This window comes from Streptomyces sp. KPB2 (genome assembly GCF_003950055.1).
GTDB lineage: Bacteria > Actinomycetota > Actinomycetes > Streptomycetales > Streptomycetaceae > Streptomyces > Streptomyces salinarius.
This window is the reverse complement of record NZ_CP034353.1, coordinates 5655022-5768053: the sequence shown is the minus strand read 5'-3', so window position 1 is coordinate 5768053 and position 113032 is coordinate 5655022. Positions and strand designations below refer to the sequence as shown.

Genomic DNA, 113032 nt, shown 5'->3' with positions numbered 1-113032 from the left:
AGCGCCCCTTGTCCAGGAACCGCTCCGGGTGCCGGCGGATGGCGTGCCGCAGCGCACCGGCCGCCAACTCCCAGTCGGGCTGCGGCTCTTCGCGCTGCTCGGCGATGGCGAGCGCGCAGCGCAGGGCGTGGTGGACGGAGGAACTGCCGGTCAGCAGCGCGTCCTTGGTGTCCGTTCCGTCGTCGTCGCGGCGCCAGCCGATCTGTCCGCCGGGCTGCTGGAGGCGCAGCACGAACTCGACGGCCGCGTGGACGACGGGCCACATCCGGTCGAGGAAGGTGTCGTCGCCGGTGGCGAGGTAGTGGTGCCAGACGCCGACCGCGACGTAGGCGACGAAGTTGGTCTCGCGACCGCGGTCGGTGACGTCGGCGAAGTCCCCGTCGGCGTAGGCGGCGTACCAGGAGCCGTCCGGGTTCTGGTGCCGGGCCAGCCACGTGTACGCCCGCTCGGCGGCCTCGTGCTCGTCGGCCGTGTCCAGGGCCATCGCTGCCTCGACGTGGTCCCACGGGTCGAGGTGGTGTCCGCGGAACCACGGGATCGCCCCGTCCTCGCGCTGGACGGCGAGGATGCCGCGGACGGTCGCGGCGGCCTCGGCCTCGGTGAGGACGCCGGGCAGGACGAGGTGTTCGGTGCGGGGCGTGCCGGGGGTGCGGGGCGAGGTCACGCGGCGTCCACCGGCGGCAGGTGCGGCTTGGTGGCGTAGGCGACGAAGCTCTTGCCGATCAGCGGGTTGAGCGCCTGCTCGGCGACCCGGGTCGCCAGCGGCTTCTTCATGATGTCCCACACCAGCAGCTTGTGGTACGCCCGCACCGGCAGCGCCTTGTCGTTGTCGACGCCGAACGCGCACTTCAGCCACCAGTACGGGGAGTGCAGGGCGTGCGCGTGGTGGGTGCCGTACGGCTTGAGGCCGGCCTCGCGGATGCGGGTGAGGAGCTGGTCGGCCTTGTAGATGCGGATGTGGCCGCCCTCGACCTCGTGGTAGGCGTCGGAGAGGGTCCAGCAGACCTTCTCGGGGCCGTAGCGCGGCACCGTGATGGCGATGCGGCCGCCGGGCCTGAGGACGCGGACCATCTCGGCGAGGACGCCCTTGTCGTCGTGGATGTGCTCCATCACCTCGGAGATGATGACGACGTCGAAGGACTCGTCGGGGAAGGGCAGGGCCAGCGCGTCGCCCTCCATGGCGGTGGCGGTGGCACCGGCCGGGGCCTCGCCGGCCTCCTTCATCGCCGCGAACCACTTGGCGACCTCGCGGATTTCCTCGGCGTTCTGGTCCAGCGCGACGACCTGGGCCCCGCGCCGGTAGCACTCGAACGCGTGCCGGCCGGCGCCGCAGCCGAGGTCCAGGACGCGGTCGCCCGGGGCGAGCGGGAACCGGGAGAAGTCGACGGTCAGCACGTGGCCCTGCTTTCGGGATAGACGCCGGTGTCACTGGGGGTCGGGGTCGCGGGCGCGGCCTCCTGGGTGGCCGTGGCGGCGGGACGGTGGCCGATGGCCGCGCGGTAGCGGGCGACGGTGCCCTCGGCGGCGCGGGCCCAGGTGAAGTGCTTCAGCACCCGTTCGCGTCCGGCCGCGCCGAGCCGGGCCCGCAGTTCGCGCTCGCCGAGGAGCCGGTTCAGTCCGGCGGCCAGCGCGTCCGCGTCGCCGGGCGGCACGGCGAGGCAGGTCTCCCCGTCGGGTCCGGCGACCTCCGGTACGGCGCCGCCGGTGGTGGCGAGCAGTGCGGTGCCGGTGGCCATGGCCTCGGCGGCGGGCAGCGAGAACCCCTCGTACAGCGAGGGCACGCACGCGACCTCCGCCGACCGTACGAGGTCGACCAGTTCGGCGTCGGAGATGCCCTTGACGAACTCGACGGCGCCTTCGAGGCCGTACCGCTCGATCGCCTGCGCGACGGGCCCCTCGGCGGGCCGCTTGCCGACGACGACGAGGTGGGCCCGGGGGTGCTCGGTGCGCGCCTTCGCGAGCGCCTCGACGAGGAAGACCAGGCCCTTGAGCGGCACGTCCGCGCTGGACGTGGTCACGATCCGGCCCGGCACCCTGGGCACTGACGGGTCGGGCGAGAACAGGTCGGTGTCGGCGCCGATGTGGACGACGTGGATGCGGTCGTCCCGGACGCCGAGGTGGTCGACGATCTCCTGGCGGGAGGTGCCGGAGACGGTGAGCACGGAGGGCAGGCGGCGCGCGACGCGCTTCTGCATCCGGGTGAAGGCGTACCAACGGCGCACCGAGTACCGGCGCTTGCGGCTGTCGGCGGCGTCCAGCTCCAGCTGCCGGTCGACGGTGATCGGATGATGGATGGTGGTGACGAGCGGCGCGCCCACGTCCCCCAGCAGCCCGTACCCGAGCGTCTGGTTGTCGTGCACGACGTCGAAGTCCCCGCGGCGGGCCCGCAGATGCCTCCGGGCGCGCAGCGAGAACGTCAGGGGCTCGGGGAAACCGCCGGTCCACATGGTGCCGACCTCGAGCGCGTCGATCCAGTCGCGGTACTCGTCGCGCTTCGGCGTGCGGAAGGGGTCGGGCTGGCGGTAGAGGTCGAGGCTGGGCAGCTCGGTGAGGGACAGCCGGTCCTCCCGCCCGTCGAGGACGTCGAGCACGGGGTAGGGCTGGGCGCCGATGACCTCGACGCGGTGGCCCAGGCGGGCCAGTTCGCGGGAGAGGTGGCGAACGTAGACGCCCTGACCGCCGCAGAACGGGTTCCCCTTGTAGGTGAGGAGTGCGATGCGCAGCGGTGGCAAGCCGTCGGCTGCGGACTCCGGACGGGGACCCGTCCGACTGGCCTCGGCGGTCACTCTGGGCCCCCTTCTCACTGCGCTGTCCCGCGACACTACGTCGGGAGGTTAATCTAGAACAAGTTTCAGACTTGATCGTCAGAGGCTCCGAATCTACCGGCAGGTAGCCGGGCTGTGACGAGTGGATCAGGTGATTCGCGCCACGGCGGGATCCCGGCGGACCTCGGGCGGATCACGACGGGATCCCGGACGGATCCGGACGGACCACGGCGAGGTCCCGGACGGATCCGGGCGGACCACGGCCGATCGCGCCGGAAGCGGGCGAGAGGGGGAGAAGGTGACCGAGGCGGACGACCCGGCGACGGAGCCGGAGCTGCCGGACGGCCCGGCCCACCGTGCCGCCGCCCCGCCCCTCACCGAGCGGCAGCGGGAGCGCCGCGCCCGCATCCTGCGCGCGACGGCGCAACTGGCCTGCCGGGGCGGCTTCGAGGCGGTCCAGATGCGCGAGGTCGCGGAGACCTCGCAGGTCGCCCTCGGCACCCTGTACCGCTACTTCCCCTCCAAGGTCCACCTGCTCGTCGCCACGATGCACGACCAGTTGGAGCGGCTGCACGCCACCCTGCGCAAGAGCCCGCCGACCGGCGAGACGGCGGCGGACCGGGTGGCCCAGACCCTGATGCGCGCCTTCGGCGCCCTGCAGCGCGAGCCCCGGCTGGCCGAGGCGATGGCCCGCGCCCTGACCTTCGCCGACCGCAGCGTCTCCCCGGAGGTCGACCAGGTCTCCCGGCAGACCACCGCGATCATCCTGGACGCGATGGGCGGCCTGGCCGACCCGTCCCCGGAGCAGCAGTCGACCGTCCGCGTCATCGAACACACCTGGCTCTCCACCCTGATCACCTGGCTCGCCGGCCGCACCTCCCTCGCCCAGGTACGCGTCGACATCGAAACGGTCTGCCGCCTGATCGACCTGACGGAACCCGGAACGGCCACGACCGGCGCCGGTGAGGGAACGCCGCGCCCCTGAGGGCCGCCGTTCAGCGCAGGTGGGAGCGGATCAGCTCTTCGGCCGCGGGCAGTACGGCCACCTCGTCCCGGCTCATGGTCGGGTTGGCCGCGCGTCGCCGCAGCGCCTCGGCGAGCCCCTCCGGCGTGAGGGCGGAGGGGTCGGCGAGCAGCGCGGCCAGCATGACCCCGGCGGGCTCGCCCATCGGGCCGCCATCGGCCGCCACCTGGGCGAGGATCACCGCGGAGGTGCCCCAGTCCAGCCCGGGTGCGCCCTCCTCGGCGTTGGACCAGTCGATCACCCGGGGCCCGTCGGTGGTGAGGATCACGTTGTCCGGGTGCAGGTCGAGGTGGAGGACGCGCGCGCCCGGCTCCGTGGAGCGGTACGCGGGCACTTCGTGCAGCAGCCGCAGCAACCGGGCGAGCGTGCCGCCCGCGTCCCGGGGCGTCAACGCCCCGTCCAGGCAGGCCCGCAGCATCGTCGGCCCGGACAGCCGCTCCATGATCAGGTCCGTACGCGGCGCGTCGGGACCCCCGGGCCGCACCCGCGGCACCGGGTAACCGTGTGCCCGCACGTGCTCCATCACCGCGCCCTCGGCCACCGCATCCCCGATGCCGTCCCGGTCGCGCCGCAGCACCCACCCCGCACCGGCCTCGTAGACGTCGGCCGTACGGCCCGCCCCGATCAGTCTCCCCATCCCCATGCCCGGAAGGTATCCCCCTGGCCGCCTCTCCCGCCCGGCCGCCCCTCGGCCCGGGCTGCGTGGGCGGGTAAAGTGGCGGCGTCGTCATCACCCGTACGGGGGGAAGCCGGTGCAATTCCGGCGCTGACCCGCAACCGTGAACCGTCCGAGACCCCTGGGGCTCGCGGGCGGTGAGCCGGACTGCCCCGGACGGATGTGACCGGCTCACGTGCCCGGCGCCCGCCGGTGCACGGGCACCGTCGAGGCATACGGGCCGAGCCGCCGGGGGTGCCCCGTGCTGCCGGGCCCGCACAGGGAAAGGCACCCGCCGATCATGAACGTCCGCCGTCGCAGCAGCGCCGCGGCTCTGGCCGCCATAGCCGTGCTCGGCGCCGCCACCGCGCCCGCGGTCGCCGCCGATCCGTCGCCGTCCGCCTCCGCGTCCCCGTCCGCGCCGTCCGGGCTGTACGGGACCACCGACCCCCAGTACGACGGCGTCTGGCGCCAGTCCCTCGCGCTGCTCGCGCAGGACACGGCGGGCGTCGTCCCGTCGTCGAAGGCCGTGAAGTGGCTCACGGACCAGCAGTGCGCCAACGGCGCCTTCGCCCCCTTCCGTGCCGACCCGGCCAAGGCCTGCGACGCGAAGACCATGGTCGACAGCAACAGCACCGCCGCCGCCGTCCAGGCCCTGTGGGCCGTCGGCGGGCACGGCGACGTCGTCGAGGACGCCCTCGGCTGGCTGAAGTCCGTGCAGAACGAGGACGGCGGCTGGGGCTACAGCCCCGGCACCCCCAGCGACGCCAACTCCACCTCCGTCGTCATCGGCGCCCTGACGGCCACGGAGACCGACCCCGAGGACGTGGAGAAGGGCGGCAAGTCCCCTTACGACGCCCTGCTGACGTTCGCTCTGCCCTGCGCGAAGGACAAGGGCGCGGGCGCCTTCGCCTTCCAGCCCGACAAGGACGGCAAGCTGCTCCCCAACGCGGACGCGACCGCCGCCGGTGTCCTCGGCTCGCTCGGCAAGGGCCTGGTCACCGGGGCCGGGTCCGGTGCGAAGTCCAAGGCGGCCACCTGCTCCGACGCGGACCGGCCGACCCGCGAGCAGGCCGCCGCCAACGGCGCCGCGTACCTCGCCGACGCGCTCGCCAAGGACGGCCACCTCGTCTCCGCCCTCGGCGGCTCCGCCGACCAGCCCGACTACGGCAACACCGCCGACGCCGTCGTCGCGCTCGCCGCGCAGGGCGGCGCCGACCGGGCCGCCGAGCCGCTGGCCTGGCTGGAGAAGAACGCCGCCCAGTGGGCCGCGGAGAGCGGCCCGGCCGCCTACGCCCAGCTGATCTTCGCCGCCCACGCCACGGGCACCGACCCCCGCGACTTCGGCGGCACGGACCTGGTGGCGAAGCTGAACGCCACGGGACCGGCTCCACAGGGCACGGCGGCCAAGGACACGGCCACCGCTAGCGACGAGGACCGGGCGGAGAAGGACGACGACTCCCCCTTCGGCGTGTGGTGGTTCGTCGGCGTCTGCCTGGTCTTCGGCATCGGCATCGGCTTCCTGCTGAGCAACCGCAACAAGAAGCAGCAGCCGTGACCCCCCGCCGCCTCGTCCTCCTCTTCCTGGCCGCGTTCCTCCTGATCGGGACCGCGGGCCAGGCGCAGGCCGCCGGGTACCGCTACTGGTCCTTCTGGGACCGCGACGGCGGCACGTGGGTCTACGCCACCCAGGGCCCGTCCATGACCCGCCCCTCCGACGGCGACGTCCAGGGCTTCCGCTTCGCGGTGAGCGAGAACTCGGGCGACGCGGCCCAGCCGCGCGGCACGGCGGACTTCGCGTCGATCTGCGCCACGACACCGGCCGAGGAGGGCCGCAAGCGGGTGGCCCTGGTCCTCGACTTCGGCACGGCCCCCGACGCCCCCTCCGGCGAGACCCCGCCGGCCCCGCGCACTGCCTGCGCCCAGGTCTCCCCCGACGCCACGACGGCCGACGCCCTCGCCGCCGTCGCCGGCCCCCTCCGCTACAACACCAACGCCCTGCTCTGCGCGATCGCGGGCTACCCGAAGTCGGGCTGCGGGGAGCAGGTCTCGCAGAAGGAGGACTCCAGCGTCTCGGCCGCCCCGAAGGCCACGGAGGACGGGGGCGACGACAACGGCCCGTCGATCGGCCTCTACGCGGGCATCGCCGTCGTGGCAGCCCTGGCCGCCGCGGCAACCTGGCAGTCAAGGCGGCGCAGGAATGCAGCCCGCTGAGACCGCACCCCCTGCGGGCAGTCGCCAAGCCGCCGTAGCTGCGGGCAGTCGTGCCGCTGGGGCGGCACGGGTGGGCGCAGGCGGCACCCTGTCAGCGCCGGCAAGCGCCCCCACCCCCGCGCGCCACCAACGCACCGCACCGCTCCACCCCGGCGCCTGGTGGCTCTGGGCGCTAGCCCTCGGCACCGCCGCCACCCGCACCACCAACCCCCTCCTCCTCGCCCTCCTCGTCACGGTCTCCGCCTACGTCGTCATCACCCGCCGCCCCCACGCCCCCTGGTCCCGCTCCTACGGCGCCTTCGTCAAACTCGCCCTCGCCGTCCTCCTCATCCGCCTCCTCTTCACCACCCTCCTCGGCTCGCCCATCCCCGGCACCCACACCCTCGTCACCCTCCCCGAAGTTCCCCTCCCCGACTGGGCGCAGGGCGTCCGCCTCGGCGGCCGGGTCACCGCGGAGGGCCTCACCTTCGCGCTGTACGACGCGATGAAGCTGGCCACCCTCCTCATCTGCGTCGGCGCCGCGAACGCCCTCGCCAACCCCTCCCGCCTCCTCAAGTCCCTCCCGGGCGCCCTGTACGAGATGGGCGTGGCCGTCGTCGTGGCCCTCACCTTCGCGCCGAACCTCATCGCCGACGTACAGCGCCTGCGCGCCGCCCGCCGTCTGCGCGGCCGCCACGACAAGGGCGTACGCGGCCTGCTCCAGGTGGGACTCCCCGTCCTGGAGGGCGCCCTGGAACGCTCCGTCGCCCTCGCCGCCGCGATGGATGCCCGCGGCTACGGCCGTACCGCCCGGGTCCCGGCCCCCGTACGCCGTACCACCGCCGCCCTCACCCTCGGCGGACTGCTCGGCATCTGCGCCGGGACGTACGGGCTGCTGACCGCCGCGGGCGGCACGTACGGCATCCCCGTGCTCCTGGCCGGCGTCGCCGCCGCGTTCGGGGGCCTGTGGCTCGGCGGACGGCGGACGGTCCGCACCCGCTACCGCCCGGACCGCTGGGACGCCCACGCCTGGCTGGTCACCGCCTCCGGCGTGGCGGTCGCCGCGTTCCTGTTCCTCGCCGCCGCCCGCGACCCGGCGGCGCTGCACCCGGGCGTGGTCCCGCTGACCGCGCCCACCCTTCCCCTCTGGCCGGCGGCGGCCGTACTCCTCGGCCTGCTCCCGGCGTTCGTCGCCCCCGCCCCCGATCCCGCCCCGAAGACCGCCGTGAAGGAGCCGTCGTGATCCGCTTCGAGGACGTGTCGGTCACCTACGACGGCGCGAGCGAACCCACCGTCCGGGACGTGGACTTCGAGGTCCCGGAGGGCGAACTCGTCCTGCTCGCCGGGCCTTCCGGCGTCGGCAAGTCCACCGTCCTCGGCGCGGTCGGCGGCCTCGTCCCGCACTTCACCGGCGGCACCCTGCGCGGCCGGGTCACCGTGGCCGGCCGCGACACCCGCACCCACAAGCCGCGCGAACTCGCCGACGTGGTCGGCACGGTCGGGCAGGACCCGCTGTCCCACTTCGTGACGGACACCGTCGAGGACGAACTGGCCTACGGCATGGAGTCGTTGGGCCTGGCCCCGGACGTGATGCGCCGCCGCGTCGAGGAGACCCTGGACCTGCTGGGCCTGTCCGACCTGCGCTCCCGCCCCATCGCCACGCTCTCCGGCGGCCAGCAGCAGCGGGTCGCCATCGGCTCGGTCCTCACCCCGCACCCCGACGTCCTGGTCCTGGACGAGCCGACCTCCGCCCTGGACCCCGCCGCCGCCGAAGAGGTCCTGGCGGTCCTCCAGCGCCTGGTCCACGACCTCGGTACGACGGTCCTGATGGCCGAGCACCGCCTGGAGCGGGTCATCCAGTACGCCGACCAGGTCGTCCTGCTCCCGGCCCCCGGCGAGGCACCGCTCATCGGCGCCCCGGCGGACGTGATGGCCGTCTCCCCGGTGTACCCGCCGGTGGTGGACCTGGGCAGGCTGGCGGGCTGGTCCCCGCTGCCGCTGACGATCCGGGACGCCCGTCGCCGGGCCGCGCCCCTGCGCGAGCGCCTGGCCGACCAGGAAATCCCGGACCGCACTCCGCCGCCGACGACGGCCGCGCTCCCGGAGCCCCCCGCCCTCCGGCCCGCCCCCGCCCGCCGTTGGCGCCGTCGCAGGACGCCTCCGCAGGCGCCCGCGGCCCCCACCCCGTACGCCGCCGAGGTCCGCTCCCTGGCCGTGCGCCGAGACCGCGTCCAGGCCCTGCGCCACGTCGACCTGACCGTCTCCCCCGGCGAGACCGTCGCCCTGATGGGCCGCAACGGCGCCGGAAAGTCCACCCTGCTCTCCGCACTGGTCGGCCTCGTCGCACCGTCCGCCGGTTCGGTCCGCACCGGCGACGCCGTACCGCACCGCACGGCCCCCCGTGACCTCGTACGCCGGGTCGGCCTGGTCCCGCAGGAGCCCCGCGACCTGCTGTACGCCGACACGGTCGCCGCCGAGTGCGCGGCCGCCGACCGGGACGCGGACGCGACCCCCGGCACCTGCCGCGCCCTCCTCACCGACCTGCTCCCCGGCGTCACGGACGACACCCACCCCCGGGACCTGTCGGAGGGCCAGCGCCTGACCCTCGCGCTGTCCGTCGTCCTGACCGCCCGCCCGCCGCTCCTCCTCCTGGACGAGCCGACGCGCGGCCTGGACTACGCGGCGAAGGCCCGCCTGGCCGGCATCCTGCGCGGCCTGGCCGCCGAGGGCCACGCGATCGTGCTGGCCACGCACGACGTGGAACTGGCCGCCGAGCTGGCCCATCGCGTCATGCTGCTCGCCGAGGGCGAGGTGATCGCCGACGGCCCGGCGGCGGACGTGGTGGTGGCCTCCCCGTCCTACGCCCCGCAGGTCGCCAAGGTGCTGGCGCCGCGGAAGTGGCTCACCGTGGCCCAGGTGCGGGAGGCCCTGTCATGACCGGCGGCCCCGCTCCCCAGCGCCAGGTCCGCGCCGTGCGCCTCGGCCCCCGCTCGGTCGCCGCCCTCGTGCTGGTCAGCGCGGTGGGCGTGGCGGGCTTCGGCTGGCCCTTCCTGGCCCCGCCGGACGCCTCGCTGAACGCGCACGCGCAGGACGCGCCGTGGCTGTTCGCGGGCGTGCTGGTGCTGCTGGTGGCGGTGGTGGCGGCGACGATCTCGGAGTCGGGCCTCGGGCCGAAGGCCGTGGCGATGCTCGGCGTACTGGCGGCGGCGGGTGCGGCCCTGCGCCCCATCGGCGCGGGGACGGCCGGCCTGGAGCCGATGTTCTTCCTCATGGTCCTCAGCGGCCGTGTCCTCGGCCCGGGCTTCGGCTTCGTGCTCGGCTCGGTCACGATGTTCGCGTCCGCGCTGCTCACGGGCGGGGTGGGGCCGTGGATGCCGTTCCAGATGCTGGCGATGGGCTGGTTCACGATGGGCGCGGGCCTGCTGCCGGGCCCCGACCGTCTGCGCGGCCGCGCGGAGCTGCTGATGCTGGCGGCGTACGGCTTCCTGGCGGCCTTCGCCTACGGCACGGTGATGAACCTCGCGGGCTGGACCTTCATGAACACCCTCGCCTCGAACATCGCCTTCGACCCGGACGCGTCGCTCCCCGCGAACCTGGCCCACTTCCTCGCCTACTGCCTGGCCACGTCGCTGGGCTGGGACGGGGGCCGCGCGGCCATGACGGTCGTCCTGACCCTCGCCCTCGGCACCCCGCTCCTGAAGGCGCTGCGCCGCGCGACCCGCAGGGCGGCCTTCGAGACGCCGGTCACGTTCGAGAAGGGCGACGAGGTGAGCCGCCCCACGTGAGCCGCCTCACCTACGAAGCGGGGTCGTAGACGACGGCCGGTCGGCGTACGGGCCACGCCGCTGCCGGGTCGGCACACGCACGCTCCACCTACGACCCCGCTTAGCAAAAGGGACGATTGCGGACGACCGACCCGCCTGCTTCTCTGAACCGGTCGCCAGGCGCCGACGCCCTCCCGGGCAGCGGCGCCGACGCATGCCGGGCCGGTGTGCGCCGACGCCCCTGTCCCCGAAGAAAGGCCCTCCGTTGACCGCCGCTTCCCTCCTCCGTTCCGTCGCCACCCCGAAGAAGGCCCTCGCGGGTGCCGCCCTGGCCGCGGCCACCTGCGGCTCACTGATCGCCGCCGGGCCCGCCCAGGCCGCGACGCCGGCCTCCTCGGCGCAGGCGACCGCGAAGAAGATGATCGGTGACTCGGCCGAGTTCCAGTGCTTCTCGAAGATCGTCGACCACGAGAGCGACTGGGACATCCACGCCACCAACGCCTCCAGCGGCGCGTACGGCCTGGTCCAGGCCCTGCCGGGCTCGAAGATGGCCTCGGCGGGCGACGACTGGAAGACCAACGCGGCCACCCAGATCGAGTGGGGCCTGGACTACATGAAGGACCGCTACGGCAGCGCCTGCGACGCCTGGAGCTTCTGGCAGGCCAACGGCTGGTACTGACCTGCCGTCAGCGGTTCAGGTCCAGTACGGGAAGACCGCGCCCCTCGTACGCCTTCGGAGCCACCGTGGCGATCAGCGCGTCCGCGCCCCACTCGGGCAGGTGCCGAGCCGCGTGGATCGCCGCGCCGATCCCTGGCGGCACGCCGTCGCGACTCAGCTGCGCGATCGCGAGCACTGCCGGGTAGTCAAGATCGACGGTGTGCATCACGTCCAACTGTCCGACGTGCTCGGCGATGCCGAGAAGCTCGCTCTCCGCCTCCAGAACGGAAAGGGCCGGCACCCATAAACGGGTCTCCGTCTCGAAGTTCGCCCGGTGGATGAGAGCGGAAACCTGCCGATTACCCGACAGCGCCACGAGCGTGGGCGTGTCGAGGACCAGGTGGTGCAGGATCATGCGGTATCACTCTGCTGCCGGGCGAAGGCCTCCCGGAGCCTGCGTCCCATCAGCGCGCTCTCTTCGTCGTCCACCTCGACCCCGAAGTTCTCGGCCAGGTAGGCGCGCGTGCGCTCAGCGCGCTCCCGACGCTCTTCGTCCGTCAGCGTCGACTCCGCGAACTCCTGCACCAGGGATCGAATGGACGTCCCCTGCGCCTCCGCGATCACTGCCAACCGGTCTCGCACCTCGGCCGGGACCCGGATCATCGCATCACTCATGCCCGCAGTATACGTCGACGTATACGCCCGCCGGAGGCCGCTCGACGGGCTTGCTCCTGCATCAGCTTTCGGCTGGTGCAGCAGCTTTCCGGCATCCCGGAAACGACCGGAAACGACCGGAGGTCCACCCCGAACCTGTGCTCATGCCGCTGGCCCGCCCCGGCTGGACCCTGTACGCCGGTGCCGTCGGACTTGCCGCGCTCTCCCTGGGCGGCGTCGTCCGCTTGGTGGCCCAGTCGAGCCTTCAGCAGTCCCTCACCCCCGACCGGCTCCTGGGCCGGATGGCGGCGACGGCCCGGTTCGTCTCCTCGGGCGGTGTTCCGCTCGGCGGGCTCCTGGGCGGGGCGTCCGGTGCCGCGTTCGGCGCGACCGGGACCCTGTGGATCGGCGCGTCCGGTATGACGCTGAGCGCCGTCCCCACCCTCCTGTGGTGGCGCGCCGCGCGAAGCCGCCCTAGCTGTGGGTGCCCACGGCGGTCCGGAAGCGGCGGCGGTACTCGGTCGGTGTCGTGTCCAGTCTGCGCCGGAAGGCCCTGACCAGGGTGTCGACGGTGCCGAAACCGCAGGTGGCGGCGACGCGTTCCAGGGTGGCGTCGGTGGATTCCAGCTGCTGGCGGGCCACTTCCACGCGCGCCGACTCGACGTACGCGTACGGGGTCGTGCCGAGTTCGGTCTTGAAGATCCGGGTGAGCTGCCGGTCACTGACGTGGGCGTGGGCCGCGAGGTCGGCGACGGTGAGCGGTTCGGCGATGTGGCGCATGATGTGGTGGCGGAGGTCCTCGACCCGCCGGGTCGTGGCGACCTGCTCCAGCGGCACGCTGAACTGGCTCTGCCCGCTGGGCCGTTTCAGGTACATCACGAGCTGCCGGGCCACCCGCAGCGCCACCGCCTCACCGAGGTCGTCGGCGACCAGGGCGAGGGAGAGGTCGAGGCACGAGCTGATGCCCGCACCGGTCCACACGTCACCGTCGCGGATGAAGATCGGATCGGCGTCGACCTCGACCGCCGGATGCTCGTCGGCGAGCTGCCGCGCGGTCGACCAGTGCGTGGTGGCGCGCTTGCCGTCGAGCAACCCGGCGGCGGCGAGGACATGCGCTCCGACGCAGACGGAGGCGACCCGCCGGGTCCGTGCCGCGAGCCGCCCCACCCACTCCACCACGACGGGGTCGGTGAGCGCCCGCACCCGACGTCGGCCGTCCACCTCGACCGCGCCGGGCACGAGCAGCGTGTCGATGCGCCGCCCGGACAGGTCGTCGAAGGTGACGTCGGGCAGGACCCGGACACCGGCGGCGGTGGTGACCGGGCCGGTGGTCGCGGCGGCGAGCAGCACCTCGTAGCCCGCCGCGTCCTCCGTCTCGCGCCGCGCGAGGGAGAACACCTCCGGCGGCCCGGTGACGTCGAGCAGGTCGACGCCCTCGAAGAGCACGACGACGATCAGTCGTCCGACGGAGTTCACGGTCCCTCCCGAGGGGTCGCACGGCCATGTCGGTATCTGCAGGTTAGACGACATTGCCGACATCATCGGGCGGGCCTAGCGTCGTAGGAGCAGGTCAACGACCGTCACCCTCGGATTCAAGGAGCCACCGTGCCCAGGACCACCTTGCGCCGCCTCAGCGGACTCGACGACACCCCCGCCAAGCTCGCCGACTCCACCCTCGTCCTCGTCGACTACCAGAACACCTACACGACCGGTGTGATGGAACTCGACGGCTGGCAGGCCGCGCTCGACGCGGGCGCCCGGCTGCTCGCCCGCGCCCGCCGGGAGGGCGCCAAGGTGATCCACGTCGTCCACGACGGCGGCGAGGGCTCCCCGTACGACCTCGGGGCCGAGAGCGGGCAGATCCACCCCAGCGTCGCGCCGGTCGACGGCGAGCCCGTCGTCACCAAGAAGGCGCCGGACTCCTTCTACGGCACCGACCTCGGTGAGCACGTCGACGCGGCCGGCAACAACGACCTCGTCGTCGTCGGCTTCATGACGCACATGTGCGTGACCTTCACCGCCCAGGGTGCCTTCCTGCGCGGCAACCGCCCCACGGTCGTCGCCGACGCCTGCGCCACCCGCGCCCTGCCGGTGGCGGACACCGAACTCGACGCCCGCCAGGTGCACCACAGCGCCCTCGCCACCGTCGCCGACATGTACGGGGTCGTCGTACCGACACAGGAGTCCCTGACCTAGGCCGGTGCGCGGCCGGCCCCGCACTCGAACCACACGGTCTTGCCACCCCCGGGCCCCGGCCCCACACCCCACTTGTCGGCCACCGCCTCCAGCAGCACCAGCCCCCGGCCGCCCTCCGCGTCGCCGCTCACCCACGCGGACGGCACGGGCTGCCGAGGGCTCCCGTCGGCCACCTCCACGCGGACCCCGCCCGCCTGCCGCAGCAACAGCAACGTGCAGCGCCGGTCCAGGACATGGCGTACGACGTTGGCCAGCAGTTCGGTGACGCCGAGTTCCACCGCGTCGGTCAACTCGGCGAGGTCCCACTCGCGCAGGTACGAGCGGACGATGCGGCGGACGTGCCCCGCCGAGTGGGCGCCGGCGGTGAAGCTCATCCGGTACCGGTCCGCCAAGGGGTGGCCCACGAGGACCGAGGGAAAGTATTCGTTCACGGCACGAGCCTGACGTCGGACGACTACCGTGGGCTACGGAACGGATACAACCGGTGCCCCAGTGGACCGAGTTGTGCGCGAAAGGGGCTCTGCGTGACCCACATCAACGTCCTTGACCCGGGCGCCTCGCCACTCGACTACTACGGCTTCGAGCTGCGCCGCCACCGGGAGGCCGCCGGGCTGACCCAACGGCAGCTCGGCGACATCGTCAACTACACCGGCTCGCTGGTCGGCCAGATCGAGACGGCCCGGAAACTGCCGACGCCGGAGTTCAGCGAACGGGTCGACGCGGCGCTGGGGACGGGCGGGCTACTGTCCCGGCTGGTCGACCTGGTGATGCGCAGTCAGGTACCGGCCTGGTTCCAACAGGTGGCCGAGTTGCAGGCCCGGGCCACCGAGATCTACTCGTTCGACACGCACATGGTCCACGGTCTCCTCCAGACCGAGGCCTACGCGCGTGCGGTCCTCGGAGCGCTGGACCAGAGCAACCTCGACGACCGGACATCGGTGCGCATCGCACGCCAGAAGATCTTCGAGAAGGACGAACCGCCGGTCTTCTGGGCCGTGCTCAGCGAGTGCGCGCTGCACCAGGAAATGGGCGGCCGGGAGACCATGCGGGAGCAACTGGCCCACCTGTTGGCCTTCGAAACCAACCCGCGCATCAACGTCCAGATCCTGCCCTATTCTGCGGGCGCACACGCGGGACTCACCGGCTCATTCGACGTCTACCGCTTCGCGGGCGACCCGCCCATCATCTACACCGAGGGCTACGGCAGCGCGCATCCGACCGCAAACCCGAGCACGGTCAAGAACTGCTCACTCCGATACGATCATCTCCAGGCGTCCGCGCTCTCCCTCAGAGAGTCGGCGGAGCTGATCCGGCGCTTGATGGAGGAACGCTATGGAGAGCAACGCGACTCTGACGGGGATCCAGTGGCGTAAGTCCAGCTACAGCAGCGACCAGGGCGGCAACTGCGTCGAAGTCGGCGAACTGCCCGCCACCGTCGCCGTCCGCGACTCCAAAGCCCCGGCGGGGCCGATCCTCACCCTGGCCCCCGCCGCCTTCACCACCTTCGTCGGCTGGGCCCGCGCCACCCACAAGTGACGCGTCGGCGTGCGCAATTACGCCAACCATGAGCCGGACCCTGGGCCGTGTGATCTTCGTGTGCCTAAAGTGTGTGCGCCTTAGGCACTCGCAACAGGTCACCCCCTGACACACGACCGCGGCGGGCACGCACCACCTCTGCCCGACCCGCGCCGGTCGAGCACGGCCTCACTCGGGCTCGGGTGGCGGCGCCCTCCGTCCGAGAGGAAGCCGGCCCATGGCTGACGAGATGGTGCGCGCAGCGCAGCAGTTCATCAACACCACGTATGACGACGGCGCCAAGCTGGGCATATCGCGGCTCGACGAGAACGGCCAGACGAGCTGGACCGTGATGTACGCCCTGACCCGGGCGCTCCAGTACGAGCTGGGCATCTCCGGCCTGTCGAACAACTTCGGCCCCACGACGCTTTCCACGCTCCAGTCGAAGTACCCGAACATCCACGCCTCGGGCGCCCCCGAGAACATCGTCCGGATCGTGCAGGCCGGCCTGTACTGCAAGGGGTACGACGGCGGCGGCATCGACGGGACGTACAGCGAGCGGGTCCAGACCTCGGTGCTGTCGCTGAAGTCGGACATGGGTGTCGACTTCGCCTACCCCGGAAGTGACGTGGTCCCGAAGGTCTTCAAGGGCCTGCTGAACATGGACCCGTACGTCACCGTCAACGGCGGCTCCGAGCAGATCAGGGCCGTCCAGCAGTGGATGAACGGCGAGTTCGTCAACCGCCGGGACTTCTACATCGTGCCCTGCGACGGACACCACTCCCGGACCGTCGCCACGGCCATGCTCTACGCGGTGCAGTACACGATCGGTATGGCCGACGGCGTGGCCAACGGCAACTTCGGGCCGGGCACCAAGTCCGGGATCAAGGCGCACACGCTGTCGGTGGGGTCGTCCGGCACCTGGGTGCAGCTCTTCACCGCGGGCATGCTGCTCAACGCGCGGCCGGTGTCGTTCAGCGGCACCTTCACCTCGGCGCTCGCCGACGCCGTCCGCTCGTTCCAGTCGTTCGCCAAGCTGCCGGTGACGGGGCAGGGCGACTTCTCCACCTGGGCGTCGCTGCTGGTGTCGTACGGCGACCAGGACCGCAAGGGCTCCGCCTGCGACGGCGTCACCCGGATCACCCCCGACCGGGCCAAGGCCCTCAAGGCGGAGGGGATCACCATCGTGGGGCGCTACCTCACCAACCCGGTCCCGGGCGGCGGCACGGTGCCCGAGAAGGAGATCCAGTCCGGGGAGTTGCAGACCATCGCCGACGAGGGCATGCGCTGCTTCCCGATCTACCAGACCTTCGGCCGGGGTGCGAGCGACTTCAGCTATCCGCTGGGGCGCGCCGCGGGCCAGGCCGCGATCAACGCCGCCCTCGACCACGGGTTCAAGTCCGGGACCCGGATCTTCTTCGCCGTCGACTTCGACGCGTACGACTACGAGGTCACCGACAGCGTCCTGCCGCACTTCAAGGGCATCGAGGACGCGATGCGCGACGACGGCAACCGGTACACGGTCGGCGTCTACGGCCCGCGCAACGTGTGCACGCGCGTGTCCGACGCCGGGCACGCCTCGGCGTCGTTCGTGTCCGACATGTCCTCCGGGTTCTCCGGCAACTTCGGTTACCCGCTGCCCACGAACTGGGCCTACGACCAGATCGTCACCAAGACCGTCGGCTCCGGCAGCGGTTCCATCAACATCGACGTCAACATCGCCTCCGGGCGGGACAGCGGTCAGGGGTCCTTCGACCCGCCGCGCGGCGTCAAGCCCGACACCCGTCTCAGCCCCGACGTCACGACGGCCATGGAGACCGACGTCGGCAAGTACATGGAGTCCCTCGGCTTCCCCCTCGACGGGGGACTGCGGTCGTACCAGCACTGGAAGTGCTTCGAGCGCACCGTCACCGCGCACGACGACCTGATCACGGAGCTGTCGAACCGGCACAACATGCGCAAGGCTCTGATCCAGACCACCGCCTACTGGGAGATGCGGCACATCTCCCCGGACGACGAGGCGGCCTGGGCCGCGGTCATCCTGGCCTTCAACACCACCCGGCAGTACATCCGGGACACCTCCACCGGCATCGCCAAGCAGCGCGCCGTCACCCTCATCGGCGCCTGGAACCACGCGCTGGACAAGGGGTACGGGTCGGGTCAGCCGCGCCGGGACGTGTCGGTGGACGAGGACAAGTACAACGCGTGGAAGCAGGCGTACGACAGCGAGACGTACGCCCTGACCAGCGTCGCGCTGATCCACCGCTGGGACATCGACGGCAAGCCCGGCGGCGACGACGACTCACCGGCCCTGCGCCAGCCCACCCTGGGCTACACGGACCAGGAGATCTACGAGGTCCTGCGCCGCTACCAGGGTCCCGGCGACGTCGCCTACGAGGAGGCCAAGAAGAGAATGGGGCTCTACTACGTGATGGAGAAGTACAACTCCATCTCCCGCAACCTCTGACAGGAGTACGGCACATGTCAGGCGACCAGCCCTACGCCGAGCACGAGGGTGCCGTCCTGCTGCTGTTGCTGCTGGCCGGTCTCGTCGCCGTGGTGTGGCTCACGGTCCGTGCGGTCACCGGCCTGGTGCGGGCCCGCCGGAGGGGCACGACCCTCCTGGCTCCGGCCGCCGTACTGGCCTGGGACGCGGCGGTCGGAATGTACACCTGGGGGCTGCTCCACCTGTTCTTCTTCGACGACCACGCCCAGGCCGAGGCCTGTGCGAAGGCCGTCGACGGCAGGGTCACCGGCTACGAACCGACCTTCGTGCCGCTGCACTTCGGCTGCCGCACCGGTGACGGCCGGGTGACCGAGGCGGTCATCCCGTCCTATCTCAACCCCGCCACCCTGCTGCTCGGCATCTGCGCGCTCGTCCTGACCTGGCTCGTCATCGCACACCACAAGAAGGGCACCCACACGTGACCACCCCCCTGTCCCGCCGCCACGTCCTGCGCCGTGCCGCCTTCCTGGCCGCCGGGACCGCCGTCGGCTCCCAACTCCTGTCCTCCCCCGCCCTCGCGCAGCCGGCCGGTCCGGAGCCCGACAAGCTCCGCGAGTCGGTGCGCAAGGCGCAGGAGCGCAACAAGCGCGTCCTGAGCGGCGTCCCGTCCCGCAACGGATGGGAGATGGAGAAGACCGCCGACAACCGCGGGCACGTCTACACCAGACCCGTACCGGGCCTTCCGGTCGACGGCGTCCAGGTACGCATGGGCGAGGTCGAGACCGTGCTGGTCCATGTGATCCGCCGCTTCCACTACGAGGTGGACGAACTGCGCCGCGGCGACGTGACCGGCTGGCGCCACCCCTCCACGGTCCGCAAGGGCATGGCCGAGTCGAACCAGGCGTCCGGTACGGCGGTCCAGATCCGGCCCGGTTCCTACCCGTCGGGAGTGCGGGGCGGCTACTTCCCGCAGCAGTTGACGGCGATCCGGGACATCCTCGCGGAGTGCGGCGGTGTGGTCCGCTGGGGCGGCGACGACAAGCACCCGGACGAGGCGCTGTTCTACATCGACGTCAAGCCCGGTGACGACAGGCTGCCGAAGCTCGCCGAGAAGATCGTGGACTGGGACTGGACCCCCGGCAAGGGAGCCGGTTCCGGCACCACCGTCTGAGCCGGACCCGGTCCGGGCCAACGATTCTGTTCGATTTATCGTCTTCGCACGTGTGTCCACCCCGGGCGCGCTCGATGACCTCGAACGGAAACCCCGACCGTGGCCCCTGCCGAACTCACCGTCCCCCGGCCCGAACAGCGCCGGGACAGACGTCCGGCTGACGTGCTGCGCGCCTTCGGGCGCCGGCATCGCGTGCCGCTGCTCGCGACCCTGCCCACCATTCCGCTGTACGCGGTGTGGTGGGCGTTTCTCGCCACGGGCGGCGGGGACCTCGCCGCGCAGGAGGCGTGGGCCGACTTCGCCTCGAACCACGGGGATTCGGCGTACGGGCTGTTCTGGTACGGCGGGATGCACACCGCCAACTACAGCGTCGTCTCGCCGTACTTGATGGCGCTGGTCGGCGTGCGCACCGTCACGGTGGTGTCCGGGCTCGCCGCCTCCTGGCTCGCGGCGGTGCTGCTGGTGCGCGGCGGCGTGCGCCGGCCCGTCTGGCCCGCGCTGCTCGCCTCCCTCGCGCTGTGGTGCGACGTCGCCTCGGGCCGGACCACCTTCGCGCTCGGCGTCGCCCTCGCGCTGGCGGCCTGCGTACCGCTGGTGCGGGAGCGGCGGCTGTGGCTCGGCGCCGGGTACGCGGCGCTGGCGACGATGGCCTCGCCGGTGGCCGGGCTGTTCGTGGCCGTCGTGGGCGCCGCGTTCCTGCTCGTACGGGACTGGGGACGCGCCCTCGTGCTGCTCATACCCCCGGCCGCCGTCGTCGGGCTGACGACGCTGTTCTTCCCGTTCACGGGGGAGCAGCCCATGCCGGCCGGCCGCATCTGGCCGCCGGTCCTGCTCGGCCTCGCCGTCACCGTGCTGGCCCCGCGCACCTGGCGGGTGGCCCGGTGGAGCGGGGCCGTTTACGCGCTCGGGACCGTGCTGACGTATCTGATCGCCTCGCCGGTCGGCACGAACGTCGAACGGTTCGCGGAGCTGTTCGCGCCCGCCGTGCTGCTGGCGGCGCTGCTCTCCGGCCCTCCCGCGCTCACCGCGGACCGGGTGCGGCGGCTCGCGCGGGGGCTGCTGGCCGTCGCGCTCGCCTACTCCGTGTGGTGGGTGGGCGGCAAGACCGTCTCCGATCTGCGGGTGTCCACCGTCGTGCCCGCCTGGGCCGCCGAGACGGACGGTGTCGTGGCCGCGCTGGAGGGGCTCGGTGCCGACCGGACGCGGGTGGAGGTGGTGCCCGCCCGCAATCACCGCGAGGCCACCCTGCTCGCCCCGCACGTGAACCTCGCCCGCGGCTGGAACCGGCAGCTCGACGTGGAACGCGGGCGGCTCTTCTACGACGGCACCTTCTCCGCCGCCACCTACCGGGAGTGGCTGGACCGCTGGGCGGTCGGCTTCGTGGCCGCCCCGCTCGGCAGACCGGACGGCCCGGCGCGGGCCGAGGCGAAACTGGTCCGGGACCCGGAGCTGCGGCCCGAGTGGCTGGAGCCCGTGTGGCGGGACGCGCACTGGCAGGTCTACCGGGTGCGGGACGCCGTACCGCTCGTCTCCGCCCCCGGCACCGTCGTGTCCACCGGCCCCGCCGACCTCGTACTGCGCGTGGCGCGGCCCGGCACGGTGACCGTGCGGGTCGCCTGGTCGCCGTGGCTGCGCAGCGACGGCGGGTGCCTGGCGCAGGACGGCGAGTTCACCCGGCTGACGGTCGAGGCGCCGGGCGAGTACCGGATCAGCTCGCGGTACGGTCCTTCGCCGGGGTCGGGGGGTCGCTGCTGACGCCGGGCGCGGGCTCCACGGCCTCCTTCGCCGCCGCCACCGCCACCGCCGTCCGGGCCCGCGGGCCCTGGAACCAGTACGTCAGCCCGAAGCCCGCCGCCACCACGGCCGCGCCGCCCACCGCGTCCAGGACCCAGTGGTTGCCGGTCGCCACGATCGCCGAGACGGTGAAGAGGGGGTGGAGCAGGCCCAGGGCCTTCATCCACATCCTCGGCGCGATGATCGCGATCACCACCCCGCACCACAGCGACCAGCCGAAGTGCAGCGACGGCATCGCCGCGTACTGGTTGGTGAGGTGGGTCAGCGTGCCGTAGTCCGGCTTGGAGAAGTCCTGGACGCCGTGCACCGTGTCGATGATCCCGAGGCCCGGCATCAGCCGCGGCGGGGCCAGCGGATAGAGCCAGAAGCCGACCAGGGCCAGCAGGGTGGCGAAGCCGAGGGAGGCGCGGGCCCAGCGGTAGTCGACCGGGCGGCGCCAGTACAGGATGCCCAGGACGGTCAGCGGGACGATGAAGTGGAACGACGTGTAGTAGAAGTCGAAGAAGTCCCGCAGCCAGCCGACGCCGACCACCGCGTGGTTGATCGTGTGCTCGATGTCGATGTGCAGGAAGCGTTCGAGGTCGAGGATCTGCGTGCCGTGCTCCTCGGCGCGCGCCCGGCCCGCCGAGTTGCTGCCGCCGGTCGCCGCGAGGCGGACCTGGGAGTAGGCGGCGTAGGTGACCCGGATGAGGAGCAGTTCGAGGAGGAGGTTGGGGCGGGTGAGGACCCGGCGCAGGAAGGGCAGCAGCGGGACGTGCTTGAAGCGGGCCGGGACCGGTGGCGCGTAGGCGGTCGGGGTCGGGTTTTCGAAGTAGGGCGACGTGCGCGGCAGGAAGGGCACGGCGACGGCGGCGGCCAGCGCGGCGAGCAGGACGACGTTGTCGCGCAGCGGGTACAGCGCCTCCATGTTCGGCAGCATCATCTTCGCGGGCAGCGTCATCACCAGGACGACGGCGACCGGCCACACGTACCGGTCGGAGGCCCGCTTGCCGACCCGGCCGACGACCGCGGGCAGCACCCACAGCAGCTGGTGCTGCCAGGTGGCCGGGGAGACGACGACGGCCGCGCAGCCGGTGACGGCGACCGCGAGCAGCAGCTGGCCGTCGCGGGCGTAGCGCACGGCGCGACGCAGGGCGAGGACGGCGACGGCGGCGCCGAGCGCGAGGAAGAGGGCGATCTCCAGCGGGCCGTTGAGGCCGAGGCGGAGCAGGACGCCGTGCAGCGACTGGTTGGCGAGGTCATCGGCCGCGCCGCCCAGGCCGACGCCGGCCATGTGGTGCACCCAGTACGTGTAGGAGTCCTGCGCCATGGCCGCCCAGGCGACGGCGGTGCAGACGACGAACGTGATCCCGGTGGACGCGGCGGCACGTCTGCGGTCGGTGAACCACAGCAGGGGGACGAAGAGGAGCACGGTCGGCTGGAAGGCGGCGGCGACACCGATGAGCACGCCGCCCAGCCGGTCGCCCCGGGCCCCGCGCACGGCGAAGCAGCCCAGCAGGACGAGCAGGACGGGAATGATGCTGGTCTGGCCGAGCCAGAACGCGTTGCGCACCGGCAGGGACAGCATCAGCAGGCTGATGGCGACCGGCGCCGCCAGCAGCGCCGTACGGCGTCCGACGGGCTGGGGCAGGGCACGGGCGGCGACCAGGCCGAGGGCGACGACCAGCAGCAGCGAGCCGAAGGTCCAGCCCCAGCCGAGGGCCTGCTCGGCGGCGCGGGTGAAGGGTTTGAGGACCAGGCCGACGAACGGCGTGCCGGTGAACTGCGTGGAGTCGTAGAGCGACCCCTCCACGTGCAGGACGCCGTGCTCGCCGACCCAGGTCTCCAGGTCCGTCAGGCGTTCTCCGCGCGGGGTGCCGAGCACCGCGGCCACCTGGCGCACGGCCAGGACGGCGGTGATCAGCCACAGGCCCAGGCGTGCGAGGCGCAGCCGTGCTCTGGTCGCGTCGACGGCCGTGGCTCCGAAGGACTCCGCCGGTCGCCCACTGTGCTCCGCATTCGCCACGCCTCGTCGGCCTCCCGCCCCGTTCGTACCGTCCGTACGTACCGTACGTGCCGCCCTCGTGCACGCCGTGTGTCGTCCCTGCGAACCCTATGAGGCTCGCACCGTCCCCGGTGGAAGACGCGGGCACCCCCCACTCAACCTGACAGCCGCCCGCTTTTCGACTCGAAGGGATTCCCGGGAGCGAGAAGGATCACAGCTCGCGGCCGGGGGAGCGGCGCGCGGCGCGCGCATGTCCCCTGCGTGTACGCCATTTTGGTGCACAGTGCAACGAAAAGCATACCGGGCGTAAGCGGCGCATCACCGCCTATGGTCGCTTTTCTGCCCGTGGCCGAGTGGCCCGGGCTCTTTCCGGCCCGGCGACAGCGCCGCCGTACGGGTCCCGGCGTTCCCCGCGCCTCCGTCCCTGTCCCCGTCGAAAGCAGGCGAGCGTAGTTTTGTCGGCCGCCCCCGTTGCCGCTCCGTCGTCCCGTACCCCGTCCCGCACGGCCCCCGCACCCGTCCCGCGCACCGCGGGCGCGCCCACCGCCACCGATCCCGCGCTCGTCCGGCGCGCCGTCAAGGCCGCGGCGCTGGGCAACGCGATGGAGTGGTTCGACTTCGGCGTCTACAGCTACATCGCCGTGACGCTCGGCAAGGTCTTCTTCCCGTCGGGCAACCCGACCGCGCAGCTCCTCTCCACCTTTGGTGCCTTCGCGGCGGCGTTCCTGGTGCGGCCGCTGGGCGGCATGGTCTTCGGTCCGCTCGGCGACCGGGTCGGGCGGCAGAAGGTGCTCGCCGTCACGATGATCATGATGGCGGCGGGCACGTTCGCCATCGGGCTGATCCCGTCGTACGCGACGATCGGCGTCTGGGCGCCGGTGCTGCTGCTGGCCGCGCGGCTGGTGCAGGGGTTCTCGACCGGCGGCGAGTACGCGGGCGCGTCCACCTTCATCGCCGAGTACGCGCCGGACAGGCGGCGCGGCTTCCTGGGGAGCTGGCTGGAGTTCGGCACGCTCGCCGGGTACATCGGCGGCGCCGGTCTGGTGACGCTGATGACGGCGCTGCTGTCGGACGGCGACCTGACGTCCTGGGGCTGGCGCATCCCGTTCCTGATCGCGGGCCCGATGGGCATCGTCGGCCTGTACCTGCGGATGCGCCTGGAGGAGACCCCCGCGTTCGCGGCCGAGGTGGAGAAGGCGGAGACGGCGCGGGTGAAGGTGCCGCTGCGCGAGATGGTCACCGGGCAGTGGCGGGCGCTGCTGCTCTGCGTCGGCCTGGTCCTGGTCTTCAACGTCACCGACTACATGCTGCTGTCGTACATGCCGAGCTACCTGACCAGCGAGCTGAAGTACGACGAGACCCACGGGCTGCTCGTGGTGCTCGCGGTGATGGCGCTGATGATGGTCGTCCAGCCGTTCGCGGGCGCGCTGACCGACCGGGTCGGGCGGCGGCCGGTGATCGCGGCGGGCTGCGCGGGCTTCCTGCTGCTGTCCGTCCCGGCGCTGCTGCTGATCCGCGAGGGCAGCCTGCTCGCGGTGGCCCTGGGCATGGGCGCGCTGGGCCTGCTGCTGGTCTGCTTCACGGCGTCGATGCCGTCGGCGCTGCCCGCGCTGTTCCCGACGCGGGTGCGCTACGGCTCGCTGTCGATCGGCTTCAACGTCTCGGTGTCCCTGTTCGGCGGGACGACGCCGCTGGTGGTGACGGCGCTGATCGGGGCGACGGGCAACATGATGATGCCCGCCTACTACATGATGGCCGCGGCCGTGGTCGGCGGCGTGGCGGTGTGGTTCATGACGGAGTCGGCGGGCCGGCCGCTGCCGGGCTCGGCGCCCGCGGTGGAGGCGCCCGCGGTGGAGGCGCCCGTGGTGGAGTCCTCCGCCCCCGGAACACACCGGTGAAAAACCCTGCGGCGCCCGCACCCCGCGTCTAATATTCGTTAGCGCACCTACTTAGAACGGCTAAGTAGAGCGAACGGGAGACACGGGGTGCACACGGCATGAGCGAGTCGCAGCTCTGGGACGACGTCGACGGCTACTTCATCACCCACCTCGCGGCGGACGACGACGCCCTGGCGGCCGCCCGCAGGGAGAGCGACGCCGCCGGGCTGCCCCCGGTGAACGTCGCCGCCAACCAGGGCAAGCTCCTGCAACTGCTCGCCCAGATCCAGGGCGCCCGCACCGTGCTGGAGATCGGCACCCTCGGCGGCTACAGCACCATCTGGCTGGCCCGCGCCCTGCCCTCCGACGGCCGCCTGGTCACCCTGGAGTACAGCGACCGGCACGCGGAGGTCGCCGTCCGCAACATCGCCCGCGCCGGCCTCGACGCCCTCGTCGACGTGCGTGTGGGTCCCGCCCTGGAGTCCCTGCCGAAGCTCGCCGACGAGAACCCGCCGCCCTTCGACCTGGTCTTCATCGACGCGGACAAGGGCAACAACCCGCACTACCTCGAGTGGGCCCTCAAGCTCACCAGCACCGGCAGCCTGATCGTCATCGACAACGTGGTCCGCGGCGGCCGGGTGGCCGACGCCGCGGACACCGCCGACGACGTGCGCGGCACCCGCGCCGCCATCGAGCTGATCGGCAGCCATCCGCGGCTCAGCGGCACCGCGGTCCAGACGGTCGGCGTCAAGGGGTACGACGGGTTCGCACTGGCCCGCGTGCTGGCCTGAGGCCGCCCGGCCCGCTAGACCTCGTGGTAGAAGCCGACGTTGACGCTGCGCGGCTCCGCGCGGTCCTGGACCACGACCTCGCCGCTGCCGCCCCTGGGCAGCGGCACCGTGCCGCCGTACGGCAGGGACTGAAGGTGCTCGCCGATGGTCAGCCGGACCTCGCTGGAGGGGTCCGGCTGCGAGCCGCGCAGCCAGCTCAGCCGCCAGGTGCCGTCGTCTCCGCAGCGGAACTCCAGGTGGACCCGGGAGACGAACAGCCAGTCGTCCGGCGTCGCCAGCCGGCACACGGACCTGTCCCGGCCGACGCGCAGCACCGAGTCCGGCTCGCTGGGCGCGTCGGCCATCTGCATGCCGGCCGTGGCGCCCGCGTCCGCCGCGGTGACGGCGGCCATGGTGAGTTCGAGCACGTGCGCTCCTTCGAGGTCCGTCGGCTTGTCGCCGCCGCATGATAGATCGACCCGGGGAGCGGTGTCCGGCACACTGGGTTCATGACCGAGCGAAAGCCACCCGGCGTCGACTTCGAGTCCTGGGTCGACAAACAGATTCGAGACGCGGAGTCGCGCGGCGAGTTCGCCGAGCTGCCCGGCGCGGGCAAGCCCCTGCCGAGCGAGATGGACAGCACCTACGACGAACTGTGGTGGGTCAAACGGAAGATGGCCCGCGAGGGCTTCTCCGTGCTGCCGCCCACGCTGGCCCTGCGCAAGGAGGCGGAGGACGCCCTGGAGGCGGCGGCGAAGGCCCCGTCGGAGCGGGTGGTCCGGCGCATCGTCGAGGAGATCAACGTCAAGATCCGCGAGGTCATGTTCAAGCCGCCGCCCGGCCCCCCGCTGGGTCTGAAGCCCTACGACGTCGAAGAGGTCGTACGGCAGTGGCGGGAGGGCCGGGCGGACGGGGCGGACGGCGCGGAGCGGTGACGTGACGCCTGTCGGTCACAGGCGCATCAGACGGCCCGCCAGTTCGCGGTAGTCCCGCAGCGCCAGGCGGAGTTGCTCGGTGTCCGTACTGGGCGCGCCGCCGCCCTCGCCGGGCTCCCGCCAGGAGGCCCGCAGGGTCTGACGGCGGTGCGTCACGGCCTCCGTGAAGCGGGTGGTGATCTCCTCCAGCACCCGGTCGGCCTCCTCGACGGAGGCACGCGGCGCGTCGACGAACCCGGCCAGCGCGTGGTGCAGCCGCTCACCGAGCCGGTCGGAGTCGGCCGGCGGCAGGAGGGGGCGGTCCGCCGCCGACGGGCCCTTCGAGGTCGTCGTCGCGGAGGGAGCGGGCGCGGGGGTGGCCCCGGCGAGGGCAGCCTCGGCCGGGGCGACCGGGGTGCCCGGATCGGCCGGGGTGCGGGCATCGGGCGTAGGGCCGGCATCGGCCGGGGTGCGCGGGGCGGCCGTGACGCCGCGCTCGGCCGAGGCGCCGCGATCGGCCACGGTGCGGGCGTCGGGCGTGAGGCCGGGATCGGTCGTGGTGCCGGGATCAGCCGTGGTACCGCGACCGGCCGCCGTACCGGGACCGGCCGTGGTGCGGGCATCGGCCGTGGTGGCGGAACCCGTGCTCGTGCCGGGGCCGGAGTCGGCGCCGCGCTCGGTGTTGAAGTCGCCGCGCTCGGCGTGGACGTCGTGCTCGGCGTGGACGTTTCGGCCGGGGACGGTGCCGTGACCGGCGGCGGTGCCGGGTTCGCCTGTCGTGTCGGACATGACCTCAGCTCTCCTTCGGTCGACGCTTGCCGAGCGACCACGCGTGGGGCGCCCGGGCCGCCGGGGCCGGTTCGGCGGTGCGGGCTTCCGTGCCCCGCCCCCGCCCGTCACGGCCGTCGTGGCGGGCCGGGCGCATCAGGGCCTCGAACAGCGCGCGGGCCTCGACCATGGACTCACGCATCTCCTCCGTCTCGGTACCGCCGCCGTCCCGCGCGTCGTCCACGCGCGCGTGCGTCACACGGTGTACGCGGCGGTAGCCCTCGACATGGTGGGGGTGGTGCACGGACAGCGCCGTGAGCTGCTCCTCGTACTGCCCGCCGTCCGGGAAGCCCCGGGCACCGGCGAGCTCCGCGAGGAGCTGGTCCGCCTCGGCGACCGCCTCGCGCGGGGAGTCGACGAAGCGCTCCTGGGCCGCGGTCCAGCGCGCCGTGAAGCGCTCGCGCTCGGCGGGCTCCAGGGACCGCGTGCGCAACGACCCGTGCCGCCGCACCCGTTCGGTCAGTTCGCGTTCGGCGGCCTTGGTGTCGCCGTCGTGCCGGGCGACGGCCAGGTCGTACTCGGGCCCGAAGCGCCGCTTCAGGCCTCCGCCGTGCTGGGTTCCGCGTGCGCGCAGGGCAAGGACGGCCGCGACGACGAGCACGACCGCCACGACCACGATCAAAGCGATGATCACGCCTGTGGACATGAGTGCCTTCCGGGTTTTCGGCCTGCCGGCTCTCCGAGCGGCCGGTTCGCCGTTCGTGTTGCCCCCGAGGCCGCGCTCAAACGGTGCCCGGCGTGCGCCGACGGCGCACCGCTGGGAAAATGCGCTTGCTCCGTCCCCCGGTCCCTGCCGACCATGCCCGTCATGACCTGGACCGTCGCCCCGGAACCGTACGACTCCCCCGTCGCCGCCGCGCTGTGGCGCGCGTACTACACGGAGGTGAGCGACCGCTGGTACCAGCTGCACGAGGGGCGCTCCACCGACCTCGCCGAGCTGGAGCGGGAGATCGCCGCGTACTCCGGCTCCGACCTCGTACCGCCCCGGGGAGGGCTGCTGGTCGCGCGCTACGGCGGTGAACCGGCCGGCACCTCGGGCGTGCGGCTGCTGGACGACGCGACCGCCGAGCTGACGCGGGTGTTCCTGTACGCCGGAATGCGCGGCCGGGGCGGCGCCGCGCTGCTCGTGCGGGCCGCCGAGGACGTGGCACGCACGCTCGGGGCCGAGCGCATGGTCCTGGACACGCGCGGCGACCTCGTCGAGGCCCGCGCCCTGTACGCGCGCCTAGGCTACACCGAGACCGAGGCGTACAAGGAGGATCCGTACGCCGAGCACTGGTTTACCAAGCCGCTGCACGGCGACGAGGGCTCACCGGTGATGGACGGCTCGCGGCTGACGGCTGACGGCTGACGGCTCAGAGCCGACGGCTGACGGCTCAGGGCTGAGGGCTGACGGCTCGGACTGACGGCTGAGGGCTGAGGACTGAGGACCGACGGTGATCACCCGGCCCGCGCGGGCGTACGCCCCTCCCGTCCCTCGCGCCCCACGCGCCCGGCGTGCCGGTCGTGCGGGCGCTCCCGCTCCGAGCCGCACAGCTCGCCGGTCAGCTCGTGCACGAGCTGCACCAGGTCGGTCGGGCGGTCCGGGCCCCACCAGTCGCCGAGCAGTTCGGCGAGGGAGTCCTCGCGGGCCAGCGCCAGCCGTTCGGCGACCTCGCGCCCCCGGCCGGTGAGAATCAGGTCGGGGCCCTCCCGGACGGCCAGGTGCCGTTCCTCCACCTGGCGGGCGGCCGCCATCACGGTGGCCAGCGGAACCGGGCTGCGCTCCGCGAGCTGGGCCGGCTCGACCCGGCCGTACTTCCTGACCCGCAGCAGGATCCAGCTCGACGCGGGCAGCAGGTCGTAGCCCGCCCGGTCGGTGATCCGGCGGTAGATCTCCCGGCGGCCCTCCCGGGTGCCGAGGACCGACAGGGCGCGGCACACCTCGTCGTGCGAGGAGCGTTCCACCGGGTTGCTGGCGAGGGTCTGGGTGGCGTCCGGCGCCGTGACCGAGCCGCGCAGCCGGTCCTCCTTGAGGAACCAGGCCAGGAGGAAGGCGACCAGGGCGACGGGGGCGGCGTACAGGAAGACGTCGGTGATGGAGGAGGCGTAGGCGTGGATCGCCTCGGGGCGCAGCGCGGGCGGCAGGGCGCCGATGCCGCGCGGGTCGGCCTTGAGGGTGTCCACGGAGACGCCGGGCGGCAGGGCGGCGCCCCGGAAGGCGTCGGTGAGCTGGTCGGCGAGGCGGCTCGCGAAGATCGTGCCGAAGATGGCCACGCCGAACGAGGCGCCGATGGACCGGAAGAAGGTCGCGCCGGAGGTGGCGACGCCCAGGTCCTCGTAGGCGACGGCGTTCTGCACGATGAGGACGAGCACCTGCATCACCAGGCCGAGCCCCAGGCCGAAGACGAAGAAGTAGGTGCTCACCTCGGCGGTGGCGCTGTTCTCGTCGAGCTGGTGCAGCAGGAGCAGGCCGAGGGTGGTGACGGCGGTGCCCGCGACGGGGAACACCTTCCAGCGGCCGGTACGGCTGACGATCTGCCCGGAGACGGTCGACGAGAGCAGCAGGCCGAACACCATCGGCAGCATGTACACACCGGACATGGTGGGCGTCACACCTCGTACGACCTGCAAGAACGTCGGCAGGTACGTCATCGCGCCGAACATCGCGAAACCGATGACGAAGCTGATGACGGCGGAGAGCGTGAAGGTGCGGACGCGGAAGAGCTTGAGCGGCAGGACGGGCTCGGCCGCCCTGCGCTCCACGGCCACGAAGAGCACGGCCAGCACCACCGCCAGCACCGCGAGACCGATGATCTGCGGGGAGCCCCAGGCCCAGGTCGTGCCGCCGAGCGAGGCCACCAGGACCAGGCAGGTGGCGACGGAGGCGATGAGGAGGGTGCCGAGGTAGTCGATGACGTGCCGGGTGGTGCTGCGCGGGATGTGCAGGACCGCCGCGATGACGGCGAGGGCGACGACGCCGATGGGCAGGTTGATGTAGAAGACCCAGCGCCAGCTGAGGTGCTCGGTGAAGACCCCGCCGAGCAGTGGCCCGAGCACGCTGGTCGCGCCGAAGACCGCGCCGAACAGCCCCTGGTAGCGGCCTCGTTCGCGGGGCGGGACCAGGTCGCCGACGATCGCCATCGACAGCACCATCAGCCCGCCGCCGCCCAGCCCTTGCAGGGCGCGGAAGGCGATCAGCTGGCCCATGCCCTGCGCGATGCCGCACAGCGCGGAGCCGACCAGGAAGATCCCGATCGCCAGCTGGAACAGCCTCTTGCGCCCGTACTGGTCGCCGAGCTTGCCCCACAGCGGCGTCGCGGCGGTCGCCGCCAGGAGGTACGCGGTGACCACCCAGGACAGGTGCTCCAGGCCGCCCAGGTCGCTCACGATGGTGGGCAGCGCCGTCGAAACGATGGTCTGGTCGAGCGCGGCGAGCAGCATGCCGAGCAGCAGGGCCCCGATGGAGACGAGCACGCCGCCGGCGACCTGCTCCCGCTCCCCCGGCACCCCGGGCCGCCGCTCCGGGTCCGCCTCCGTCGCCCCGCGCACGTCTCCGGCCATGTGGACCTCCACGGTGTCATGCCGCTCACGGTGTCGATGCGCACTGCCCGCCCGGCCGTCCGGGCCACTGCCCATCCAGGTCGGTGTGACCAGTTTTGGCCGTTTCAGTCCTCCGGGAAGCCGGTATTCCGGGGGCGTGTGCGCGAAAGTGTGGAGAAGATCTGCATAATCTCTGAAGTTCGCGAGGGGAGTCGCGAGGGGAGGGACGAACGCGTGAAGCAGGAGAAGGAGCCGTCGCAGGAGCGGCCCGCGAGGGCCTCGTGCCCGGAGTGCGGCACGCCCAGAGCGGCGGACAACACGCCGTCCTGCGCCTGCGGCACCAGGGCGTCCGACGCCCTGCGCGACGCGCGCACGGCCCAGGCGGCAGCGGCGGAGGACTTCGACCCGCTGCGCATACGGCCGTACGTCGAGCTGGACGGGGCCGGGGATCCCTCGGGCGCGGCGAGCGGTGCGTCCGGCGCGTCCGGTACGACTGGGGCGTCCGGTACGGCTGGCGCGCCCAGTACATCCGGCGTGTCCGGTACGCCCGGGGCGCTCAGTACATCCGGCGCGTCCGGTGAGCGGCTCGCGCCCCCGTCCGACCCGGACGCCACCATGACGCTGCGCGCGGTCGACGCCGGTGGGGGTGCGGGCGCCCAGGCCGGTGCGGGTACCGGCACCGGTGCGGGTACCGCCGCTGATGGCGGCGCCGGGGGCCGTGGCGGTGTCGGCGCCGGTTCGCCCGGTGGGGACGCGAAGGCGGCCTCCGCCCTGCCGACGCCCCTCGCCCCCTCGTCCGGCGCGCCCAGCGCACACGACCTGCGCCTGTTCGACACGTCCGCCACCGCGCCCCTCCCTCGGGTGGCGCCGGGGGCGGAGGGCGCACAGGGCGGGGGCGGCACCGGGCGGCCTCCGCGCGGGCGCCGCAAGGGCGTACTGCTGAGCGCCGCCGGGGCGGTCGTGGTCGTGGTCGGCGCCGCGGGGTACGCCAGCGGGCTGTTCTCGTACGACACGCCTGCACGGGACGGGGCGATGCCGGACGAGGTGCGGGCGAGCGTGCCGGACGCCTCGACGAGCGAGACCTCGCCGAGCGCGGAACCGAGCGCGTCCTCGGCCTCGCCGACGCCCTCCGCGTCGGCCTCGCCCTCCGAGTCCGCTTCCCCGTCGCACAGTGCGAGCGCCTCGGCCTCGCCGTCCCCGTCGGCGTCGAGCGCCTCGCCCACACCGTCCCGGTCGGCGGAGCCGACGCAGAGCACGACCGCGCCGGGCGCCGCCGCCTCGCAGGAGTCCGAGGACGACGACGGAGCCCCGGACGGCGGCCCCACGCTGCAACGCGGCGACCAGGGTCCGGAGGTCGTGGAACTGCAACAGCGCCTGGCCGCGATGGAGATGTACCGGGGCGACCTCAACGGCAACTTCAACCGCCAGGTCGAGGACGCCGTCCGCCAGTACCAGTGGTACCGCGGCATCTACACCGACGGCGTCGGCGTCTACGGCCCGGACACCCGCCGCAGGCTCGAGTCGGAGCCGCGGCAGCCGTAGCCGCGACAGCGGAAGTCGCGGCAGCCAAAGTCGCGACAGCCGAAGTCACAGCAGCCGGGCGACGAGAGCCGTAGCGGCGGCCCCCCTGACAGCCGTCAGCCGATGTGCAGCCGCAGCGACCCGTCCGCGTCGGCCTCGACACGCACCCGCGTCAGATCCTCCACGACCACGTCCGGCCCGTGGAGCCCGGCGCGCGGCCCGACCCCGACGACCCGCATACCGGCGGCGCGCGCGGCCGCGATGCCGGCGCCGGAGTCCTCGAAGGCGATGCAGTCGGCGGGGGCGATGCCCAGTTCGGCGGCGCCCTTGAGGAAGCCCTCGGGGTCGGGCTTGCTGGCGCCGACCGACTCGGCGGTGACCCGGACGTCCGGCTGAGCGAGCCCGGCGGCGGCCATCCGCGCGGTGGACAGGGCCACGTCGGCCGAGGTCACCAGGGCGTGCGGCAGACCCCGCAGCGAGGCGAGGAACTGGGCCGCGCCGGGGATCGCGACGACGCCCTCGGTGTCGGCGGTCTCCTCGGCGAGCATGCGCGCGTTGTCGGCGTGGTTCTGCTCCATGGGCCGGTCCGGCAGCAGCATCGCCATCGAGGCGTAACCCTGCCGTCCGTGGACGACCTTCATGACCTCGTCGCCGTCCAGCCCGTGCCGGTCGGCCCAGCGCCGCCAGACGCGCTCGACGGCGGCATCCGAGTTGACGAGGGTGCCGTCCATGTCGAGCAGCAGGGCGCGGGCGGGCAGAACGGTGGTGGCGGTGGCCGTCATCGGCAGACTCCAAGGCGCGGGGAGGGAACAAGGCGGCCCCGCCCGCCGGTCAGGGAGAACGGGCGGGAGCCACTTTGTTCATCCACGGTACAAAACAGACCGGGGTTCGCGCCACCGGCGCACGCCGACGGCCCCGAAACGGCCCGGGGCTCGCGCCACCGACACCCGCCACGGGAACCGCCGGAACCGGCCCGGACCCGGTGTTCGCCGCTCAGCCGGCGATCGCCTCCCACAGGCTCCACACGCCGAGGCCCAGCATGAGCACGGCCGCGATCTTCGTGATCAGCCCCAGCGGCACCCGCTTCATCAGGGCCTTGCCGCCGACGATGCCGAGCCCGGCCACCGCCCACAGCGCGAGCACCGCACCGAGGCCGACGGAGAGCGGGTCGTCGTAGCGGGCCGCGAGGTTGGCCGTCATGATCTGCGTCAGGTCGCCGAACTCGGCGACCAGGATGAGCATGAAGCCCGCCCCGGCGACCTTCCAGAAGGACTGGTCCTCCGGCTTGCGGATCTCCTCGTCCTCGTCGTCCTTCTTCATCAGCAGCACGGCGGCGCCGCCCAGGAACAGCACACCGGTGATCGCGTGCACGATCTGCTGGGGCAGCAGGGTCAGCACACTGCCGGCCGCGACCGCGAGCACGACGTGCAGGAGGAAGGCGGCGGCCACGCCCGCGAAGACGTACGAGGCGCGGTAGCGGGTGCCGAGGACGAGGCCGGCGAGCGCGGTCTTGTCCGGCAGTTCGGCGAGGAAGACGACACCGAAGACGAGCGCCGTCACGGTCAGGCTGATCAAGGTTCCTCAATCGGTCGGGGCCACCCCACCGAGAGTGCTGGTTGCGCGGATTTCACCGTCTCCGCGACACGCGACACCTCGGCACGGCAGCACACGGATTCACCCGTGCCGTACGGCACGGGCGTGCACTGCTTGCCGAAGGTCTCGCTGGCCCGCCTCGTGTACGAGGCCTGCCTCCGGGCGCCGGCTCAGGCTGGCTGAGCAGTATGTCGACGGTCCGGCGAAGAGCTACTCCCCTTCTGCGCCGTCCATAGTACGCGAACCCGCGCACGGCCCCGAGGGCCGAAAGTCCCCCGCCGGAACGCCGGAACGCGGCCCCGGTTTCCGTCACGAGTCTCGCCGCACGCCTAGACGTGCCATGCACACGTCACTAACTTCTTACCGACCGCACACCTGTGCGCCATGCGGCGTCGCGAGCATTCCCCTGCCCGCGTCCCAACACCCCCACACCCAAAGGGAGTTCGCATGCCGAAGTTCTACGCGCGTCGACGGCTCGGTTTCCTCGCCGCGTTCACCGGGCTCATAGCCTCCGCCGGGCTCCTCAACGGCCCGGCCGCCTCCGCCGCCCTCCCCACGCCGGTCAGCGCCGCCACCGCCCGCACCTACCTGGCCTCCCTCACGGTGGCCACCGAGGACCGCACCGGCTACGACCGCGACCTCTTCCCGCACTGGATCACGCAGTCGGGCACCTGCAACACCCGCGAGACGATCCTCAAGCGCGACGGCACGAACGTCGTCACCGACTCCTCCTGCGCCGCCACCAGCGGCAGCTGGTACTCCCCCTACGACGGCGCCACCTGGTCGGCCTCCTCCGACGTCGACATCGACCACCTCGTACCGCTCGCCGAGGCCTGGGACTCCGGCGCCGACTCCTGGACCACCTCGCGCCGGCAGTCCTTCGCCAACGACCTCACCCGGCCCCAGCTCCTCGCGGTCACCGACAACGTCAACCAGTCCAAGGGCGACCAGGACCCGGCCACCTGGATGCCCTCGCGCAGCGCCTACCGCTGCACGTACGTGCGCGCCTGGGTGCAGGTGAAGTACTACTACGACCTCTCGGTCGACTCGGCGGAGAAGTCGGCCCTCCAGGGCTACCTCGCGAACTGCTGACGCCCCGCCCGGCACGGAACCTCCCCGTCGGCCTCCGTCGTTCCGTACCGTACGGGGCGACGGAGGAGAGGATCATCATGGCGGGACTGCGCCTGGGCCCACTGCTGAGGTACGCCGACGGTACGTGCGCGACCGTCTGGGTCGAGACGAGCGGCCCCTGCACCGCCGAGGTGCGCTGCGCCGACGGCGCCCGGGGGACGGCCGGCACCTTCCGGGTCGCCGGTCACCACTACGCCCTGGTCCCGGTCGACGGCCTGACGCCGGGCACGGCGACGGAGTACGAGGTGCTCCTCGACGGCGCGAGCGTGTGGCCGCCGCCGGACTCCCGCTTCCCGCCCTCGGTGATCGCCACGCCCACGGACGACGACGGCATGCGCGTCGCCTTCGGCTCCTGCCGCTGGGCCGCACCACCGGCCGGCGGGAAGGACGCGGTCGGCCCGGACGCACTGGACACCCTCTCCGCCCGCGTCGCGGCCGACCCCGGGGGCGCCCGCCCCGACGTACTGCTGCTGCTCGGCGACCAGGTCTACGCCGACGAGGTCTCCGACGCCACGCGCCACTGGATCGCCGGCCGCCGCGACCTGGACCGGCCTCCCGGCGACCAGGTCGCCGACTACGAGGAGTACACCCGCCTCTACTACGAATCCTGGCTCGACCCCGAGGTGCGCTGGCTGCTCTCCACCGTGCCCAGTTGCATGATCTTCGACGACCACGACGTCGTCGACGACTGGAACACCTCCGCCGCCTGGCTCGCCGACATGCGGGCCACCGACTGGTGGCAGGAGCGGCTGCTGAGCGGGCTGATGTCGTACTGGGTGTACCAGCAGCTGGGCAACCTCTCCCCGGACGAGCTGGCCGCCGACCCGCTGTACGCGGCCGTCCGCGAGACCCCCGACGGCACCGCCGCGCTCCGGGCATTCGCGGCCCGCGCCGACGCCGATCCGACCTCCGTCCGCTGGAGTTACCGACGCGACTTCGGCCGTACCCGGCTGCTGATGGTGGACTCCCGCGCGGCCCGCGTCCTGGAGGAGGACCGCCGCACGATGCTCGACCCCGGCGAGGCCGCCTGGCTGCGCGAGCAGATCATGGACGGGCGGGGCGCCTACGACCACCTGCTCATCGGCACCTCCCTGCCCTGGCTGCTGCCCCACCTGGTGCACGACGTGGAGGCGTGGAACTCGGCGATCTGCGGCGGCGAGCGGGGCGCACGCTGGGCGCGGCTCGGCGAACGGATCCGGCGCGGGGCCGACCTGGAGCACTGGTCCGCGTTCCCGTCGTCCTTCACGGCGCTCGGCGACCTGATCGCCGAGGCCGGTACGGGACCGGGGGCGCCCGCGACGGTGAGCGTGCTGTCGGGCGACGTCCACCACGCCTACGTGGCCGAGCCGTCCTGGCCCGGTCGTGCGCCCGACGCGCGGGTGGCACAGCTGACCTGCTCCCCGGTGCACAACTCCGTGCCGCTCTCGATCCGCCTCGGCTTCCGCTTCGGCTGGAGCGCACCGGCGCGTGCCCTCGGGCGGCGCATCGCCCGGCACGGACGCTGCGCCCCGCCGACGGTGAGCTGGCGCAGGACCGGCGGCCCCTGGTTCGGCAACCAGATCATGACGCTGACCCTGCGGGGCCGGTCGGCGCGACTGCGCCTGGAGCAGGCCCGGGCGAACCGTGACGGTACGAACGTCCTGCGGATGATCACGGACCGGGAGCTCGCGCCGCCGAGGTGACTCGCGCAGCCGGAGTGACTCGCGCAGCCGGAGTGAGGGGAGCGAGGCGGCGTAAGGGGGGTGAGGCGGCGTGAGCGGGCTCAGGGTGGGTATGAAATGAGTCACATCGGCGGGGCGCGCCCCGCTCATGGGAGCGCTCCCACCTGGTCCGCCCGCCGTGAGATGGCGGTGACCGCGCGTTAAGTTATGGCTAAATGTTGAACTTGCAAGTACTCATTAGGCACACCTAACGTGGGCAGCCCACTCGGTTCCGTCCCCACCGGCCACACCCCGGCCGGCCGACCGGAGGAGCAAACCCCCCATGCCCCGACGCCTCGAAAGCGCCACCGCCCAGCCCTATGTGCTCGGCTTGTTCCGCATAGTCGTCAGCCTGCTCTTCGCCTGCCACGGCGCCGCGTCCCTCTTCGGCGTCCTCGGCGGCGCCGCGGGGTCGGGCGGCACCATCGACGCGGGCACCTGGCCCGGCTGGTACGCGGCCGTGATCCAGCTGGTCGGCGGCGGCCTCGTCCTGCTGGGCCTCGGCACCCGCCCGGCGGCGGTCATCTGCTCCGGCTCGATGGCCTACGCGTACTTCAAGGTGCACCAGCCCGGCGCCCTGTGGCCGCTGGAGAACGGCGGCGAGGCCCCCGCCATGTTCTGCTGGGCCTTCCTGCTGCTCGCCTTCACCGGTTCCGGCGCCTTCGGCCTGGACCGCCTCCTCTCCCGCCGCTCCTCCGAGCGGGAGGAGTCCACCCCCGAGCGGCAGACGCCGGTCGCGGCCTGATCGGACCGCCGCGGCGCTATCCCTTTCCCGCACGCACAGCGGTCCCTCCCTCCCCGTCCGTACGCACAGCAGGAGTCCCTCCCCCTCCGCACGCACGGCAGCGGTGCCTCCCGGAAGCGGAGGCACCGCTGCCGTGCGTGCGGAGGGCGGAGAGGGGGCGGAGAGGGGGCGGAGGCAGGCGCGGGTGACGTCGGTGTGAATGTCCCGCACTGAACACTCAAGCCCCCTGTGAACCCTCTGTCACACCCCGGGCGTACGCTGTATGGCTGTCATTGGCCGCTCCTGCCGTCCCCGCGTCTCGCGGCATGGCCCGGCCCACGGGGGAGTATCGGGGAGTAGTGGTGGTCGAGAGTCTGGGAAGCATCGGGTCGCTGGTCAGCAGCCCATGGATCTACGCGCTGGTGGCCGTCTCGGTGCTCCTCGACATCTTCCTGCCGGTGCTGCCGAGCGGGGTCCTGGTGATCACTGCGGCGACGGCTGCGGCCGCCGGTTCGGGCGCGGCGGCCGCCGGACGGGTTCCGCAGGACGTGCCCGACATTCTCGTCCTGACGCTCTGCGCGGCGACCGCCTCCGTCGTCGGTGACCTGGCCGTCTACCGCCTCGCCTGGCGCGGCGGGGCACGACTGGACCGCGCGATCGCCCGTTCCCGGCGGCTGACCACCGCGCAGGAACGTCTCGGCGGCGCGCTCGCCCGCGGCGGCGGTGCCCTCGTCGTCCTGGCCCGCTTCGCCCCGGCCGGCCGCTCCGTCGTCTCGCTCGTCGCCGGCGCGGCCCATCGCCGGATCCGCGAGTTCCTCCCCTGGTCGGCCCTCGCCGGGCTGGCCTGGGCCGCCTACAGCGTCGCCCTCGGCTACTTCGGCGGCCAGTGGCTGGGCGCGACCTGGCTGGCGACGGGAGTGTCGCTGGTGGCGCTCTTCGGCGCGGGGGCGGGCGCGGCGTACCTGATGCGCCGCCAGCCCCGCGCGACCGAGGCATCCTAGCGGCGGACCGCGGCCGAGGCCGCCGGTACGGGCGGGGTCTCCGACAGACCTACGGCCCCGTGCGCGGCAGCACCGAGCGGCGTCAGGAGGCCCGTCGCGTGCCGGCGCCTCCCCGTATCTCCAGGCCGTCCAGCAGCTCGGCCGTGGCCTCGGCGACGGCCTCGACGGCACGGTCGAAGACCTCCTGGTTGTGCGCGGCCGGCGCCCGGAACCCGGAGACCTTGCGGACGTACTGAAGGGCTGCGGCCCTGATCTCGTCCTCGGTGGCCTCCTCGGCCAGCGCGGGCGGGCGCAGGGTCTTGATGCTGCGGCACATGACGTCAGTCCTCCCTCTCCAGGTCCACGCGCCAGTCGTTCGACCTGATCCAGTGGCCCTTCGGATACTCGAAGTCGACCTGCCCGAGCAGCGTGAACCCGGCCCCTCGGCAGACGGAGTTGGAGGCGGCGTGGCCGACGCTCGGGAACGCGTGCAGATACCGGTGGGACCCGGCCGCGCGAGCCGCCTCCCGTACGGCACGGGCCGCCCGCACGGCCAGCCCCCGCCCCTGGAACTCCGGCAGCACGCCCCACCCGGTCTCCCAGATCCCGGTGTCCCGCCAGGTCCGCTGCCAGAACCCGACGGAGCCGACGGTCTCGCCGCCGTCCGCCAGGGTCACCCGGTACATCCGCCCCGGCGCCGGCTCCACGTACCTTCTGTGCCGGACCAGGAGCTGTTCCTCGCTCTCCGGGCCGCCCAGGTGTTCGGTCATCTCCGGGCTGTTGAGCCTGCGCAGCAACCACAGGTCCTGCTCGGTCCAGGGGACCAGGCTCACCCGCTCCCCGCCCACTCCGGTCCGCTCGTCCAGGCTGTCCATGTCTTCACGGTAGGGCAGGGGTCTGACAGTCGGCCCGAGCCGGGGCGCCACCCGTTCGCGTGAACCACCGAAGGGAACGCGCGCCTCAAAATCGAACAGGCGTATCATTGGAACGTGGCTACGACCTATGATTTCCCCAGTGACCTCCTCGCCGGTCAGGAGGAACTGCATCAGGTCCGGGCCGAGTTGTCGGCCCTGCTGAAGAGACTCCCCTGGTCCGTCGAACCGCTGGAGGGGTTCAGCGACGACACCGGCTGGCGCAAGGTCGAGCGCCCGGCCTCGCCCGGCTGGTCGGCGGACGAACAGGCGGAGGTCGAAAAGCTCCGGCAGCGCGAGCGCGAGCTGGCCGTGTTCGTCAGCACCCATCGCTACTGGTCGGAGATAACCGGCCCCGACCAGGTCCGCGCCCGGTCGGAACTGAAGCGCGCCCACCAGGCCCCGCTCCCGCGCACCCCGCCCGGGCCCGGGCCCGCCTGAGGAGCGTCACCCGGCGCTTCTCATGGGCCTGGGCTTCTCATGGGCCTGTGCTTCTCACAGCCCTGGGTCTCACGGTCCTCGTCCCGGTGAGACGGAACGACCGCACGCGTAAGGCCCCCGGAAGAACTCCGGGGGCCTTCGCACCGACGACGGCGCCGGTCCTGGTGGGCGCGGACGGTTTCGAACCGCCGACATCCTGCTTGTAAGGCAGGCGCTCTACCCCTGAGCTACGCACCCAGGACGAGTCGACAGCCTACATGGCCCGGGGCGCTGCCCGGCAAACGCGTTCAGGCGGTGCTCCGGCCCAGGGGCCGGGGGGCCGGGGCCGGGGGTTAACCCCACCCCGGATCCGGTAGCGGCCCGGATCCCGGCGGGGGCCCGTGCTCCGTACGGTCGAAGAGCCTCGCCGAGCGGGGGCGTCCGCCACCGCGGAAAACCCGGGCGCGGCACCTCGTCGTCCGTTCCAGGGGGAGACCGTCATGCCTGCCCGTACCGTTCCCGTCCGCGCGTTCGCCGCCGCCGGCGCCGTCGCCGTTCTCGTCGCGGGCCTGAGCGCCTGCGCCTCCGCGTCGGACGACAAGGAGCCCGAGCACCGGTCGTTCGCCCTCCCGGGCCGTACGCTCACCGTCGACTCCGACGACTCCGCCCTGGAACTCGTCGCCTCCGACGACCACGCGTCCGGCAAGGTCGAGGTCACCCGGTGGTTCTCCGGGTCGGTCGCCGTCGGTTCGGAACCCGAGGTGACCTGGAAGATGGACGGCGACCGGCTGGTGCTGCGGATGCACTGCTCCGGCGTGGTCGCCAACTGCGCGGCCAAGCACCGCGTCGAGGTGCCGCGCGGCGTCGCCGTGAAGGTGAGGGACGGGGACGGCAGCGTGCGGGCGAGCGGGTTCGAGGACGCGCTGAACATCCGTACCGGCGACGGCTCCGTGCACGTCACCGACTCCTCCGGGCCGCTGGAGCTGCGTACCGACGACGGTTCCGTACGTGCCGCCGTCTCCTCCCGGCAGGTGAAGGCGCACACCGGCGACGGCTCGGTCCGGCTCGACCTCGGCACCGTCCCGGACCGGGTGGAGTCCCGCACGGGCGACGGCTCCGTGACGATCTCACTGCCCCGGGCCACGTACAAGGTGTCCACCGACACCGGTGACGGCGCGGTCGACGTGTCCGTGCCCACCGACGGCGCCAGCGCGCACGTGGTCGACGCCCGGTCCGGTGACGGCAAAATCACCGTCCGAACCGCGAACTGACCGGCCCGTGTGTTCGTCCTCAACGGGTGGGAGAATGAACCCGGGCAGGACGGACGACACGGGAGAGTGATGTGACGGCGACGCCATCGCAGCCGTACTCGCCGATGGTGGTGCGCGCCCAGCGCCTGCCGCACCACTCCCGCCGCCGGGCGCCCGGCGCGGCCCGTGACGCGATCACCCTGATGGGCCTGCCGCTGCTCGCCGTCCTCGCGCTGCCCGCCGCGTTCGCCGGGGGCGGCACCCGGCGGTGGTTCGGCGGGCGGGCCGAGAGCCAGCGGGCGGAGGCCCAGACCGCGAAGGACGACGCGGCCGCCGCCTTCTACGAGCTGGACACCGCCCAGCGGGACCTGCGGATCTCGATAGAGACGATCGCCGCCGTCGACTCCTCCCCCGCCGCCCGCCGCGCGGTCACCGACTTCGAGGCCCTCGGCCGGCGCATCGACGAGGTCAGCCACCAGTACATCAGCGCCGTCGACGCCCACGACCTGGACCGGGACGACCTGGAGGCGTCCGCCGCCTCCCGCGCCCGCACCGAACTGACCGCCGCCAAGACCGAGCTGGGCCGGGTCAAGCAGGAACTGGACCGCTTCGCCGAAGGCCTCGGTCCCCTCCTCGGCAAGGCCGAGACCCAGTTGGCCCGGCTGGCACCGGCCGTGGAACGCGCCCGGCAGGCCCTGCTCGCCGCCTCCAACGCCCTGGACGCCGCGCGCGGATCCGGCCTGAAGGCCGACGACCTCGCCACCCGTCTCGCCACCCTCGGCCCGGAGCTGACCCGTCTGAACCAGGGCGCGGGACAGCACGGAGTGCCCCAGACCCTCGAGCGGGCCGAACGCGTCACCCGGGAGGCCGAGGCGGTCCGCGCCGAGGCGGAACGCCTGCCCGAGCGCGCCGCCGAGATCGACCACCGCCTGGTCTCCCTGCGCACCCGCGCCCAGGCCCTGACCACCCGGACCGGGCAGGTCGAGCCGGTGCTCAGCGAGCTGCGGCGCCGCTTCACCGCCGCCTGCTGGCAGGACCTCCAGCACGTGCCGGAGCAGGCCACCGAATCGGTCCGGCAGGCCGAGCGGAAACTGTCCGAGGCACGGACCGCCCGCGACGAACAGCGCTGGCCCGACGCCACCGCCCTCCTGTCGACGGTACGAGCGCTGCTGAACTCGACCGACGAGGCCGTCTCGGCGGCCGGCGACCGGCTGCGGCAGCTGAACGCCGTGCAGAAGGACCCGCAGCAGGAGATCGAGCGCACCCGCTTCGCCATCCGCGACGCCCAGCGCCTGGCCATGGCCGGCCGCAACACCCCCGAGCCCCGTCACGCGCGCCCCCTGGACGACGCCGTGGCCCGGCTGGAGCGGGCGGCCACCACGCTGGAGGGCCGGCACCCCGACTACTGGCACTTCCTGACGGAGACGGAAGCGGTCCGGCAGACCGTGGCCCACGTGGTCGCCCAGATCCGCGAGGAACGCGGGGCCGGTCACTGACCGCCTCGGACGACTGGGGCCACCGGCCGACCCCGCCGGTTAACCTGTGCGCATGCCTCGCTACGAGTACCGCTGCCGGAGCTGCGGCGACACCTTCGAACTGAGCCGTCCCATGGCCGAGTCCTCCGCCCCCGCCGCCTGCCCGGCGGGTCACGACGACACGGTGAAGCTGCTGTCGACGGTCGCGGTCGGCGGCTCGGCTTCCGCGTCCACGCCGGCGCCCTCGTCGGGTGGCGGCGGAGGCTGCTGCGGCGGGGGCTGCTGCGGCTGAGGCCCGCTCTCCTCGGCTCAGCTCCCCAGATAGCGCAGCACCGCCAGCACCCTGCGTGAATAGCCCTCACCTCCCGTCAGCTCCAGCTTGTCGAAGATCGCGTTGGCGTGCTTCTCCACGGCGCTCTGCGAGATGTGCAGCCGTCGTGCGATCGCCGCGTTGGTGTGGCCCTGCGCCATCTCGGCCAGCACGTCCCGCTCCCGTACGGTGAGCCGGGCGAGCAGGTCGGTGTGCGTCGTACGGCCGAGGAGCTGACGGACGACCTCCGGGTCGAAGGCGGCACGTCCGGCGGCGACCCGCTCCAGCGCGTCGAGGAACTCGTCGACCTGGACCACACGGTCCTTGAGCAGGTAACCGACTCCTTCCGTGTCCCCGGTGAGCAATTCGGTCGCGTACCGCTTCTCGACGTACTGCGACAGCACCAGCACTCCGACCTGCGGCCACCGCTCGCGTATCTCCAGGGCCGCGCGCAGGCCCTCGTCCGTGTGCGTGGGCGGCATCCGGACGTCGGCGACGACCACGTCCGGCGGGTCCTCGGCGACCGCCTTGAGCAGCAGTTCGGCATTGCCCACGGCCGCGAGGACCTCGTGGCCCTCCTCCGCCAGCAACCGCACCAGCCCCTCCCGCAGCAGGGTCGAGTCCTCGGCGAGCATCAGCCGCATGGCAGCTCCGCGGCCACGAGGGTCGGCCCTCCCGGCGGGCTGACCACGCTGAGGCTGCCGTCGAGGGCGGCGACGCGCCGGGCGAGGCCGAACAGTCCGCTGCCGGCGGCGTTCGCCCCGCCGCAGCCGTCGTCCTGCACACTCACGTACATCCGTTCCTCCTCCACTCTGACGGCGACGCTTATGCGGGTCGGCGCCGCGTGCTTGACCGCGTTCGTGACCGCCTCGCAGACCACGAAGTACGCGACGGTCGCCACCGCCTGCTCGGGCTCCTCGGTGAGCTCGTACACGACTCCCACCGGCACGGACGCCCGCTCGGCGACCGTCTCCAGGGCCGCGCGCAGCCCCGCCTCGTCCAGCGTGGTCGGGTAGATCCGCCACGCCACCTCGCGCAGCTCGTCCAGGGCACGGCGGCTCTCGTCGTGGGCCTGGCCCAGCAGCCGGTCCCGGCGGTCGGCGTCCTGACTGCGGCGGGCCCGGCCGAGGAGCATGCCGAGGGCGACGAGGCGCTGCTGCACGCCGTCGTGCAGATCGCGCTCGATGCGGCGCCGTTCGTCGTTCACCGCGTCCACCACCGCGGCGCGGCTGGCGGACAGCTCGGCGATCCGCCGCTCCAGCTCCGCCTGGTGGCGAGGGCCGAGGAAGTGCCGCGCCAGCTTCCCCTCCAGTCCCGCCACGCCGAATATTCCCTGCACGGCGAGGAACACGAGGAAGAGGCCGCCCAGACTGCCCAGGACCAGCGAACCGGGATTGCGTATGCCGTCCAGCAGGAGCCAGCCGTACACCCCGAAGGTGCCGTACGCCAGGCCGACGGCGGCCGTCAGCATCACGACCCCGCCCAGCACGCCCAGGGTCCAATGGCAGGCGATGTACCGCAGCACCCGCACGTCCTCGTACGCGGGTGTGACGCGGAGGTCGAGCCACATCCGCAGCCGGCCCCGCTCCAGCTCCGCCAGGATCCGCGCGCCCGCGAGGATCGGCCGCAGTACCGCACGGCGCCCCGCCGGCCAGGCCGCCACCGGCAGCAGGGCCACTCCGGCCAGCAGGGCGAAGAGCAGCTCGACGGCGGCCGTGGCGGTCCCCATCATGAGGCCCACCCCGCACCGCAGTACACGTCGCGCCGTAACTCGCATGATCGCGAGGCTAGTCGGGCGGGTCGGCGGCGCACACTGCGGAAAACCGCAATTCCCGCCTGCGGCGCACCGCATTCGATCCTGCGGTCTTCCTCAGGGTCCCTTCAGCCGCGATTTTCTAGCGTGGTCGTCATGACAGCCATCGCAGCGCAGTCGGCCGCGGACAGCGGCGCGGCCCCGCAGTGGATCAACGACCTCATGGACGCCCTCGGCGCGCCGGGTGCCGGCCTCGCCATCGCTCTGGAGAACCTGTTTCCTCCGCTGCCGAGCGAGGTGATCCTGCCGCTCGCCGGGTTCGCCGCGAGCTCCGGCCGGATGAACCTGATCGCCGTCCTGCTGTGGACGACGGCGGGTTCGGTGATCGGCGCGCTCGCCCTGTACGGGATCGGTGCCCTGCTCGGCCGGGACCGCACGGTGGCGATAGCGGGGAAGCTGCCGCTGGTGAAGGTGTCCGACATAGAGAAGACGGAGGCCTGGTTCCTCAAGCACGGGACGAAGGCCGTGTTCTTCGGCCGGATGATCCCCATCTTCCGCAGTCTGATCTCTGTCCCCGCGGGTGTCGAGCGGATGCGGCTGCCCGTCTTCCTCGCCCTGACGACGCTGGGCAGCGCCATCTGGAACACCGTGTTCGTCCTCGCCGGCTATGCGCTGGGGGACAACTGGTCCGAGGTCTCGGAGATAGCCTCCACCTACTCGAAGGTGATCCTCGCCGCGGCCGCCCTGGCGCTGCTGGTCTTCGTCGGCATGCGCCTGTTGCGGCCGGGGGCCGGCCACCGCAGGCGGGGCCGCGGGGGCGACGGGCGGCAGGACATACGGCCGCCGGCCGACGACGGCCACCCCGGCACCGGGGACGGTGCCGGGGCCGGGAGCCCGGACGGCGGGTTCAGCGAGCCCGGCTCGACGCGCGCAGGAACTCCCGGAGGATCCGCTCACCGGCCAGGACGCCGCGCTCGGGCAAGGCGCTGATCGTCGGAGCCGTCCACCCGGAGTCGGCCAGTTCGCCGTGGCCCGGACGCCAGCCGCGGTCGGCGGCGAGGAGCAGGTCAGCATCGAGAAGCGAGTCACCGGCGGCGAGGGTGAGTTCGGCACCGGTACGGCGGGCGACCTCGTGCACTGCGGCGCTCTTGGTGAGCGGCTTGGGGACGGCGTAGATCTTGCGGCCCTGGAGTGACACGGTCCAGCCGCGGTTCTCGGCCCAGACGGCGAGTTCCTTCACCCAGTCCTGGGGCAGCAGATCGCGTTCGACCACCAAGTAGGCGAAGAGGTCCTCGGCGACCCGGTGCTTGCGCACCCACAGCGGGTCGGCCGTGCTCGCCAGGTGATCGCGGACCTCGGCCAGCGAGGCGCATTCGTCGGCCAGCCGTGCGGTCACCTGTGCGTGCCAGTCGGGGTCGGAGACCCCGTCCACCAGGAGGTGGCCGCCGTTCGCACAGATCGCGTACTTCGGGGCGGGGCCGGGGAGGTTGATCCGCTGGTACTGCTTGCGGGTCCGGGTGGTGGTCGGCACGAAGACCGCCGTGTCGCCGAGGTCGGTCAGCAGTTGGGCGGCGGTCTCGGTCATGTAGGAGAGGGGTCTGCTCTCGTAGACCTCCACGCACAGCAGGCGGGGCGCCCTCAGGTCGGGCATGGTCAGTCCGAGTGCGGCAGCGGAGTAGATGAGCGTGCGATCGAGGTCGCTGGCGACGAGCACCGGCATCAGAGCGTCACCGCCTTGCCGTCGGCGCCGGTGGCGCCCCGCGTGTACTGGGGGTGGATCAGCCCGACGCAGGTGTAGGGAAGGTCGGCGACCTCCTCCACGGGTACGCCCCGCTGCTCGGCCAGCAGACGGACATGGTCCAGGTCGGCGCCGGCCCCGGCTCGGGCCAGCACCTTCCACGGGACACGGCGCAGCATGACACGCGTGGTCTCGCCGACGCCGGGCTTGACGAGGTTCACGTCGTGGATGCCGTACTCCTCGCTGATGCGCTCGACGGCGGCCCAGCCCTCCCAGGTGGGGGTGCGGTCGGCGGAGAGAAGCTCCTTGACGTGGGCGTCGACCGACTCCGTGACGTCCGGGAAGCGGGCGGAGACGGCGTCCAGGAAGGCCGGCGACAGATCGGCGCCGGCGAGTTCGCTGTAGAACTTCGCGCCGTGGAAGTCGTGCGGGCCGACCAGGTCGGCGCGGAGCACGGTGCGGGATATCAGGCCGGAGACGGTGGAGTTGAGGCAGGCCGAGGGGATGAGGAAGTCGTCGCGCGTGCCGTAGGTGCGTACGCAGGAGCCGGGGTCGGCCAGTACGGCGATCTCCGGGTCGAAGCCGGTGACACCGTCCGAGGCCTCGAAGTCGCGCAGCGCGGCGGCGAGTTCACGGGTGATGGCGCCCTTGCCGGTCCAGCCGTCGACGAAGACGACGTCGGCGGGGTCGTGGTGGTCGGCCAGCCAGCGCAGGGCGTTGGCGTCGATGCCCCGGCCCCGGACGATCGACACCGCGTAATGAGGGAGGTCGAGACCATGACGGAACCGCGCCCAGCGGCGCATCAGAACGCCGACGGGTGTGCCCGCCCGGGCGAGCGAGACCAGGACGGGGCGGGGCGACCGCTCCGTGAGCACGACCTCGGTGACGGCGCCGACGGCGCGCGCCAGCCGGGCGGCGGACGAGTCCAGCGCCGCGTGGAACAACTCCTGGTACTGCTCGCTGGGCTGGTACTCCACGGGCAGCGACTCGGCGTAGTGCGCGCCGCCGCTCTGGATCGCCTCCTCGCGCTCCTCGGTCGGCGCCTCCAGGGTCACGTCGGAGAGGTCCTGGAGCAGCCAGCCGACCTCGTCGGGCGCGTACGAGGAGAATGCGGGGCCGCGCAGCGGCTCGGGCAGCATGGGGGGCCTTTCTGGCGCTTGCGGGGCGGGCGAGGCGGGCGGGACGTACGACGGGACGACCGCGAGCAGGACGTGCGGGACGTGGGCGGCGAGCCGGGCGGCGAGTCCGTCCGGGGCGTGCAGCGCGGGAGTGTCGGCGGCCGAGTCGACGACGGCGATCACGGCATCGAAGCCGGCGCCCGCGACGTTGTAGGCGTAGCGCTCGCCGGGGCCGTCGGCCGGGTCGTCGTGCGCGGGGAAGACCAGGCGGGTGCGTATGGCGTAGCCGGGGTCGTCGACGGCGAGGACGGGAGAGCGGGTGGTGGTGGAGTAGCGCACGTCGACGTCGCCGCCGACGGCCTGCTCCAGCGCCTGGGCCAGGCGGAGGGGGGCGTACATGAGTTCCTCGAAGCCGAGGACGAGCACGCGCCGGGCCCGGGCGGGCAGTGCGTCGGCGATCCGTGCCGCCATGCCGGGCAGGGCGCTCTCCAGCCGGTCCCGGTCCGCTGCGGTGAACCCGTGCCGTCCGCCGTCGGGCACGTCGTGGGGCCAGCGCAGATCGACGCGCTCGACGGAGCCGGGCGAGGCGGCCCTGCGGCTTCCACCGGTCGGCCCCGAGGCCGGTTCCGACGTGGCTTCCGACGTGGCTTCCGTCGTGCGTTCCGTCGTGGCTTCCGTCGTCGGTTCCGTGGCCGGGTCGACGGGCGGCGCCTCGTACCGGGCGACCAGTTCCTGCCCCTTCTCCAGCACGCCCGGCGGCAGCCGGACGGTGCCGGAAGCGGTGGTCACCAGATCGACGCGGGCACCGATCTCACCGGCGAAGGCGTCCAGCCGGCCGGCGTCGGCGGGCGAGCGCATGTCGACGAGCGCCACCACGACGTACCGCTTGCGGGGATAGCGCTCGTGCAGGGCGCGGATCGTGTTGAGCACGGTGTTGCCGGTGGAGAACTCGTCGTCGACGAGGATCAGCGGCCCGTCCCCGGCCAGCAGCGCCGGGTCCTGCGGCAGCAGGAGGTGGGAGGTCGCGTGCGAGTGGGACTCCTCGAAGCCGCCCGCCCGGGCGACCCCGGCGACCGCACGACGGGTGGAGTGCAGGTACGGGGCGGAGCCCAGGCCGTCGGCGACGGAGTGGCCGAGTCCGGTGGCGGTCTCCGCGTAGCCGAGGACGACCGCGCCTTCGGCCGCCTCGGCGCCGAGCAGCTCGCGGACGCGCCGGCCGAGGGCGACGCCGTGGCCGTAGACGACGGAGGGCGCCTGCGGCACGTGTTTGCCGAGCACGTTGGAGACGAGCAGGTGCGCCCGCTTGGGGTTGCGGCGCAGGGCGAGCCCCAGGAGGCCGGTCAGGGCCTCGTCGCCGGCGAGTTCGACGCCGAGCCGCTCGGCGACCCAGCTGCCGGACCAGACTCCGGTCTCCCCCTCGGCGTGCGCGGCGTGCGCCCTCTCGGTCATGTACTCGTGCCTCCCGTGGTCCGCCGCGGCATGGGGCCCGGCGTCGGTCTTGGATTCCTTGAGTTCGGCGTCCGGCGTCCGGTCGCACCGCGTCCGCTCACTCGGCGTTCGGGCGCCACGCGTTCGGACGCCTCGCGTTCGGACGCCCCGCGTTCAGTCGGACAGGCCGGCGGCGAGCAGTTCCACGAAGCCGACGTCCTCGTTCGCCACCCCGAAGACCTCGGCGCGCAGCAGGGTCCGCTCGGCCCAGGCGCGATGGGGCTTCACCTCGTTCATCTTGTTGGTGTAGGCCGACCGCATCACGCCTCCGCCGCACCGTTCGGGCCGCAGGATGTCCTGGGCGTCGCTGAACTCCTCGTGGCTGACCACGGACAGCGCGTGCACGGGGAGGACGTGCGAGGGGTGGATGCAGGTCTTGCCCAGCAGGCCGTTGGCCCGGTCCAGGGAGATCTCGCGCAGCAGGCCGTCCATGGAGTGCTCGATGAGCTTCTGGCGCAGTTCGACGGCCTGGCCCTCGAGGAAGGGGCTCTGCCGCAGTTGCGGTTTGAACATGCGCTCCTGGACGCGGAAGTACTCCCACACGGGCCCGGTCACCGTGAATCCGGTGCCGTCGGCGCGGGCGAGCATGTTGACCACGTCGGCGATCACGGAGGCGACGATCTGGACGTCGTAGGCCGTCATGTCGGGGCCTCTGCGCAGGCCGTAGGAGGAGCAGAAGTCGGTCACGCCGAGCCGCAGCGCCAGCACGCGGTCCCGGAACTTGTCGACCGCGCGGAAGATCCCCTCCAGCGTCTGCACCCGGGACTCCCGGTACAGCAGGTCGGGGGACTCCAGCACGGGCATGGCGAAGAGTCTGTGGCCACTGGAGGCCTCGGCGGCGGAGAGTGCCTCCAGGAAGGGCATGCCGCGTTCCTCGGTGAACTTCGGCAGCACGAATCCGGACAGCAGCCGCACGGCGGGGCCCAGCCGCCGCACGAGGTCGGGTATCTGCTCGGGGGTGCGGACCCGGATGAAGAGGAGGGGGACGTCGATGTCCGACCGTTCGGCCAGGTCCGTGAGCTGACGGACGAGGTTCGCCTCGCCGACGGGCACGTCGGCGTCGTCGATCGAGTCCTCCAGGCACAGCACCATCGACACCAGCCCGCGCGCACCCTGCTTCAGGATGTCGTCGGCGAGGTTCGGCCGGGTGGCCGGGCTGTAGAGCGTGGCGCCCAGCGCGGCGGACAGCACCCGGGCCGGGGAGTCCGCGGTGAAGGAACAGGGCTCCTGATGAAAGAGACGCTTCCGCACATCAGGGGCTATCTGTCCGAAATGACGCATTGAAACTCCCCCGTGGTGTCTGGGCAACCTGTGAATCGACGAAAGGTGGCCGGTAATAGTACGTACGTATCCATGTCGCAGGTTCCCACCGGGCATGAATTCCAGGTAACCCGGCCGTGTCGGCGACGGCGACCCGGAGCGCGTGGACACAAGCCGAGTACCCGCCCCCGCGTTGTCGTGACCAGGACCGAGAGGGCAGGATGACGGCATGACGCACGCGATGCTGAAGGGGTCGAACGTCCCGCTGCAAGCCACCACGGTACGCGCCGTGCTGCGCTGGACCCCTGGGCAGGGGGTTCCCGACGTCGATGCCTCCGCGCTGCTGCTGGGGCCGGACGACCGTGTGCGTTCCGATGAGGACTTCGTCTTCTACAACCAGCCCCGGCATCCCTCCGGCCAGGTCTGGCGGCTCGGCAAGAAGCGGGTCGCCGAGGGTCTGACCGACACGATCCAGACAGACCTCTCCGGCGTCGAGCCCTCCGTGGGCCGGATCCTGCTGGTCGCCTCCGCGGACGGCGTCACCTTCGACCGGGTCACCTCGCTGCGCATCCTGCTGTACGACGCCGCGGCCGCCGACGCCGAGCCGCTGGCCCACTTCGACGTCAAGCCGGAAACGGGCCAGGAGACGGCGCTGATCTGCGGCGAGCTGTACCGGCGCGGGGAGGCCTGGAAGTTCCGGGCGCTGGGCGAGGGCTACTCCAACGGGCTCAAGGGCCTGGCGACCGACTTCGGCATCTCGGTGGACGAGTCGGAGGGGGCGGACGACCCCGTGTCGGCCCCCCGGCCGGAACCGGTGCAGCCGGCCCCCGCCCCGTCCGCTCCGTCCCGGTCCGCGCCCGAGCAGCCCACCTCCGCCCAGCCGGCGTCCGCTCCGCCGGTGGTCGGTCCCGAGCAGCCGACGGCCGTACAGCCCCTCCCCGGGGCCTCTCGGCCACTGCCGCCGGAGCAGCCCACCGGGGTACCGGCACAGCCCGCGTACGGCTATCCGCAGCAGCCCGCGGCGGCCCAGCCCTCCTACGGATATCCCCCGGCGGCGGCCGGCCGGCCCGGGTACGGGTATCCGCAGGCGCCCGCCACGGCCGGAGTCACCGGAGCGCAGTCCGGTTACGGCTATCCGCAGCCGGTCACCGGGGCGCCCGATCCGGACTTCCGGCTGCCCCCGCAGGGACCGCAGTTCCTCGGCCGGTAGTCGTCCCGGCCGGGAGGCACGGCCGCGGGAGGCGGCAGCGGCCCGGTCGCGGGCTCAGCGCTCCGCCTTGCTCTTGTGCCCCCGGCCCCATTGCAGTCCCCACCCGTAGAGCCGGTCCAGTTCGCCCTGGAAGCCGTAGACGAACTTCACCTCGCGGCGGACGAGGATCTCGTCCTTGACGTTCTCGATCATCACCACGGCGCAGGACCGGGCCTGCGGGTGGCGTTCGTCGAGGCCGATCTCGATGCGCGGTCCGTTGCTCGGGTAGAGCGTGACGACGGCGTGGGTCCGGTCGAAGGCGGGGGTCTGGTCGTAGATGTAGGCGAAGAGCAGCAGGCGCTTGATGGCGTCCCTGTGGTCGAGGTTGATGTAGATCGTCTCGCCGGAGGCGGAGCCGAAGCGGTCGTCGCCGCTGAGTTTGACGTAGGGCGGGGCGTTGACGTCGCCCAGGAAGCCGCCGAGCGGCTGCACCACCCCGCGGGTGCCGTCCTGGAGTTCGTAGAGGCAGCCGAGGTCGAGGTCGACGTTGACCATGCTCTGGCTGTGCCCGACGACCTCGGGGGGCTTGAGCGCCTTGAAGGGGTGCCGCAGCAGGCTCTCCCGCTGGGCGCCCGAGATGTCGGAGGTCCGCATCCGCCAGGAGAGGTTGACGCGGAGATTGCCGGTCGCCGCGCCCTGCTTGGTCAGGGAGACCTGGCTGTGCCGTTTGGTCAACTGTATGGAGTTGGTCGCCGCGCTGCCCGAGTCGAACTCGGACTCGCGGCCGCGCCACAGCCCGTCCAAGAAGCCCATTCCCGCCCCACCTTCGCGTCACCGCCGACGGGGCGGCCCCGAGGAGTCGTCCTCGTCGGCCGCCCCGCTCAGAGCGTTCCTCGTCCGGGCCGGGTTCACACCAGGGGCGCGGGCGCACCGGGGGCGCGCCCCGGCCCGGAATCAGGGGTTTCACACCCCGGAGGAGACCTCCGCCTTCTCCTGGTCGCCGTCTCCTCCGGCCGCCGCCAGTGCGCGGTTGCGGCGCACCGAGGACCAGAAGGACCAGGCGATGAGGGCGACGCCGACGAGGCCGGTGATGACCTCGTGGATCTCGTACTGGATGGTGACCAGCAGGATGATCGAGAGGGCGCCGATGGCGTAGTGGGCGCCGTGCTCCAGGTAGACGTAGTCGTCGAGGGTGCCCTGGCGGACCAGGTAGACCGTGAGGGACCGGACGTACATGGCGCCGATGCCCAGGCCGAGGGCCATCAGGACGATGTCGTTGGTGATGGCGAAGGCGCCGATGACGCCGTCGAAGGAGAACGACGCGTCGAGGACCTCGAGGTAGAGGAACATGAAGAACGCGGCCTTGCCGGCCAGTTTGACGGCCGACCTGGGCTTGCCGGTGCGGGCGGCCGCCTCTTCCTCCTCGTGCTCGCGTTCCTCCTCCTCTTCGAGTTTGTCCTCGAAGTAGCCGGAGAGACCGCCGACGATCATGTAGGTGATCAGACCCGCGATACCGGCGAGCAGGACCGTCTCCGCCTTGTCGGCATGGGCGCCGCCGTGCTGGTGGGCGTGGGCGCCGAAGGTGATCGCGGAGACGAGCAGCACGATCAGGGCGATGCAGACCGACAGCATGTCGACCTTGCCGAGCTTGGCCAGCGGGCGCTCCAGCCAGGCCAGCCACTTGATGTCCCGGTCCTCGAAGATGAAGTCGAGGAAGATCATCAGAAGGAACATGCCACCGAAGGCGGCGATCGACGGATGGGCGTCCGTCACCAGCTCCTGATAGCGGTCCTTGTCGGTGAGCGCGAGGTCGACGGCCTCGATCGGCCCGAGCTGGGCGCTGATCGCCACGATCACGACCGGGAACACCAGGCGCATGCCGAACACGGCGATCAGGATGCCGATGGTGAGGAAGATCTTCTGCCAGAAGGCATTCATCTTCTTCAGGATCCCGGCGTTGACCACCGCGTTGTCGAAGGACAGCGAGATCTCCAGGATGGAGAGGATCGCCACGATGCCGAAGGCGGTCCACCCCCCGTAGAAGACCGCCGCGACCAGGCCGAGCGCGGTGACCGCGAACGACCAGCCGAAGGTTTTCAGAAGCACTGGCTACCCAATCGTGTGTGTACGGGGCTCCCCCGCGCCGTACTCGGCTTTACGAAACGTTGACTCCGAAGTCTAGAGCGATGCCCCGAAGCCCAGACGCGTACCCCTGCCCCACTGCACGGAACTTCCACTCGCCCTGGTAGCGGTAGAGCTCGCCGAAGATCATCGCGGTCTCCGTGGAGGCGTCCTCGCTGAGGTCGTAACGGGCCAGTTCCTGGCCGTCGGCCTGGTTGACGACCCGGATGAAGGCGTTGCTGACCTGGCCGAAGGTCTGGCCGCGCTCGTCGGCCATGTGGATCGAGACCGGGAAGACGATCTTGTCGCAGTGGGCCGGGACCTTGGAGAGGTCGACCAGCAGCGACTCGTCGTCGCCGTCGCCCTCACCGGTGAGGTTGTCCCCGGTGTGCTCGATCGAGCCGTCCGGGCTCTTGAGCTGGTTGTAGAAGACGAACCACTCGTCGCCGAGCACCCGGCCGCTGCTGCACACGAGCGCGCTCGCGTCGAGGTCGAAGGGTGCTCCGGTGGTGGAACGCGCGTCCCAGCCGAGCCCGACCAGTACCTGCGTGAGGTTCGGTGCGGCCTTGGACAGGGAGACGTTGCCGCCCTTGGCAAGCGTGACGCCCATGTGATGGTCCCTCCCCGGGTGATGGTTCTTGGGTTTCCTGCGCGTCCGGCGCCGCACGTAAACCGTGCGGCGCCGGACGTATCGAGACCGTGGCCTCGCCGGACGATCGAGGCCGTCGTCCCGGCCGTTCAGTCGCTCGGCCGTTCAGTCAATCGGCCGTTCAGTCGCTCGGACGCTCGGTGCTCAGACGTTCACGCCGAAGTCCTGCGCGATGCCGCGCAGGCCGGAGGCGTAGCCCTGGCCGATGGCGCGGAACTTCCACTCCGCACCGTGGCGGTACAGCTCGCCGAAGACCATGGCGGTCTCCGTGGAGGCGTCCTCGCTCAGGTCGTAGCGGGCGATCTCGGCCTCGCCGGCCTGGTTGACGACGCGGATGAACGCGTTGCGGACCTGGCCGAAGGACTGCTGGCGGTTCTCGGCGTCGTAGATCGAGACCGGGAAGACGATCTTCTCGATGTCGGCGGGCACGCCGGCGAGGTTGATCTTGATCTGCTCGTCGTCGCCCTCGCCCTCACCGGTGAGGTTGTCACCGGTGTGCTCGACCGAGCCGTCCGGGCTCTTCAGGTTGTTGAAGAAGATGAAGTGCGCGTCGCTGGCGACCTTGCCGGCGCTGTTCAGCAGCAGCGCGCTGGCGTCGAGGTCGAAGTCGGTGCCGGTCGTGGTGCGGATGTCCCACCCCAGACCGACGATGACCGCGGTCAGGCCGGGGGCCTCCTTGGTCAGCGATACGTTGCCGCCCTTGCTGAGGCTGACTCCCACGAGTCCTCCATTGGTGTCCAGGGGCGGGGTGCCCCGTAGTGCGTGGATATCGGATCAACGAGTCGATCCTAGTGACGGGTTCCCGCCCCCCGCAGTCCCCGGAGCCGACAAATCACGTGGTGTCGGCACCCGGGACCGGCACCCGGCGTCGGCGGCGGGCGCCGCTCACAGGGTGTCGAGCGCCTTCACGTACTCGCTCAGGTCACGGGCGTCCGGCAGGCCGTTGACCACGGTCCAGCGCACGACGCCCTCCTGGTCGATGATGAAGGTGCCGCGGACGGCGCAGCCCTTGTCCTCGTCGAAGACGCCGTAGGCGCGCGAGACGTTGCCGTGCGGCCAGAAGTCGGAGAGCAGCGGGTACTCCAGGCCCTCCTGCTCGGCGAAGACCCGCAGGGTGTGGATGGAGTCGTTGGAGACGGCGAGCACCTGGGTGTCCCGGTCGGAGAACTGCGGCAGGTTGTCGCGGACCTCGCACAGCTCGCCCGTGCACACACCGGTGAAGGCGAAGGGGTAGAAGAGCAGCACGACGTTCTTGCGGCCGCGGAACTCGGACAGCCGGACGGTCGCGCCGTGGTTGTCCTTGAGTTCGAAGTCGGGGGCCTTGTCGCCGACCTGGATCGCCATGTGCCGTTCGTCCCTTCCGTCGGGAGATCTCCGCGGGGGGATCTCCGTGGGTGATTCGCTGGAAACACCCTACGCAGGGACGGTCGCGGTCCCGCGGACGGGCCGACAGCGGTCGGCTGCCGGTCCGTCCGGGGTCCGGTTCGTCTCGTCGCGGAGCCTTGCGGCTACCGCTTGGACTTGGCGGCCTTGGGCGTCGCCAGCCGGCTGCCGCTCCAGTCCTTACCGACGCTGACGCTCTTGGACGCCGTCAGTCCGGCGGTCGTGGAGGCCTCCGAGATGTCACTGGCCTCGACGTACCCGTCACGGCCGGTCTTCGGCGTGAGAAGGAGGATCGACCCGCCCTCTTCGATGTACGTGGTGGCATCCACCAGCGCATCCGTCAGGTCGCCGTCGTCGTCACGGAACCACAGCACGACGGCATCGGCCACGTCCTCGTAGTCCTCGTCCACCAGCTCGCCCTCGACGGCGCTCTCAATGGCCTCGCGGAGCTCCTGGTCGACGTCGTCGTCGTAGCCGATCTCCTGGACCACCTGCCCGGGCTGGAAACCCAGCCTGGCGGCAGGGTTCGTCCGCTCCTCCGCGTGGTCCGCGGTCGCGCTCACGGGTTGCCTCCTGATCATGTTTCGGTAGATGTCTTGGGCCTCGCGCGTGCGCGAAGCTTGGCCGTAGTCCACACGGGCGGGACGGATCGCGCAAGTACCCGGCGTCTGGGACCGCCGAAACGGTGACGATCCCGGCCGTGTCGTCGCAACTCCAGCCATGCCGTCCAGCCCGAAGGTGACGTACACCACACCTATCTGCCCCGTTTGCGTATTTGGGAACCATGTGTGGGTACGAGACTCGAATGAACGTGCCCCCGATCCTCACGGGAAGACCGGTTACCCCACGGTACAGATGACGATCGCCCCCGCGAGGTACACGATGGGGAACCAGCGGGGGAATCGGCGCAGACACCCGAAATGGCACGCGAAACGGCACCCGGGACGGACACCCGGGAAGTCACCCGGAAAAACGGCCCTCCGACAGCGAAGGAACAGCGTGGCTTCCGCATCCGATCGCAGTGATCGCAGCCCGATCATCATTGGCGGCCTTCCGAGTCAGGTTCCTGACTTCGACCCCGAGGAAACCCAGGAGTGGCTCGACTCCCTCGACGCCGCAGTCGACGAACGCGGCCGGGAGCGGGCCCGTTACCTGATGCTGCGGCTGATCGAGCGGGCCCGCGAGAAGCGCGTGGCCGTGCCCGAGATGCGCAGCACGGACTACGTCAACACCATCCCGACCAAGAGCGAGCCGTTCTTCCCGGGCAACGAGGAGATCGAACGCAAGATCCTCAACGCCACCCGCTGGAACGCGGCGGTGATGGTCTCGCGCGCGCAGCGGCCCGGTATCGGCGTCGGCGGCCACATCGCGACCTTCGCCTCCTCCGCCTCCCTGTACGACGTGGGCTTCAACCACTTCTTCCGGGGCAAGGACGAGGGCGACGGCGGCGACCAGGTCTTCTTCCAGGGGCACGCCTCTCCCGGCATCTACGCGCGCGCGTACCTGCTGGACCGGCTGAGCGAGCAGCACCTGGACGGCTTCCGCCAGGAGAAGTCCAAGGCGCCGTACATGCTGTCGTCGTACCCGCATCCGCGGTCGATGCCGGACTTCTGGGAGTTCCCGACGGTCTCCATGGGCCTCGGTCCGATCGGCGCGATCTTCCAGGCGCGGATGAACCGCTACATGCACGCGCGCGGGATCGCGGACACCTCCAGGTCGCACGTGTGGGCGTTCCTCGGCGACGGCGAGATGGACGAGCCGGAGTCGCTGGGCCAGCTGTCCATCGCCGCCCGCGAGGGCCTGGACAACCTGACCTTCGTGGTCAACTGCAACCTCCAGCGCCTGGACGGCCCGGTGCGCGGCAACGGCAAGATCATCCAGGAGCTGGAGTCGATCTTCCGGGGCGCCGGCTGGAACGTGATCAAGCTGATCTGGGACCGCACCTGGGACCCGCTGCTGGCCCAGGACCGCGACGGTGTGCTGGTCAACCGCATGAACACCACCCCGGACGGCCAGTTCCAGACGTACGCCACCGAGTCCGGCGCCTACATCCGCGACCACTTCTTCGGCGACGACCACCGGCTGCGCGCGATGGTCGAGAACATGACCGACCAGCAGATCCTGCACCTGGGCCGCGGCGGACACGACCACCGCAAGATCTACGCGGCGTACAAGGCGGCGCTGGAGCACAAGGGCCAGCCGACGGTCATCCTGGCCAAGACGATCAAGGGCTGGACGCTCGGCCCCAACTTCGAGGGCCGCAACGCCACGCACCAGATGAAGAAGCTGACGGTCGACGACCTCAAGCGCTTCCGCGACCGGCTGCACCTGCCGATCTCCGACAAGGAGCTGGAGTCCGGCCCGCCGCCGTACTACCACCCGGGCCGGGACACCGAGGAGATGCAGTACATGCACGACCGGCGCCTCGGCTGCGGCGGTTACGTGCCGACCCGGGTCGTGCGGTCGAAGCCGCTCGCGCTACCGGACGACAAGACGTACGCGACCGTGAAGAAGGGGTCGGGCCAGCAGTCCATCGCGACGACGATGGCCTTTGTGCGCCTGCTCAAGGACCTCATGCGGGACAAGGAGATCGGCAAGCGGTTCGTGCTGATCGCACCGGACGAGTACCGCACGTTCGGCATGGACTCCTTCTTCCCGAGCGCGAAGATCTACAACCCGCTCGGCCAGCAGTACGAGTCCGTGGACCGCGACCTGCTGCTCGCCTACAAGGAGGCGCCGAACGGGCAGATGCTGCACGACGGCATCTCCGAGGCGGGCTGCACGGCCTCGGCGATCGCGGCGGGCTCGGCGTACGCCACCCACGGCGAGCCGCTCATCCCGGTCTACGTCTTCTACTCGATGTTCGGTTTCCAGCGCACCGGCGACCAGTTCTGGCAGATGGGCGACCAGTTGGCGCGTGGTTTCGTCCTGGGCGCGACCGCGGGCCGTACGACCCTGACCGGCGAGGGCCTCCAGCACGCGGACGGGCACTCGCAGCTGCTCGCCTCCACCAACCCGGCCTGCGTCGCGTACGACCCCGCCTTCGGGTTCGAGATCGCGCACATCGTCCAGGACGGCCTGCGCCGGATGTACGGCGGGGACGAGCAGCATCCGCACGGCGAGGACGTCTTCTACTACCTCACCGTCTACAACGAGCCCATCCGGCACCCGGCCGAGCCGGAGAACGTGGACGTCGAGGGCATCCTCAAGGGCGTCTACCGCTTCAGTGAGGGCACCGGCGGCTCGATCCCGGCGCAGATCATGGCGTCCGGCGTCGCGGTGCCGTGGGCCGTGGAGGCGCAGCGCATCCTCGCCGAGGAGTGGAACGTGCGGGCCGACGTCTGGTCGGCGACGTCCTGGAACGAGCTGCGGCGCGAGGCGGTGGCCTGCGAGGAACACAACCTGCTGCACCCCGAGGAGGAGCAGCAGGTGCCGTACGTGACGCGGAAGCTGGCGGGTGCGCAGGGGCCGTTCGTGGCGGTGTCCGACTGGATGCGGTCGGTGCCGGACCAGATCGCGCGGTGGGTGCCGGGAACGTACCAGTCGCTGGGCGCGGACGGGTTCGGCTTCGCGGACACGCGCGGGGCGGCGCGGCGCTTCTTCCACATCGACGCCGAGTCGATCGTGGTGGGCGTGCTGAGCGAGCTGGCGCGGGAGGGCAAGGTCGACCGGTTGGTGCTGAAGCAGGCGATCGACCGGTACCGGCTCCTCGACGTGACGGCGGCGGACCCGGGGGCGGCCGGCGGGGACGCGTAGGGCGGCGGGAGGCCGACGCGACTCACCCCCACCCGTCACGGGCGGGGGTGAAACACCCGGGCGACGGGTGATGCCGCGTCGCGGCTGAAAACGGTGGCGGGTCGGGCCCCGCGAGCGCCGCGCGCTCCGGCCCTCCCCCAGTGCTGAACGCCTGGGGGGACCCCCATCGTGACCACGTCCGGCCACGTGAGCGGGGGTGCCTGCGCGATACCTGTCGGAAGCTCGCCGTCGGCGCCACCGACCGTTCCCTGAACTTCTCGTGAGGTTCGGGTACCCCCGTGCGGCCTGTCATGCGTGCTTCACGGCGATTCGGGTCGGCTGCCAACGTGCTGCCTGCGCGCCGCCCCCCTCCGGCAGCGCGCCGCAGCCTCACGCCCTCCGTGCCCTGCGGAGGACGTGACCCACTGTGACCTGCGGCGCCCGGCGGAGGGGAGGGTTCGCGGACCCTGTCACCCTGATGGACGAACCGGGCGACAGGGCCGGAGCGAGAACCCGCAGGGCGGGTCAGATGTGACCGACGCCCGCGCCCGCCTCCGCGTTCTCACCGCGCTTGGTGAGGAAGGCGACGAACACGGCCACGACCGCGACCCCGGCGGCGACGAGCGAGGCGAGGCTCATGCCGGAGATGAAGGTGTCGTGGGCGACGTCCGTGATCTTCCCGGCGACCTCGGCGGGGGTGCCCTCGGGCACCGGCGGGACACCGACCCGGACCGCCTCGGAGGCCTGGTGCGCCTGTTCCGGCGTCAGCTCGGGAAGCCCCGCGTCCGCCCAGTTGCCGGCCAGGTCGTTGTCGACCTTGGAGGCCATCACGGCACCCAGCACGGCCGTGCCGAGGCTGCCGCCGATCTGCATCGCCGCCTGCTGGAGACCGCCGGCCACGCCCGAGAGCTCCATCGGCGCGTTGCCGACGATGACCTCGGTGGCGCCGACCATGACGGGCGCGAGGCCGAGGCCCAGCAGGGCGAACCAGAGCGACATGAGGCCGCTGCCGGTGTCCGTCTCCAGCGTCGAGATGCCGAACATGGCGACCGCGGTGCACACCATGCCGCCGGCCAGCGGGATGCGCGGGCCGACCTTGGTGATCATCGCGCCGGCCAGCGGCGAGGCGACGATCATCATGCCGGTGAGCGGCAGCAGGTGCAGACCGGCGTCGACCGGGCTCATGCCGTGGACGTTCTGCAGGTAGAAGGTGACGAAGAACAGGCCGCCCATGAAGGCGATGGCCATCAGGACCATGAGGACCACACCGGCCGACAGCGGCACCGAGCGGAACATCGCCAGCGGGATCAGCGGCTCCTTGACCTTGGTCTCCCAGACGGAGAACAGGACGAAGCCCACCACCGCCCCGCCGATGTACACCCACGTCTGACCGGAGCCCCAGCCCCACTCGGGAGCCTTGATCAGCGCCCAGACCAGGGCGAACATCGAGGCCGACAGCAGCACGATGCCCACGACGTCGAAGGAGCGCGGCGCGTTCTCGGCCCGGTGGTCCAGCAGGATCATGACGCCGAGCACGACGGCGACGATGCCCACCGGCACGTTGATGAAGAACACGGACTGCCAGTTGACGTGCTCGACCAGCACGCCGCCGAGGATCGGACCGCCCGCGGTGGAGGCGCCGATGACCATGCCCCAGATGCCGATGGCCATGTTGAGCTTCTCGGCCGGGAAGGTGGCCCGCAGCAGGCCGAGCGCGGCCGGCATCAGCAGCGCGCCGAACAGGCCCTGGAAGACACGGAAGACGATGACGGCGGCGATGCTGCCGGACAGCCCGATGGCGCCGGAGGAGGCCGCGAAGCCCGCCACGCCGATGAGGAAGGTCTGCCGGTGGCCGAAGCGGTCACCGAGCTTGCCCGCGGTGATCAGGGCGACCGCGAGGGCGAGGAAGTAGGCGTTGGTGATCCACTGGACGTCCGCGAGGCTGGCGTCCAGGTCGTCCTGGATGGCCGGGTTGGCGATCGCCACGATGGTGCCGTCCAGGGCCACCATCATGACCCCGACCGCGACGGTGACGAGGGTGACCCACGGATGGCCGCGCCATCCCTTGGCGGGCGCTGAATCCGTCGGTGCTCCGTCACCCGGCCCCGGCTTGCCGAGCGTGGTCTGACTAGTCATACCGCCGAGGCTAATGACAGCCGCTGACAGTTGACAAACCAATTCACGAGTCAGTAACTGACAGGACTTCCCCCGTATAGCCTGAACTGGGGAAACCGTACGAAGGAGACGACTTTTGAAGGTGGCCGGCACATCGGCGCCGCCGGAGACCGCACCCGCGGCCTCCCGCCCCGGCCTGCGCGAACTCAAGAAGCAGCGCACCCGGGACCTGCTGCTGCGCTCCGCCCTCGAACTGTTCACCGAGCACGGTTACGAGGAGACGACCGTCGACGACATCGCCGAGGCCGCCGACGTCTCCCAGCGCACCTTCTTCCGCTACTTCGCCTCCAAGGAGGACGCGGCGTTCTTCGTGTCCCGCCTCGCGGAGTCCCGCTTCGTCGACGCCGTGCACGCACGTCCGCCCGAGGAGGCGCCCCTGGACGCGCTGCGGCTGGCCCTCGCGGAGAGCTGGAACACCATCGGCGAGGCCGTCGAGCAACTCGTCCCGCTCGAACTGCACATGCGCTTCTACCGGGTGATCGAGTCCACGCCCGCGCTGCTCGCCGCCCATCTGCGCCGCGCGACGGAGCTCGAGGAGGAGATCGCCCGCGTCATCGCCGGCCGCGAGGGCCTGGACATCGACCGGGACCCGCGCCCCCGGGTGGTCGTGGCCGTCTTCGGCGCCGTGATGCGGGTCACCGAGCGGATCTGGTCGGCGCGCGACGACGCCGGCCTCGCGGCCCTGCGGGACCTGACGGCCGCTTACCTCGACCAGGTGACACCCGCACTCGCCGGGAACTGGCGCCGCGCCGAAACGTGATCCGTGTCACTGGATTCACGCGAGACCGGCCCGTTCTCCTAGTGTGTCCTCCCAGTGACTTCCTTCGACACCTCCCCGCAGCTCAACGTCTGGCGCGTCCTGCTCGCCCTGGCCGTGGTGTTCGTGATGCTGGCGACCACCGGCTGGACCGCCCTGCGCGACCAGCGGGGCCCCACGGCCCTCGAAGCGTCGGTCTCGGCCTGGGAGCACGGCCGGATCGACGGACGGCGACTGCCCGACGCCCAGGCGACGCCCGCCCGGCTGGCCCGCTTCTTCGCCTCGCTCACCGCATGGCAGCGCACGAGCCTGGCCCACCGGTATCCCCTGGCCGTCGGCAACATGAACGGCGCCCCCGTCCAGCTGCGCTACGTCGCCAACCGCTCCGCGCTGCGGCAGGCCCGGTCGGTGGAGCGCGCGCGCATGCACGACAAGCGACTGTCCCGGACCGGGCAGCGCGAGGCGGCCCGGCGGATGCACAACTACGAGTCGCTGCTCGACCCCGGCCGGCACATCCTCGCCTTCGACCCGGCGGGCTCGGGCAGGGTCGCCGAGGTCTTCGGCAACCTGAACCGCGCCGACCGCGTGTCCGTCGTCGTGCCCGGTGTGGACACCGAACTGCTCACCTTCCAGCGCACCGACCGCAAGAAGTACTCGGCGCCCGTCGGCATGGCCAAGTCGCTGTACGCGGCCGAGCGCGCGGCCAGCCCCGGCACCGGCACGGCCGTGATCGCCTGGGCCGACTACACCTCCCCCAGCGGCCTCGGCATGGAGGCGGCCACGGCGAACCGGGCCGAGCACGGGGCCGTACGGCTGAACGCGCTGCTGCGGGCGCTGCCCGGCAGGGCCCCCGTCTCCCTCTTCTGCCACAGCTACGGCTCGGTGGTGTGCGGCCTGGCCGCCGACACGCTGCCCGGCCGGGTGACCGACATAGCGGTGGCCGGCAGCCCCGGCATGCGCGCCGAGAACGCGTCCCGCCTCGACACCTCCGCCCGTGTGTGGGCGATGCGGGACGCCGACGACTGGATCCAGGACGTGCCGTACCTGGAGGTCGGCGGCCTCGGGCACGGCGCCGACCCGGTCTCCGCGGCCTTCGGGGCCCGGGTGCTGTCCGCGCGGGACGCCCGGGGGCACAGCGGCTACTTCGTCCCCGGCACGGACAGCCTGCGGAACTTCGCGGGGATCGGCGTTGGCGCATACCGCACGGTCGCCTGCGCCGGCGAGGACGACACATGCCGGGCGGATTTGTCCGTGGCGACGGCGGCCGGACGCGCGTAGAGGCGCAGAAACTCCGGTTTGCACGGGGAGGGGACGGAGGGGCTCGTGCCGCATACGATGAGCCGCATGGGTGACGTACTGGCTGGATTTCATGCCGCCTGGGAGTTCGAGTCCGACTCCGTGCTCATCCGTTACGAACGGGGGATTCGAACACCCAAGCTCTTCCAGGCCCTGGGGGAACGCCGCGTGCCCCTGGAGGCGATCGAGGGCGTGACGCTCACGCCCGGCAGGCGCGGCAGCGTCGTGCTGCGCGTCGAACCGCGCGCGGGCGCCGATCCGCTGATCGAGGCGGCGGCCGGACAGCTGAAGGAGGGCGGCGATCCCTACCGGCTGGTGCTGCCCGCCGAACGGGCGACGCTCGCGGAGTACTACGCCGACGAGCTGGCGGCGCTGCTGACCGAGTCCGGCAAGACCGAGCGCTATCTGGTGGCCCCGCCCGAGGCGCCCCTGCACTTCAAGGCGTACGACGGGAAGGCGTCCTTCGACGGGGAGGCGGTGTCCTTCCGCTGGTCCTGGACGGGCGCGTCCTCGGCGAAGTGGAAGGCCGGCGACCAGAGCTTCCCGGTCGCCGGCCTGGGCGGGGTGGAGTGGCGCTCCCCCGAGATGTTCGAGGGGTACCTGCGGCTGCTCCCGCGCGACGCCGACCCGTCGGCCGCCCCTGCCGTCCCCCAGGCCGACCAGGACCCCGCGGCGGTCGTGTTCGGGCTCGGGTACGGCCCCGTGCACGAGTCACTGCCGTTCGCGGCGGCGGTGCTGGCGGCGGTGCGGGAGCGGAGCGCGAGCACCCCGGTGCCGGTTCCGGTGCCGGCGCCCCGACGTGACCCGGCGGACATCGCCGAGCGGATACGGCACCTGGGCGAGCTGCACCAGCAGGGGCTGGTGACGGACGAGGAGTTCTCCTCGAAGAAGGCGGAGTTGCTGGCGGAGCTTTAGCGTCTGCCGGGTTCCGTTTCGTCTTCGGGTGCGGGTTGTCCGTGGCTGGTCGCGCGGTTCCCCGCGCCCCTGAGTGTCTCTACTCCCGCCCGGCAGACGTGAACGTCATGTCCGCGTACCGGTCGCCCGCGACCTTCTCCGCGATCGGCTCCAGCAGGGACAGCTCGTCCTCCGTCAGGACGATCCGCGTCGCCCCCGTGTTCTCCTCCACCCGCGTCGGCTTCCGGGTGCCCGGGATCGGGATCACCGGCAGGCCGTGGACCTGGGCGCGCTGGTGGACCCAGGCCAGGGCGATCTGGCCCGGGGTGGCGCCGTGGGCCTCGGCGAGGGTGCGGACCGGGGCGAGGAGGGCCGCGTTGGCCGCCGCGTTGTCGCCGGTGAAGCGGGGCTGCTGACGGCGGAAGTCGTCGTCGGTGAGGTCCTGGTCGGCGTTGGTGAAGGAACCGGTCAGAAAGCCCCGGCCGAGCGGGGAGTACGGGACGAGGGCCACGTCCAGTTCGCGGGCGGCCGGCACGACGCCCGCCTCGATGTCCCGGCTGAACAGCGACCACTCCGACTGCACGGCGGCGATCGGATGCACCGCCTGCGCGGCCCGCAGCTCGTCCCCCGTCACCTCGCTCAGCCCGAGCTGCTTGACCTTGCCCTCGCGCACCAACTCGGCCATGACGCCGACGGTCTCCTCGATCGGCACGTTCACGTCGCGCCGGTGCATGTAGTAGAGGTCGATCACGTCGAGGTCCAGGCGGCGCAGGCTCGCCTCGACGGCCTCGCGGACGTACGGCGCGTCGTTGCGGATGATCCGCCGGGTCGGGTCGTCCGGCGGGATGGACAGGGCGAACTTGGTCGCCACGACGACCTCGTCGCGGTGGGCCCTGAAGAACGGCGCGAGGAACCGCTCGTTCTCGCCCGCGCCGTAGGCGTCGGCCGTGTCGTACAGCGTGACGCCCAGCTCCAGCGCCCGCTCCAGGGTCGCCCGCGAGGCGTCGGCGTCCGTCGGTCCGTAGGCGAAGCTCATGCCCATGCAGCCGAGGCCCTGGACGCCCACCTCCGGGCCGCCCGCGCCGAGTCGTGCCGTCGGGATCCTGCTGTCGGTCATCGGTTCCTCTCCCCTTCACGGGTGCGTCCGGCGTCCCCGTAGAAGCTGATCTTCCGGTCGAGTACGGCGAGGGTGTCCTGCAGCTCGGCGATCCGCGTGAGCACGTCGCGGCGGGTGGACTCCAGCAGTTCCCGCCGGTCGAGGTAGGTGCTCTCGCCCTCGCGCACCAGCTCCGCGTACCGGACCATGTCGGCGACCGGCATGCCGGTCAGGCGCAGTTTGCCGACGAAGTCGAGCCAGTCCAGGTCGCGGTTGCTGTAGCGGCGCTGCCCGGTGTGCGAGCGGTCGATGTGGGACATCAGGCCGATCCGCTCGTACCAGCGCAGCGTGTGGGCCGTCAGGCCGGTGAAGGCGACGACCTCGCTGATCGTGTAGCGGTCCTGCCCGTCGGGGCGCGGGTGGCGCCGGGGCGGGGCGGAGCAGATGTCGGTTCTGGTGGCGTTGCTGGTGGCGTTCGGCGCGAGCGTCTCGGCCGTGGTCTGCATCACCGTCATGACCTCAACGCTATGACCTTGGAGTGCACTCCAGGCAAGCGCCACCGGTGAGAAAAGGGTGGGACACACGGCCCGCCGCTCACTACCGTGCCGGACATGAGTCTCGTACGCCGTGCCGTGGCCGAGGACGCGGAGGAAGTGCTCCGTCTCCGACAGGTGATGATCGCCTCGGTGACCCCCGACGCCCCCACCGACTGGCAGGCGGGGTCGCTGCCCGGCCTGCGGGAGAGGCTGGCCGATCCGGACGGGAGCTTCGCGGCGTTCGTGGTCGACCACCCGGAGCGGCCGGACGCGCTGGCGGCACTGGTGGTGGGAACGCTGGAGTACCGGATCGGTGGGCCGGGGCGCCCGGGGAACGGTCTGATCGGATACGTCTTCAGCGTCGCCACCGACCCGGACGCCCGGCGTCGCGGATACGCGCGGGCGTGCATGGACGAGTTGCTGGAGTGGTTCCGCGTGCGCGGCGCCGGACACGTCATGCTGACGGCCTCCCCCGACGCCGAGCCGCTGTACGCGTCGCTGGGGTTCACGCGCGACACGACCCCCTCGATGCGGCTGTACCTCTGAGCCGCTTAGGCTCGACGCCATGTCCTTGAACAGCCTCGCGTCGATCGAGAACTGGCCGGTCCCCACCGCAGCGGCGGGCGTCGTACGGGCCGACGGCACCGTCCTCGGCACCCACGGCCCGGCCGCGCACCGCTTCCCGCTCGCGTCGGTCACCAAGCCGCTCGCGGCGTACGCGGCCCTCGTGGCGTACGAGGAGGGCGCGATCGAGCTGGAGGAGCCCGCCGGGCCCCCCGGGGCGACGGTCCGTCACCTGCTCGCGCACACCTCGGGCCTGGCCTTCGACGAGCACCGGGTGACCGCCCCGCCCGGGGAGCGCCGGCTGTACTCCAACGCCGGTTTCGAGCAGCTCGGCGACCACATCGCGAAGGCGGCGGACATGCCGTTCGCCGAGTACGCGCGGCAGGCGGTGCTGGAGCCGCTGGGCATGGCGCACACCTCCCTCGACGGCTCCCCGGCCAAGGACGGCGTGTCCACGGTCGAGGACCTGCTCCGCTTCGCCGCCGAGGTGCAGGCGCCGCGCCTGCTGGACCCCCGGACGGTCGCCGAGGCGATGACGGTCCAGTACCCGGGCACGAAGGGCGTCCTGCCGGGCTACGGCCACCAGAACCCCAACGACTGGGGCCTCGGCTTCGAGATCCGCGACGGCAAGTCCCCGCACTGGACGGGCTCCACCTCCTCCCCGCGCACCTTCGGCCACTTCGGCCAGTCGGGCACCTTCCTGTGGCTCGACCCGGACGCGGCCCTGGCCTGCGTGGCACTCACCGACCGCGCCTTCGGCCCGTGGGCGGTCGAGGCGTGGCCACCCTTCACGGACGCGGTGCTCGCGGAGACCCGCGGCTGAGGCACCTCACCGGAACGTCCGTCGCCTGCGGACCGGTTGCGTGATTCAAGAACCCGGCCGGTCCGGACGTCACCCTCGGCGCACACGCCTGGCAGGCGTTCGTCAACGGCCTGCGGTAGTCCCGCTCAGCGCCTGTCGGCCGACGACACAGGGAGGCATTTTTCAGCTCAACCCCTATCGGCCGGCTCCACCTGCCGGGACAGCATCTAGACAGGTAGCACACAGAGCCCGCATTCAATCGCCACCACTTCTCCACAGTCGCGTTTCAGCCGAACCAGGCTCGCGATCTTGTGACGTGATCATGGCGCATGCCTACAGTGACCCGTCGCGCCGGACGGAGACCACCTCTTCCGGTGCGCGGTCACAGGACGGCCGTGGAAAGCCGTAGGCGTGGTGACGGGTTTCGTCGTGCCTTCCGTTCCTTCGTCCGGGGCGTCTTCGTCCGTCTCCGTCATCGACGAAGGATGCCCCTGTGCGTCTCAGACGTCCTCGCAGACCCTCTGACGGCCCGCCCGGCACATTGGGCCGGCGACTCCGTGTCACCTCTGTCCCCCTCGTACCGCTGACGGTCATCGGCGCCGTGATCGCCGGACTTATCGGACCCGAACCCCCGTCCGACGGCCCACTGCCCGGCACAGGTGCCGTCGCCGACAGCTACAACGGCTTCGACGCCGACGCCGCCGAGCAACTACGGCGGGATCAGTGCCTGATGGCCGACTCTCTGCGGCTCGGCGGCCCTCAGATGAACACCCTGGCGCAGAATGCGCTGGACGCGACGCCGGAAGAATTGCGCCTCGCAGCGAATCGCGAGTACTGGACCGACACACCCCTGGCAACGGCGTTCCAGAAGGACAAGAGCGCCTTCGGCCAGAACAACAGCGCACTCGACGCACGCAAGGCAGCCTGGGAAGAGCCCCTGAAGGGGCTGTCGTACCCCGGCGGCTTCACGTCTCAGGCCGATTTCTACTGGCCGCCAGGAACACCCACCGGAGACGACTTCTTCAATCAGGTCGGCTACTCGAAGTGGCTCGGGGAGCAGTACTGGAAGGACGAGAGCCTCTTCTACAAGGACCCCACCCCGCTGGCCGACGAGGCCACTGTCCAGGCGGTGCAGGAGCTCGGAACCCCGCTGTACGGTGATCCCGACCCGTCGCTGCCGAGCAACGAGTGGCAGCAGGCGTACGCCGAGAAGCAGGCATTCGAAGAACTCACCGGCGGCCTCACCGAGATGGGGGCGGACGACGCCCGGCTCTTCCTCTCGTCTGGTGGTTTCCCCCGGGTCGCCCCCGAGCCCGGCAGTCTGCCGTTCCGGCTGGCCGTCGAGGACCTCAAGACGCGGTTCGCGGCCTGCGCATGGCGCAACCCGATCGACCCGAGCAAGGTGCTCGGCAAGGTGGTGGCCACGGCCTCGGCGGAGTGGCAGCGGGAGATCGCCGCGCAGTCCACTCAGCGCAGCCAGATCATCGACGCCAACCGGGACGCCACGCAGGCGTTGGAGACGGGCGCGAAGGCGCTCGGAGAAATGCTCGGCCAGTCCTGGGTCACGGACCACCTGGCCCGTTGGCAGGACTACTGGTCGCCGGGTGGGGAGGGCTGGATCGGTGACAGCCCAATGATCGTCCACATCCACGCCGCTTCCGACAAGTGCCTGGAGGTCGCGGGCAACTCGCAGGCCGACGGCGCCGTGGTGCAGATGTACACCTGCAACGGCGGCGCCAACCAGAAGTGGCGGATCGACGGCGACGCCCTCGTGAACGTCAACTCCGGCAAGTGCATCGACGTCAAAAGCTCCGGCACCGCCGACGGCACCGTCATCCAGCAGTGGACGTGCAATCAGACCGGCGCACAACAGTGGGAGTTCACCCCCAACCGCACCACCCAGCTGCGGAACACGGGCAGCGGCAAGTGTCTTGACCTGCACACCTATGCCAACAGCCAGGATGCGTGGCTATGGCGGTGCAACGGCACCGACCCGCAGAAGTTCGACATCGTGCCGTCCGGCCACAACGGCACGGACGATGTCGACTACCCGACATCCGGTCAGTTCACGAAGGCGTCCAGAGGCGTCCTCAGCGCACGGGTCAGGGCCACTGAACAGCTTGAGGTGATCAGGCAGCAGGCCCAGATCGCGGGCATGGCGGTGACGGACTCCGACGAGTCCCTGAACACCGCGTACGCCATCGCCGACAGCGCGGGCACTCCCCGGGGCCGGGCTCTGCTCGTCGGCCAGCAGAAGGACCAGGTCACCAAGGCGTCCTCCGCCGCGCTGAACGCGATGCTCAAGGCCGGCGAAACGGCGTTGGCCGCCACCAAGGCCTCCGCCGGTGACAGCGCGGCCATCGCCGCACGAGCAGTGACACAGGCCGCCGGTACCCAGGCCGCCTTCCGCACCGCCGCCGCCCGGGCCGCCAAGGAACAGGCCAAGGCCGCGGCCGAGGCAGCCGCCGTCCAGGCGAGCAACGCCAAGGCCGCCCGCGACACTGCCAAGGCCAAACTCACCGAGACGCAGAACGCCGAAGCCGACGCTAAGGCCGCCGCGGCCACCGCCCACGCCAAGCGGCTCGCCGCGGAAAAGGAGGAGGCCACCGCCAAGGCGGAGAAGGAGACCGCGGCGCAGAAGCAGGCCGAGGCAGCCGAGCACAAGACCAAGGCGCAGCAGCGCGCGACCGAGGCCAAGGACGCCAAGGATCGGGCGGAGACCGCCGACACCACCGCCACCGAGAAGCGCAAGGGCGCGGAAGCCGCCCGCGACAAGGCCAAGGCCCTGCGTGACGACGCCTGGGAGGCCGAGCAGAAGGCGAACGCCGCCCGTGCCAAGGCCGACGCCAAGGAGGCCTATGCCCAGGCATCCGCGGCCGAGGACAACGCGCAGGAGGCCCGGAAGGCCGCGAACGACGCCGATGCCGCGGCCGACGACGCCGAGACGGCGGCCGTAGCCGCCCGCTCCGAGGCGGACAAGGCGACCAAGGCCGCGGCCGACGCCGACGCGGCGGCCACCCGGGCGGAGGCCGCGGCCAAGCGTGCCCGGGCCGATTCCGACGCCGCCCAGGCCGCCAAGCTGACGGCGGACGCAGCCGTGAAGACGGCGACCAGCGCCGCAGCTGAAGCCATCAAGGCGTCGAAGACCGCGGCGACGGCGGCCCGTACGGCGGTGGAGCTGGCCGACGACGCCGAGCAGCACGCCGCCGACGCCAAGAAGGAGGCGGACGCGGCGAAGGGCGAAGCGGCAACCGCACTCGCCGGCGCCAACGAAGCCACCGGTCACGCGTACACCACGGCCCAGGCAGCCGTCGACGCCGGCAACTCGGCCGCGCAGGTTGCGGCGCCCGCGAACGACGCCATCCAACTCGGCTCGCCGTACGTCACCACCGACTCGGCCGCCGGACTCGCCGTGCTGACCGGACAGTCGTCGAAGACGATCGCCGAACAGCAGAAGGCCGTCGCCGAGGCGCACGCGCAACACGCGGAGGAGTCGGCCGCCCAGGCGCAGAGCGTGGCCAACGCGGCAAGCGGTGACGCCAAGGCCGCCTACACGCTGGCCGCCGAAGCACTCGGCTACGCGGCGGACGCACGGAACTCCGCCAAGGAGGCCCTGGGGTACTCGGCAGAAGCAGCCTCGTACGCGACCCAGGCGGCACAGTCACTCAGCCGCACCATCGCCTACGACACCCAGGCCACCGAGGACGCGGCAGCGGCCGACCGCGCGGCCGGCCGGGCCGAGGGCCACGCGAAGGACGCCCGCGACTCCGCCGATACGGCAGCCCTGGACGCCGAGGCCGCCCGCACCGCGGCGACCGAGGCCGAACAGGCCGCCAAGGATGCCCGGGACGCCGCCGACCACGCCGCCATTGAGGCCGCAGCGGCGGAGGAGGCCGCCAAGGACGCCCAGAAGTACGCCGAGTCGGCCCAGCAGGCAGCTGAGCAGGCCGAGGCGAAGGCGAACGCGGACCAGATCGACGAGGGAACGGTCGTCGACCAGGCCGGCGTTCCCATCGGCGACCTGTTCTACGTGGTCGACCACATCGTGAAGATCGGCGAACCGGAGGTCGTGAAGCAGTCCGACGGCTGCGAGGGCTTCATCGACGAGCTCTTCTACAACGGCGACTGCACCATGACCACGAAGCTCCACTACAAGGAGGTGTTCGACCTCTACCTGTGCACGGCGGAGGACCTGGACGCGTCGCAGTACATGTGCCCCTCCGGCGCGACGCTCTACCTCGGTGAGTACACCTCCGAGGAGATGTCCACCGAGGTCACCCACACCATCACGATCGCGGAGTACCAGAAGGGCGTCGACCCGGTCGACATCCTCTTCGGCAGCTGGATCAAGTGCGCCCAGAAGATCGCTCCGGGCGGCGCGAGCGGCAGCTGGGGCGGCTGCGCCTGGGCGGGCGTGGACGTCGCGAGCCTGTTCGCGGGCAAGATCATCAGACCCATCGCAGATGCCGTCAAGGCGCTCGACGCCGCCGCACGAACCGGCATTGGTTTCGCCGACGCCTACAAAGCCCTTCGCACACTCGCCCTTCCTGCGGACGCTGCTCTGCAAATAGGAGTCAAGGGACTCGACGGATTCGTCAAGACCTGCACCAGGACGCGTGCGAGACTGACGGCGCGGGCTTCCGCAGCCGTCGGCGGATGCCCCGTAGGACTGATCGCCTACAACTCCGACGAGCTAAGTCACATGGCGTACGCCTTCAGGCAGGACTCCGGGTACTACGGGGCTTCTCACAACGTCGCGGTGGCGAAGGTACCCGGATGGAACGACCCCAAGACCGGTGACCTCGTAGTCGGAAACAGCAAATTTGCCGGACACTCCGAAACTGAAATTCTGGACAAACTGACAGCAAAGGGGTTCGACCCCAAGGACATCACCGCCCTGTACACGGAACGACAGCCCTGCAAGGACTGCGCCAATGAACTGCTTGGCGCTCTCAAGGCAGGCACCCCGGTCACTTGGTCGGTTCCTTACGAGACCGCTTTCGCAAGCGCGGCGAAACAACTACTGGCGAAGTACATCAGCCAGGCCGGCGGCGGGCGCGCAGCACGATCCCTGACGGACCAGCACCTGGAGGAGCGAGGAAATCATGACCAAGTACGACTTCGATCTGCCTCCGAAGGCCTCACCTGAAGTCATCGCCGAGCGCGAAGGGCTGGCCGATGAAGTGTGCCGGGAACTGGAACGGGCCGGGCTCCCCGTACACCGAGGGGGCCTTGAAGCCGGACCGCACGACAGACCTGGCGCGGATGTACATGTCGACACCTTCGAGGACGGCGGCGTGTACGTCGATTGGAACTCCGCCAAAGAACTCAGAGACGCCGCCCTCCAATTGTTCGAGAAGGGAATCGACTTCACGAACCCACCCCGAGTTGTCGTCCACCACAAAAATGTTCACGACCACATGCAGAGCGCCCTTCTCGGAATCCTCGTCTCGGCGGGATTCCAAGTCGAAGAGGCAGACCGCTTCACTCACGGAACCGCAGTCCTTGTAAAGGAGCGGCAGGGCTGATCCATCCAGGTGTGAGCCGTGAGCCTCGTCGAAGCCGGGTTGCGCCGGCTTCGACGAGGCCTGCCGCATCAGCGGGCCGTCATCTCCCACGCCAGCAACTCAGCGCCCTGCGCCCCCGCCACAGCGTCCGAGCCCTCCGCTGCCGTGATCCGCGCCGAGTCCCCCGCGCCCAGCCTCTCCCCGCCCAGCGTCACCTCGCCCCGCACCACGTGCGCGTACACGTACGCCCCGTCCGGCACCGCCGTCCGCTCCCCCGGGGACAGGCGGCGTACGTGGAGCATCGCGGCGGCCTCCGGGACGGCGTACGGGGTGGAGTCGGCGATGCCTCGGACGATCTCGTAGGCGGGGTCGCCGCCGGGGTCCAGCGGGGCCAGCCACATCTGGACGAAGGTGAGGGGGACGGCGGCGTCGTTGCGCTCGACGTGGCGGACGCCGCCCGCGGAGCTGAGGCGTTGCACGTCACCGGCGCGGACCACCGTCTCGTGGCCGGTGCTGTCGCGGTGGGTCAGCTCGCCCTCCACGACCCAGGTGACGATCTCGGTGTGGCTGTGTGGATGCTCGTCGAAGCCGGCGCCGGGGGCGAGACGCTCCTCGTTGCAGGCCAGCAGGGCCCCGAAGCGGAGGTTGTCGGGGTCGTAGTGGGGGCCGAAGGAGAAGGCGTGGCGGGAGGTGATCCCGGCGGCCGGATCACCGCCCGGATAGCGCTCGTCGGCGCGGCGTACGTCCATCACGTCGTTCACCAAATTCTTGCGAAGAGGCTCCGGCGTTCACGCCGGGGAGGAATCGCATCCGAGTACGGCGATGCGGAACGTCGCCGGAGCCCGGATACGGGTGCGGAGCGCCTGTATCGCTACCAGCATGACCCATGAAGAAGCGAACACGTGTACCTGCTGTCGCTGGTCGGGGCGGCGATTGCGGGAAAGTCGGGTATGTGTGCGGCTATCGTACGTATGATCCTTCGCAGGGTTCGGGACGGCACGGGGTCCTGGCCACAGGGCGTGAAGGGGGCGAGATGGCGCAGGTGGGGGCGGGTGAGAAGGTCGGTCATGCCCGGTACACGTACCGGTTGCGGGTGTCGTCCGCGGCTCGCGCCCTGCTGGGGGCGGAGTGGGGCCGGTGCCGTTGGGTGTGGAACGAGTGCGTCGCCAAGTCCAGGGCGGTGCATCTGCGCAACAGGGCGACCGGCGAGAAGGCCACGTGCGGCCCGGCGCAGCTGGACAGGATGCTGACCGGGGCCCGTTCCCGTACGCCGTGGCTGCGGGAGGGCTCGTCGGTTCCCCAGCAGCAGATCATCCGCGACTTCGGACGCTCCCGCGCCAAGGCGCACAAGGACATGGCCGAGCGTCTGCCTGTGGCGCGCCGGGCCGGGATGCCGACGTGGAAGACCCGGCGTGAGTCGCCAGCGACCCTGAACTACACGCGGCGTGGGTTCCGGCTGAAGGAGGGCCGGCTGCATCTGGCGGGCGGGATCATCCTGTCGGTGGTGTGGTCGAGGGAGTTGCCGGCCGAACCGTCCTCGGTACGCGTGTACCAGGACAGCCTCGGGCACTGGTACTGCTCCTTCGTCGTCCCCGCCCAGGTCCAGCCCCTGCCCGCGACCGGTCGCGTCCTCGGCGTCGACTGGGGTGTGAAGGAGACTGCGACCACGACGTCCGACGCGCACGACCTGCTGCACCCCTCGCACGGCGGGAAGGCAAAGGGGAAACTCACCCGGTACGACCGGATGATGGCCCGCCGTAGGCCGAAGAAGGGGGCGGTCGGATCGAGGGGCTACCGGGCAGCGAAGCGGCTGCGGGCGAAGGCGCACAAGAAGGTCGCCCGGCAGCGTGCGGACACCGGCCGCAAGTGGGCCAAGAAGGTCGTCCGCGACCATGACGCCGTCGCGGTGGAGGACTTCCGGCCGAAGTTCCTGGCCAGGACAAACATGGCCCGCAAGGCCGCGGACGCCGCCATCGGCGCCACCAAGGCCGCCCTGATCGAGATGGGCCGCAAGCACGGGCGGGACATCCGCCTGGTCCACCCCGCGTACACCACGATGGACTGCGCGCAGTGCGGAGCGAGAGCCAAGCACGCACTGCCGCTGGGTGAACGCACCCACACTTGCACCGCCTGCGGAACCACAGCCCCACGGGACAAGAACTCCGCACGCGTCATGCTCGCCCGGGCTGGTCTCAACCCGGCTGGCGCCGATGGCACAAGACCTCCTGGAGCGCCGCTCGCAGGAGGCAGCCTGAGTCAGGAATCCCCTTCCCCTCAGGGGAGGGGAGGATTCAAACCCGTACAAGCGTCCTGCCGGGTGAATGACGGCGTTTTGTCGGCGGCGGGACCGACGGTACGTCACACTCCTTGCCCCGTCGCACGGTAGCCTCGCCATGAACGTGACCCGCCCGGTCACGGCCGTTCCACCCGTTCCGAGATGTCCCGCTCAGCCCGGAGGTTCCGGTGACGACACGTGGAGTCCTGTACGTGCACTCCGCGCCGCGCGCGCTCTGCCCGCACGTCGAGTGGGCCATCGCCGGGGTGCTCGGCACCCGCGTCGGCCTGGACTGGATCCGGCAGCCCGCCGCGCCCGGCACCTGGCGCTCGGAGTTCTCCTGGCAGGGGCAGGCCGGCATCGCCTCCAAGCTCGCCTCCGCGTTGCGCGGCTGGCAGCTGCTGCGCTTCGAGGTCACGGCGGAACCCTCCGCGGGCGTCGAGGGCGAGCGCTACAGCTGCACTCCCGACCTCGGCATCTTCCACGCGGTCACCGGCATCCACGGCGACATCATGATCCCCGAGGACCGGCTGCGCGCCGCCCTGGTCCGCTCCCAGCGCGGCGAGACCGACCTCGAGTCGGACGTCGCCAAGCTCCTCGGCAAGCCCTGGGACGACGAGCTGGAACCCTTCCGCCACGCCGGCGAGGGCGCCCCGGTCCGCTGGCTGCACCAGGTGGTGTGACCCCGCCCGCCGTTCACACGTGAGGAAGGCCCCCACCGACCGGTGGGGGCCTTCCTCATGCGCTCGGGTACGTCGCTCAGACCGTCCGGAACGCGAGCACCACGTTGTGGCCGCCGAAGCCGAACGAGTCGTTCAGCGCGGCGATCCGGCCCTCGACCGGCAGCTTGCGGGCCTCGCCGCGGACGATGTCCGCGTTGGCCTCGGCCTCCGGGTCGATGTTCTCGACGTTGATGGTCGGCGGCGCCACCCGGTGGTACAGGGCGAGCACGGTCGCCACGGACTCCACGCCGCCCGCGCCACCGAGGAGGTGACCGGTCATCGACTTGGTGCCGGAGACCGCCATGTGGTCGACGTCGTCGCCGAGGACCTTGCGCAGCGCCTTCAGCTCGGCGATGTCACCGGCCGGCGTCGAGGTGGCGTGCGCGTTGACGTGCACGATCTCGGCCGGGTTCAGGTCGGTGCGCTCCAGCAGGTTCTGCAGGGCGGCGGAGATGCCGCGGCCCTCCGGCTCCGGCTGCACGATGTCGTGGCTGTCGGCGGAGATGCCCTGACCGACCGCCTCCGCGTAGACCCGGGCGCCGCGCGCGGCGGCGTGCTCGGCGGACTCCAGGACCAGGACGCCGGCGCCCTCGCCGAGGACGAAGCCGTCGCGCGCCGTGTCGAAGGGGCGCGAGGCACCCTGCGGGTCGTCGTTGTTCTTGGACATCGCCATCATGTTGCCGAACGCGGCGATCGGCAGCGGGTGGATCGCCGCCTCCGTGCCACCCGCGACGACGACGTCGGCGCGGCCGGTGCGGATCATCTCGATGGCGTAGCCGATGGCCTCGGCGCCCGACGCGCAGGCGGAGACCGGCGTGTGCACGCCCGCACGGGCGCCCACGGCCAGGCCCACGTTGGCCGAGGGGCCGTTCGGCATGAGCATGGGGACGGTGTGCGGGGAGACGCGGCGGACGCCCTTCTCCTTCAGCACGTCGTACTGGTCGAGCAGCGTGGTCACACCGCCGATGCCGGAGGCGATGACCGCGCCCAGCCGGTCGGGGTCGACGTGGGCCGCCCCGTCCTCGGCGGCGCCCTCGCCCGCCTTGCCGGAGTACCCGGCGTCCTTCCAGGCCTCCTGCGCCGCGATCAGCGCGAACTGCGCCGAGCGGTCCAGGCGGCGGGCCTGCGGCCGCGGGATGACCTCGGAGGGGTCCACGGCGACGGGCGCGGCGATGCGGACCGCCTGGTCGGCGGCCCACTCCTGCTCCAGGGGCTTGACGCCGGACTTGCCGGCGACCAGGCCCTCCCAGGTCGAGGCTGCGTCGCCACCCAGCGGTGTGGTTGCGCCGATACCGGTGACGACCACGGTGCGATTGGTCGAGCTCACGGGAATTCTTTCTCCAACGGGATACGGATTCGTACGGCGCCACCGCCGGGTGGCGGGGCAGTCGGCCCGGATCTGCCCTATACCCGGGGTATGCCCGAGTATCGGCGGATCAGCCCTGGTGGTCGAGGATGTACTGCGTCGCGTCGCCGACGGTCTTCAGGTTCTTGACGTCCTCGTCCGGGATCTTGACGTCGAAGCGCTCTTCGGCGGCGACGACGACCTCGACCATGGACAGGGAGTCGACGTCCAGGTCGTCGGTGAAGGACTTGTCCAGCTGGACGTCCTCAACCGGGATGCCGGCGATCTCGTTCACGATCTCCGCGAGACCGTCGACGATCTCTTTCTGAGTGGCGGCCATGGTGGCGCTCCTTCGTTGTTGTCCAGAGGGTGTGGCGGCCCGCCGCGTCGCGGCGGGTGTTGCTGCTCTCCGTTCCGGACCGCGTGATCCGGCACGGAGTGCCTAGGGGAGGGTAACGACCGTCGCGGCGTAGACGAGACCCGCCCCGAAGCCGATGACGAGCGCCGTGTCGCCGCTCTTCGCGTCACCCGTCGCCAGAAGCCGCTCCATCGCGAGCGGAATCGAGGCGGCCGAGGTGTTGCCGGTGGTGCGGATGTCACGGGCGACCGTGACGTGCTCCGGCAGCTTCAGGGTCTTCACCATCGAGTCGATGATCCGCACGTTGGCCTGGTGCGGGATGAAGACGTCCAGGTCGTCCGGGCTGATCCCGGCCGCGTCCAGCGCCTGCTGCGCGACCTTCGCCATCTCGAAGACGGCCCAGCGGAAGACCGCCTGGCCCTCCTGCGTGATCGCGGGGAACTTGACGTTGCCCTCGCGGTCCAGGGGCAGCTCGGAGACGTCGCCGATCCGGAAACGGTCCCAGGAGACCGTCTGCTTGATCGTTTCGGCCTTGTCGCCCTCCGAACCCCAGACGGTCGGGCCGATCGCCGGCTCCTGCGACGGGCCGACCACGACCGCGCCGGCGCCGTCGCCGAACAGGAAGGCCGTCGCCCGGTCCTCCAGGTCGGTCAGGTCGGACAGCCGCTCCACGCCGATGACCAGCACGTACTCGGCCGAGCCCTCGACGACCATGCCCTTGGCCAGCGTCAGCCCGTAGCCGAAGCCCGCGCAGCCCGCCGAGATGTCGAAGGCCGCGGCCTTGTCGGTGCCGAGCCGGTCGGCGATCTCGGTGGCGATGGCCGGGGTCTGGGCGAAGTGCGACACGGTCGAGACGACCACGGCGCCGATCCGGGACGCGTCGATCCCGGCGTCCGCGAGCGCCTTGCCGGACGCCTCCACGGACATCGCGGCGACGGTCTCCTCGGGGCCGGCCCAGTGCCGGGTCTCGATGCCGGAGCGCGAGCGGATCCACTCGTCGGACGAGTCGATCGTCTCGAGGATCACCTCGTTCGGCACCACCCGGGTCGGGCGGTATCCGCCGACGCCGAGGATGCGCGCGTACGGGGCGCCCTTGCTGGGCTTGATCTTCGACATGCTCTCGCGCTCCTTGTCAGGCCTGTGCGTGCTCGGCGACGAGCTCACGGGCCGCGTCGAGGTCGGCGGGGGACTTGAGGGCCAGCGTCTTCACGCCGGGCAGCGCCCGCTTGGCCAGCCCGGTCAGCGTGCCGCCCGGGCACACCTCGATCAGCGCGGTGACGCCGAGTTCCTTGAACGTCTCCATGCACCGGTCCCAGCGGACCGGGTTGGCCACCTGGCCGACCAGTCGCTCCAGCACCTCGGCGCCGGAGGCGACCGGCTGTCCGTCCTTGTTGGAGACGTACGTCACCTTCGGGTCGGCCGGCGTCAGCGTCTTCGCGGCCTCGGCGAGCTTGTCCACCGCGGGCGCCATGTGGTGCGTGTGGAACGCGCCGGCCACCTTCAGCGGGACGACCTTGCGGACGCCCTCGGGCTTGTCCTCGTTCAGCGCGGCCAGCTGCTCCATGGTGCCGGCGGCCACGATCTGACCGGCGCCGTTCACGTTCGCCGGGGTCAGGCCGAGCCGCTCCAGGTGCGCGACGCTCACCTCGGGATCGCCCCCGAGCAGCGCCGACATGCCCGTCTCGGTGACGGCGGCGGCCTCGGCCATGGCCAGGCCCCGGCGGCGTACGAGGGTCAGCGCGGCGGTGTCGTCGAGGACGCCCGCGAAGGCGGCGGCGGTGATCTCGCCGACGCTGTGGCCCGCGACCACGCCGGGCCCGATCTCGGAAATGTCACCGAGTGCCGCGGCGGAGAGGATTCCGGCGGCGACCAGCAGCGGCTGGGCGACGGACGTGTCACGGATCTCGTCCGCGTCGGCCTTGGTGCCGAAGTGGGCGAGATCGAGTCCGATGGCGTCCGACCACGCGGCGACGCGGTCAGCGGCACCGGGAAGGGCGAGCCAGTCAGTCAGGAAGCCGGGCGTCTGGGCGCCCTGGCCGGGAGCGACGAGTACGAGCACTCTCACACTCTCTCTTGAGGACGGCCACGACCGCCCGTGGGGACAGGGACGAAGAACAGGAGCGGGTTTTGTGGACCCTGCACAAAATCTTAGATCTGCGGATCTCCGTCGGCCAGACGCCCCAGGATGAGCGCGATCCGCAGTGTGAACGCAGACCGTACATCAGAGGGTGACCATCCGGTGACGTCAGTCACACGTCGGAGCCGGTAGCGCACGGTGTTCGGGTGAACGAAGAGCATCCGGGCGGCGCCCTCCAGACTGCTCGCCTGTTCGAGATAGACGCTGAGCGTCTCCAGGAGAGCGGCCCCGGCCTCCTCCAGCGGTCTGTAGATCTCCTCCACCAACTGCTCACGCGCCGAGGGGTCGGAGGCGATCGCGCGCTCCGGCAGGAGGTCGTCGGCGAGCACCGGGCGCGGGGCGTCCTGCCAGGCGGTGCACGCCTTCAGTCCGGCCGCGGCGGCCTGCGCGGACCGGGTCGCGGCCAGCAGGTCGGGCACCACGGGCCCGGCGACGACCGGCCCCGGCGCATACGGCCCGATCAGCGACTTCGCCACCGCGAGCGGGTCGTTTCGGCCACCGGCGATGACGACCAGCCGGTCCCCGAGCACCCCGGTCAGCACTTGCAGCTTGGCGTGCCGGGCCGCCCGCCGGATGGCCTCCACGGTCAGCTCGGAGTCCCCGTCGGGCGCGGTGCCGAGGACGACGCACACGTGCTCCGGCGAGTTCCACCCCAGCGCGGCCGCGCGCGAGACGGCGCCCTCGTCGGCCTCGCCGCTGAGCACGGCGTTCACCACCAGCGACTCCAGGCGCGCGTCCCAGGCACCGCGTGCCTCGGCGGCCTGCGCGTAGACCTGGGCGGTCGCGAAGGCGATCTCCCGGGCGTACACGAGCAGCGCCTCGCGCAGCACCGACTCGTCGCCCGGGGCCGCCACCTCGTCGATGGCGGACTCCATCACCTCGATGGTGGTCCGCACCATCTCCACGGTCTGCCGCAGCGTGATCGCCCGGGTCAGTTCGCGCGGGGCGGTGCCGAAGACGTCGGTCGAGATGGCCTGGGGCGCGTCCGGCCGCCGGAACCACTCGGTGAACGCGGCGATGCCGGCCTGGGCGACCAGCCCGATCCAGGAACGGTTCTCCGGTGGCATGGCCCGGTACCACGGCAGCGTCTCGTCCATGCGCGCGATGGCCTGCGCGGCGAGCGATCCGGAGGACTGCTCCAACCGCTTCAGCGTCGCGGTGTGCGGGTGGGCGGGCTGGGCGGGGGCGTCGGGCTTGCCGGTTTCGGGTTCGGGCACGGGGACAAGACTGCCTTATCGGGACGGGCGGGTGTGCCGCAGGGGCGGTACTGCAAGGCACGGCCGCACTCCCCCCGCCAGCGACCACGGGAACACACATTCGCATTACCTCGGATCGAGCTGGCAGCCACACGGACGCTCCGTACCCGGCACCGAACTTCGGCAACGCTCCGCGTCGGTACGCCCGGACGGAACCCCTCCAGGGCGCGAACGCCAGCGCCTCCTCGCAATAATCAGGTGAGCCGTCGCATCGACGCCCTCGGGAACCCTCGCGCGGTGTCATGGGTTGAGCACGGTGGAGGCACGAGGCGAGGGGTGGGACCGTATGGGCCGAGGGACGGACCGGGGGACGCGGTACGGCCGCCGCCGGGCGCGCGCCGCACTCGCCGTGCTGACGACCGTCACCGTGCTGGGCGCGGCGGGCTGCGACGCCGCGGGCGGCGACTCCCCCGACCCTTCCCCCAGCGCCTCGAAACGGGCGAGGACGGCCCCGGCGTGGGACACGAGCCCGGAGTCGGTCGCCGCCGTCGGCGACTCCATCACACGCGGCTTCGACGCCTGCGCCGTCCTGTCGGACTGCCCGGAGGTGTCGTGGGCGACCGGCAGCAGCGCGAAGGTGGACTCCCTGGCCGTACGGCTGCTGGGGAAGGCGGACGCGGCCGAGCACAGCTGGAACTACGCGGTCACCGGGGCCCGGATGGCGGACCTGACCGTCCAGGTGACCCGGGCGGCGAAGCGGAAGCCGGAGCTGGTGGCGGTGATGGCGGGGGCGAACGACGCATGCCGGGCCACGACCTCGGCGATGACGCCGGTGGCGGACTTCCGGGCGCAGTTCGAGGAGGCGATGGCCACCCTGCGCGAGAAGCTTCCCAAGGCGCAGGTGTACGTGTCGAGCATCCCGGACCTGAAGCGGCTGTGGTCCCAGGGGCGCACCAACGCGCTGGGCAAGCAGGTGTGGAAGCTGGGCCTGTGCCCGTCGATGCTGGGCGACGCGGACTCCATGGACGCGGCGGCGACGCTGCGGCGCAACACGGTGCGCGACCGGGTGGAGGACTACAACGAGGTGCTGCGGGAGGTCTGTGCGAAGGACCGGCGCTGCCGCACCGACGACGGCGCGGTCCACGCGTACCGGTTCGGCACCGACCAGTTGAGCCACTGGGACTGGTTCCACCCGAGTGTGGACGGCCAGGCGCGGCTGGCGGAGATCGCGTACCGCCGGGTCACCGCGGAGACATCGTGAGACGGGCCTGACCTGGGCATGTCCTAGAGTTCCGCACATGAGCGAACTCTTCGGCACACGTTCCGACGGCACCCCGGTACACCGCTGGACCCTGGAGCGGGCCGGCGTACGGGTCCGGGTCCTGTCGTACGGCGGGATCGTGCAGTCGGCCGAGGTCCCCGACCGGGACGGGAACACGGCCGACGTGGTGCTGGGGTTCGCCGACCTGGACGGTTACCTGCGGCACCCGGAGCCCTACCTGGGCGCGCTGGTCGGGCGGTATGCCAACCGGATCGCGGGCGGGCGTTTCCCGCTGGACGGGCGGACGTACGCGGTGGTGCCCAACGAGGGGCCCAACACGCTGCACGGCGGCGAGCGCGGCTTCGACAAGCGCGTGTGGGACGTGGAGGCGGTCACGGGGGGCGTGCGGCTGAGCCGCGTCTCCCCGCACGGCGAGGAGGGCTTCCCGGGCCGCCTGGAGATGTCGGCGACGTACACGCTGGACGGATCGGGGGCGCTGCGGATCGGGTACGAGGCGGTCACCGACGCGCCGACCGTGCTCAACCCGACCAACCACAGCTACTTCAACCTGAGCGGTTCCGGGCACGCGGGCGGGCACGAACTGCGGCTGGCCGCCTCCCGGATCACACCGGTCGACGCCGGCCTGATCCCGACCGGCGGCCTGGACGACGTGACGGACACCCGCTTCGACTTCCGGCGGGCGCGCAAGATCGGCTCGGGCTACGACCACAACTTCGTCCTCGACAAGGGCGTGACCGACGCCGCCGAGGAGGTCGCCGAGTTGTACGACCCTGCGTCGGGGCGGGTGCTCACGGTGGCGACGACCGAGCCGGGCCTCCAGCTCTACACCGCCGACCACCTGGGCGAGCCCTTCGCCCCCGGGGACGGCGTCGCGCTGGAGACCCAGCACTTCCCGGACTCCCCGAACCGGCCCGGCTTCCCGAGCACGGTGCTGCGGCCGGGCGAGGTGTTCCGCTCGGAGACGGTGTACCGCTTCTCGGTGCGCTAGGGAGGGCCGAGCCCCGGCCCGGCCGTCAGGTTCCGGGCCGGGGCTGCTCCCGGGGGCGCGCGCTCGCGGGCGGCCCGGTTCCGACGTTAACCGTCGCGGTGATCCGGTGGTCCACGATCGGGCATCCGATCAAAAGTTCGTACGAACCCTTCACAAACACCCACGAGTCGGTCGCCACGCGCCATGGCGCCCGCCCCCTCGGTCACGCGATACTTCCGCCGTCCGGCAGCGCACCCCACGGCGACGGAAGGACCTGGACTCCCTTGGCACCCATACGTGTTCGGATCGGCGTACTCGGACTGGCCCTGGTGGCGGGACTCGCCACCCCGCTCGCCGCCCCCACCACGGCGACGGCGGCACCCTTGGCGGGCGGCACCGCCCCCGCACCGACGGTGGAGGAACGGCGGCTCGACGGGGAGGTGCCCCGGGAGATCCTGCGGCGCTCCGGATTCGCCGCGGTGGCACCGGCGTTCGCCCGGGGGCTCGGACGGGCCGGCTCCTACCGCGAGGCGCGTGCCCTGGTGGCGCGCGAGGGCTCGGCGCTGTGGCGGCGGGCGGTGGACCGGGCGCAGGGGCGCGGGCCGGCCCACGGGGACCTCGGCCGCGACGACGACCGGCCGCTGTACTGGGCGCGGCTCGGGATGACGCGGGAACTGCGCACCTGGGCGCCCGGGTTCGGGCTGGGCGAGCGGCAGCGGGCCGCGCTGCTGACGGAACTGGAGCGCACCTCGCGCGGACAGGCCGACCTGCGGCTGCCGCGGAGCGGACACGGCAAGGGCGCGGGCAAGGGCATGAAACGGGTGCTGCTCACCGGCTTCGACCCGTTCACCCTGGACCGGGACATCCGGATCTCCAACCCGTCCGGCGCCGTGGCGCTCGCCCTGGACGGCACGGTGATCGACACCGCGGACGGTCCCGCGCGGGTGGAGACCGCCGTGTTCCCGGTGCGCTGGCGGGACTTCGCCGAAGGGGCGGTGGAGCGTGCGCTGCGGCCGTATCTGCCGCGGGTGGATCTGTTCACCACCGTGAGCCAGGGCCGGGTGGGACGGTTCGACGTGGAACGGACCAACGGGGCCTGGCGGGGCGGCTTCCCCGACAACGAGAACGTCTCGCGCACGGAGACGGTCCCGGTGGCCGACCCGGCCTCGCAGCCGCAGTGGACGACGACCACACTGCCGTACGCGGCGATCACGGCCGCGGACACCGGCCGCTTCCCCGTGTACGACAACACGACGGTGACCGAGATCCCGGCGGGTGGCACGGAGCCGGTCGTACGGCCGGACGGGCCCACGCCCGGGTCGACGGCGCGGGAGGGCGGCGGCGGGAACTACCTGTCCAACGAGATCGCCTACCGCGCGACGCTGCTGCGGGACCGGCTCGGGCTGCACGGCACGCTGCCGGGCGGGCACGTGCACACGCCGGTGCTGCAGTTCGGGGCCGGGAACACCGATCCGGCGACGGGGGCGGTCACCGACCCGGGGTTCGTGCGCAACCGGCTGGACATCGTGGCGCAGACGCGGGCGATCGTGGCCGTGGCGGTCAGTGCCGCGGGGCCGGACCGGGGCTGACCGCGGCGTCGGCCGTATCGCCCTCGGACGGGTCGTCGGCACCGTCGCGGATCTCCTCGCCCAGCAGCTCGCGGGCGAGGAGCGTGGCGCCGGCGACCGCGCCGGGCATCAGGAACACCGCGACGAAGGGCACCAGGAAGGAGACGCCCAGCGGGGTCCCGAAGCCCCAGACCAGCATCTTGCGGGAGCGCAGCAGGGCGAGGCGCTCGCGCAGTTCGACGCCCCGGCGCTGGAGGGCGACGGCGGTCAGCTCCTCGGTGAGGAAGAAGCCGGTGACGAAGAAGCCGATCACCGGGACCACCGTCTGGCCGACGACCGGGATGAAGCCGAGCGCGAAGAGCAGCACGCCCCAGAGTGCGGCGCGGACGACGATCCGCAGGCTGTCGCGGCCGGAGATCCACAGCTCGCGCCAGAGCGGCAGGTCGGACTCGGGGGCGGTGCCGTCCGGGGAGACGTCGCGGTCGACCCGCTCGGAGAGGGCCTCGTAGAAGGGCTGGCCGACCAGCAGGGTGACCGCGGTGAAGGTGAGCACGGCCAGCAGCAGGGCGAGGGCGAACAGCACGACGGTGAGGAAGCCGCGGAAGAGCCCGAGCCAGGGGCTCGACCAGTCGTCGGCGAAGGGGGTGACCCAGCCGACGAAGTCGTCGCCCCGCAGCGCGAGCGCGACCAGCACGCCCAGGTAGAGGACCAGGGTGATCAGGCCCGGGACGAGGCCGAAGCCGTAGCTCCGCCCGTGCCGGGCCACCCAGCGCTGGCCCTTCAGCAGATGACCGAACCCCGCCCCAAGATCACGCATGGGCGGAACTCTACCGGTTGGCGCGCAGGCCCGTTTCCGGTCAGACGAGCGTCACGGTGATGTTGCCGCGGGTCGCCTTCGAGTACGGGCAGACCTGGTGGGCCTTCTCCACCAGGGACCGCGCGGTGGCGGCGTCGACGGACGGGATCTCGGCGGAGATCTCGACGATGATCCCGAACCCGTCGTCGTTCTTGCCGATGCCGACCTTCGCGGTGACGGTCGAACCGGATACGTCGGCGCCCTCCTGGCGGGCCACGACGGCGAGCGCGCCCTGGAAGCAGGCGCTGTACCCGGCCGCGAACAGCTGCTCCGGGTTGGTGCCGGCGCCGCTGCCGCCCATCTCCTTGGGCGGGTTCACGACCACGTCGAGCTTGCCGTCGTCGGTGGCGACCCGGCCGTCGCGGCCGTTCTCGGCGGTGGCGACGGCGGTGTAGAGGACTTCGGACTGCTGGATCGGCATATCGGGTGTCTTCCTCCTAGGTCCGCCGCGACTCGCGCCCACGATCACGACGGATTTCGGAAAGACGCTACCGCATGCCGGAAATCCAGTGAAGCCCGCTCTTCCCTCGCCGGGGGGTCAGAGCTTGACGATCATCTTTCCGGTGTTGTCGCCGCGCAGGACGCCGAGGAACGCCTCCAGGTTGTTCTCGATGCCCTCGACGACCGTCTCGCGGTACTTCAGCTCGCCGGAGCGGACCCAGGGGCCGACCTCCTCGACGAACTGCGGCTGGAGGTCGTAGTGGTCGCCGACCAGGAAGCCCTCGATGCGGCCGCGGGTCTGGATGAGCCGGGCGAGGTTCTTCGGGCCGGGCGCGGGCTCGGTGTTGTTGTAGACGGAGATCGCGCCGCAGATGGCGATACGGCCGTTGAGATTGAGGGAGCCGATGGCGGCCTCCAGGTGGTCGCCGCCGACGTTGTCGAAGTAGACGTCGACGCCGTCCGGGGCGGCGGCGCGCAGCTGCTCGCTCACCGGGCCGCTCTTGTAGTTGAAGGCGGCGTCGAAGCCGTACTCGTCGACGAGCAGCTTGACCTTCTCGTCCGAGCCGGCCGAGCCGATGACCCGCGAGGCGCCCTTGAGCTTCGCGATCTGCCCGACCTGGCTGCCGACGGCACCCGCGGCGCCGGAGACGAAGACGGAGTCGCCCTCCTTGAAGGAGGCGGTGCGCAGCAGACCGGCGTAGGCGGTGAGCCCCGTCATGCCGAGCACGCCGAGGTACGTCGACAGGGGCGCCGCGTCCGGGTCCACCTTGACGGCGTTCCCGGCGTCCAGGGCGGCGTACTCGCGCCAGCCGAAGAAGTGCAGGACGTGGTCGCCGACGGCGAACCCCTCGGCGTTGGAGGCGACGACCTCGCCGACCGCGCCGCCCTGCATGACCTTGCCCAGCTCGTAGGGGGCGGCGTAGGACTTGGCGGCGCTCATGCGGCCGCGCATGTACGGGTCGACGGAGACGTACAGGTTGCGCACCAGGACCTGGCCGTCACGCGGGGTGGGGACCTCCGCCTCGACGAGCGCGAAGTCCTCGGGCTTGGGCCAGCCGACCGGGCGGGTGACCAGGTGCCATTCGCGGTTGACGGCGGGGAGGACGGGGGAGTCGGTCATGGGGCACCTTTCCTGGGGCTTGCTCGGAACTTCCTCGGGAGCTGCTCGCCGAGAATGTTTCAGGTTCTGAAACAACCATGCGGCTGAACATTTCACGTTGTCAAACAAATGAGTACCCTGGTGTCCATGGCCACACCACGCGACACGACGCGCCGACCCGACGCTCTCACCCTCGAAGTCGTCGAGCTGATCGGCGAGGTCGTGGCCCGCTTCCACGCGGACTACGAGGAGGCGGCGGCGGAGCGCGCCCTGACCGGGGCGCAGGCCAAGCTGCTCAGCCTGTTGTCGCTGGAGCCGCTGCCGATGCGGAAGCTGGCCCAGAAGCTGAGGTGCGAGCCGTCGAACGTCACGGGGATCGTGGACCGGCTGGAGGCGCGGGGCCTGGTCGAGCGCCGGCCCGACCCCGGCGACCGGCGGGTCAAGGTCGCGGCGGCGACGGAGGAGGGACGCCGGGTGGCCCGGGGGCTGCGCGAGTCGCTCCGGTTCGCCCGGGAGCCGCTGGCGGGGCTGTCGGAGACGGAGCGGGTGGCTCTGCGGGACGCGCTGGTGAGGATGCTGCGGGACGACTGAACCAGCACTGCGGCCGGCCAGGGGGCAATGCCCGCGGCTGTGGCGGCTATGTGCACCACCACAGGAAGCGGTCGCAGGTTTCCGTGGGGGTCGGGTCCGGCTGTTCCGGCGGGGTGGGGGTCGCCGACGGGGGTGGGTCGTCGTGCGACTCCGGGGACGACGGGTCCGGGTTCGCGGGCGGGGTGGTGCTCGGGACCGGCGCCCGGGACGCGCCGGGACCGCCGGACGCGGTCGGCGTCTGCGACTCCTCCGCCTCCGGGGACTGCGACGCGGACGGCGACACCGTTGTCGACGCGGACGCGCTGGTGGACGGCGGGGCCGAGGTCGGGGTCGTCCCCGAGGGGGCGTCGGCCGGGATCGCCGACGCCTCACCCACCTCGCGGGTCGCGCCGCCGTCCGTCGTCTCGCCGCCCGCCGCGGCCGGCCTGTCCGGGGAGTGCGGGGCGTCCATGCCGAGTTCGGCGAGGCTCAGTCCCCCGGCGGCCAGGACGAAGCCCCCGACGAGGAGCAGGGTCCGGCGGCGGCGCCTGCGGTGGGCGGCGGCCTTGCGGTCGCGGCGGCTGGAGCGGGCGCCGGGAGCGGCTTCGCCGGGGTCCTCGCCGGGGTCCTCGTCGGAGTCGTCCCGCAGGTCGCCCCGGGCCGGTGTCCCGGCGACCGCCGCCACCTCGCGGCCCTCGCCCACCGCCGCCGGCGCGGTCTCCTCACCCACCGTCAGGTGGGCGTCCGACGCGTGCAGTTCGTGGGCGGGCGTACCGCATCCCGGGCAGGCGAGAGCGCCGTTGAGGTGCCGTCGGCACGGGTGGCAGTAGTCCATGACGCGGGAAGGTTAAGTTCCGGGACGGGCGCGTTCCTAGAGGTCACTGTGAATGTTGTGTGGGGAAGCACGCGACCTCGACCTTTCCCCCGATCCGAAACTGCCGAAACCGTTATGTGTCCGACCCATTGACACTCCGAGCACCCCGTCCTTACTGTCACGCCAGCATTTCGAACGAGTGACGAAATATCGAACAACGCGAGGGGCAGCCGCCGTGCGCATCACCGGAATCAGCACACACGTGGTCGGGACGCCGTGGCGCAACCTGACCTACGTCCAGGTGCACACCGACGAGGGCATCACCGGAGTCGGCGAGACCCGGATGCTGGGCCACACCGACGCCCTCCTCGGCTACCTGAAGGAGGCCGAGGCCAACCACATTCTCGGTTCCGACCCGTTCGCTGTCGAGGACCTGGTGCGCCGCATGAAGTACGGCGACTACGGCCGCGCGGGCGAGATCGTGATGTCCGGCATCGCCGTCGTGGAGATGGCGTGCTGGGACATCAAGGGCAAGGCCCTCGGTGTCCCGGTGTGGCAGCTGCTGGGCGGGAAGGTCACCGACAAGGTCAAGGCGTACGCCAACGGGTGGTACACCACCGAGCGGACGCCGGAGGCGTACCACAAGGCCGCGCAGGGGGTCATGGAGCGCGGGTACCGGGCGCTGAAGATCGACCCGTTCGGCACCGGGCACTTCGAGCTGGACCAGCAGCAGACGAACTACGCCGTCTCCCTGATCGAGGCCGTGCGGGACGCCATCGGGCCCGACGCCGAGCTGATGCTGGAGATGCACGGCCGGTTCTCGCCCTCCACCGCCGTCCGGCTCGCGCGCGAACTCGCGCCGTTCAAGCCGGCCTGGCTGGAGGAGCCGGTCCCGCCGGAGAACCTCCGGGCGCTGAAGAAGGTCGCCGAGAAGGTCGACATCCCGGTCGCCACCGGTGAGCGCATCCACGACCGGATCGAGTTCCGCGAGCTGTTCGAGGACCAGTCGGTGGACGTCATCCAGCCCGACGTCGGCCACATCGGCGGCATCTGGGAGACCCGGAAGCTGGCCGCGACCGCCGAGACCCACTACACGCTGGTCGCCCCGCACAACGTCGGCGGCCCCGTGCTCACCGCGGCCTCCCTCCAGGTCGGGTTCACCTCCCCGAACTTCAAGATCCTGGAGCACTTCAACGACTTCGCGGACGCGGAGATCAAGAAGGTCGTCAAGGGCGCGCCGCAGGTGGACCCGGAGGACGGGTGCTTCCACCTCTCCGACGCGCCCGGTCTCGGCGTCGAGCTGGACACCGACGCGGCGGCCGAGTTCCCGCAGCAGCAGGCGCGGTTCGACCTGTGGGCCGAGGGCTGGGAGAAGCGCGCCCCCAAGGGGGCCGGGGCATGAGCGGCGCGGTCGTCGTCGAGGCGCCGGGGGTGCACCGGCTCGTGCCGCACGAGCCGCGCGAACCCGGCCCCGGCGAGGCGCTGGTGCGGGTGCACGCCGCCGGGATCTGCGGCAGCGACCGCGAGGTCTACCAGGGCAACCGGCCCGAGGGATACGTGCGTTACCCGCTCACCCCCGGGCACGAGTGGTCCGGGACCGTGGAGCGGGTCGGCGCCGGGGTGCCGGAGGCGCTGGCCGGCCGGAAGGTGGTGGGCGAGGGCTTCCGCAACTGCCAGGTGTGCGACCGCTGTCACGCGGGCGAGACGACGCTGTGCACCGCCGGGTACGAGGAGACCGGGTTCACCCAGCCGGGCGCCATGGCACCGACGCTGACCCTGCCCGCCCGGCTGCTGCACGTGCTGCCCGACGACGCCGACCTCACCGGCGCGGCGCTGCTGGAGCCGGCGGCCTGCATCGCCGCCGCCGCGCTGAAGGCGAACGCCCGGCCCGGTGAGCGGGTCGCCGTCGTCGGCACGGGCACTCTTGGCATGTTCGCCGTGCAGTTCCTGCGCGCCGCGTCCCCGGCCGAGCTGCTGGTGGTCGGGACGCGCGGGGACCGGGAGGCGCTGTCGCGGCAGTTCGGCGCGACCGGCTTCCGCACCAAGGACCGGCCGCTCCCGGACGACTTCGACGTCGTGATCGAGACCGCCGGGTCCGCGGACGCCGCCCGCACCGCCGCCGCGCTGCTGCGCCGGGGCGGCCGGCTGGTGCTGACCGGCATCCCGGCGCCGGGCGCCGACGGTCTCGACCCGACCGACCTGGTCGTACGGCAGCTGGAGGTGCACACCGTCTTCGGGGCGCCGCCGGACGCCTGGGCGCACACGGTGCGGGTCTTCGCGGCCGGTCTGCTCGATCCGCGGCCGCTGGTGACGCACGAACTGCCGCTCGCGGCGTTCTCCGAGGCCATCGAGCTGGTGGGTTCCGGAGACCCGAAGGTCGGAAAGGTGCTGCTGCACCCGGACGCCCGCCCCTGAGCCGTACGCCGGCGCGGGGGCGACCTGACGGCCTCCGCACCGGCGTACACCCACCCGGCCGGGCGGCTCTGCCCGGCCCCGGTCCGCAGCCCCTCACACCCGCCGCCGCGAACTTCGTCCGACATATCGAACACTAAGGACAGCTTGTGACCGACCCTTCCGCCTCGGCCGCCGCACGCAGGCCCGGTGAGCAGGCGCTCACCGCCCTCGGCCTGGCCGCGCCCGACCCCGATCCCGCCGACGCCTCGCCGCACTCCTTCCCGGGCGGTGGCCGCTGGCGCACCGAGATCCCCTCCTGCGAGGGGCCGGAGGCGCTGGCGGTGGTGCTCAAGGAGTCCTCGCGGCTGGACGTGCCGATCCACCGGATCAGCCAGGGCAGCGGCGTGTGGATGCTCACCGACGCCGAGATCACCGAGATGGTCGAGGCCACCGCCGAACGCGACATCGAGCTCTGCCTGTTCACCGGCCCGCGCGGCACCTGGGACATCGGCGGCTCCACCCGGACCGACTCGGGCGGCGCGGGCCTCAGGGCCCGCGGTCACGCCGCGGTCGCCGGGTGCGTCGAAGACGCCGTACGCGCCAGTGAGTTGGGCGTCAAGTGCCTGCTGGTCGCCGACGAGGGCGTGCTGTGGACGCTGCACCGGGCCCGTGCGGCCGGCCTCCTCCCCGCCGAGACCACGCTCAAGCTCTCCGCGCTCGTCGGACCGGTCAACCCGGCCTCGTACGCGGTGTACGAACGGCTCGGCGCCGACTCCATCAACGTGCCCAGCGACCTGACACCGGATCACCTGACCGAAATACGGCGGGTTTCGGCCGCCCCGATGGACATGTACATCGAGGCCCCCGACGACCTCGGCGGCTATGTGCGGATGTACGAGGTCGCCGAGCTGATCCGGCGCGGCGCCCCGCTGTACCTGAAGTTCGGCCTGTCCAAGGCGCCCGGGATCTATCCGTACGGCCACCACCTGCGGGAACTGACGCTGGCCACCGCCAAGGAGCGGGTGCGGCGCGGCCGCCTCGCCCTCGATCTGCTCGCCCGGCACGGGGCGGACGGGGACATGGCGCCGCTCGGCACCCGGCTGCCGGGGACGCTCAACCGGTTCGAGATCTCGTCATAACGTTCCGGAAAATCCCTTCACAAAAGACGACACGACCGCGCACAATCCCACACACCTGCGTCGCCGATCCAGCCCTCACCTCAAGGATGATGACCATGCGCAACCGCAGAGCCGCACTCGCCGCGATAGCCTCCGCCGCCTCGCTCGCCCTCACACTGACCGCCTGCGGCCAGAACAGCGAGGGCGGCAGCGAGGAGGACAAGGGAGGCAGTGACGGCGCCACCGTCGGCATCGCGATGCCGACCAAGTCCTCCGAGCGCTGGATCACCGACGGCGCCAACGTCGAGAAGGAACTGAAGGCCAAGGGCTTCAAGACGAAGCTGGTCTTCGGCGAGGACGACCCGGACCAGCAGGTCTCCCAGATCGAGAACATGATCACGCAGGGCGTGGACGCCCTGATCGTGGCCGCGATCGACAACAAGTCCCTCGGCAACGTCATGCAGCAGGCCGCGGACGCCGACATCCCGGTCATCTCCTACGACCGGCTGATCCTCGGCACGGAGAACGTCGACTACTACGCCTCCTTCGACAACGAGAAGGTCGGCGAGCTGCAGGGCGGCTACATCGTCGACAAGCTCGGTCTGAAGGCGGGCAAGAAGGGCCCCTTCAACATCGAGCTGTTCGCCGGCTCCAACGACGACAACAACACCCGGTACTTCTTCAACGGCGCGATGAAGGTCCTGAAGCCGTACATGGACAAGGGCCAGCTGGTCGTGCGGTCCAAGCAGACCGACCTCAACCAGGTCACCACCCTGCGCTGGGACGGCGGCACCGCCCAGAAGCGCATGGACGACCTGCTCACCTCCAGCTACCGCAGCGCCAAGGTGGACGCGGTGCTCTCGCCGTACGACGGCATCTCCATCGGCATCCTGTCCGCCCTGAAGTCCGACGGCTACGGCTCCGGCAGCAAGCCGATGCCCGTCGTCACCGGCCAGGACGCCGAGATCGCCTCCGTGAAGTCGATCATCGCGGGCCAGCAGACCCAGACCGTCTTCAAGGACCTGCGTCAGCTCGCCAAGGTCGCGGCGAACATGGTCGACGCGGTCCTGAACGACAAGAAGCCCGAGGTCAACGACACCAAGTCGTACGACAACGGCTCCAAGGTCGTCCCCGCCTACCTGCTGCAGCCGGTCAGCGTCGACAAGTCCAACTACGAGAAGGTCCTGGTCGACGGCGGCTACTACACCGCGGACCAGCTGAACTGACCGGGCCCCACCAAGGATTGGAAGGCACGACCATGGCGGGACCCGTCCTGGAAATGCGCTCGATCGTCAAGACCTTTCCCGGTGTCAAAGCGCTGTCGGACGTCACGCTGACCGTTCGCCAGGGCGAGGTCCACGCCATCTGCGGGGAGAACGGCGCCGGCAAGTCCACCCTGATGAAGGTGCTCTCCGGCGTCCATCCGCACGGCAGTTACGAGGGGGACGTCCTCTTCGAGGGCGAGACCTGCCGGTTCAAGGACATCCGGGCGAGCGAACAGCACGGCATCGTGATCATCCACCAGGAGCTGGCGCTGGTGCCGTATCTGTCCATCGCGGAGAACATCTTCCTCGGCAACGAGCACGCCAAGCGCGGACTGATCAACTGGAACGACACCCTCAAGCACGCCACCGAACTGCTGCGCCGGGTCGGTCTCGACGAGCATCCCGAGACCCGCGTCGCCGACATCGGCGTGGGCAAGCAGCAGCTGGTGGAGATCGCCAAGGCGCTCTCCAAGAAGGTGAAGCTGCTCATCCTCGACGAGCCGACGGCGGCGCTCAACGACGAGGACAGCGGCAAACTCCTCGACCTGATCCTCCAGTTGAAGGAACAGGGCATCACCTCGATCATCATCTCGCACAAGCTCAACGAGATCCGCCGGGTCGCCGACTCGGTCACCATCATCCGCGACGGCCGCTCCATCGAGACGCTCGACGTGAAGGCGGCCGAGACGACCGAGGACCGGATCATCAGCGGGATGGTCGGCCGCGACCTGGAGAACCGCTTCCCGGACCGGACCCCGCACCAGCCGGAGCAGGGCACGGCCCCGGCCCTGGAGATCCGCAACTGGACCGTGCACCACCCCATCGACCAGCAGCGCAAGGTGGTCGACGACGTCTCGATCGAGGTCCGGCGCGGTGAGATCGTCGGCATCGCGGGACTCATGGGCGCCGGCCGCACCGAGCTGGCGATGAGCGTCTTCGGCCGCACCTACGGCCGGCACGCGGGCGGCACGGTTCTCAGGGACGGCCACGAGGTCCGCACGAAGACCGTCCCGGAGGCGGTCGGGCACGGGATCGCCTACGTCACCGAGGACCGCAAGCACTACGGCCTCAACCTCATCGACACCATCAACCGGAACATCTCGCTGACCGCGCTGGGCAAGGTCTCCAAGCGGGGCGTGGTCGACGAGCACGGCGAGCGGCAGGTCGCCGAGGACTACCGCAAGTCGATGAACATCAAGGCGCCGACCGTCTTCGAGCCGGTCGGCAAGCTGTCCGGCGGCAACCAGCAGAAGGTCGTCCTGAGCAAGTGGATCTTCGCGGGTCCCGAGGTGCTGATCCTGGACGAGCCCACCCGCGGCATCGACGTGGGCGCCAAGTACGAGATCTACACGGTCATCGACCGCCTGGCGGCCGAGGGCAAGGCGGTCGTGTTCATCTCCTCCGAGCTGCCCGAGCTGCTCGGCATGTGCGACCGCATCTACACCATGGCCGCGGGACGGCTGACGGGTGAGTTCTCGCGGGCCGAGGCCTCGCAGGAAGCGCTGATGCGGCAGATGACGAAGGACAAGCAGGACCAGAAGTCCCGGAAGGACGAAGAGGTAAGCCGATGAGCACGGACGTGACCGCCAAGACCCCGGCACCGGCGCCGCCCGGCAAAGAGGGCTCGGCCTCCGGCGGCGGGCTGCTGCAGCTGATGCTCGACGGCATGCGCCGCAACATGCGCCAGTACGGCATGCTGATGGCCCTCGGCCTGATCGTGGTGCTGTTCGCGGTGTGGTCCGACGGCGACCTGCTGCTGCCGCGCAACGTCTCCAACCTGGTGCTGCAGAACAGCTACATCCTGATCCTCGCGATCGGCATGATGCTCGTCATCATCGCGGGCCACATCGACCTGTCGGTGGGGTCGCTGACCGCCTTCGTGGGCGCGACGGCCGCCGTCCTGATGGTCAGGAACGACATGCCCTGGCCGGTGGCGGTGATCCTCTGCCTGGCCATCGGCGCCGCCGCCGGCTCGGTGCAGGGCTTCTTCATCGCCTATCTCGGCATACCGTCGTTCATCGTGACCCTCGCGGGCATGCTGCTCTTCCGCGGTCTGACGGAGATCTTCCTCAAGGGCCAGACCCTCGGCCCGTTCCCCAAGGACCTGCAGAAGATCGCCAACGGCTTCCTGCCCGAGGTCGGCCCGAACACCAACTACCACAATCTGACCCTGTTGCTGGGCATCGCGCTGATCGCGTTCGTGGTGTACCAGGAGGTCCGCGACCGCAAGCGGCAGCGGGAGTTCTCCCTCGACGTGCCGCCGCTCAACCTCTTCGTGCTCAAGCTGGTCGCGCTGGTCGCCGCCGTCCTCGTGGTCACGCTGCTGCTGGCCAGCTACAAGGGCGCCCCGATCGTGCTGCTCATCCTGGGCGTCCTGGTCGTCGGCTTCGGCTACCTGATGCGCAACGCGATCATCGGCCGCCACATCTACGCCATCGGCGGCAACCTGCCCGCGGCCAAGCTGTCGGGCGTGAAGGACAAGAAGGTCACCTTCCTGGTCTTCCTGAACATGGGCATGCTCGCGGCCCTGGCGGGTCTGGTCTTCGCCGCCCGCTTCAACGCGGCCTCGCCCAAGGCGGGCCTCAACTTCGAACTCGAGGCCATCGCCGCCTCGTTCATCGGCGGCGCGTCGATGAGCGGCGGCGTCGGCACGGTCCTCGGCGCGATCATCGGTGGCCTGGTCCTCGGCGTGCTGAACAACGGCATGAACCTCGTCGGCATCGGCACCGACTGGCAGCAGGTCATCAAGGGCGCGGTGCTGCTGGCGGCGGTCGGGTTCGACGTGTGGAACAAGCGCAGGGTCGGTTCGTAACGGATTTCGGGCCCCGCCACTCACGGCGGGGCCCGCTTCTTCTCACGGAAGTACAGGAGCCGCACGTATGGAACTGAGCAGACGAACGGTCATCGCGTCGGCGGCAGCGGCCGGCGTGGCCGCCACCGCGGTCGGCGGCACGGCGCACGCGTCGGGAGGCAGGAAACCGGTGAAGGAACTCTTCGGCAGGCTCGCCGACGGAACGAAGGTGTACCGCTGGTCGCTGGAGAACGGCGGCACGCGGATGAAGGTGCTGTCGTACGGCGGCGTCGTGCAGTCCCTGGAGATCCCGGACCGCCGGGGCCGCTACGCCAACGTCTCGCTGGGCTTCGACAACCTCGACGACTACGTGGCCCGCAGCCCGCACTTCGGCGCCCTGATCGGACGGTACGGCAACCGCATCGCCAAGGGCCGCTTCACGCTGGACGGCAAGGAGTACCAGCTCTCCGTCAACGACGGCGAGAACTCCCTGCACGGCGGCGCCCTCGGCTTCGACTACCGGGTCTGGGACGTCGAGCCGTTCACCCGCGGCTCCGACACCGGCCTGGTGCTCCACTACACCAGCGTCGACGGCGAGATGGGCTACCCGGGCACGCTCAGGGCGAAGGTGACGTACACCCTCACCCGGCGCGGCGACTGGCGCATCGACTACGAGGCCACCACCGACAAGGCCACCGTCGTCAACCTCACCAGCCACGTCTACTGGAACCTGGCCGGCGAGGGCAGCGGCACGATCGAGGACCACGAGCTGTCGATCGCCGCCTCCCGCTTCACCCCCACCGACGCGGGTCTGATCCCCACCGGCGAGCTGGCGAGGGTGTCCGGCACGCCCTTCGACTTCCGCCGGGCCAAGCCGATCGGCCGGGACATCCGGGACGCCCACCCGCAGCTGGTCACCGCCAAGGGCTTCGACCACAACTGGGTGCTCGACAAGGGCATCACCGACCGCCCCGAGCACATCGCCACCCTGCGGGACCACGCCTCCGGCCGCACCCTGCGCATCGCCACCGACCAGCCCGGGCTCCAGTTCTACTCGGGCAACTTCCTCGACGGCACCCTGACCGGCCCCGGCGGCTCCCTGTACCGCCAGGGCGACGCCCTGTGCCTGGAGACCCAGCACTTCCCGGACTCGCCGAACCACCCGTCGTTCCCGTCGACCGTGCTGCGGCCCGGCCAGACGTACCGGACCTCGACGGTGCACTCGTTCGACGCCTGAGACACGGGCGCGGGACGAGGCGCGAGGGGCAGGGCGAGAGCACACTTTCTTCACACTCGTTGAACGGTGCCCCGCCCGCCTCCGTATACAGGGGCGGCCCGTGTCCCCCGCACGGGCCGCCCACTCACGGAGGTCCACTTGTCCGGCAACGTCACCTCGCTCTTCCGCGGCACCGCGGCGCACAGCCCCTCGATGGCGGCGCTGACGCGGGAGAGCGGCGAGGCGGCGGGCGCGGGACCGGTGGACTTCTGCATCCCCTGCAACCCGTACTTCCCCACCCCGGCGATGTTCGAGGAGCTGGCCGGCCGACTGCGCGACATCATCACGTACTACCCGAGCAGCGCCGACACCATCACCGCCGAACTGTGCGGTCTGCTCCAGCTCCCGCCGCAGTGCGTGGCGATGGGCAACGGCTCCACCGAGCTGATCACCTGGATCGACCACCTGCTGGTCCGGGAGTCCCTCGCCGTCCCCGTCCCCACCTTCGGCCGCTGGACCGACCAGCCCATGGAGACCGGCAAGCGGGTCGACATGTTCCCGCTCCAGGAGGCCGGCGGCTTCGCCCTCGACCTCGCCCGGTACGCCGAGTTCGTCCGGGCCAGGGGCACCCGGGCCGTGGTGGTCTGCAACCCCAACAACCCCGACGGCGGCTACCTGCACAAGCAGGCGCTGGTGCAGTTCATGGACGCGATGGCCGACCGGGACCTGGTGGTGATCGACGAGTCGTTCCTGGAGTTCGCCGACGCGGAGGCCGAACCCAGCGTGGTCCAGGAGGCGATGCTGCGCCCCAACGTCGTCGTCCTGCGCAGCCTCGGCAAGAACTTCGGTCTGCACGGCATCCGCTTCGGCTATCTCGTCGCCAACCCGGCGCTCGCGGGCCGGGTGCGTTCCATGCTGCCCAAGTGGAACCTCAACTCCTTCGCGGAGCACGTGGTGTTCATGCTGCGCGACCACGGCCCCGAGTACGCGCGGAGCCTGCACCAGGTGCGGCGCGACCGGCTGGAGATGTCCGCCCAGTTGTCCGCGCTGCCCGGCCTGACCGTCTATCCCTCCCAGGGCAACTTCCTCTTCGTCCGACTCCCCGTGGGCGCGGAGGGCACGGCGGTCCGCGACCGCATGCTCACCGAGCACCGGATCCTGGTCCGTGAGTGCGGCAACAAGATCGGTTCGTCCAGCCGCTTCCTGCGCCTCGTGGTGCGCCCCCAGGTCGATGTTCGTCGTCTGGTGTCCGGCCTGGAACAGGTGCTCTACGGGGCCGGGAGGGGAGCCGCCGTGCCCGGGCCGGCCACAGGGACCGGCTACAGCTCGGGCACGGCGGCGGTGGACCGCCTGGTGAGCGAGACCAACGGTTCCGGCATGCGCGCGATCACCGCCCGGACCGCCGGTGCCGGTGCCCCGGGGATCGCCGCCGCTCCGGCTCCCCCGCCGGGCACCGGCACCGGCATGCCGCTCCCCGCCGCGGTGCCCGTCGCTCCGGCGGCGGCCACCGTGCCGCCTCCGGCGCCGGTCCCCCAGCCGGCGCCGTATCCCGGACCGGTGCCGGTCCCCCACCCGGCACCGGTCCCGCAGCAGCCCCTGCCCGCGCCGGTTCCGCAGCCCGTGCCCGCCCCGGTTCCGCAGCCCGTGCCCGCCCCGGTTCCGCAGCCCGTGCCCGCCCCGGTTCCGCAGCCCATGCCCGCGCCTGCTCCCGCCCCGGCCGCCGGGTATCCGGCGCCCGTCGGTCCGACCCCGCCCGGCGTCCCGGCCCGCGGTGGTCTCACGGCCGCCCAGGTCCGGGGCACCGACGGTCTGTCGTCGGTACCGGCGACGGGCTGGCCGAACGCGGCGGGGATGGGCCGGGCGGGGTGAGCCCCGCAGGCCGGCCTATGCGGTCGAGCCGGTAGAGGCGGTCGACCCGGTGGGCGTGCCCGACGGGGTCGGGCAGGGCGGGTCCGTCGGAGACGCCGTGGGGTCGGGGGACGGGGACTCCGGTTCGGTGGAGCAGGCGTCGGTGGGGGTCGGGTCCGGTGAGGGTTCCGGGGTGTCCGTGGGGGTCTCGGTGGGGGTCTCGGTCGGCGGCTGGGAAGGGCCCGGGCTCGTCGGGGGCAGCGACGGGGAGGACGGGACCGGCGCCGTGGACGGCAGGGGACGGGACGGAGACGGTCCCGGGCTGCCGTCCGGCGCGGTGGGGGTGGGGTCCGGGCCGATGACGATGCCGTCGTCCGCGCCTCCGCTCCCGTGTCCGCCCGGGGTGCCTCCCGTACCGCCGCTGCCGCCGCTCCCGCCGTCGACGGGCTCGGTCGCCGGGGTGTCGCCGCCCGCGCCGGGGCTCTTCGGTACGACGCCCTCGCCGTCCGGGACGGTGTGGACTCCCCGCCGGTAGAACTCCAGCCAGTATTCGACCGTCTCCAGGTAGGTGCGGGAGTTGTTGTAGCTGAGGATCGCCCGGTCCAGGTCCGCCGCCCGGCCCAGGTCCCGGTCGCCGGCGCAGAGGTAGTGCCCGGCCGCGAGGGCCGCGTCGAAGACGTTGTTCGGGTCGGCGCGGCCGTCGCCGTTGCCGTCCGCGCCCCAGCGGGCCCAGGTGGACGGCAGGAACTGCATCGGGCCCACCGCCCGGTCGTAGACCGTGTCGCCGTCGTGGGCCCCGCCGTCCGTGTCCCGGATGAGGGCGAAGCCCTTCCCGTTGAGGGGAGGCCCGGTGATACGGCTCAGGGTCGTGCCGTTCCGGTCGACCGCGCCGCCGCGTGCCTGGCCGGACTCCACCTTGCCGATGGCCGCGAGCAGTTCCCAGGGCAGCCGGCAGCCGGGGTCCGTCCGGCCGACGGCCGTCTCGGCGGCGCGGTAGGCGCGCAGCACGGTGGCCGGGATGCCCGACTGGACGCGGACCTGGTCCCGCACGGTCCCGGGGGCGACCGGTCCGCCGTCGCGCGTCGTCAGGGGCGGGAGTTCGGTGTGGTAGGAGCCGTCGCCGGGCGGGGCGAGCTCGGTGAAGGGGTCGTCCGCCGTCGGCACGATCGGGTCGTCGGCCGCCGGTCCGGCGTGGGTGTCCTTCGCGTCCCGGGTGAGGCCGGGGGCCTGGGAGGCGGTGAGGGCCGCCATGGCCGCCACCGCGAGGGCGGTCGTGCGCAGTCCCTTGCGGGTCCGCCCGCGGTACAGGCGTCGGGCGGCACGGCGTACGGGCATGTCGTCACTCCTGTCGGGTCGGTCGGAGGTCCGGGCGGCTCGGTCAGCGGCCGAAGGTGTCGAGGGCGGAGACCAGCCAGCGTCCGTCGCGGTGCACGACGTCGACGGCGAGCATGGCCGCCGCGTACACGCCCTCGTCCTGTGCGGTCTTCTCGCCCGCCTTGCTCTGCTCACCCGCCTTGCTCTTCTTGCCGCCGGTGGCGACGCTGCTCTGGTCCGCGTAGACGAGGACCCGGGCCCGGTCGCCGTCGATCCGCTCGACCGCGCTGTCGGTGACCGTCGTGGTGATCACGGCCTTCTGCGCGTCGGCCCGTTCACGGACGTCGGCGAGCAGTTCCCGGTGCTGGTCGACGGCCTTGCCGGTCAGCAGGTCCTTCGCCGCCTTGTCGAGGGCCCCGGGGTCGGTGTGGTCGTAGGAGAAGAGCCGGTCGACGGCCTTGGTCACCTGTCCCTTGATCTCGCTGGTGCGGGCGAGGTCGGTCAGCGCGGTGTTGCTCCGCGCGGGCTCGGACCTGAGCCCTTCGGCCCTGGCGTGCGCCCAGCCCGCGAAGCCGCCGAGGAGCACCGTCAGCGCGCAGAGCAGTACGAGGAGCGGGGGCCGGCGACGGCTGCGGGCCCGGCGGGGGGACTTGGGCTCGTCCCCGGTCGTGGGCTGGTCGGCGGTGGCGGCCGTCGCGGGCTCCAGGACGGCCGTGGCGCCGCGCGTGCGGGCCCGGACCGCCGGGCGCTCGGCGCCCTCGGTGCCCTCGGTGCCTTCCGGGCGCGCGGTGGAGGCGGCGGGCCGGGTCTCGCGGGCCTGGCGACGCCGCTGGCGGTTGATGTGGTGACGGGTCGTCGACATGGTGCGCTGTCCTCCTCGCTGCGGCCGGCTCGCTCGGTACGGGACCGGGTCAGCCGGTCGATGTGCCGCCCACGGGTGCCTGGCCCAGGGCGCTCAGCTTCCACCGGCCGTCGGTCCGGGTGAGTTCGCCGAGCATGCGGCTGTCCTTGTCGGTCTTCGCCCCGTCGGCCGCCTCGACGGTGACGCGCAGGGCGACCAGTACCCGGGCCCGTCCGGCGCGGTCGTCGAGTTCGGTGACGGCGCCGGACAGCACCCGGGCGGTGCTCACCGTCTTCGCCTCCTTCACCTGTGCCGCGAACTCGTCGCGGCCGGAGGCAAGCTGCTCGTGCAGCTCGCCGGTCGTCGACGACTCCCACAGGTCGAGGCCCCGTTCGAGCGTGCGGTGGTCGAGGGTGTTCAGGTTCTGCACGGCCTGTTCCCCGACGGAGAGTGCCGCGTCGCGCTGGGCGGCGTAGGCGGCCCGCTCGTCGTGGGCCGCCCGGTACCAGTCCTGGCCGGCCCAGACGGCGAAGCCGCCCGCCAGGAGGGTGAGGGCCACGGCCAGGGCCAGGAGGGGCCGGGACCGGCCGGCGCCGAGGAGGCGGACCGCGCGTTGCATGGGGTGCTCCAGTCTCCCGCGCATGGTCAGCGGGCCTTGATGTCGACGATGCGCCACTGGTCGCCGTCGAGCCGTGCCGTGACGGTGAGTTGGGCCGCCGCGGTGGTGGCCTCGGCGTCGCCCTTGTCCTTGTCCTTGCCTTTGCCCTTGCCTTTGTGGGAGGTCTGGTCGAGGAAGACCAGCAGGCGGGCCCTGCCGCCGTCGAGTTCGATCACCCCGGTGCGGACGGCGCGGGTGCTGAGGGTGACGCGCTGGTCGGTGAGGTCGTCGCGGACCCGGGCGAAGAGGGTCTCGTACTGGCGGGCGGCGCGGCCGTCGAGGACGGTGCTCGCGGAGCGTTCGGCGGCCGCGGTGCCGTCCGGGGTGTAGGAGAAGACCCGGGCGAGGGCGCTGCCGACGTCGCCCGCGACGCGGGTGGTGGCCTCGGTGTCGGTGAGCGCCTGGTTCCGGGCGGGCGCCTCGGACCTCAGCTGGTGGGCCGCGTAGAAGAACCCGCAGCCGCCGAGGACGAGAGCGGCGGCGGTCCCGGCGAGGGCCGCCTTCCGCAGGCGCCCGTTCGGCGGACGGGGGGTGGGGGCATCGGGGTCGGATGCCTCGGACCCGGCGGGCGTCGGCTCGGCGGTGTCCGGCTCGGCGGGGCTCGGCTCGCCGGTGCTCGGCTCGGCGGTGACCGGCTCGGCGGGCGTGTCCGCGGCCTCCGGCTCGGGTTCCGGCGCCTGCTCGTCCACCGTGCCGGACTTCTGCCCGGCGGCGCCCCTGCGCAGCAACCACGTCGGTGTCATCGCTCCTCGCCGCCCTTCTCCTCCGCGACCGGCACCGCGCTCAGCGCTTTCACCTTCCACTCCCCCTCGCCCGTGCGGGCCAGGACCGCTTCCAGGCGCTTGCGGTCGGTGGCCGGCTTCTTCGTCCCGGCGGCCCCGGCGGTCCCGGCGGCCCCCTCGGGCGTGACCTCGACGCGGACGGTGGCGATGAGCTTGGCCGTGCCGGACCGCGTGTCCAGCGCGGTGAGGGCGGCCTCGGTGACCGTGCCGCGCGCCGAACTCCCCGCCCTGGCCTCGGTGTCGCCCAGTTCCTCGCGCAGCGGGCCGGTGGAGACGGCGCGCCAGTCCCGGATGCTCCGCTGCGCGCTCTGCCGGGTGGCGGCGTCGAGCGTGGTGAGTACGGCGATGCCCTCGCGCCCGTCGGCGAGCGCCTCGTCCCGCTCCCGGCCGTAGGCGAGCGCGTCGTCGGTCCGGGCCTGGGTGTACGTCCACGCGCCGGTGCCGCAGAAGGCGAGGGCCAGCGCGAGCCCCGTCCCGGTGAGGATCCGCGCCCGCCTCATCGGGTGCTCCCGGTGCCGGCCGGGGCGAGGAGACCGGTGAGGCCGGCCGGTGCCTCGCCGCTCTGTCCGGGCAGGGCCAGCGCGCCGGGGAGTGCCGGGGAGGCGTCTCCCTTCGCGGGCGTACCGGCGCTGCCCGAGGGCAGGGAGCCGGGTTCGGCCGGGTCGGGCACCGCGCCGCCCTTCGGGGCGTTGGCCGAGCCGCGCACGTTCTTGCCGCTGGAGGCCGGTGCGGTGCAGGCGGCGTCGGTGTTGAGGGCGGGAGCCGTGCCCAGGTCGAGGCCATTGCGGTAGCGCGTGGCGCCGTATCCCTCGGTGCAGGGCAGGGGGCTGAAGAAGGTGACGGCCAGACCGAGGTTGAGTGCGCCCCCGTCGACGGCGCTGGCGCCCGCTGCGACGGCCGCCGGGTACTTCACCAGGAGTTCCTCGATGCCGCGCTGCCGGGTGACGGCGACCTCGGAAGTGGTGAGGAGGTTGGCGAGGACCACGCCGAGGCTCGGGTCGAGGTCCCGCAGCAGGCCGCTGACCTGGGTGGCGGCCTCGGGGGTGACGGCGAGGAGGCGGCGCAGGTCGGCGTCGGAGCCCTTGAGGGCGGCGGCCAGGTCCTTCGCGCCTACGGCGAAGTCGCGGATGGTCCGCGCCTCTTGGGCCTGGGTGCGCAGGACGGTCTCGCCGTCGTTGATGAGCCGGGTGGTGGAGGGCAGGGCGCGGTCGGCGGCCTCGACGAAGTCGCTGCCGCTGTCGAGCAGCACCTGGAGGTCGTCGCCGTGCCCCTCGAAGGCCTTGCCGAACTCGTCGACGACCGTGCGCAGATCCTCCAGCGGGACGGAGCCGGCCAGGTCGTCGACGCTGGTGAGGACGTCGGTGACGGGCGCGGGCACCTCGGTGTCGGCCTGTTCGATGCGGGTGCCGTCGGCGAGGTAGGGGGAGCCGTCGCTCTCGGGCCGCAGGTCGATGTACTGCTCGCCGACGGCGGAGAGCCCGGCGACCACGGCCTTGGTGTCGGCGGGGATGCGGGGCGCGGACTTCTTGATGCGGAGTTCGGCGACGACGCCTTCACCGGTGAGGTCGATCGGGCCGACGCGCCCCACCGAGACGCCCCGGTAGGTGACGTCCGAGTGGGTGAACAGGCCACCCGTGCGCGGCAGTTCAACGTCCACGGTGTAGTAGTCGGCGACGCCCACGTACCGGCCGAGGTCGGCGTAGCGGATGCCGAGGAAGGCGAGGGCGAGGACGGCGATGAGGAGGAAGGCGAGGTTCTTCAGCCGTACGGCCAGGGTGATCACGACCGCTCACCTCCGGAGCCGGTCCCGGTCCCGGACACGGAGGGCAGCGACAGGGGCGAGGCGGGGTCGCTCGCCGGGGCCGGGGACGGCATGTCCTCGGACTCGAGCGGCGGGATCACCTCGGTCCCCGGTGCGGCGACCATGCTCAGGTAGGTGTTGAGGTAGTCGCCCTTCACCCCGCGCAGCACCTCGTCGGTGAACGGGTAGGTCAGCAGCACCTGGAGCGAGTCGGGCAGGTCCGTGCCCGCGTCGGCGAGCGCCTTCAGCGTCGGGGCGACGGCCTTGAGGTCGGCGATCATGTCGTCCTTGCTCGCGTTGATGGTGGAGACGGCGACGCCGGAGAGCGTGTCGAGGGAGCGCAGCATGGTCAGCAGGGAGCCGCGCTGCTTCTCCAGCGTCTTCAGTCCGGGCGAGAGGTCGGTGAGGACGGTGCCGACGTCCTCCTTGCGGTGGGCGAGGGTCGCGGAGAGCCGGTTGACCGCGTCGAGGGCGTCGGTGATGTCGTCGCGGTGGTCGTCGAGGTCGCCCACCAGGGTGTCGACCCGCTTCAGCATGGAGCGGACCTCGGGTTCGCGGCCGCCGAGTGCCGCGTTGAGCTCCCGGGTGATGGTCTTGAGCTGGCCCACGCCGCCACCGTTGAGGAGCAGGGACAGCGCGCCGAACACCTCCTCGACCTCGGTGTTGCGGCTGGTGCGGGCCAGCGGGATGACGCTGCCGTCGGTCAGCCGGCCGGCTGCCGTCTCCTTGGCGGGGGCGACGAGCTGGACGTACTTCTCGCCGAGCAGGCTGGACTGTTCGAGCCGGGCGGTGGCGTCGGCGGGCAGCCGTACGTCGCCGTTGATCTCCATGGTGACGCGGGCCGACCAGTCGTCCTCGCCGAGTTCGATGCCGGTGATCCGGCCGACGGCGACGTCGTTGACCCGTACGGCGGCGTGTGGGACCAGGCTCAGTACGTCCTGGAGTTCCGCGGTGACGGTGTAGGGGTGGTCGCCGAGGTCGGCGCCGCCGGGCAGCGGCAGGTCCTCGATGCCGTCGAAGCCCGCCACCCCGGCCGGGACCCCGCCGAGGGTGAGGGCGAGGGCGAGACCGAGGGCGATCAGTCCGCCCGCGGCGAGCCCGGCCGTCCGGCCTCCGGGGAGCGTCGCGCGCTTCATCGGCCGTCCCCCTTCTCCGTCCCGGCCACGGGCAGCGGGAGCAGCGGTCCGCCGCTGCTGATCTCGTTGAGGTTGGCGCGGCCGTCGAGGGTGCGGGTGTCGGGGTTGTAGGCGTTCACGACGTTGCCGGCGGCCAGCGGTGCCACGTCCAGCGCCTCGGCCAGCGAGGCGCGTTGCTCGACCAGGGTGCGGGTGATGGGGACGAGCCGGTCGACGTTCTTCTTCAGTTCGCCGCGGTTGTCCTCGATGAAGGTCTTGACCTGGCCGAGGGCGGTGCCGAGTTCCTCCAGGGCGCCGGTGAGGTCGTCCTTGTTGTCGGCGAAGAAGCCGACGACCTCGTCCAGGCGTTCCTGCGCGGTGCGCACGTCGGTGTCCTTGTTCTTGAGCATGGTGGTGAAGGTCTGCAGGCTGCTGAGCGTCTTGAACAGGTCGCCGCTGCTGCCGTCGAGGGTCCTGGCGGCCTTGCCGAACTCCTCCACGCCGTCGCCGATGGCCTCACCGTTGCCGTCGAGGTTGTCGGCGCCGGTCCTCAGCAGCTCGGACAGGGCGCCGTCGGCGTTGGCGCCGTCCGGGCCGAGGGCGTCGCCGAGTTCGGTGATGGAGTCGTAGATCTGGTCGATCTCGACGGGGACGTGGTTGCGGGAGGCGGGCAGCACGGCGCCGTCGTCGAGGGCGGGGCCCTCGCGGTAGGCGGGGGTGAGCTGCACGTAGCGGTCGGCGACGACGCTCGGCGCGACGACCACGGCCCGCGCGTCCTCGGGGGCCTTGATCCCCTCGTCAAGGCGGAGGCCGACGCGGACCCTGGTGCCCTCGGGGTCGACCGACTCCACCTCGCCGACCCGTACGCCGAGGATGCGCAGGTCGGACCCGGCGTAGACGCCGATGGCGCGGTCGAAGTAGGCGGTGACGCGGGTGCCGTCGGCTTCCAGGGCCCGGCCGGCGGCCAGGCCGCCGGCGGCGAGCACCACGAGGGCGAGCACTCCGGTGAGGATCTTTCGGCGTCGGGTCATCGCGCACCGCCCCCCTGGGCGGCCGCCGGCTGTTTCGGCGGCAGGCATCCGGTCTCGGGCTGGGAGGTCTCGGGCAGGTAGGAGCGGGGCACGACGCCGCACAGGTAGCTGTCGAACCAGCGCCCGTTGCCCAGGGTGTTGCCGACCAGCCGGTAGTAGGGGCCGACCAGGGCGAGGGTCTCGCCGAGCCGGGTGTTGTTCTTCTCCAGGACGGTGGTGACGCGGCCGAGTGCCTTGAGGGTGGGGCCGAGCTGCTTCTCGTTGTCCTTGACGAGGCCGCCGAGTTCGGTGCCGAGGTCCTGGCTGCCCTTGAGCAGGGCGCTGATGGCGGCGCGGCGGTCGCGAAGTTCGCCGAGCAGGGGGCCGCCGTCCTCGATGAGGGTCTCGAAGCTGGACTTCTTGTTCTCCAGCGTCTTGGTGAACCGCGCGCTGCCCTTGAGGAGTTCGGAGAGCTTCGCGTCGCGCTTCGAGATCGACTTCGACAGGTCGGACAGTCCGGTGGCGGCCTTGCGCACGTGCGGCGGTGAGTCCTTGAAGGTGTCGGAGATGGTCTCGAAGCTCTCCGCGAGTTTCCCGGTGTCGATGGCGTCGACGGTGCCGCTGAGGTCCTGGAAGGCCTGGGTCACGTCGTAGGGGGACGTGGTGCGGGCGAGCGGGATGCGGGTACCGGGGTCCTGGCGGCCGGAGCCGAGCGGGTCGAGTGCCAGGTACTTGTCGCCGAGCACCGTCTTGATGGCGATGGCGGCGGTCGTGCGGTCGCCGACCCAGGCGTCCTCGACCTCGAAGCTGACCTTGACCTTGGCGCCGTCCAGCGCGACGCCGGTGACCTGTCCGACCTTGACTCCGGCGATGCGCACCTCGTCGCCCTCGTCCAGGCCGGCGGCCTCGGAGAAGTCGGCGCTGTAGGTGGTGCCGCCGCCGAGGGGCAGCCGGTCGACGTTGTAGGCGAGCAGGGCGATCAGGGTGAGGAGGAGCAGCCCGGCGACGCCGACGGCGACGGGGTTGCGTTCCTTGACCGGCTTGATGCGCGGCCTGCTGCGGGGGCCCGTCATCCGCGGCACCTCGATTCGGTGACCGCGATGCCGGTCGGCGGCTTCGAGCCGTCGGAGGTGGTCACTCCGCTCACGCGCGCCTCGCAGAGGTAGAGGTTGAACCACGAGCCGTAGGAGGACAGTCGGGTCAGGGCGGTCAGCTTGGCGGGGCTCTTCTCGAGGAAGTCCTCGATCTGCGGGGTGTGCTCGCCGAGGGTGGTGGAGAGCCGGCCCAGTTCGCGGATGTCCTTCTTGAGGGGCGCGCGTCCGTCCTCCAGGAGGCCGGCCGTGACGGTGGTCAGGTCGCCCATGGCGGCGACGGCCTCGCCGAGGGGTTTGCGGTCCTGGTTGAAGCCGGTGACGAGCTTCTGGAGGGTGACGACGAGGTCGTCGAAGCCGTCCTCGCGGTCGTTGAGGGTGTCCAGCACGGTGGTGAGGTTCTCGACGACCTGGCCGATCACCTTGTCCTTGGCGGCGACGGTCGTGCCGAGCGAGCCGATGTGGCGGATCAGGCTGTCGACGGTGGCGCCCTCGCCCTGGAGCACCTGCACGATCGATCCGGCGAGTTCGTTGACGTCCTTCGGGGACAGCCCCTCGAACAGCGGCTTGAAGCCGTTGAAGAGCAGGGTCAGGTCGAGCGCGGGCGTGGTGCGGTCCAGCGGGACGGTGCCGCCCTCGGGGAGGGTGCCGGCGAGGTCGCCGCTGCCGCGGCCGAGGGAGACGTAGCGCTGGCCGACCATGTTGAGGTATTTCACGGCGGCGGTGGTGGAGCGGGGCAGCCTGCGGTCGTCGCGGACGGTGAAGGTGACCTGGGCGGTGCGCCGGTCGACGACGCGTACGTCGGTGACCTCGCCGACCGTCACTCCGGAGATCCGCACGCTGTCGCCGTCCATGAGCCCGGTGACGTCGGTGAACAGGGCCTTGTAGGTCCTGGTGCCGGTGCCGGAGTCGACACCGGTGCCGGCCACGCTCAGGCCGAGGACGGTGGTGGCCAGGGCGGTGACCACCACGAAGACGAGGGACTTGAGCAGCGGTCCGGTCAGCGGGCGGCGCCGGGTGTGCGCGTGGTCGGCTCCGGTCATCGCAGGGTCACCTCCGTACCGCGGTAGACGGGGCCGACGAGCAGGCTGCTCCAGTCGGGCAGGTCGCCGGGGCGCTCGCCGGCGGCCGGGGCGATCAGTTCGTTGACGAGGTCGTTCTCCTGCGGGGAGTTGGCGGGGCCGAGGTCCTGCTCGGCCGCCGGGGTGGCGGCCCGGGCGGTGGGCCGGGGCAGGGTGCCGAGGTAGGGCACGGTGGGGCAGCGGGGTCCGCCGCCGGCGTCGTAGGCCGGGGTGTCGCGGCCGGGCCGGTAGGCGCCGCGGGAGGCGACGCTGGTGACGTCGACGTGGATGCCGGGCCGGTCGGTGCCCTTGCCGAGCGCCTTGTCCATGGCCGGCACGAAGTCGGCGAGGGTGCGCAGGGTGCAGGGGAAGGCGGAGGAGTACTCGGCGAGCAGTTCCAGGGTGGGGCGGCTGGTGTCGCCGAGCCGGATGATGTTGTCCTTGTTCTTGCGCAGGAAGGCGGTCACGTCCTCGGCCGTGCGGGTCGTGGCGCCGAGGGTGGCGGCGAGTTCGCTCTCCTGCTCGGCGAGGGTGCCGCTGGTGGTGGTGAAGTCGGTGAGCGCCGTGAGGATGTCGGGCGCGGCGTCCGCGTAGACGTGGCTGACCTTCACGAGTTCCCTGAGGTCACGGTTGAGGGCGGGCAGGTTGGGGTTGAACTCCTCCAGGTGCTCGTCCAGCAGGCTCAGCGTCTCGCCGAGCCGCTCTCCGCGTCCTTCGAGGGCCTGCGAGACGGCGGACAGGGTGGCGGAGAGCTTCTGCGGCTGGACGGCGGTGAGCATCGGCAGGACGTCGTCGAGGACCTGCTGGAGTTCGATGGCGTTCGCGGACCGGTCCTGGGGGACGACGGCCCCGGCGGCCAGGGGCTCGGGCGAGGGGTTCGCGGGCGGCACGAGGGCCACGAACCGCTCGCCGAACAGGGTGGTGGGCAGCATCTGCGCGCGGACGTCGGACGGTACGTCGTCCAGCGCGCCGGGCTTCATGGCGAGGGTGAGCCGGGCGCCGTCGCCGGTGGCGTCGATGGCGCGGACCTCGCCGACGACGACGCCCCGCAGTTTCACCTCGGCGCCGGGGTGCATCTGGTTGCCGGCGCTGCCGGTCTCGACGACCACCGGGTCGGAGTCGGTGAACTTCTTGTCGTAGACGGCGACGGCCAGCCAGATCAGCAGGACGGGCACCAGCACGAACACCACTCCGGCGAGCCGGCGGCGCAGCGTGTGTCCTCTCGGTCGGCTCATCTCACCCCGCCACCTTCACGGTCGTGGTCGCGCCCCACAGGGCCAGCGACAGGAAGAAGTCGGTGACGCTGATCAGCACGATGGCGTTGCGCACCGACCGGCCGACGGCCACGCCGACGCCGGCCGGGCCGCCGGAGGCGCGGTAGCCGTAGTAGCAGTGGGCGACGATCACCATCACGCTGAAGATCAGCACCTTCAGGACGGAGAGCAGCACGTCCGTCGGGGAGAGGAAGAGGTTGAAGTAGTGGTCGTAGGTCCCCCGGGACTGCCCGTTGAACAGGACGGTCACGTAGCGGGAGGCGAGGTAGGAGGAGAGCAGCCCGATGGCGTAGAGCGGAATGATGGCGACGACGCCGGCGATGATGCGGGTGGTGACCAGGTAGGGCATCGAGCGGATGCCCATGCCTTCGAGGGCGTCGACCTCCTCGTTGATGCGCATGGCGCCGAGCTGGGCGGTGAAGCCGGCTCCGACGGTCGCGGAGAGGGCGAGTCCGGCGACCAGGGGGGCGATCTCGCGGGTGTTGAAGTAGGCGGAGACGAATCCGGTGAACGCGGCGGTGCCGATCTGGTCGAGGGCCGCGTAGCCCTGGAGTCCGACGACGGTCCCGGTGAAGAGCGTCATCGCGATCATCACGCCGATGGTGCCGCCGATGACGCCGAGGCCGCCGGAGCCGAAGGCCACCTCGGCGAGCAGGCGCTGTACCTCCTTGAGGTAGCGGCGCAGGGTCCGCGGGATCCACAGCAGGGCCCGGACGTAGAAGAGGAGTTGGTCGCCGGAGCGGTCGAGCCAGACGAGCGGGGAGGCCATCGGACCTCAGCCTCCCTTCGGCGGGACGATCTGGAGGTAGACGGCCGTCATCACCATGTTGACGAAGAAGAGCAGGAGGAAGGTGATGACGACGGACTGGTTGACGGCGTCGCCGACGCCCTTGGGGCCGCCGCGCGGGTTGAGGCCGCGGTAGGCGGCGACGATGCCGGCGATGAACCCGAAGACCAGCGCCTTGAGTTCGCTGACATAGAGGTCGGGCAGCTGGGCGAGGGCGGAGAAGCTGGAGAGGTAGGCGCCGGGGGTGCCGCCCTGCATGATGACGTTGAAGAAGTAGCCGCCGAGGATGCCGACGACCGAGACCAGGCCGTTGAGCAGGACCGCGACGCCCATCGCGGCCAGCACCCGGGGCACGACCAGCCGCTGCACGGGCGACACGCCCATGACCTCCATCGCGTCCAGCTCCTCGCGGATCTTGCGGGAGCCGAGGTCGGCGCAGATGGCGGAGCCGCCGGCGCCGGCGATGAGCAGCGCGACGATGAGCGGGCTGGCCTGCTGGACGACGGCGAGGACGCTGGCGCCGCCGGTGAAGGACTGGGCGCCCAACTGCTCGGTGAGCGAGCCGACCTGGAGGGCGATGACGGCGCCGAAGGGGATCGAGACCAGGGCGGCGGGCAGGATGGTCACGCTCGCGACGAACCAGAACTGCTCGACGAACTCGCGGAACTGGAAGGGTCTTCGGAAGACGGCCCGGGTGACCTCCGCCGCGAGCGCGAAGAGCCGCCCGGTCTGCCGCAGCGCGCCGGTGATCACGCGCCGCTCCCGGCGGCGGGCATCGGCAGGGTGGCCGCCTCGGAGCTCTTGGCGTAGGTCTCCCGGATGGCGGACCGCGCGGCGGGCGGCAGCGTGTCGATCATGCCCATGACACGCTCGCGTCGCCGGGCGGCGGCCCGACGCGGCGGGAGGCCGGGCGAGGGCTCCAGCTGCGGCACGATCATCCGGGGCGCGACGGGGGCCGCGGTGGCGGTGTCCGCCTCGGCGGCGAGGGTGGCCGCGTCCTTCTCCTCGGACATCCCGATGGGACCCTCGCGCCGGCCGCCCAGGAACTGGGAGACGACCGGCTCGTCGCTGGTGAGCAGCACCTCGCGCGGGCCGAAGGTGACGAGTCGGCGCAGGAAGAGCATCCCCATGTTGTCGGGCACGGTGGCGGCGATGTCGAGGTTGTGGGTGACGATCAGCATCGTGGCGTCGAGCTGCGCGTTGAGGTCGATCAGGAGCTGGGAGATGTAGGCGGTGCGGACCGGGTCGAGCCCGGAGTCCGGTTCGTCGCACAGGATGATCTGCGGGTCGAGGACGAGCGCGCGGGCCAGCCCGGCCCGCTTGCGCATGCCGCCGCTGATCTCTCCCGGCAGCTTCCCCTCCGCGCCCAGCAGCCCGACGACCTCGATCCGCTCCATGACGATGCGGCGGATCTCGGACTCCTTCTTGCGGGTGTGTTCGCGCAGCGGGAAGGCGATGTTGTCGAAAAGGGACATGGACCCGAAGAGGGCACCGTCCTGGAACATGAGACCGAACAGTTTCCGGGTCTCGTAGATGTCCCTTTCCGGACTGTTCACCATGTCCACCCCGTTGATGAGGACACGGCCCTGCTCGGGTTTGAGCAGCCCTATGAGCGACTTCAGGAAAACGGTCTTACCGGTTCCGGACGGGCCCAGCATCACGCTGACCTCCCCGGCCGGAAGAGTGAGTGACACGTCCCGCCAGATGCTCTGCTTACCGAAGGACTTGGTCAGGCCCTCGACCACTACTTCGATTCCCATATCACCTCCAGCGGACGTCCATCGGATTCGCGCCGCGGGCCCGCACGTTAAGTCGGCCCGGAGCACACTGACAACGGGTGCGGCACCGATCTCCGGCACCCCGGTGGAACTTGTCACCGCGCAGACAACCTGCCCGCCCCGCACTTGTCTCCGGGGAGACAGGGCGGGGTCTCGCGGTTCCGGGGGGTGTGGATCCCGCGGGACCCCGCCGGCGGACCCGCTGCCGCACGGGAGGTGGGCCGGAACGCGTCCGCCATGGCTCCGGCCGACGGGGGCCACCGACCTGGAACCGAGCACCGCACCGGCACGTTACGGCCGGGTAACCTCGGCGGGCAACACCGGAATCGGAGTTTTCCGGGATACCGACTTCGGCCATCCGCAACCTGTCACGGAAGACACAGAAACCCCTCGGTAACTTGTCATCCGGTGATGATTTCTGCCCCGTCCCGGGCGTCCGCCGCGAAGGTGGC

106 protein-coding genes, 1 tRNA gene and 1 riboswitch (1 of these 108 cut by a window edge) are annotated in these 113032 nt (G+C 71.8%); of the genes, 51 read left to right on the top strand and 56 right to left on the bottom strand.

Annotated features, from left to right (window positions below):
* The 3 genes in view from D1J63_RS25925 to D1J63_RS25915 are tightly spaced (each overlapping or abutting the next) and all read right to left on the bottom strand, a layout consistent with a single transcriptional unit that may run on beyond the window.
* Window positions 1-664, bottom strand: partial view of a prenyltransferase/squalene oxidase repeat-containing protein gene (locus tag D1J63_RS25925; protein WP_125632080.1) — the 5' portion only. It extends 425 nt beyond the left edge of the window; the window shows 664 of its 1089 coding nt (coding positions 1-664); the start codon lies at window positions 662-664; its stop codon lies off the left edge, out of view.
* The gene (locus tag D1J63_RS25920) at window positions 661-1395 is read right to left on the bottom strand and encodes a class I SAM-dependent methyltransferase (protein ID WP_102932211.1); all 735 of its coding nucleotides are present in this window, start codon (window positions 1393-1395) and stop codon (window positions 661-663) included. The genes D1J63_RS25925 and D1J63_RS25920 overlap by 4 nt, the downstream gene beginning before the upstream one ends.
* Window positions 1389-2786 carry a glycosyltransferase family 4 protein gene (locus D1J63_RS25915; protein WP_125632078.1) on the bottom strand — a complete coding sequence of 466 codons (1398 nt, stop codon included), beginning with the start codon at window positions 2784-2786 and terminating at the stop codon, window positions 1389-1391. Before D1J63_RS25915 ends, D1J63_RS25920 begins: the two co-directional genes overlap by 7 nt.
* Before the next feature lie 313 nt (window positions 2787-3099).
* On the opposite strand from D1J63_RS25915, the gene D1J63_RS25910 reads away from it, so the two are divergent.
* Window positions 3100-3750 carry a TetR family transcriptional regulator gene (locus D1J63_RS25910; protein ID WP_125635818.1) on the top strand — a complete coding sequence of 217 codons (651 nt, stop codon included), beginning with the start codon at window positions 3100-3102 and terminating at the stop codon, window positions 3748-3750.
* A 10-nt stretch (window positions 3751-3760) separates the two neighbouring features.
* Here the strand turns inward: D1J63_RS25910 and D1J63_RS25905 are convergent, their stop codons facing one another.
* Window positions 3761-4432, bottom strand: coding sequence for a phosphotransferase (locus tag D1J63_RS25905; RefSeq protein ID WP_125632076.1), 672 nt, complete (start codon window positions 4430-4432; stop codon window positions 3761-3763).
* A gap of 99 nt (window positions 4433-4531) precedes the next feature.
* Window positions 4532-4618, top strand: a riboswitch (cobalamin riboswitch).
* Between the two features lie 127 nt (window positions 4619-4745).
* Between D1J63_RS25905 and D1J63_RS37590 the strand changes: the two genes are divergently transcribed.
* The 6 genes from D1J63_RS37590 (at window position 4746) to D1J63_RS25875 (ending at window position 11080) form a co-directional block, all read left to right on the top strand.
* A complete protein-coding gene (locus D1J63_RS37590) occupies window positions 4746-6002 on the top strand; it encodes a prenyltransferase/squalene oxidase repeat-containing protein (RefSeq protein ID WP_125632074.1) in 1257 nt (418 codons plus the stop codon).
* Window positions 5999-6658 carry an SCO2322 family protein gene (locus D1J63_RS25895; RefSeq protein ID WP_125632072.1) on the top strand — a complete coding sequence of 220 codons (660 nt, stop codon included), beginning with the start codon at window positions 5999-6001 and terminating at the stop codon, window positions 6656-6658. The genes D1J63_RS37590 and D1J63_RS25895 overlap by 4 nt, the downstream gene beginning before the upstream one ends.
* Window positions 6659-6728: 70 nt before the next feature.
* The gene (locus D1J63_RS25890) at window positions 6729-7880 is read left to right on the top strand and encodes an energy-coupling factor transporter transmembrane component T (protein ID WP_125632070.1); all 1152 of its coding nucleotides are present in this window, start codon (window positions 6729-6731) and stop codon (window positions 7878-7880) included.
* On the top strand, window positions 7877-9574 hold the full coding sequence (locus D1J63_RS25885; RefSeq protein WP_125632068.1) for an ABC transporter ATP-binding protein: 1698 nt from the start codon (window positions 7877-7879) through the stop codon (window positions 9572-9574). Before D1J63_RS25890 ends, D1J63_RS25885 begins: the two co-directional genes overlap by 4 nt.
* Entirely contained in the window at window positions 9571-10422 is an 852-nt protein-coding gene (locus tag D1J63_RS25880; RefSeq protein ID WP_125632065.1) for an ECF transporter S component, read from the top strand. Before D1J63_RS25885 ends, D1J63_RS25880 begins: the two co-directional genes overlap by 4 nt.
* Before the next feature lie 244 nt (window positions 10423-10666).
* Window positions 10667-11080 carry a transglycosylase SLT domain-containing protein gene (locus D1J63_RS25875; protein WP_164712977.1) on the top strand — a complete coding sequence of 138 codons (414 nt, stop codon included), beginning with the start codon at window positions 10667-10669 and terminating at the stop codon, window positions 11078-11080.
* 7 nt (window positions 11081-11087) lie between these two features.
* Here D1J63_RS25875 and D1J63_RS25870 read toward each other — a convergent pair whose 3' ends face one another.
* The 3 genes from D1J63_RS25870 to D1J63_RS25855 form a co-directional block, all read right to left on the bottom strand.
* The gene (locus D1J63_RS25870) at window positions 11088-11474 is read right to left on the bottom strand and encodes a hypothetical protein (protein WP_125632063.1); all 387 of its coding nucleotides are present in this window, start codon (window positions 11472-11474) and stop codon (window positions 11088-11090) included.
* Window positions 11471-11734: a hypothetical protein gene (locus D1J63_RS25865; RefSeq protein WP_125632061.1), complete on the bottom strand. Its 264-nt coding sequence runs from the start codon at window positions 11732-11734 to the stop codon at window positions 11471-11473. Before D1J63_RS25865 ends, D1J63_RS25870 begins: the two co-directional genes overlap by 4 nt.
* A gap of 453 nt (window positions 11735-12187) precedes the next feature.
* Window positions 12188-13189 carry a DJ-1/PfpI family protein gene (locus D1J63_RS25855; protein WP_164712976.1) on the bottom strand — a complete coding sequence of 334 codons (1002 nt, stop codon included), beginning with the start codon at window positions 13187-13189 and terminating at the stop codon, window positions 12188-12190.
* Between the two features lie 129 nt (window positions 13190-13318).
* Between D1J63_RS25855 and D1J63_RS25850 the strand changes: the two genes are divergently transcribed.
* Window positions 13319-13909 (top strand): cysteine hydrolase family protein, encoded by a 591-nt coding sequence (locus D1J63_RS25850; RefSeq protein ID WP_125632059.1) that lies wholly within the window; start codon window positions 13319-13321, stop codon window positions 13907-13909.
* On the opposite strand, the gene D1J63_RS25845 is transcribed toward D1J63_RS25850, so the two are convergent.
* Window positions 13906-14340, bottom strand: coding sequence for an ATP-binding protein (locus D1J63_RS25845; protein ID WP_125632057.1), 435 nt, complete (start codon window positions 14338-14340; stop codon window positions 13906-13908). The genes D1J63_RS25850 and D1J63_RS25845 overlap by 4 nt on opposite strands.
* A gap of 93 nt (window positions 14341-14433) precedes the next feature.
* Here D1J63_RS25845 and D1J63_RS25840 point away from each other — a divergent pair, with 93 nt between their 5' ends.
* From D1J63_RS25840 to D1J63_RS25815, 6 genes are all read left to right on the top strand, one after another.
* Entirely contained in the window at window positions 14434-15282 is an 849-nt protein-coding gene (locus D1J63_RS25840) for a helix-turn-helix transcriptional regulator (protein ID WP_125632055.1), read from the top strand.
* Window positions 15242-15445: a DUF397 domain-containing protein gene (locus D1J63_RS25835; RefSeq protein ID WP_125632053.1), complete on the top strand. Its 204-nt coding sequence runs from the start codon at window positions 15242-15244 to the stop codon at window positions 15443-15445. Before D1J63_RS25840 ends, D1J63_RS25835 begins: the two co-directional genes overlap by 41 nt.
* Before the next feature lie 217 nt (window positions 15446-15662).
* Window positions 15663-17891, top strand: coding sequence for a glycoside hydrolase domain-containing protein (locus D1J63_RS25830; RefSeq protein WP_102932420.1), 2229 nt, complete (start codon window positions 15663-15665; stop codon window positions 17889-17891).
* 14 nt (window positions 17892-17905) lie between these two features.
* Window positions 17906-18352 (top strand): hypothetical protein, encoded by a 447-nt coding sequence (locus D1J63_RS25825; protein WP_125632051.1) that lies wholly within the window; start codon window positions 17906-17908, stop codon window positions 18350-18352.
* Window positions 18349-19041: a hypothetical protein gene (locus tag D1J63_RS25820; protein ID WP_125632049.1), complete on the top strand. Its 693-nt coding sequence runs from the start codon at window positions 18349-18351 to the stop codon at window positions 19039-19041. Before D1J63_RS25825 ends, D1J63_RS25820 begins: the two co-directional genes overlap by 4 nt.
* A 99-nt stretch (window positions 19042-19140) precedes the next feature.
* On the top strand, window positions 19141-20796 hold the full coding sequence (locus tag D1J63_RS25815; protein ID WP_125632047.1) for a hypothetical protein: 1656 nt from the start codon (window positions 19141-19143) through the stop codon (window positions 20794-20796).
* On the opposite strand, the gene D1J63_RS25810 is transcribed toward D1J63_RS25815, so the two are convergent.
* Window positions 20750-22840: a bifunctional glycosyltransferase 87/phosphatase PAP2 family protein gene (locus D1J63_RS25810; protein ID WP_125632045.1), complete on the bottom strand. Its 2091-nt coding sequence runs from the start codon at window positions 22838-22840 to the stop codon at window positions 20750-20752. The genes D1J63_RS25815 and D1J63_RS25810 overlap by 47 nt on opposite strands.
* A 434-nt stretch (window positions 22841-23274) precedes the next feature.
* Here D1J63_RS25810 and proP point away from each other — a divergent pair, with 434 nt between their 5' ends.
* A complete protein-coding gene (proP, locus tag D1J63_RS25805) occupies window positions 23275-24717 on the top strand; it encodes a glycine betaine/L-proline transporter ProP (RefSeq protein ID WP_125632043.1) in 1443 nt (480 codons plus the stop codon).
* 98 nt (window positions 24718-24815) lie between these two features.
* Window positions 24816-25487, top strand: a complete 672-nt coding sequence (locus D1J63_RS25800) for an O-methyltransferase (RefSeq protein ID WP_102932426.1) — start codon at window positions 24816-24818, stop codon at window positions 25485-25487.
* A 14-nt stretch (window positions 25488-25501) separates the two neighbouring features.
* Here D1J63_RS25800 and D1J63_RS25795 read toward each other — a convergent pair whose 3' ends face one another.
* A complete protein-coding gene (locus tag D1J63_RS25795; protein ID WP_164712975.1) occupies window positions 25502-25894 on the bottom strand; it encodes an FHA domain-containing protein in 393 nt (130 codons plus the stop codon).
* An 81-nt stretch (window positions 25895-25975) separates the two neighbouring features.
* Here D1J63_RS25795 and D1J63_RS25790 point away from each other — a divergent pair, with 81 nt between their 5' ends.
* Window positions 25976-26401 (top strand): DUF1992 domain-containing protein, encoded by a 426-nt coding sequence (locus D1J63_RS25790; protein WP_125632041.1) that lies wholly within the window; start codon window positions 25976-25978, stop codon window positions 26399-26401.
* Window positions 26402-26416: 15 nt separating this feature from the next.
* Here D1J63_RS25790 and D1J63_RS37345 read toward each other — a convergent pair whose 3' ends face one another.
* Both D1J63_RS37345 and D1J63_RS25780 read right to left on the bottom strand, forming a co-directional pair.
* Window positions 26417-27169, bottom strand: a complete 753-nt coding sequence (locus tag D1J63_RS37345; RefSeq protein ID WP_241235608.1) for a hypothetical protein — start codon at window positions 27167-27169, stop codon at window positions 26417-26419.
* A 4-nt stretch (window positions 27170-27173) separates the two neighbouring features.
* Window positions 27174-27854, bottom strand: a complete 681-nt coding sequence (locus D1J63_RS25780; RefSeq protein ID WP_125632039.1) for a hypothetical protein — start codon at window positions 27852-27854, stop codon at window positions 27174-27176.
* A gap of 162 nt (window positions 27855-28016) precedes the next feature.
* Between D1J63_RS25780 and D1J63_RS25775 the strand changes: the two genes are divergently transcribed.
* Entirely contained in the window at window positions 28017-28559 is a 543-nt protein-coding gene (locus D1J63_RS25775) for a GNAT family N-acetyltransferase (RefSeq protein ID WP_125632037.1), read from the top strand.
* A gap of 89 nt (window positions 28560-28648) precedes the next feature.
* On the opposite strand, the gene D1J63_RS25770 is transcribed toward D1J63_RS25775, so the two are convergent.
* On the bottom strand, window positions 28649-30751 hold the full coding sequence (locus D1J63_RS25770) for an MFS transporter (protein WP_125632035.1): 2103 nt from the start codon (window positions 30749-30751) through the stop codon (window positions 28649-28651).
* 213 nt (window positions 30752-30964) lie between these two features.
* On the opposite strand from D1J63_RS25770, the gene D1J63_RS25765 reads away from it, so the two are divergent.
* Window positions 30965-32272 carry a peptidoglycan-binding domain-containing protein gene (locus D1J63_RS25765; protein WP_125632033.1) on the top strand — a complete coding sequence of 436 codons (1308 nt, stop codon included), beginning with the start codon at window positions 30965-30967 and terminating at the stop codon, window positions 32270-32272.
* Window positions 32273-32367: 95 nt separating this feature from the next.
* Here the strand turns inward: D1J63_RS25765 and D1J63_RS25760 are convergent, their stop codons facing one another.
* Entirely contained in the window at window positions 32368-33033 is a 666-nt protein-coding gene (locus D1J63_RS25760) for an HAD-IA family hydrolase (protein ID WP_125632031.1), read from the bottom strand.
* 211 nt (window positions 33034-33244) lie between these two features.
* On the bottom strand, window positions 33245-33826 hold the full coding sequence (locus D1J63_RS25755) for a TMEM165/GDT1 family protein (protein ID WP_102928534.1): 582 nt from the start codon (window positions 33824-33826) through the stop codon (window positions 33245-33247).
* A 465-nt stretch (window positions 33827-34291) separates the two neighbouring features.
* On the opposite strand from D1J63_RS25755, the gene D1J63_RS25750 reads away from it, so the two are divergent.
* From D1J63_RS25750 to D1J63_RS25735, 4 genes are all read left to right on the top strand, one after another.
* Complete coding sequence (locus D1J63_RS25750; protein ID WP_003976456.1) at window positions 34292-34936, top strand: HNH endonuclease family protein; 645 nt, start codon at window positions 34292-34294, stop codon at window positions 34934-34936.
* A 77-nt stretch (window positions 34937-35013) separates the two neighbouring features.
* A complete protein-coding gene (locus D1J63_RS25745) occupies window positions 35014-36657 on the top strand; it encodes an alkaline phosphatase D family protein (RefSeq protein WP_125632029.1) in 1644 nt (547 codons plus the stop codon).
* 301 nt (window positions 36658-36958) lie between these two features.
* Entirely contained in the window at window positions 36959-37420 is a 462-nt protein-coding gene (locus D1J63_RS25740) for a DoxX family protein (protein ID WP_125632026.1), read from the top strand.
* Between the two features lie 305 nt (window positions 37421-37725).
* Window positions 37726-38400, top strand: coding sequence for a VTT domain-containing protein (locus D1J63_RS25735; RefSeq protein WP_164712974.1), 675 nt, complete (start codon window positions 37726-37728; stop codon window positions 38398-38400).
* An 82-nt stretch (window positions 38401-38482) separates the two neighbouring features.
* Here D1J63_RS25735 and D1J63_RS25730 read toward each other — a convergent pair whose 3' ends face one another.
* Complete coding sequence (locus tag D1J63_RS25730; protein WP_125632022.1) at window positions 38483-38716, bottom strand: DUF2277 domain-containing protein; 234 nt, start codon at window positions 38714-38716, stop codon at window positions 38483-38485.
* Between the two features lie 4 nt (window positions 38717-38720).
* Window positions 38721-39254 carry a GNAT family N-acetyltransferase gene (locus D1J63_RS25725; RefSeq protein WP_241235607.1) on the bottom strand — a complete coding sequence of 178 codons (534 nt, stop codon included), beginning with the start codon at window positions 39252-39254 and terminating at the stop codon, window positions 38721-38723.
* Between the two features lie 114 nt (window positions 39255-39368).
* Here D1J63_RS25725 and D1J63_RS25720 point away from each other — a divergent pair, with 114 nt between their 5' ends.
* Window positions 39369-39731: a hypothetical protein gene (locus D1J63_RS25720; RefSeq protein ID WP_125632017.1), complete on the top strand. Its 363-nt coding sequence runs from the start codon at window positions 39369-39371 to the stop codon at window positions 39729-39731.
* 162 nt (window positions 39732-39893) lie between these two features.
* On the opposite strand, the gene D1J63_RS25715 is transcribed toward D1J63_RS25720, so the two are convergent.
* Window positions 39894-39968: transfer RNA gene (locus D1J63_RS25715), tRNA-Val, on the bottom strand.
* Between the two features lie 242 nt (window positions 39969-40210).
* On the opposite strand from D1J63_RS25715, the gene D1J63_RS25710 reads away from it, so the two are divergent.
* From D1J63_RS25710 to D1J63_RS25700, 3 genes are all read left to right on the top strand, one after another.
* Window positions 40211-40981 (top strand): DUF4097 family beta strand repeat-containing protein, encoded by a 771-nt coding sequence (locus D1J63_RS25710; protein WP_102928527.1) that lies wholly within the window; start codon window positions 40211-40213, stop codon window positions 40979-40981.
* Window positions 40982-41052: 71 nt separating this feature from the next.
* Entirely contained in the window at window positions 41053-42456 is a 1404-nt protein-coding gene (locus D1J63_RS25705) for a hypothetical protein (protein WP_125632015.1), read from the top strand.
* Window positions 42457-42508: 52 nt separating this feature from the next.
* Window positions 42509-42727, top strand: coding sequence for a zinc ribbon domain-containing protein (locus tag D1J63_RS25700; RefSeq protein ID WP_125632012.1), 219 nt, complete (start codon window positions 42509-42511; stop codon window positions 42725-42727).
* A 17-nt stretch (window positions 42728-42744) separates the two neighbouring features.
* Here the strand turns inward: D1J63_RS25700 and D1J63_RS25695 are convergent, their stop codons facing one another.
* Entirely contained in the window at window positions 42745-43389 is a 645-nt protein-coding gene (locus D1J63_RS25695; protein ID WP_164712973.1) for a response regulator transcription factor, read from the bottom strand.
* Entirely contained in the window at window positions 43380-44477 is a 1098-nt protein-coding gene (locus D1J63_RS25690) for a histidine kinase (RefSeq protein WP_240798798.1), read from the bottom strand. Before D1J63_RS25690 ends, D1J63_RS25695 begins: the two co-directional genes overlap by 10 nt.
* Window positions 44478-44654: 177 nt before the next feature.
* On the opposite strand from D1J63_RS25690, the gene D1J63_RS25685 reads away from it, so the two are divergent.
* Window positions 44655-45488 carry a DedA family protein gene (locus tag D1J63_RS25685; RefSeq protein WP_176155382.1) on the top strand — a complete coding sequence of 278 codons (834 nt, stop codon included), beginning with the start codon at window positions 44655-44657 and terminating at the stop codon, window positions 45486-45488.
* Here the strand turns inward: D1J63_RS25685 and D1J63_RS25680 are convergent.
* From D1J63_RS25680 to D1J63_RS25670, 3 genes are all read right to left on the bottom strand, one after another.
* Complete coding sequence (locus D1J63_RS25680) at window positions 45406-46218, bottom strand: HAD family hydrolase (protein ID WP_125632010.1); 813 nt, start codon at window positions 46216-46218, stop codon at window positions 45406-45408. The genes D1J63_RS25685 and D1J63_RS25680 overlap by 83 nt on opposite strands.
* Window positions 46218-48803, bottom strand: coding sequence for a phosphoribosyltransferase (locus D1J63_RS25675; protein WP_125632008.1), 2586 nt, complete (start codon window positions 48801-48803; stop codon window positions 46218-46220). Before D1J63_RS25675 ends, D1J63_RS25680 begins: the two co-directional genes overlap by 1 nt.
* A gap of 153 nt (window positions 48804-48956) precedes the next feature.
* Window positions 48957-50123 (bottom strand): HpcH/HpaI aldolase/citrate lyase family protein, encoded by a 1167-nt coding sequence (locus D1J63_RS25670; protein ID WP_125632006.1) that lies wholly within the window; start codon window positions 50121-50123, stop codon window positions 48957-48959.
* A gap of 208 nt (window positions 50124-50331) precedes the next feature.
* Here D1J63_RS25670 and D1J63_RS25665 point away from each other — a divergent pair, with 208 nt between their 5' ends.
* Window positions 50332-51312, top strand: coding sequence for a TerD family protein (locus D1J63_RS25665; protein ID WP_125632004.1), 981 nt, complete (start codon window positions 50332-50334; stop codon window positions 51310-51312).
* A 54-nt stretch (window positions 51313-51366) separates the two neighbouring features.
* Here D1J63_RS25665 and D1J63_RS25660 read toward each other — a convergent pair whose 3' ends face one another.
* From D1J63_RS25660 to D1J63_RS25635, 6 genes are all read right to left on the bottom strand, one after another.
* Window positions 51367-52104, bottom strand: coding sequence for a Tellurium resistance (locus tag D1J63_RS25660; protein ID WP_102928521.1), 738 nt, complete (start codon window positions 52102-52104; stop codon window positions 51367-51369).
* Window positions 52105-52254: 150 nt separating this feature from the next.
* The gene (locus D1J63_RS25655) at window positions 52255-53397 is read right to left on the bottom strand and encodes a DUF475 domain-containing protein (RefSeq protein WP_125632002.1); all 1143 of its coding nucleotides are present in this window, start codon (window positions 53395-53397) and stop codon (window positions 52255-52257) included.
* A 49-nt stretch (window positions 53398-53446) separates the two neighbouring features.
* Window positions 53447-54022 carry a TerD family protein gene (locus tag D1J63_RS25650; RefSeq protein ID WP_003976437.1) on the bottom strand — a complete coding sequence of 192 codons (576 nt, stop codon included), beginning with the start codon at window positions 54020-54022 and terminating at the stop codon, window positions 53447-53449.
* 183 nt (window positions 54023-54205) lie between these two features.
* Window positions 54206-54781 carry a calcium homeostasis/redox stress adaptation protein gene (locus D1J63_RS25645; protein WP_102930837.1) on the bottom strand — a complete coding sequence of 192 codons (576 nt, stop codon included), beginning with the start codon at window positions 54779-54781 and terminating at the stop codon, window positions 54206-54208.
* A gap of 165 nt (window positions 54782-54946) precedes the next feature.
* Entirely contained in the window at window positions 54947-55405 is a 459-nt protein-coding gene (locus D1J63_RS25640; protein ID WP_102930836.1) for a peroxiredoxin, read from the bottom strand.
* A 164-nt stretch (window positions 55406-55569) separates the two neighbouring features.
* A complete protein-coding gene (locus tag D1J63_RS25635; RefSeq protein ID WP_061444981.1) occupies window positions 55570-56007 on the bottom strand; it encodes a DUF3052 domain-containing protein in 438 nt (145 codons plus the stop codon).
* 436 nt (window positions 56008-56443) lie between these two features.
* Between D1J63_RS25635 and aceE the strand changes: the two genes are divergently transcribed.
* The gene (gene aceE / locus D1J63_RS25625; protein ID WP_125632000.1) at window positions 56444-59200 is read left to right on the top strand and encodes a pyruvate dehydrogenase (acetyl-transferring), homodimeric type; all 2757 of its coding nucleotides are present in this window, start codon (window positions 56444-56446) and stop codon (window positions 59198-59200) included.
* Between the two features lie 504 nt (window positions 59201-59704).
* Here aceE and D1J63_RS25615 read toward each other — a convergent pair.
* Window positions 59705-61315, bottom strand: a complete 1611-nt coding sequence (locus D1J63_RS25615; protein WP_125631998.1) for an MFS transporter — start codon at window positions 61313-61315, stop codon at window positions 59705-59707.
* 115 nt (window positions 61316-61430) lie between these two features.
* Between D1J63_RS25615 and D1J63_RS25610 the strand changes: the two genes are divergently transcribed.
* The 3 genes from D1J63_RS25610 to D1J63_RS25600 all read left to right on the top strand — a co-directional run bounded on the left by D1J63_RS25610 (window position 61431) and on the right by D1J63_RS25600 (window position 64322).
* On the top strand, window positions 61431-62114 hold the full coding sequence (locus D1J63_RS25610; protein ID WP_102930833.1) for a TetR family transcriptional regulator: 684 nt from the start codon (window positions 61431-61433) through the stop codon (window positions 62112-62114).
* 54 nt (window positions 62115-62168) lie between these two features.
* Window positions 62169-63389: an alpha/beta hydrolase family protein gene (locus D1J63_RS25605; RefSeq protein ID WP_125631995.1), complete on the top strand. Its 1221-nt coding sequence runs from the start codon at window positions 62169-62171 to the stop codon at window positions 63387-63389.
* A 66-nt stretch (window positions 63390-63455) separates the two neighbouring features.
* On the top strand, window positions 63456-64322 hold the full coding sequence (locus D1J63_RS25600) for a DUF4429 domain-containing protein (protein ID WP_125631993.1): 867 nt from the start codon (window positions 63456-63458) through the stop codon (window positions 64320-64322).
* A gap of 79 nt (window positions 64323-64401) precedes the next feature.
* Here D1J63_RS25600 and D1J63_RS25595 read toward each other — a convergent pair whose 3' ends face one another.
* Together D1J63_RS25595 and D1J63_RS25590 are read right to left on the bottom strand one after the other, a co-directional pair.
* Entirely contained in the window at window positions 64402-65418 is a 1017-nt protein-coding gene (locus tag D1J63_RS25595) for an aldo/keto reductase (protein ID WP_125631991.1), read from the bottom strand.
* Entirely contained in the window at window positions 65415-65912 is a 498-nt protein-coding gene (locus D1J63_RS25590) for a MerR family transcriptional regulator (protein ID WP_164712972.1), read from the bottom strand. The genes D1J63_RS25595 and D1J63_RS25590 overlap by 4 nt, the downstream gene beginning before the upstream one ends.
* A gap of 96 nt (window positions 65913-66008) precedes the next feature.
* Here D1J63_RS25590 and D1J63_RS25585 point away from each other — a divergent pair, with 96 nt between their 5' ends.
* From D1J63_RS25585 to D1J63_RS25565, 4 genes are all read left to right on the top strand, one after another.
* A complete protein-coding gene (locus tag D1J63_RS25585; protein ID WP_125631987.1) occupies window positions 66009-66479 on the top strand; it encodes a GNAT family N-acetyltransferase in 471 nt (156 codons plus the stop codon).
* Between the two features lie 19 nt (window positions 66480-66498).
* Window positions 66499-67320, top strand: coding sequence for a serine hydrolase domain-containing protein (locus tag D1J63_RS25580; RefSeq protein WP_125631985.1), 822 nt, complete (start codon window positions 66499-66501; stop codon window positions 67318-67320).
* A 709-nt stretch (window positions 67321-68029) separates the two neighbouring features.
* Window positions 68030-72448, top strand: a complete 4419-nt coding sequence (locus D1J63_RS25570; RefSeq protein WP_240798750.1) for an RICIN domain-containing protein — start codon at window positions 68030-68032, stop codon at window positions 72446-72448.
* Complete coding sequence (locus tag D1J63_RS25565) at window positions 72405-72827, top strand: hypothetical protein (protein WP_125631981.1); 423 nt, start codon at window positions 72405-72407, stop codon at window positions 72825-72827. Before D1J63_RS25570 ends, D1J63_RS25565 begins: the two co-directional genes overlap by 44 nt.
* 68 nt (window positions 72828-72895) lie before the next feature.
* On the opposite strand, the gene D1J63_RS25560 is transcribed toward D1J63_RS25565, so the two are convergent.
* Window positions 72896-73555, bottom strand: coding sequence for a pirin family protein (locus D1J63_RS25560; protein ID WP_125635808.1), 660 nt, complete (start codon window positions 73553-73555; stop codon window positions 72896-72898).
* Between the two features lie 284 nt (window positions 73556-73839).
* Between D1J63_RS25560 and D1J63_RS25555 the strand changes: the two genes are divergently transcribed.
* Window positions 73840-75192 carry a transposase gene (locus D1J63_RS25555; protein WP_241235606.1) on the top strand — a complete coding sequence of 451 codons (1353 nt, stop codon included), beginning with the start codon at window positions 73840-73842 and terminating at the stop codon, window positions 75190-75192.
* A 77-nt stretch (window positions 75193-75269) separates the two neighbouring features.
* Window positions 75270-75764, top strand: a complete 495-nt coding sequence (locus tag D1J63_RS25550; RefSeq protein WP_061444967.1) for a DUF3145 domain-containing protein — start codon at window positions 75270-75272, stop codon at window positions 75762-75764.
* A gap of 76 nt (window positions 75765-75840) precedes the next feature.
* Here D1J63_RS25550 and D1J63_RS25545 read toward each other — a convergent pair whose 3' ends face one another.
* The 5 genes from D1J63_RS25545 to fasR all read right to left on the bottom strand — a co-directional run bounded on the left by D1J63_RS25545 (window position 75841) and on the right by fasR (window position 80860).
* Window positions 75841-77130 carry a beta-ketoacyl-[acyl-carrier-protein] synthase family protein gene (locus D1J63_RS25545; RefSeq protein ID WP_102930821.1) on the bottom strand — a complete coding sequence of 430 codons (1290 nt, stop codon included), beginning with the start codon at window positions 77128-77130 and terminating at the stop codon, window positions 75841-75843.
* A 109-nt stretch (window positions 77131-77239) separates the two neighbouring features.
* Window positions 77240-77488 (bottom strand): acyl carrier protein, encoded by a 249-nt coding sequence (locus D1J63_RS25540; RefSeq protein WP_102930822.1) that lies wholly within the window; start codon window positions 77486-77488, stop codon window positions 77240-77242.
* A 102-nt stretch (window positions 77489-77590) separates the two neighbouring features.
* Window positions 77591-78622: a ketoacyl-ACP synthase III gene (locus tag D1J63_RS25535; RefSeq protein WP_125631979.1), complete on the bottom strand. Its 1032-nt coding sequence runs from the start codon at window positions 78620-78622 to the stop codon at window positions 77591-77593.
* 16 nt (window positions 78623-78638) lie between these two features.
* The gene (locus D1J63_RS25530) at window positions 78639-79565 is read right to left on the bottom strand and encodes an ACP S-malonyltransferase (protein ID WP_102930824.1); all 927 of its coding nucleotides are present in this window, start codon (window positions 79563-79565) and stop codon (window positions 78639-78641) included.
* An 89-nt stretch (window positions 79566-79654) separates the two neighbouring features.
* Window positions 79655-80860, bottom strand: coding sequence for a fatty acid biosynthesis transcriptional regulator FasR (fasR, locus tag D1J63_RS25525; protein ID WP_125631977.1), 1206 nt, complete (start codon window positions 80858-80860; stop codon window positions 79655-79657).
* Between the two features lie 325 nt (window positions 80861-81185).
* Here fasR and D1J63_RS25520 point away from each other — a divergent pair, with 325 nt between their 5' ends.
* From D1J63_RS25520 to D1J63_RS25510, 3 genes are all read left to right on the top strand, one after another.
* Window positions 81186-82100: an SGNH/GDSL hydrolase family protein gene (locus D1J63_RS25520; protein ID WP_125631975.1), complete on the top strand. Its 915-nt coding sequence runs from the start codon at window positions 81186-81188 to the stop codon at window positions 82098-82100.
* 37 nt (window positions 82101-82137) lie between these two features.
* A complete protein-coding gene (locus D1J63_RS25515) occupies window positions 82138-83109 on the top strand; it encodes an aldose epimerase family protein (protein ID WP_125631973.1) in 972 nt (323 codons plus the stop codon).
* Window positions 83110-83372: 263 nt separating this feature from the next.
* The gene (locus D1J63_RS25510) at window positions 83373-84677 is read left to right on the top strand and encodes a pyroglutamyl peptidase (protein WP_206436789.1); all 1305 of its coding nucleotides are present in this window, start codon (window positions 83373-83375) and stop codon (window positions 84675-84677) included.
* On the opposite strand, the gene D1J63_RS25505 is transcribed toward D1J63_RS25510, so the two are convergent.
* From D1J63_RS25505 to D1J63_RS25495, 3 genes are all read right to left on the bottom strand, one after another.
* Window positions 84649-85473, bottom strand: a complete 825-nt coding sequence (locus tag D1J63_RS25505) for an EI24 domain-containing protein (RefSeq protein WP_125631971.1) — start codon at window positions 85471-85473, stop codon at window positions 84649-84651. The two genes, D1J63_RS25510 and D1J63_RS25505, sit on opposite strands and share 29 nt — an antisense overlap.
* A 40-nt stretch (window positions 85474-85513) precedes the next feature.
* Entirely contained in the window at window positions 85514-85933 is a 420-nt protein-coding gene (locus D1J63_RS25500) for an organic hydroperoxide resistance protein (RefSeq protein WP_102930817.1), read from the bottom strand.
* A gap of 117 nt (window positions 85934-86050) precedes the next feature.
* Complete coding sequence (locus D1J63_RS25495; RefSeq protein WP_125631969.1) at window positions 86051-87073, bottom strand: NADP-dependent oxidoreductase; 1023 nt, start codon at window positions 87071-87073, stop codon at window positions 86051-86053.
* A gap of 126 nt (window positions 87074-87199) precedes the next feature.
* On the opposite strand from D1J63_RS25495, the gene D1J63_RS25490 reads away from it, so the two are divergent.
* Window positions 87200-87643 carry a MarR family transcriptional regulator gene (locus D1J63_RS25490; protein WP_102930815.1) on the top strand — a complete coding sequence of 148 codons (444 nt, stop codon included), beginning with the start codon at window positions 87200-87202 and terminating at the stop codon, window positions 87641-87643.
* A 46-nt stretch (window positions 87644-87689) separates the two neighbouring features.
* On the opposite strand, the gene D1J63_RS25485 is transcribed toward D1J63_RS25490, so the two are convergent.
* The gene (locus D1J63_RS25485; protein ID WP_206436788.1) at window positions 87690-88457 is read right to left on the bottom strand and encodes a hypothetical protein; all 768 of its coding nucleotides are present in this window, start codon (window positions 88455-88457) and stop codon (window positions 87690-87692) included.
* 214 nt (window positions 88458-88671) lie between these two features.
* On the opposite strand from D1J63_RS25485, the gene D1J63_RS25475 reads away from it, so the two are divergent.
* The 8 genes from D1J63_RS25475 to D1J63_RS25440 all read left to right on the top strand — a co-directional run bounded on the left by D1J63_RS25475 (window position 88672) and on the right by D1J63_RS25440 (window position 99089).
* Window positions 88672-89838: a mandelate racemase/muconate lactonizing enzyme family protein gene (locus tag D1J63_RS25475; protein WP_125631965.1), complete on the top strand. Its 1167-nt coding sequence runs from the start codon at window positions 88672-88674 to the stop codon at window positions 89836-89838.
* On the top strand, window positions 89835-90851 hold the full coding sequence (locus tag D1J63_RS25470) for an alcohol dehydrogenase catalytic domain-containing protein (protein ID WP_125631963.1): 1017 nt from the start codon (window positions 89835-89837) through the stop codon (window positions 90849-90851). Before D1J63_RS25475 ends, D1J63_RS25470 begins: the two co-directional genes overlap by 4 nt.
* 146 nt (window positions 90852-90997) lie before the next feature.
* Window positions 90998-91969, top strand: a complete 972-nt coding sequence (locus tag D1J63_RS25465) for a hypothetical protein (protein WP_102930811.1) — start codon at window positions 90998-91000, stop codon at window positions 91967-91969.
* A gap of 95 nt (window positions 91970-92064) precedes the next feature.
* Complete coding sequence (gene chvE, locus D1J63_RS25460; RefSeq protein ID WP_125631961.1) at window positions 92065-93174, top strand: multiple monosaccharide ABC transporter substrate-binding protein; 1110 nt, start codon at window positions 92065-92067, stop codon at window positions 93172-93174.
* Between the two features lie 32 nt (window positions 93175-93206).
* Window positions 93207-94784 carry a multiple monosaccharide ABC transporter ATP-binding protein gene (mmsA, locus tag D1J63_RS25455; RefSeq protein WP_125631959.1) on the top strand — a complete coding sequence of 526 codons (1578 nt, stop codon included), beginning with the start codon at window positions 93207-93209 and terminating at the stop codon, window positions 94782-94784.
* The gene (gene mmsB, locus D1J63_RS25450; RefSeq protein ID WP_125631957.1) at window positions 94781-96025 is read left to right on the top strand and encodes a multiple monosaccharide ABC transporter permease; all 1245 of its coding nucleotides are present in this window, start codon (window positions 94781-94783) and stop codon (window positions 96023-96025) included. The genes mmsA and mmsB overlap by 4 nt, the downstream gene beginning before the upstream one ends.
* 67 nt (window positions 96026-96092) lie before the next feature.
* Complete coding sequence (locus tag D1J63_RS25445) at window positions 96093-97241, top strand: aldose epimerase family protein (protein WP_164712970.1); 1149 nt, start codon at window positions 96093-96095, stop codon at window positions 97239-97241.
* Window positions 97242-97379: 138 nt separating this feature from the next.
* Complete coding sequence (locus D1J63_RS25440) at window positions 97380-99089, top strand: histidinol-phosphate transaminase (RefSeq protein ID WP_125631955.1); 1710 nt, start codon at window positions 97380-97382, stop codon at window positions 99087-99089.
* Window positions 99090-99104: 15 nt separating this feature from the next.
* Here the strand turns inward: D1J63_RS25440 and D1J63_RS25435 are convergent, their stop codons facing one another.
* From D1J63_RS25435 to D1J63_RS25370, 14 genes are read right to left on the bottom strand one after another with little or no spacing between them, the layout of a single operon-like run.
* A complete protein-coding gene (locus D1J63_RS25435; RefSeq protein WP_125631952.1) occupies window positions 99105-100403 on the bottom strand; it encodes a lytic murein transglycosylase in 1299 nt (432 codons plus the stop codon).
* Between the two features lie 43 nt (window positions 100404-100446).
* Window positions 100447-101244 carry a hypothetical protein gene (locus D1J63_RS25430; RefSeq protein ID WP_125631950.1) on the bottom strand — a complete coding sequence of 266 codons (798 nt, stop codon included), beginning with the start codon at window positions 101242-101244 and terminating at the stop codon, window positions 100447-100449.
* Between the two features lie 49 nt (window positions 101245-101293).
* The gene (locus D1J63_RS25425; protein WP_125631948.1) at window positions 101294-101842 is read right to left on the bottom strand and encodes a nuclear transport factor 2 family protein; all 549 of its coding nucleotides are present in this window, start codon (window positions 101840-101842) and stop codon (window positions 101294-101296) included.
* A 26-nt stretch (window positions 101843-101868) separates the two neighbouring features.
* The gene (locus tag D1J63_RS25420) at window positions 101869-102624 is read right to left on the bottom strand and encodes a hypothetical protein (RefSeq protein ID WP_125631946.1); all 756 of its coding nucleotides are present in this window, start codon (window positions 102622-102624) and stop codon (window positions 101869-101871) included.
* Complete coding sequence (locus D1J63_RS25415) at window positions 102621-103163, bottom strand: hypothetical protein (protein WP_125631933.1); 543 nt, start codon at window positions 103161-103163, stop codon at window positions 102621-102623. Before D1J63_RS25415 ends, D1J63_RS25420 begins: the two co-directional genes overlap by 4 nt.
* A complete protein-coding gene (locus tag D1J63_RS25410; protein WP_125631931.1) occupies window positions 103160-104446 on the bottom strand; it encodes an MlaD family protein in 1287 nt (428 codons plus the stop codon). The genes D1J63_RS25415 and D1J63_RS25410 overlap by 4 nt, the downstream gene beginning before the upstream one ends.
* Window positions 104443-105600 carry an MCE family protein gene (locus D1J63_RS25405; protein ID WP_125631928.1) on the bottom strand — a complete coding sequence of 386 codons (1158 nt, stop codon included), beginning with the start codon at window positions 105598-105600 and terminating at the stop codon, window positions 104443-104445. Before D1J63_RS25405 ends, D1J63_RS25410 begins: the two co-directional genes overlap by 4 nt.
* Complete coding sequence (locus tag D1J63_RS25400; protein WP_125631926.1) at window positions 105597-106610, bottom strand: MCE family protein; 1014 nt, start codon at window positions 106608-106610, stop codon at window positions 105597-105599. Before D1J63_RS25400 ends, D1J63_RS25405 begins: the two co-directional genes overlap by 4 nt.
* Complete coding sequence (locus tag D1J63_RS25395; protein WP_125631924.1) at window positions 106607-107662, bottom strand: MCE family protein; 1056 nt, start codon at window positions 107660-107662, stop codon at window positions 106607-106609. Before D1J63_RS25395 ends, D1J63_RS25400 begins: the two co-directional genes overlap by 4 nt.
* Complete coding sequence (locus tag D1J63_RS25390; RefSeq protein WP_125631922.1) at window positions 107659-108723, bottom strand: MlaD family protein; 1065 nt, start codon at window positions 108721-108723, stop codon at window positions 107659-107661. The genes D1J63_RS25395 and D1J63_RS25390 overlap by 4 nt, the downstream gene beginning before the upstream one ends.
* Window positions 108720-109976 (bottom strand): MCE family protein, encoded by a 1257-nt coding sequence (locus tag D1J63_RS25385; protein WP_125631920.1) that lies wholly within the window; start codon window positions 109974-109976, stop codon window positions 108720-108722. Before D1J63_RS25385 ends, D1J63_RS25390 begins: the two co-directional genes overlap by 4 nt.
* A 1-nt stretch (window position 109977) precedes the next feature.
* Window positions 109978-110784, bottom strand: coding sequence for an ABC transporter permease (locus D1J63_RS25380; protein WP_052842390.1), 807 nt, complete (start codon window positions 110782-110784; stop codon window positions 109978-109980).
* Between the two features lie 6 nt (window positions 110785-110790).
* Window positions 110791-111555, bottom strand: coding sequence for an ABC transporter permease (locus D1J63_RS25375; RefSeq protein WP_061444940.1), 765 nt, complete (start codon window positions 111553-111555; stop codon window positions 110791-110793).
* Entirely contained in the window at window positions 111552-112562 is a 1011-nt protein-coding gene (locus D1J63_RS25370) for an ATP-binding cassette domain-containing protein (protein ID WP_125631918.1), read from the bottom strand. Before D1J63_RS25370 ends, D1J63_RS25375 begins: the two co-directional genes overlap by 4 nt.
* Between the last annotated feature and the right edge of the window lie 470 nt (window positions 112563-113032).

Coding starts and splice junctions, on each gene's coding strand:
- D1J63_RS25905 (WP_125632076.1), bottom strand. CDS start 4,432: ATGGGGATGGGGAGACTGATCGGGGCGGGCCGTACGGCCGACGTCTAC.
- D1J63_RS37590 (WP_125632074.1), top strand. CDS start 4,746: ATGAACGTCCGCCGTCGCAGCAGCGCCGCGGCTCTGGCCGCCATAGCC.
- D1J63_RS25880 (WP_125632065.1), top strand. CDS start 9,571: ATGACCGGCGGCCCCGCTCCCCAGCGCCAGGTCCGCGCCGTGCGCCTC.
- D1J63_RS25870 (WP_125632063.1), bottom strand. CDS start 11,474: ATGATCCTGCACCACCTGGTCCTCGACACGCCCACGCTCGTGGCGCTG.
- D1J63_RS25865 (WP_125632061.1), bottom strand. CDS start 11,734: ATGAGTGATGCGATGATCCGGGTCCCGGCCGAGGTGCGAGACCGGTTG.
- D1J63_RS25835 (WP_125632053.1), top strand. CDS start 15,242: ATGGAGAGCAACGCGACTCTGACGGGGATCCAGTGGCGTAAGTCCAGC.
- D1J63_RS25830 (WP_102932420.1), top strand. CDS start 15,663: ATGGCTGACGAGATGGTGCGCGCAGCGCAGCAGTTCATCAACACCACG.
- D1J63_RS25825 (WP_125632051.1), top strand. CDS start 17,906: ATGTCAGGCGACCAGCCCTACGCCGAGCACGAGGGTGCCGTCCTGCTG.
- D1J63_RS25800 (WP_102932426.1), top strand. CDS start 24,816: ATGAGCGAGTCGCAGCTCTGGGACGACGTCGACGGCTACTTCATCACC.
- D1J63_RS25790 (WP_125632041.1), top strand. CDS start 25,976: ATGACCGAGCGAAAGCCACCCGGCGTCGACTTCGAGTCCTGGGTCGAC.
- D1J63_RS37345 (WP_241235608.1), bottom strand. CDS start 27,169: ATGTCCGACACGACAGGCGAACCCGGCACCGCCGCCGGTCACGGCACC.
- D1J63_RS25780 (WP_125632039.1), bottom strand. CDS start 27,854: ATGTCCACAGGCGTGATCATCGCTTTGATCGTGGTCGTGGCGGTCGTG.
- D1J63_RS25775 (WP_125632037.1), top strand. CDS start 28,017: ATGACCTGGACCGTCGCCCCGGAACCGTACGACTCCCCCGTCGCCGCC.
- D1J63_RS25770 (WP_125632035.1), bottom strand. CDS start 30,751: ATGGCCGGAGACGTGCGCGGGGCGACGGAGGCGGACCCGGAGCGGCGG.
- D1J63_RS25760 (WP_125632031.1), bottom strand. CDS start 33,033: ATGACGGCCACCGCCACCACCGTTCTGCCCGCCCGCGCCCTGCTGCTC.
- D1J63_RS25750 (WP_003976456.1), top strand. CDS start 34,292: ATGCCGAAGTTCTACGCGCGTCGACGGCTCGGTTTCCTCGCCGCGTTC.
- D1J63_RS25745 (WP_125632029.1), top strand. CDS start 35,014: ATGGCGGGACTGCGCCTGGGCCCACTGCTGAGGTACGCCGACGGTACG.
- D1J63_RS25740 (WP_125632026.1), top strand. CDS start 36,959: ATGCCCCGACGCCTCGAAAGCGCCACCGCCCAGCCCTATGTGCTCGGC.
- D1J63_RS25735 (WP_164712974.1), top strand. CDS start 37,726: ATGGCCCGGCCCACGGGGGAGTATCGGGGAGTAGTGGTGGTCGAGAGT.
- D1J63_RS25730 (WP_125632022.1), bottom strand. CDS start 38,716: ATGTGCCGCAGCATCAAGACCCTGCGCCCGCCCGCGCTGGCCGAGGAG.
- D1J63_RS25725 (WP_241235607.1), bottom strand. CDS start 39,254: ATGGACAGCCTGGACGAGCGGACCGGAGTGGGCGGGGAGCGGGTGAGC.
- D1J63_RS25710 (WP_102928527.1), top strand. CDS start 40,211: ATGCCTGCCCGTACCGTTCCCGTCCGCGCGTTCGCCGCCGCCGGCGCC.
- D1J63_RS25700 (WP_125632012.1), top strand. CDS start 42,509: ATGCCTCGCTACGAGTACCGCTGCCGGAGCTGCGGCGACACCTTCGAA.
- D1J63_RS25695 (WP_164712973.1), bottom strand. CDS start 43,389: ATGCGGCTGATGCTCGCCGAGGACTCGACCCTGCTGCGGGAGGGGCTG.
- D1J63_RS25690 (WP_240798798.1), bottom strand. CDS start 44,477: ATGATGGGGACCGCCACGGCCGCCGTCGAGCTGCTCTTCGCCCTGCTG.
- D1J63_RS25685 (WP_176155382.1), top strand. CDS start 44,655: ATGACAGCCATCGCAGCGCAGTCGGCCGCGGACAGCGGCGCGGCCCCG.
- D1J63_RS25680 (WP_125632010.1), bottom strand. CDS start 46,218: ATGCCGGTGCTCGTCGCCAGCGACCTCGATCGCACGCTCATCTACTCC.
- D1J63_RS25675 (WP_125632008.1), bottom strand. CDS start 48,803: ATGACCGAGAGGGCGCACGCCGCGCACGCCGAGGGGGAGACCGGAGTC.
- D1J63_RS25670 (WP_125632006.1), bottom strand. CDS start 50,123: ATGCGTCATTTCGGACAGATAGCCCCTGATGTGCGGAAGCGTCTCTTT.
- D1J63_RS25665 (WP_125632004.1), top strand. CDS start 50,332: ATGACGCACGCGATGCTGAAGGGGTCGAACGTCCCGCTGCAAGCCACC.
- D1J63_RS25660 (WP_102928521.1), bottom strand. CDS start 52,104: ATGGGCTTCTTGGACGGGCTGTGGCGCGGCCGCGAGTCCGAGTTCGAC.
- D1J63_RS25650 (WP_003976437.1), bottom strand. CDS start 54,022: ATGGGCGTCACGCTTGCCAAGGGCGGCAACGTCTCCCTGTCCAAGGCC.
- D1J63_RS25640 (WP_102930836.1), bottom strand. CDS start 55,405: ATGGCGATCCAGGTCGGCGACAAGGCCCCCGACTTCGAACTCAAGGAC.
- D1J63_RS25615 (WP_125631998.1), bottom strand. CDS start 61,315: ATGACTAGTCAGACCACGCTCGGCAAGCCGGGGCCGGGTGACGGAGCA.
- D1J63_RS25600 (WP_125631993.1), top strand. CDS start 63,456: ATGGGTGACGTACTGGCTGGATTTCATGCCGCCTGGGAGTTCGAGTCC.
- D1J63_RS25595 (WP_125631991.1), bottom strand. CDS start 65,418: ATGACCGACAGCAGGATCCCGACGGCACGACTCGGCGCGGGCGGCCCG.
- D1J63_RS25590 (WP_164712972.1), bottom strand. CDS start 65,912: ATGACGGTGATGCAGACCACGGCCGAGACGCTCGCGCCGAACGCCACC.
- D1J63_RS25585 (WP_125631987.1), top strand. CDS start 66,009: ATGAGTCTCGTACGCCGTGCCGTGGCCGAGGACGCGGAGGAAGTGCTC.
- D1J63_RS25580 (WP_125631985.1), top strand. CDS start 66,499: ATGTCCTTGAACAGCCTCGCGTCGATCGAGAACTGGCCGGTCCCCACC.
- D1J63_RS25570 (WP_240798750.1), top strand. CDS start 68,030: ATGGCCGACTCTCTGCGGCTCGGCGGCCCTCAGATGAACACCCTGGCG.
- D1J63_RS25565 (WP_125631981.1), top strand. CDS start 72,405: ATGACCAAGTACGACTTCGATCTGCCTCCGAAGGCCTCACCTGAAGTC.
- D1J63_RS25560 (WP_125635808.1), bottom strand. CDS start 73,555: ATGGACGTACGCCGCGCCGACGAGCGCTATCCGGGCGGTGATCCGGCC.
- D1J63_RS25555 (WP_241235606.1), top strand. CDS start 73,840: ATGGCGCAGGTGGGGGCGGGTGAGAAGGTCGGTCATGCCCGGTACACG.
- D1J63_RS25540 (WP_102930822.1), bottom strand. CDS start 77,488: ATGGCCGCCACTCAGAAAGAGATCGTCGACGGTCTCGCGGAGATCGTG.
- D1J63_RS25535 (WP_125631979.1), bottom strand. CDS start 78,622: ATGTCGAAGATCAAGCCCAGCAAGGGCGCCCCGTACGCGCGCATCCTC.
- D1J63_RS25520 (WP_125631975.1), top strand. CDS start 81,186: ATGGGCCGAGGGACGGACCGGGGGACGCGGTACGGCCGCCGCCGGGCG.
- D1J63_RS25515 (WP_125631973.1), top strand. CDS start 82,138: ATGAGCGAACTCTTCGGCACACGTTCCGACGGCACCCCGGTACACCGC.
- D1J63_RS25505 (WP_125631971.1), bottom strand. CDS start 85,473: ATGCGTGATCTTGGGGCGGGGTTCGGTCATCTGCTGAAGGGCCAGCGC.
- D1J63_RS25500 (WP_102930817.1), bottom strand. CDS start 85,933: ATGCCGATCCAGCAGTCCGAAGTCCTCTACACCGCCGTCGCCACCGCC.
- D1J63_RS25495 (WP_125631969.1), bottom strand. CDS start 87,073: ATGACCGACTCCCCCGTCCTCCCCGCCGTCAACCGCGAATGGCACCTG.
- D1J63_RS25490 (WP_102930815.1), top strand. CDS start 87,200: ATGGCCACACCACGCGACACGACGCGCCGACCCGACGCTCTCACCCTC.
- D1J63_RS25485 (WP_206436788.1), bottom strand. CDS start 88,457: ATGGACTACTGCCACCCGTGCCGACGGCACCTCAACGGCGCTCTCGCC.
- D1J63_RS25470 (WP_125631963.1), top strand. CDS start 89,835: ATGAGCGGCGCGGTCGTCGTCGAGGCGCCGGGGGTGCACCGGCTCGTG.
- chvE (WP_125631961.1), top strand. CDS start 92,065: ATGCGCAACCGCAGAGCCGCACTCGCCGCGATAGCCTCCGCCGCCTCG.
- mmsA (WP_125631959.1), top strand. CDS start 93,207: ATGGCGGGACCCGTCCTGGAAATGCGCTCGATCGTCAAGACCTTTCCC.
- mmsB (WP_125631957.1), top strand. CDS start 94,781: ATGAGCACGGACGTGACCGCCAAGACCCCGGCACCGGCGCCGCCCGGC.
- D1J63_RS25445 (WP_164712970.1), top strand. CDS start 96,093: ATGGAACTGAGCAGACGAACGGTCATCGCGTCGGCGGCAGCGGCCGGC.
- D1J63_RS25435 (WP_125631952.1), bottom strand. CDS start 100,403: ATGCCCGTACGCCGTGCCGCCCGACGCCTGTACCGCGGGCGGACCCGC.
- D1J63_RS25430 (WP_125631950.1), bottom strand. CDS start 101,244: ATGTCGACGACCCGTCACCACATCAACCGCCAGCGGCGTCGCCAGGCC.
- D1J63_RS25425 (WP_125631948.1), bottom strand. CDS start 101,842: ATGCAACGCGCGGTCCGCCTCCTCGGCGCCGGCCGGTCCCGGCCCCTC.
- D1J63_RS25420 (WP_125631946.1), bottom strand. CDS start 102,624: ATGACACCGACGTGGTTGCTGCGCAGGGGCGCCGCCGGGCAGAAGTCC.
- D1J63_RS25415 (WP_125631933.1), bottom strand. CDS start 103,163: ATGAGGCGGGCGCGGATCCTCACCGGGACGGGGCTCGCGCTGGCCCTC.
- D1J63_RS25405 (WP_125631928.1), bottom strand. CDS start 105,600: ATGAAGCGCGCGACGCTCCCCGGAGGCCGGACGGCCGGGCTCGCCGCG.
- D1J63_RS25400 (WP_125631926.1), bottom strand. CDS start 106,610: ATGACCCGACGCCGAAAGATCCTCACCGGAGTGCTCGCCCTCGTGGTG.
- D1J63_RS25395 (WP_125631924.1), bottom strand. CDS start 107,662: ATGACGGGCCCCCGCAGCAGGCCGCGCATCAAGCCGGTCAAGGAACGC.
- D1J63_RS25390 (WP_125631922.1), bottom strand. CDS start 108,723: ATGACCGGAGCCGACCACGCGCACACCCGGCGCCGCCCGCTGACCGGA.
- D1J63_RS25385 (WP_125631920.1), bottom strand. CDS start 109,976: ATGAGCCGACCGAGAGGACACACGCTGCGCCGCCGGCTCGCCGGAGTG.
- D1J63_RS25380 (WP_052842390.1), bottom strand. CDS start 110,784: ATGGCCTCCCCGCTCGTCTGGCTCGACCGCTCCGGCGACCAACTCCTC.
- D1J63_RS25370 (WP_125631918.1), bottom strand. CDS start 112,562: ATGGGAATCGAAGTAGTGGTCGAGGGCCTGACCAAGTCCTTCGGTAAG.